Origin of the sequence: Vibrio sp. HB236076 (genome assembly GCF_040957575.1) — a bacterium.
Lineage (GTDB): Bacteria > Pseudomonadota > Gammaproteobacteria > Enterobacterales > Vibrionaceae > Vibrio.
This window is the reverse complement of sequence record NZ_CP162602.1, coordinates 1-115,343: the sequence shown is the minus strand read 5'-3', so window position 1 is coordinate 115,343 and position 115,343 is coordinate 1. Positions and strand designations below refer to the sequence as shown.

The window sequence follows — 115,343 nt, the reverse complement described above, 5'->3', positions numbered from 1 at the left end:
CGAGGAACCTTACTGATGCTCGTGATTTCAGTGCCTTGGTATGTATTGGCTGAGCGGGCCACCCCGGGGTTTTTGGATTACTTTATTGTCGGTGAACACATCAAACGCTTTTTAGTCAGTGGTTGGCAAGGGGATCTTTACGGAACCGCACACGAACGTTTGCGAGGGACCATCTGGCTCTATGCGTTGGCTGGTTTTATGCCTTGGTCATTGGTGCTTATTTATCGCCTGATGAATCCAAAGCGCTCTCGTCAATGGTGGCGGTTTTCGGCCGAGACCTTGTATTACGTCTTGTGGGGGATTGCTCCTATGGTTCTTTTTACTCTGGCGGGCAACATACTTCCAGCTTATGTTTTACCGGGGATCCCAGGTTTAGTGCTCTGGCTTTTAAGTCCGCCACGGACTCGAAAAACCAACGCTGACGAAAAATACACAGCGAAAGGGCTGTCGCAACATCACGCCAGTTTGCACAAGAAACCAATGGGTGAACGAACAAGTGGCAATATTGTGGCAAGCAACTTTGTGGGACACGCAACAAATACTGATATGCCGATGAGAGGTGCCTCACACTCAGGGGTCATCGTACCTTGTACATACCCGCAAACCAGCCACAATACATCGAGTTTCGCCCATGAGGGGGTTAAGACTTCTCGAGTTGAGCCGTTGTCGCAAGCGTATCAAAGTGTTGAACGACACCCCATTGCGGCAACCGGTAACCAACGTTGGTTAGCGATGGGCGGTTTTATTCCTCTTGCGTTAATTATCGCGGTGGTGGTGATCCAATTGGGCGCCGACGAAAAACGCAGCGATAAGGGCTTGTTGAACAAGGCACAGCATGACCTGCCGGTCTATTACGTTGGTAAGAGGCCGTTTTCAGGTCAGTTTTACAGTCGAGGTCAGGCTAGACTCGTCGATGAGGTCACACATTTCCCTGACAAATTTCAAATTATTGGCAAGCCCAAGCAGGTCTCACGTTGGGCAAATCAATCGGGTTGGCGCTGCCTACTCAACTGGCAAGGAAAAAGTTCAAGAGGTTTATATGTCTGCCAATAAAATGATGTTACTCAAACAACAAGTAAAAATAAAACAACAATATCAACGGTTTTTGTTAGTCGGTGCTTTGGGTTTTTGCTTTGATGCCTTGTTGTTTGCCTATTTAAATCACTTGCTCTTGTGGCCATTATTCACATCGCGGCTGGTGGCGTTTATCGCTGCGGTGCATTTTACTTGGTTGGGGAATCGATTTTATACCTTCCAATCTCAAGCCGGGTCGTGGTCTGGTCATCTTAAGGAGTGGGCGGCGTATGCCTTCAGTGCTTGTTTATCGGCGATACCGAATTTGTTGGTCTTTAAAGGGCTGGTGTCTCTGTTACCGTCGCAGCCTTTTTGGCAACTCGTCGCCTTGACACTGGGCGTGATTGCCGGCTGTTTGAGTAATTACACCTTAAATCGGCTGTGGGTGTTCAAACGCCGTCGACCGCTTCTCGTCACTCCTAAATAACGCCGAACCCTTTCTTTGTAACCGCTTACCCTGATGGCAAATAAGGTTGCGTATTTGCCATCAGGGTTTATTGACAACCGACTCTCTCTGGTTGGTATTATTGTTACCCGATGAATTGGACGCCTGAGATGATGTACCCCTGAATAGTGGCTAATCGCAACGACGCGAGCTCGGATAATCCTTGGCGAGCGTAGCCAGTGTCAGAGCAGCAAGATCTAGTGACAGAGCCTTTTTATGACCGGAGAGAGGAATGCAACCAGACTTATTCGCGCCAAGCGAGCCCTCGGGCAACAACCTTCTTCCTTACGATGGCGAAGCCCATTACCTAGAAACGCTTTTTAACGACCAAGAAAGCGCGCAATGGTTGGCGATACTCTCTGAGTCTATCCCTTGGCAGCGCGATCAGGTCACGATGTTTGGCAAAACCATCACTACCGACAGGCAAGTGGCGTGGTTTGGTACTCAACCGTATTTGTATCGCTACGCACAACACACCAAACAAGCCCAATTATGGACGCCCCCATTACTGGCGATCAAACAGCGAGTGGAACAAGTGACAGGCGAGTGCTTCGATACTTGTTTATTGAATTTCTACCAACACGGCGAGCAGGGGATGGGATGGCACAGCGACAATGAGCCCGAACTCAAGCGCGAAGGCGTGATCGTCTCCATCAGTTTTGGTGCAGAGCGAAAGTTTGTTTTTAAGCACAAAGCCACCAAACACAAGGTTGAGCTCTGGCTGGCGAATGGCAGTGCGCTGATCATGGGCGGCCCCATTCAGCAGTATTGGCTACACACTTTGCCCAAAACCAAAAAGGTCAACCAACCGCGGATAAACCTTACCTTTCGTCAGATGGCAAAATGAAGGCTGCAATGGCGAAAAGGTGAGCAATCTCTAATCTCTTGTCCGAACAAGGCCCGACCACAGTTAACCTCTACGCGGATTTATGCAATACTGATTCGATAATAATGCAGTTTCATTTTGAGCGGATACTAAGTGGCGTGGTGATGGAAGAAAACACAGTCGAACAAACCCAAAAAAACAGTGGTTGGCAAAGGTTTAAAAGCCAACCGTGGTGGATAAAATTAACGGCGTATTTGGTCCTGTTATACGCTGTGTTTTTACTTTTGGCTGGGGTGGTGCTCCCTGCCGCGGCGAAACATTATGCGCCGCCGTGGCTTAGCGATACCTTGGGCCGCCCCGTTGCGATCAGTGATGTTAAATTCAATCCGTTTTTGTGGCGCGCTCGCATCGACGGTTTTGTCATTGGTGAGGCACAAGAAAAGACACCAGGCGACGCGACCGAGACCGGTGTTTCTGCAGAGCAGGCGCTGTTCTCGTTTTCTCGTCTCGAAGTCGAACTGCAAGTGTGGCGTTCGCTATTGGATTTAACCCCGACCGTTGATCACATTTTCCTTCAACAGCCCCAAACCACCATTGCCCGTGTGAGTAACGAGCGCTTTAGTTTTAGCGATATCCTCGATCACTTAGCAAAACGCGCTGCGCAAAAAGAACCAGAACCCGAGCAAGAGCCGCAAGAAGAAAGCGGCATCCCAGCCTTGTTACTCAACCAATTGGTGATCAGTGACGGCGCGATTTATTATGACGATCAACCGACCGGCAGCGCCCTGAGCTATGACGATCTCAATTTTGCTATTAAAGATTTTAACACCCATTACTTAATCACAGAATCGACGCCATCGGCAGACTCGCTGGGCAACGATTATCAAGTGAACTTTGTGACCAACAAAACCGGTCAGGTGAGCCTCAAAGGGCAAGTACAACTTCAGCCGCTGAAACTCAACGGCCAAGTGGCACTTAACAAGATTGCCTTGACGCCTTTGTGGTCGTTTGTCAAAGCGCAAATTCCTGCCACTTTGTCTTCTGGCCAGTTGAATTTCACCAGTCGTTATCAAGTGTCACAAAAACAAGATCAGTTAGTTTGGCAAATCGATAAAACCCGTTTGTCGCTGTTGGATTTGGCGTTCTTACAAGGTGATGAGCAAAAGATCTCGTTGGGATCGCTTAAACTCGGCGATATTAAAGCCGATAGCCAAAGCCAAAAAGTCACCATCGATGGGTTAATGCTCGATAAACTTGACGTGAACGGCGCCTTTAAACAAGGCGAATTGGATTTAGTCTCTTTGTTTATGCCTAAAACCGACCAGGCTTCACCGGCGACCTCGTCAGCTAATTCACAGGTTGAGAAATCTGACGACGCTAAGGCCCAAGAGTCTAAAGCTCAAGTGGCTAATTCTGACAGTAACACCACTGCCGAGCCGGCTTGGCTGGTTGAACTCAAGCAGTTTAAGTTAACGCAAAGCAATATTCTGCTGCACGAGCAAACCATTGCCAAAGATATGGTTTGGCAAGTGTCTCCTCAAGTCACATTAACGGGTATTCGCAGCGATCTATCGAGCCCAATCGACTACCAGGTTTCGTTGGCGATGGCCGGGCAAAACCAGCAAGCGCCGCAAACGTTAAGTAGCCAACTGGAGGCAAAAGGGCAGGTGGCGCCACAGTTAGCTGGGGTTAAAGGCGATATCACCTTAAGTGAATGGGCATTACCTTGGTTACAAACCTATCTCGAGCCTTATGCGCACATCGCGGTGAAAGAGGGGCGACTCAATGCCAAACTTGCCCTCGATTGGCAGCAAGACAGTGGCGCGACCATCAAGGGCGAAACCAATATTGACGGCCTGAATGTCGTCGATACGCTGATGAATAAACCGCTGTTAAAATGGCAAGATTTGGCCTTGATCGGGTTAGATTTTGATCAACAGAAAAACCACCTCGCCGTTGATACCGTGGCGATTGATCAGCCGTACTTTACGTTGCAGATTGATCAACAGAAAAAAACCAACGTCAGTCAATTAGCAAAAACGACGTCGGCCACCCAAGCGGCCTCTCAAGATGAGTCGCACAGCGATGCACCGTCTCCTGTGGCCAATGATCCATCGTCAAGTACGGCACAGGCCAGCAGCGCACCTGCCTTTAGTTTTGATATCAATAACATCAAGATTATTGATGGGGCGACCGATTTTGCCGACTTATCATTGACGCCGAGCTTTGCCGCCAGTATTGAACTGTTAAACGGGGTGATTTCACCGGTCAGTTCTGAGCCAAGCAAAACCACTAAGATTGACTTGTCTGGTAAAATTGACCGCTATGCTCCTGTCAGTGTTACTGGCACGGTTAAACCCTTTAGCCCGACCCCAGAACTCGATATTGGTTTCTCAGTTGAAGGGGCGGAGCTGACGTCGGTGAGCCCGTACTCCGGGACATACATGGGCCGTTACATCGATAAAGGCTTATTGTCATTAGATGTACAATACTCATTGCAAGACAATCAGTTACGTGGTGAAAACCGCGTCGTGATCGATCAGTTAAAATTGGGTAAAGCGAGTAATTCTAAGCAGGCGCTGAACTTGCCTCTTGGCTTGGCGATTGCGTTGTTACAAGATCGCAATGGCGTGATTGATCTTGGCTTGCCGGTCAGTGGCGACCTCGACAGTCCAAGCTTTAGTGTTGGGGGGATCATTCTAAAAGCGCTTGGCAATGTGATCACCAAAGCCGTTACCGCGCCGTTCTCCTTTTTGGCGAACTTGGTTGGCAGTGATGAGCCATTAGACAAAGTGGCTTACCTAGCTGGCAGCAGCGAACTCACCCCTGATGCGGTCAAAAAGCTCGATACCTTGGCAGAAGCCTTGACCAAGCGTCCGAATTTAAATGTCGATGTTCAGGGGCAGTTAAATGAAAAAGAAGATGCTCGCAGCCTTGCCGAACAAAAAGCACAAGCGCTGTTATTAGCCCAGCCATTGGTGGTGATTTGGCCTGAAGACTTCTCGCCAAGTGAAATCGCCCAGCACGCCAACATCGCAGAGGCGTTGCAAACGGTTTATCAACAGCAAGTGGCTGACGACATTGATCAGCAGCGCCAGGGTATTATCGATCAAGCGACCCAACAAGGCCAAACTTTAACAGAGGAGCAGGTGAACACCTCTTTAGATATTCTTCTGTATCAAAAGTTGGTCAGTGCTCAATCGGTCAGCCAGCAAGAGATGGTGGCACTCGCGACAGCGCGTAGCCAGGCCGTGAAGCGTTATTTGGTCAATGAAAATAACATCAAATCGTCACGGGTGTTTATCGTGACTGGGCGTGGTAAAAAGAACAACAGTGCCGAGGCCAGTTTGAGTGTCAAAGCGCCGTAATCACGGACAGTCATCGAGATTAATTTAGCAAAAATGTAAGAGCAATGGCCCCGTATCCTTTCGTCGGATCACGGGGTTTTTTTTGCTATTTAGTCGGGAGAATTAATGGCAGTGTTAAATTGGAAATGCCCCGAAATGTGTTAGAACTGATGATCTCGCATTTCAGAAAGTTCTCCTTTGACTTAGTTTATCTAATTCTTCTAATATAAGACATATTTACTATCGCTTTGTCGGTAAAGTTAGGCTCGGTATAGGAAAGGATAAAATGAATTTAGGGGATGTAGCTAAAAGTCTTACGTCTTACGTCTATGAGAAAGCTACAAGTCCTTTTTTATGGATTTTTGCTGTATGTTTCTTTTTGGATCATTGGAATGATTTATTAGTTTTATTTTTTTCAGAAGACGATATTTATGCAAAGATTTCATACATTTCAAACAGTATTGAAATGTCAACTATCCTTAATAGCACTGAAAGTAGTTTTTACTATATATTGACTCCTCTGTTGTCAGCTCTGGTTATTTCTTTTTCTTACCCTCTGTTAAATATTTTTGCATCTGTATGTTATGACTTCTCTTTATATGCAAGAAACAATATCAGTTTTTATTTTGATTCAAAAAAATTCTTGAGCCGAAGTGATTCATTAGAACTAAAGGATGAGCGAACTGAACTAATAGAAACATTTACAAAGCAATTGCAAGATAATCAAAAACAACTACGTGAATCGCAGAAGCAATTTATGAACTCACAATCTAATTGTGCCGCCTTGTTTTGTGCTTTAGGTTTTTCAAAAGGATTTGAAAGCCTTTTACCCTATAGTGATTTGTTTAGTTCTTTCGTGGCAAAAACTGAGCAGCACCGAGACTTACTTATTGGACTTGGCGCATTAAATTCTCAACACAGTGGCGCTAGTAACGTTAAGGTATCTAATTTAATTACGGGTCTTGGTACTCTAGATTTTCTTCCGAGCTTGGAACATTTATCTGATGAGCAAATACTTAACGTTGTTATAGAGTTAGTAGAGAGTGGAGCTATCGTTCCAACATATAGAAGAGTAGGTGGAGGTAAAGATAAAGTAACAACCGACACAATCATCACACTAAGCCCAAATGGTCGAAGGTTCGTGCAATCTATGAATTTTATTCGTAATGGTAACTTTAGCGGTGCAGTAAATACTAGCCAGCAATGATTATTTTCTGCATCATTAGTTAGGGCACTATGCTAAGTGAACTTTCCATACTTAAAGTTATTCTTCTTTCGCAAATTTAAGTCCGGACTCTAAACAATTTCTGTCTATCAACGTGTCAGATTGACCTCGGCTATTTGGCACGAAATTGCCCCAAAGTGTGTTTAGCCAGTTTTTCACTACGTGATAAAAATGCTAGTTTCACCATACAAAAACTAATCATCTAACCTTCAATCATTAACCCCAAAAAAGCTATTCGTTACCTACTGTCAGGACATTGTTCACTCGTTCTCTGATGCGGTCTAGATCAGGTATTTCTTTATGCACTTTGTGGTGTATTATATCGGAAAAGTTAGACAGTGATGGTGTGTTGCGCGACGAGGTAAGAAGAGTAATACAAAAGAGTCTACTGAGATGGTAGCTATTCAATCTCTTACTCAAGCAGATAAACCAGCCAAAATGAAATTTAAAAGAAAGCGCCACAAACATGCGTTGAAATCCAATTAAGCTAGGGAATATAGCAATGAAAATTGCCCATATAGATATCCAAAACTTTCGGAAATTAAAGAATTGTCGTGTAGAGCTTGCAGAAGCTAATACTATTCTTGTTGGTGCGAATAATAGCGGTAAAACCTCAGCGATGGATGCGCTGATCATGTTTTTGAGGAAATCAAAACGGAAAGAGCTTTCTACTACCGACATCACTCTAGCTAATTGGAACAACATTGATCAAATCGGCGCTAACTGGGTAAGCACTGGAGAAGAACGACAACCCGATTTGACACAAGACATTTGGCGTGAGCAGTTTCCGTCGATTGATATTTGGTTGGACGTCGATGTGTCACAGATCCACTATGTCCGCCATCTTTTACCAAATCTGGATTGGGACGGGGGCTTACTGGGGGCTAGGTTGATTTTGGAACCTAAAGACCCTGAAGAACTATACAAAGCTTACGTGTCTGCACACTCGGCAGCTCAAGCCACTTTAGCATCTCGTAACGGCAAAAATGGTAATAACAACTCATCAGCTTTGACATTGTGGCCAACATCAATGCGAGATTTTTTGGACAGAAATCTCCAAAGCTATTTCACTGTCAATGCTTATGTACTAGACCCAAATTTAGCTAATCTAACGCAACCACAGCCCTTCAAAGAATACATGGAGGCAATGGAAAACGATCCGTTTGATGGTTTATTTAAAGTAGATATCATTAACGCACAACGTGGATTTTCAGATCCCAATTCAGGTGAAGGAAGCACTAATAGCGAACGACGTTTATCTGCTCAGCTCAGAAGCTACTTCGATAAGCACCTCAATCCGAATGAGCTGCCAGAAGAAAGCGATCTTGATGCCCTCGAAGCAATGGAGGCTGCCAGAGTCGCATTCGATGAAAAGTTGAAGAGTAGTTTCAGTAATGCGATAGGGGAGCTGGAGGGGCTTAACTACCCGGGTTTTAGTGACCCCCAGATTTTGCTCTCAAGCAAAGTAAATCCGTTGGAAGGCTTGAATCATGACTCAGCAGTTCAGTTCAACGTATTGCGCGATAACAGTACTTCTCAAGAGGGGTTTTGCTTACCGGAAAAATATAACGGACTCGGTTATCAAAACCTCATCTCAATGATCTTCAACCTCATCCGTTTCCGAGATGAATGGATGCGTGTAGGTAAAGCAGGCAAACGAGAAGAAAACAGTAGCAAGCGCATTGAACCTATTCACCTCATGTTGATTGAAGAACCTGAAGCTCACTTGCACGCACAAGTTCAACAAGTATTCATAAAGAAAGCTTACAGCGTTCTAAGAGCTCACTCAGATCTTGGAGGTAAAAAGCAGTTTTCTACTCAAATGGTGGTTAGCACGCACTCCAGCCATATTACTCACGAAACCGACTTCACTGGCTTGCGCTATTTCCGAAGAATCCCAGTTGCAACAGCCAGGGACGTACCCTGTGCCAGTGTTGTAAATATGTCAACGATATTTGGTATTGAGCGAAAAAAACAAGCAAATGGGCAAGATCCTGAAGAACAGAGAAGAAATGAAACTGCGCAGTTCGCAACACGCTATCTAAGAACAACACACTGCGATCTATTTTTCGCAGATGCCGCAATCCTGATAGAAGGACCTGCGGAACGAATGCTGGTGCCTCACTTCATCAAAAACCATTGCCCCGAACTTGATAAAAGCTACATCTCATTACTTGAGATAGGTGGTAGTCATGCTCACCGTTTGCGTCCGTTAATTGAAGCCTTGGGGATACCGACGCTGATCATTACCGACTTAGATTCTCTGGAAAAGGAAGATACTGGAGAAAAAAATGCTAAGGGTGAACCTAAGTTCAAGACAAATAAAGCTAGGCCCCAAATAGGTCAAAATCAATTAACTGGAAATGATACGCTAAAGACTTGGGCTCCGAGTACAACTGATTTGGATGAAGTAATTGGGGTTTCTTCAGAGAAGAAAACAGCAAGCTGTGGAAAGGTTCGGGTAGCTTACCCCTCCAAAATTATTGTTACTCTCCCCCCTGACAACAAGGGACTAACAGGATTTAGATCCGCTATTCCTTACACATTCGAGGATGCTTTGGTATTGGCCAACCTTCCAACCTTCCAGCGTATGACCCAGGTCACAGGCCTCACAAAGAAAATGGCTGATGCCACTAAGAAGGCATCCTTCGATGAGACCTGTGAAGACATGTTTAACGCACTGAATAAGAGTGCTAAAAAAGCAGAGATGGCTCTAGATCTACTCTATTTAGTGGATCTCAGCACTTTTCAACCACCATATTACATACGAGAAGGGCTATCATGGCTTAAAACAACACTTGAGGAGTTAGCTCACCCAAAATCGACTCAGGAGGTTGGTTCATGAAAGGCATTAATGTTGATGAGGTCATCTATAGTTGTCTTAATCTTGATGCCCCTAAGAGCTTTTTTCTATTTGCCGGAGCTGGCTCGGGAAAAACACGTTCATTGGTAGAAGTGCTAAAGCGATTTCGTGAGCAGAACATACATCGCTTACGAGTAAATGCTCAGCAAGTAGCGATCATTACATACACCAATGCAGCATGTGATGAAATCAAGCGTCGTTTGGAGTTTGATCCAAGCTTCAGTGTTTCAACAATTCATAGCTTCGCTTGGGAACTTATAAAACCTCACCCAAACGACATTAGAGGCATGCTCAAAGCCAGTCTTCAAACCGATATTAAAGAACTTGAAGAAGCTCAGCGTAAAGGACGCGAAGGTACAAAGGCAGCTGAAGACAGACGTCGACAGATCGCATCAAAACAAAGGCGACTGGGCTCACTTGATAGAGTTCGGAAGTTTTCATACAACCCCAACGGAGGTAATACGGGCAGCGACTCACTTAGCCATTCAGAAGTAATTGGTATGACCGCCGAACTCCTAACAAACAAGCCTCTCTTGCAACAGATCCTTATTCGCAAGTTTCCAATTTTACTTGTAGATGAGAGCCAGGACACCAAGAAAGAGCTGATTGAGGCACTCTTTGCTGTTCAAGCATCTCACAAAGAGCAGTTTTCAATGGGTCTATTTGGGGATGTAATGCAACGGATCTACAACGACGGCAAGGAGCATTTAGGTCAAGACTTACCTGATGACTGGCTGACTCCCAAGAAGGAATACAACTACCGTTGTCCACGGCGGGTTGTAAAGCTTATCAATAGAATTCGTGAGGATGTTGACCAAAACGTTCAACTACCGGCCAAAGACGCAGAGGGCTTTGTTCGTCTATTTATCGCAAATACCAAAGACGAAATTGATAAGGCGGTATTTGAAGAATCGATTTGCCAAGAAATGGCAAACATTACCGGAGACGAACTTTGGATAGAAGATAGAAAGAACAGGAAAACACTAACTTTAGAGCATCATATGGCTGCAAGGCGAGGGGGGTTTTCAAGCTTCTTTGACCCTCTGTATGCAATTGATAAGCTCAGGACTAGTTTACTTGATGGTACCCATGCTTGTATCACCCTTTTCTCAGGCCGAGTTCTACCACTTATCGATAACTTGAAGTCAGGGAATAAGTTTGCTGTTAGCCGAATCGTAAACAAATACTCCCCTCTTATCTCTGCTGAACATTTACAAGTCAGTAGTAACCCTAGAGCGGAACTGGATAAGGCCAAGCATGCTGTTGATTCACTCCACGGTTTGTGGGATGGAGCCTCAGAGCCTAGCCTGCACAGCATACTCAAAGAAATCCATCGTAGCGGACTATTTCCTTTACCAGAAACTTTAGCTGTTATCGCAACTAGAGATGAGGAAAAAGAGTATCAAGAGCCTGAGAGTGAACGTGATATCAATCCAACTATTGATGCGTGGGACAATGCTCTTAAAGCAAAGTTCAGCGAGTTTAAAGCTTACGTTCAGTATATTTCAGACGATTCAGAATTCGGCACCCATCAAGGTATCAAAGGGCTTGAGTTTCCCCGAGTTATGGTCGTACTAGATGATGAAGAGGCTCGTGGATTTTTATTCAGTTATGACAAACTATTTGGAGCTAAGCCTCTCTCAGAAACAGATCAGCGTAACCAAAGAGAAGGCAAAGAGACTGGAATTGATCGAACCAAAAGACTCTTTTATGTCACTTGCAGTCGAGCTGAAGAAAGCTTGGCTGTTATCGCCTATACAAACGAACCCGAAGAAGTAGCTAGGACAGCACTCCAGCAAGGTTGGTTTGACGAGGGGGAGATTATCCACCTTCCAAAAACTGTGTTGGAATAGTGAGTTAGGAGAAAATGGTGAACCAGAGAATAGGGTAGGCTTTGCTCACAGTGTTCAAGCTCGAATCAGTACACCTAGTATCAATTTAGGCGGAATATACGAAAATCGAAGAGCCAAAAGCTTGGTCACTACCCTTGTCAATCATTGGTGTGTTTTTAACACTAGTTTTCGGGGGTTGGTCTACGGCTTTGAGTATTCGTCAGTCTAAGCTCTTTAAAGCTAAGGCTGTTTGCTCTACTCCGGCATTTTAATATAAAAAACGTCTAAGACTTCAACTTACTTTTCCTAATGAGACAGAAACGAAATAGTGCGGTTAGCTTAACTCGTTTCTGTCCATAGGCTTGCTGATGGGGCATGAAACACTAAATTGCCCATGATGTCTCAGCAAAGTGACACGCAGTTAACTCACATCAGAGCTTTGAGGAAATAAATAAAAGGTCTATCCTAGTTCCCTTATGTGTTTAGTTATATTATTTCTGACGCCGAAAAATTCTACAGCATGATTAATATCAAATAATACGGATGTGGCAGCAGCCAAGTCCCACAATCGATTGATTCCTTTAAACAGTGCATGAATACTAAGACGTAAACTACCCTCACATTAAGATACGGAAATTAAATGCCTTGGACTTCGGAGCATATTAACTGGCTCACTGATACAGGTGAACGACTGAAAACTGCCGATGGGAAGGAGGTAGAAATTTGGGCGTTCCATCATAAGAAAGACGAGGCTGTACTCTCCGCTTGGGCAAAACACTTTCGCAACCACTATTGCTTGGATACCGATATAGATTTCCTCAGAGGTCAGCAATCTCGTAAAGACTATCTCAATACTCTTAAATTCCCTTGTAGCTCAACAAAGCTTGGCCCCGGAATACGAGCGGGTGATTTTGGTGAAATTCTCGTTGCTGACTATCTTCAATGGTGTCTGGGCTTCTGGGTTCCCAGAATACGGTGGTCGTCGAAGGTTGTCCGAGATGAGTCACCCAAGGGCAGTGATGTTATTGGTTTTCGCTTCTGCAACCTGGATTACTCGACATCTCCAGAAGACCTTCTAATTGTATTCGAAGCTAAGACTCAGTTCTCAGGATCTGGGAAAAACAGATTACAAGATGCTATTAATGATTCAGCAAAAGATCACCTCAGAATAGGTGAATCGCTCCACTACATTAAGCAAAAGCTATTCGAGAAAGGAAGCAGAGGCGAAGCTCAGCTAATTGATCGATTTCAGAATCCAGTTGACATACCATATAAAGAGTCATTTGGTGCTGCGGCAATCATCTCAGATGAACATTTTGATGCAAATGTTATAGGGTCTTCGAATTGCGAGACAATCCCGAAGTCTCCAAAATCAAAGGAACATATCTCTCATCCGAACAGTGAAAATCTGGTTCTCTTAGTTATAAAGGGGGTCGACATGATGGCTTTGGTCCACGAACTATACAGGAGAGCTGCGGATGAAGCCTGAACAGAAATCCCAATTACTGCTTGGCGTCACGCGGTCAAAGGCTAAGATGATTGAGTATAGTGTTCCGGATGAACATCACATTAAAATCACACAAGATCCAGCCAAGCTTTTTCCTATTTCAATCGGCCTACTGGGTGACCTTGCCGCTACTATGAACCGAGACAATCCGGATCCCGAATTACTCTCCGATCTGAGGAGAAGCCTACTCTTTTCTGCCCATTTTTTTGATTCATATGTCCAGTCAAAGTTGAATGAGAGTCTGGATCCATATCTCCTACTAGTTGGAGCTTCTTCATACTATCTTTGTGATTTACCTGGAAGCGCTTCGGTACTAGCCCGGAAAGTAGATACTGATTTTCCAGATCTGGATGCTTACGGCCTGGAGAATCTTATTTTTTGGATGTTGCGAGGAGATATCTCTACATATTTTGGTGGTGCAGAGGGAGAACTCGGAAATTATATTGATGTCGTTTTCGAGGCGTTAGTAGAGTTTGTCAAGAATGGCACTGGTGAAAAAGAACTCTTAGACAAGCTTAGACAGCTAAGGAGTGCTGTTTATGAATTAGGTTCCCCTAGGCAGCTTCTTCTCGGTGATATTGCTACAGCCCTAATCAGAAAAAAAATTCAGAACTCCTGTTGGAATGCTCTTCCTTTCTATTCAGGGCTTTCAAGGAATAAATGGCAATCCTCAATTCAGAAGAAGTCTTTCATCAAAGAGCTGTGGCCAGCACAGCACCTGTTGGGAAGAGCAGATGTTCTCAAAGGTAAATCTGCTATCGTTCAAATGCCTACCAGTGCGGGAAAAACAAAAGCAGCCGAAGTTATTCTTCGTAGCGCGTTTCTGGCAGATCGCGTAGCACTGGCCATTATCATTGCTCCGTTTCGGGCACTATGTCATGAGATAAAAAACAGTCTCATTGAGGCGTTCCACGACGAACCCACTAAGGTGGATGAATTATCCGATGCCCTACAGACCGACTTCGAGATTGCCGAACTTTTGGGGCACCAACAGATCCTTGTTGTTACTCCCGAGAAGTTGCTTTACGTCCTTAGGCATGCTCCAGAGCTGGCAGATCACATTGGGCTATTAGTTTTTGACGAGGGCCACCAGTTTGACAGCGGCACCAGAGGCATAACATACGAACTACTCCTGACATCATTGCGCTCAATGATCCCTGAAAGAACTCAGAAGGTGTTAATCTCGGCTGTTATCAGCAACGCCAAGTCTGTCGGAGAGTGGCTGAACGGGGAACCTAATGTTGTTGAAGGCACGACTCTAATTCCGACCTTCAGGTCAGTCGGGTTCGCGAGCTGGCTTGATCAATTGGGAAGGATCGAATATGTCGACAGCCGTAATGCCGAACAAGGCGAGTTTTTCGTTCCGAGGGTAATCGAAAGATTCACTCTTGGACGGAAACCAAGGGAAACCACTGAACGTTTTTTTCCAGAACAAGCGATGAAACCTAATGGCAAGCCAAATCCTGATTTTGGGAAAACAGTAGCACTTTATCTAGGGTTGAGATTGGTCCCGAATGGTAGTGTCGCTATTTTTTGTGGGAGAAAATCAACAGCAGCAAGCATCTGCGATAAAATCGTCGATATTATCGAACGAGGCGCCCCCTTGGCCTTGCCGTCAGATTTCTCTGGCACCCAGGAAGTTGAACGGCTGAGACATCTGCATGTCGAAAATCTCGGTGCTGACGCCCCGGCGTCACAAAGCGCGGCTCACGGCGTTTTTTCCCATCATGGAAATACGCCGCATGGTATCCGTCTGGCGGTGGAGCATGCCATGCGCAACGACCTTGTGCGATTCGTTGTTTGCACATCCACATTGGCACAGGGCGTAAATCTTCCGATTCGATATCTCATCGTGACCAGTGTTTACCAAGGTATGGAGCGCATCAAAGTTCGTGATTTCCACAACCTTATTGGCCGAGCGGGTCGCGCCGGGATGCATACTGAAGGCAGTATCCTGTTTGCAGATCCGCTAATCTATGATAAGCGAAAGGTCCGTAGGGACAAATGGCGCTGGGAGCAAGTGAAAGAACTCCTTGAGCCTTCTAATTCAGAGCCATGTATTAGTAACCTCTTATCGATCTTCGACGCCATCAAGAGTGATGACGAGAAATTCATCATCACAATGGAGGCTCTGGATTTTGCCAAGGCCTACATCAACGATCCCGATGAAGTTACACAGTATGCTGCTAGGATAGCCGCACAACATCGGAACAAAGGATTCTCAAGAGATGGTGTCGAGCGGCAGGTCGCCTGGAGAATCAACCTCATCTGTGCCGTCGAGAGCTTCCTGTTATCCCATTGGGATGAATCCGAGGATGGTCTTTCAGAAACTGATGTGACCCGTCTGGCCGAAGGAACTCTGGCTTTCTTCCTGGCCGATGATCAGAAAAAGGAGCATATCCGTGAGTTGTTTCAGCTTCTTGCGGGGAACATCTCGGCAAATATCACTGATCCGGCTCGCCGCAAAATATACGGCAGAACACTTTACGGAATTCGGGATGCCCAAGCAATTGAGGGATGGGTTCAAGCCAACGTTGACAGCCTGCTTTCGATTGATGATGAAACAGAGGTGCTCGATCTTGTCTGGCCATTGCTTATCCGACATATCAACAGCGGCGTATTCACCAAGTTCGATAAGCCGGAGGTTCTTAAAGAAATCGCGCATGGATGGATCAGTGGAAAACCCTTTAACGATCTCCTCAAAATCATTCGAGAGCGAAAATGTAAGATGATTTGGGGCTCTCGGCGACGAGAGTTCAAGGTCGACCATGTTGTCGATGTTGGGGAAGGTAAGCTTGCTTACGAAGGAGCCCTCGTTATTGGCGCAGTGTGTGAACTCATCGAAACTCTGGGCCGAGACAGCGAGGACCTCATCAGTCGTCTGCATGTTTTTCAAAAGCGACTAAAATATGGGCTACCGACCGAAACAACCATAACTCTATACGAACTTGGCTTTTCGGACCGCGTCATCGCTCAGGATCTCACCACATCCTTGAGCCTAGATGCGCACCAGAAGAAGAATCTCGTGAAGGCACTGAAAAAAGATCGGGACGGAGCTAGGGCAGTGATGGAAAAATACCCAAGCTACTTTCAGGAGCGGATGAATGAGATCATGGGCTAATCACATTCATTCCGAAAGCAACCAGCGCCGTTAGTTCCTTGCTCTGCGTTTTGCTGCCGCTAATGTAAAGCGTCATCTGCATAGAAGTTTTAATCCGAAACTCAAAAATTAGAGCTTGGAATTCAACACGCTTTTGTCCAGAAACAAGTTACTTCCCAAGGTCACTGGATGAGTTCAGATAAAAGTCACTGCCCCTCACCGTGACCTCAAAATTTTCCGTTATTCCGCTACCCCAAAGACAGCGCTAATGTCAGTAACAACGGCAGGGTTAACAAGCCAAAAAAGTTGCCGAACAACACCATGGCCGCGACCTTATCGGGTTCATTATCCATCCGCTCAGCAAACAAGTAATTCATCACCGCGGGGGGCAACATGGTAAACAACACCATCATCTGCCGCTGCAAAGTGGGCAACTCAATAAAGGTATCAATCAATAAAAAGGCAATCGCGCCAGTCAATAGTGATTGTGCCGTACAAAGCAAACCAATTCTTAGCCCCGTCCAACGCATGTTTTTCATTTGTGAACCAAGCGAGAGCAGCATAATTGGCACCGCCGCTTGACCGAGTAAATGCGTTCCTTCGTACAGCGGGGCCCACAAGCCAATACCACTGAGGTTTAGCGCCAATGCCAGTAAGGTCGCCAAAAAAGTCGGCGTCTTTAAAATGTGTTTTATCGGGTTGCCTTGGCTCATGATCATCAGACCAAAACTGACGTGCAAGCACGATGAAATCACGAATAACAACACCGCGGAAGAAACGGCTTGGCTGCCAAACGTATAGGTAAACAGCGGGATAGCCAGGTTGCCACTATTGCGAAACATATGCGGCGGCGTCCAGGTTTTAAATCTGAGGCCAAAATAGCGACACAAAGGCCACATCACAACGAGCGGGACAAAAATCGACACTAAGGCGGCCATTAACAACGGCACTTGCTGTAAATCCAGCGGCATGGTCCCTAATGAAGAAAAGACCAAAGCGGGTAAGAAGAAGTCGATATTGAGGCGATTGATGGGGGCAAAGTCGGGGTTGATCGCACGTCCTATCACGTAACCAATCATGACTAAGAAAAACACTGGAAACAAAATACCAATAACAAGTTCGAACATAGCACACCGTGAGTTAGGTTAAAGCGATCGAATTTGATGATGCGCAAGAGAAACACCACGGGCAGTGCTGTGAGCTTCTTCCTTGAAGATCAAATTGCGTCGGGTAGAGCGTCGTCTACTTGCGCCACTATACCGACAGATGCTATGCCTGCCTAGTCATGACAACCAAACTCATAGCAAAGTGGTCGGTAAGTGGGTGACTATCGTCGTGAAATATGGGCAAATAAGTGTGATCTGGCTCATTGTTTAATTATTGATCTTATCAATCTATTCGATCGCAATCACATTTCAATTTCTGATCACTGGTGCTATCGAAACGTTTCGATATTATATCATCGAAACGTTTCGATGATGTTTTTGTTACACAGAAACGGCGATGAAAAGGGCAGGGTAAACTCACTTGCCAACACTTAAGCGCCGCACGTGAATAACCCGCACCATCGATCAACTGCTGCACAGAATAAGTCGACAATCAGCAGTCAATAATGACGATAAACGACAATACAGACTGTCAATAACGTGACACCCTACACAAAGGTCGAACAATGAAAAAAGCGACACTACTCAATGCTGAAGTCAGCCATCTGATTGCCCGTTTGGGCCACACGGATGAAATCACCATTGCCGATGCGGGTTTACCGATTCCGGCACCAGTTCAACGTATTGATTTAGCGTTAAAAGATTCGATACCCAGCTTTATTGATACCGTGACAACCGTATTGAGTGAATGCCAGATTGAAGCCCTGACGTTAGCCAGTGAAATGCGCGAACACAACCCCGAATGCCATCAACAGTTAATGGCGCTGATTGAGCAGGCTCGCCAACAAAGCGGCCGTGAGATAGTGGTTCATTACCTCAGCCACGAGCAGTTTAAAACCCAAACTCAGCGCAGTAAGGCGGTGATTCGCACTGGTGAGTGCACCCCTTATGCCAATGTTATTTTTCATTCTGGCGTGGTGTTTTAAGGAGCGTTTATGAAAGAGGCAATTTTACAACTGCTGGATATCGAAAAAGCGTTTCCCGGCGTAAAAGCCCTCGATAAAGCCAGTTTGTCGGTTTACCCCGGACGCGTGATGGCGCTCATGGGCGAAAACGGCGCTGGCAAATCGACCTTGATGAAAGTGTTAACCGGTATTTATCAAAAAGACGCTGGTCAAGTGCGCTATCAAGGGCAAAGTGTGAATTTTTCCGGCCCTCGAGACTCACAACAAGCCGGGATCAGTATTATTCACCAAGAGCTGAATTTGATCCCAGAGCTCAGTATTGCTGAGAATATCTTTTTGGGCCGTGAGATCACCAATCGCTTGGGCAAAATTCAGTGGCCGCAAATGCATCAGCAAGCGCAGCAGTTGCTCGACCGATTAAACATCAAACATAAACCCACTACCTTGCTTGGCGAACTGAGTTTAGGCGAGCAACAAATGGTGGAAATCGCCAAAGCGCTGTCGTTTGAATCGAAAGTGATCATCATGGACGAACCGACCGACGCCCTGACGGATACCGAAACGCAGTCGCTGTTTAAGGTGATCAACGAACTGCGCCAACAAGGGTGTGGAATTGTTTATATCTCTCATCGCTTGAAAGAAATTTTTGAGATCTGCGACGACATTACCGTGCTGCGCGACGGTCAGTTCATCGAGCAATGTGAAGTGGCCAAAATTGATGAGGACTACCTGATCGAAAAAATGGTCGGACGTAAGCTCGAAGATCAATACCCGCGTATCGCGCCACTGGCAGAAAAGAAATTAGGCTTAAAGGTGAATAACCTTTCTGGCCATGGCGTCAGTGATGTCAGTTTTCACGTTTACCAAGGTGAAATTCTCGGTGTCTCTGGCTTGATGGGCGCGGGGCGCACCGAATTGATGAAAATGATCTACGGGGCTCTACCTGCGCAATCGGGCACCATGGAACTCGATGGCGAGGCGGTGAACCCGACCACACCGCAACAAGGCCTTGAGTCTGGGATTGCTTACATCTCGGAAGATCGCAAAGGCGATGGCTTGGTGCTGGGGTTATCGGTCAAAGAAAACATGACCTTGTGTGCGATGAAGGATTTAACTCAGTGGGGCAAGATCAACCATGAGCAAGAGTCGTTTATCGTCGAGGATTTCATTCGTTTATTCAATATTAAAACCCCGAGCCAACAACAAATCATCGGTAATTTATCCGGTGGTAATCAGCAAAAAGTGGCGATTGCCAAAGGGTTGATTACTCGCCCTAAACTGTTGATTTTAGACGAGCCAACCCGCGGGGTGGATGTCGGGGCGAAAAAGGAAATCTACCAGCTTATCAACCAATTTAAGGCCGAGGGAATGGCCATTATTCTCGTGTCCTCAGAAATGCCTGAAGTACTGGGCATGAGCGACAGAATCGTGGTGATGCACGAAGGACGTATCAGTGGCGAGTTCACTCAAGAGCACGCCGATCAAGAAAAACTGTTGGCCTGTGCAGTAGGCAAACACAATGAGGTAGCAGCATGAAAACAACGGCCATTCAATCACAAGAGAAAGCGAAAAAATCTTGGCTGAGTAAAGAGACGTTAATCGAACAAAAATCACTGATTGCGCTGGTGTTTTTGATTGTGGTGGTGTCTTTTTTAAACCCTAACTTTTTTACCGTCGACAACTTGCTTAATATTTTGCGCCAAACCTCAGTCAACGCCATTATTGCCGTGGGGATGACCTTAGTGATATTAACTGCCGGCATTGACTTGAGTGTCGGCTCGGTACTCGCGCTGTGTGGGGCGTTTGCCGCCAGTTTGATTGCCATGGAAGTGCCGGTATTGATTGCGGTGCCGACCGCTTTGGTTGCGGGGGCTTTGCTTGGCGCCATTAGCGGTGTGATCATTGCCAAAGGAAAAGTGCAGGCCTTTATTGCCACACTGGTGACCATGACCTTGTTGCGCGGCGTCACTATGGTATACACCGAAGGGCGTCCAATTTCGGCGGGCTTTACCGACACCGCAGATCAGTTCGCTTGGTTTGGTACTGGCTATGGCTTTGGTATTCCCGTCCCCGTGTGGATTATGGTGATCGTATTTGCCGGCGCTTGGTACTTACTCAATCATACCCGCTTTGGGCGCTATATTTACGCCTTAGGTGGCAACGAATCAGCGACGCGACTTTCGGGCATCAATGTCGACCGTGTTAAGATTGGCGCTTATGCTATCTGTGGTCTCCTATCCGCCTTAGCCGGTATCATCGTGACCTCGAGACTGTCTTCTGCTCAACCGACGGCGGGAATGGGTTATGAGCTTGATGCCATTGCGGCGGTTGTTCTCGGCGGCACCAGCTTAATGGGTGGTAAAGGCCGTATTATGGGCACCTTGATTGGCGCCTTAATCATCGGCTTTTTGAATAACGCCCTAAACTTGCTCGATGTTTCGTCCTATTTCCAGATGATTGCCAAAGCGGTGGTTATCTTACTTGCAGTACTGATCGACAATAAAAATAAGTAATACCCTTAATCCTACTTTATCCATAACAAATAAAAGGGCAGTGGTAACGCTGCCCACTACAGACAAAAGGACCACTGTGATGAAAAAAACATTAGCCACTTTAATTTCGACTGCTTTGTTATCTTCCACCGTCAGTTTTGCTGCTCAAGCGCAAGATACCATGGCCATTGTCCTCTCAACCCTTAACAACCCGTTCTTTGTCACCATGAAAGAAGGGGCGGAGAAAAAAGCCGAGCAACTGGGTTATAACTTGATTGTACTCGATTCACAAAACGACCCGAGTAAAGAGCTTTCTAATGTGGAAGACTTAACCATTCGCGGGGTCAAAGCCATTTTGATCAACCCAACCGATTCAGATGCGGTGTCGAATGCGATCCGTTTGGCTAACCGCTCGAATATCCCGGTATTGACGCTAGACCGCGGTGCTTCTCGTGGAGATGTAGTCAGCCACATTGCATCAGATAATGTCTCTGGCGGTGAAATGGCCGGTAAATTCATCATTGAAAAAGTAGGTCAAAAAGCCAAAGTGATCCAACTTGAAGGGATTGCGGGAACGTCAGCGGCTCGTGAACGCGGCGAAGGCTTTATGAAAGCGGTCAAAGGCAGTGAACTTGACTTAGTTGCCAGCCAGCCGGCGGACTTTGATCGCACCAAAGGCCTCAACGTAATGGAAAACCTACTGGCCGGTAACCCGGATGTGCAAGCGGTATTTGCGCAAAATGACGAAATGGCCCTTGGCGCCTTGCGTGCGGTGAAAGCGGCCGGAAAAGACGTGATGATCGTTGGCTTTGATGGCACAAAAGATGGTATTGCCGCAGTCGAGCGCGGTCAACTTGGCGCCACCATTGCCCAGCAACCGGATATGATTGGTGCGTTAGGTGTTGAGATCGCCGACAAAGTACTAAAAGGCGAGCAAGTGGCCAACAACGTACCGGTTCCACTTAAAGTGATTAGTCAATAATCATCTGTTGCGCGGGCTAGGTTCCACTGGCTCGCGCCAATCTTCTCCTTTCCCGATTCGTTTGACCCAATAAGGTATTTTCATGAAGCAGATAGTTGTCCTTGGTAGTATCAACGCCGATCACGTGGTCAAGGTGGCGCAGTTTCCGGCGCCGGGTGAAACCTGCCATGCCCACGATTATCAACTGATCCCCGGCGGTAAAGGGGCAAATCAAGCGGTGGCGTGTGCGCGCTTAAATGCCAAGACCCACTTTATCTCAGCGATAGGTAACGATGACGTTGGTCGTTCAATGAAGCAAGGCTTCGCTGACCAAGGCATTGATACAACAATGATTTTTGAACAAGCAAACCAATCGACTGGCTTGGCGATGATCCAGGTGACAGAGCAGGGCGAAAACAGCATTTGTGTGTTTGCCGGCGCCAACCAAGCCCTAGATGACCAACAAGTGTTGCAAGCTAAAGCAAGTTTACAACAAGCGGATTATTTGCTGATGCAACTAGAAACGCCATTATCTGGCGTTGAACAAGCACTGACGCTGACATCGCAAATGACGACACCGCCACTGACCGTGCTCAATCCTGCTCCAGCGGTTGCGTTGCCCGATTCGATTTTGCGTGCTATCGATATCATTACCCCAAACGAAACCGAAGCGCAGATCCTGACCGGCGTGGCGGTTGAGGATGAACAAAGCGCCGCACTCGCCAGTGACAAACTTCACGACAAAGGCATCGATATCGTTTTGATCACCTTAGGCGCAAAAGGCGTTTGGTTAAGTCAGGCCTCGACCGGCGAACGTCAACTTATTCCAGGCTTTCGAGTCAAGGCGGTCGATACCACGGCGGCAGGCGATACCTTTAACGGTGCTTTAGTGTGCGCGTTATCGGAAGGGAAAAGCTTGGTTCAAGCAGTGCGTTTTGCCCAAGCGGCAGCGGCCTTGTCTGTGACTGCGTTTGGGGCGCAAACCTCGATCCCGACCAGAGCCGCTGTTGACGATTTTGTTGATTAAAACGCTCGTATTTTAACTGTCAACCATGTTATACATGACGGCTTTGTCTCCGTTATTTCACTGTATGAGAGGTATTAAATGGCGACAATGAAAGATATTGCGAAGCTTGCTGGTGTGTCGACCTCGACCGTGAGTCATGTGATTAACCAATCTCGCTATGTCAGTGAAGATATTACCGCCAAAGTACAACACGCCGCAAAAACACTGAATTATCATGCGCCTTCCATTTTAGGGCGCAGTTTGAAAAAAAATCGCACCCAGACGTTTGGCATGTTATTAACCACGTCGGTGAACCCCTTTTTTGGTGAAGTGGTTAAAGGGGTAGAGCGCCATTGTTACCAGCAAGGCTATCACTTGGTTTTGTGCAATACCGAAGGGGACAGTGAGCGGATGCAAGCCAGCATTGAAACCTTGTTGCAACGCCGCGTTGATGGTTTGATCATCATGTGCTCGATTATCGAAGCGCAGCAGCTCGATATTTTACAGCAATACCCTGATATCCCAGTGGTGTTAATGGATCGCGGTCCGATGCGTTTTCGCTGCGATAAAATTCAAGATAACTCACACCGCGGCGGGATGATGGCAACCGAATATTTGCTCTCGCAAGGTCATCAGCACATCGGCTGTATTACCGGCCCGATGCATTTGCGCCAAGCGTCGTTGCGTTACGCGGGTTTCGAGCAGGCGATGCAACAAGCAGGACAAGAGATTAACCGTGATTGGGTGGTGGAGTCGGACTTTGATTGCCAAGGTGGCATCGATGCGTTTGAGCGATTATGGGCACAATCGAACAAACCGACAGCCTTGTTTGTCAGTAACGATATGATGGCCTTGGGGGTGATTCAAGCCGCGCAGAAGCACGGATTGTCTTTACCTGCCGATCTGTCGATCATCGGTTACGATAATATTCACATGGCGCAGTTTTTTACCCCAGCGTTAACCACCATTCACCAACCGAAATACCGGATGGGCAAGGCGGCAGTCGAGGCGTTGATTGAACGTTTAAGAGTGCCGGACTTAGAAGAGCAACTCGTTGAGTTATTGCCTGAATTGGTTGTTCGTGACAGTGTCACTAAAAAACAGTAACTCTCTCAGGCAACAGCGTTTTAATATGTACGGATATTGAGTTGCCCAAGTTCGATAAAGGTGTCTTCAATCACATGGGCTTCTTTGATGGAGACGTACATTTCTTCGGCTTTGCCATCGTAAAAGTAGATGCGATAGTCACCCGGTGGCAACACGTCAAGCTCAAAGCCACCATCTGCACCGGTGAAGAAGGGGTAAGTTTGCGATGAATTGGCGCGCTGAAATTCACCGACTAAATCTTCAACCGGTTGATTGTTTTGATTGTGAAAGTTACCGGTAACAAAGTAGCCTTTGGTGATGTCGATTTCATAACTGCTGCCAGTACGGCGTTTGCTTAGCGCCGCCAATTGACCTGATACTAATTCTTCATTAAAGTCGAGCTCACTGCCGTCAACGCGAATATTTCGATAACTGCGATCGGCGATATCCAAAATTTGGCTGCTTTGACCCCCTTGTTCTTTAGGGATAATTTTCATTCGGCCATAGACGTCTTTTTCTAACGCGTATTTGTCTTCCAGTTTTTCTGGCAAACTCACAATGGTAAAGCTGTTATTCACAGGTGAGGTCCATTGAAAATCACTGCCGGCCCAGACAAGGCCCGTTTGCGCGCCAAGCGTCATCGAGCGGCTAGAGTAGTCGGTGTGCTCATTACTGGAATAAAGGCTGGCAGACCAATCAACGCGATCGCCGTAGAGTTTGGCATAGCCATCAAAGCCTTCGTAATCAGAGTCGACAAAGGCGGCACTGGTGCGCCAGTAATAATCGGTTTTGTATTGTGAGGCACTGATTTCATTGTTGTATTCTTCATCTTGGCTGTTGTAAGAAGAACGCGCATAAATACTGATGTTATTCCAGTTGAGCGGAAGGGAAAACGAAAAGTAGACGCTGGTCTCCGATTGGTTGTAATACTCTTGCCAGCGCAAATTCAAACTGGTGGTATAACGATTAAACCAACGATAACTGCTGTTGATCGACGCCGATTGCGATACGCGTTCGCCAGCGTTAAAGGTATTACTCAAGGTGTAAGAAAAGTAGCCGTTATCAAGCGGGGTATTGATCCCCGAGCTTAAGCTGACGGTGTGATTGAGCCCTTGGTAACTGGTACTGTCGGTGAGTGTATAAAACAAACTGAAGTTGTTAAATCGGTCGTAAAAAAACGTGGGGGCATAAAATTGCAATGTACCTTGGTTTACCTTGCTGCTGTCGCTGGTTTGGTGATAGCCACTCAGGGACAAAAAGTTATCGCCAATCGCAAAGTTATTGCGCAATTGGTATTTTTGCTCTTCTTCTTGCCACTCTACTAGAGGGGATAGGGTCCACCAGTCGGTTAAACCATAAGAGATGACCGCGTGGGCGCCCACTTTATCTTCTTCTAGGGTTTTGATGCCATCTTCGTCATAATCTTGCTCGACGCCCACCACCCACTGAGTTTCGATGTCGCCATTGAGTAATAACTGTGGGCTGTCAATCAGGTTGAAAAAGCGGCGTTGCTCATTGCCGCTGCGGTCGCGATACACCACTTCGACTTCATTAATTCCTTGCTCAAGGGGTAAATCACGCAAATTGTATTGCCCAGCAGCAAGGCGTAACACGCGATATTGCTCACCATTGATATTGATGGTCACTAAGGCGGCATTTTCTAATCGCAAAGGAACGCTGTTTGGGCGAACACCCCAGCTCAAATAGTCGGGTTGAAAAGAGTAAGACAAGCCAAACAAATCACCACCGGACAGGGTATTGATGTCGGTTTCGGTATAGTAATCACCAAGTTGTAGGTAACCCCAGTCATTGGGTAGGTCGTACATCATACGCATGATATTGCGCTGCCACTGTCCTTCGCCTGCATGATGCGCATAGCTGTAGGTATGGCGATCTTCAAAGGTGACATCACCGATGGCGATGGCGGCTTCAATCGTGGCACTGCTTGAGCTGTACTCGGTGTTCTTTAAATTTTGGTTATGATACCAACTGGTGTTGATGATGCCGCTAACAAAGTCCGGTTGAATATGCTGATAGTCATTGGAGGGCGTTCTCGACAGGCTACGCGTCATGGCTAAATCGATCACCTTTCGTTCGGTCACAGGAAGCGACAGCGTGATCAGCAACTCATCAAGGGAGTAATGACTGGTCCAGCCAAATTGTTCAAAATGGGTTTGAGAGACTTTCTGGCCTTGGATTTGTTGACGCAAAGTATCGAGGCGTTCACTGTCTAATTGCCCCTCTAATAAACTCAAGAGCTCGTTACCACTCAAAGCCCAATAGTTTTCATCTTCATCGTCTAGATAAGCCGTGACTTCATGTTTCTTTTCAAATAGTAATAAATCCAAAGGAAATTCCATTTCGGCTGCAAAAATCGACGCGGGCAATATAAGCGTCGTCAGTAAGACATAGAAAGGCCGTGTCAATGTGTGTGAAATAGACATCGCTTTCTCCTTTGAATGACGGTAACTGCCCTTTGGCGTTCATTATTGGGTGACAATATTGGCGGTTTGGTATTGACCTGAAATCCCAGTAAGGGGAATGTAAAGCTCGTTGCCAGCCAAAATATTGACATCGGGAAGGTCGCCCGAATAGCGTTGTTTCGCCTGGTTATTGACAAGATCCAGCTTCCAATTGCGTAAAATAATGTGTTTGCTACCACGGTTTTTTAACTGCAATTGATAGCGATTGTTCTTTTTAACGATATGGGTATTAAGATCCGCTTCTGCATCTTTGGGTGTGACATAAAAAGTGGTTGCGAAGTTATATTTTGTAATCACCCCAGTTGTTTTTAGTGAGTCAGATACATCCAGATCTAAAGAGTTAAATAACACGCGAAAAGATTGTTCTTTGGCGATATTTTTTTTACCGAGATAAATGACCTTGATTCGTTTTTTTTGCCCCGGGGAGAGAATGATTTTTGATGGAAAAACCCGAATAAGCTTGGTTTCCTGTAGGTTTTCTTCGCCATTCGAGAATATTTCTCTCGTGACGGCTTGTATTTGATATGCCGCTTTGCGTTGGCTGAGGTTTTCTAGTGTATAACTGCCAGACTTTTCTCCCACCGATAATGAAATAGATATGGGGGAAATATTAAAATTGGCCAATGCAGGTAAAGCGATAAAATAACTGAGGAGGAGAAATTTATTAAACATATTCGTTCACCTTGGAGAAAAAAGGAGGGCGTAACCCCTCCTAATGAGACGAAATTACAGAGCGTTGAGGTGGAAAGTTAACGTTTCTGAATAAACACCGGCATAGCTAAAGGTATCATCCGGGGTCATTTTGATTTTAAAGGTAGCAGTGTCAACACCTGAACCACCACCAACGGGTGTTAGTGTACCTGCACTTAGATCAGCCCCACCACTTAGCCCACTATCTAGGGTGAAATTCGTGCCGCTTACACCGGTAACAGTATATTCAACAGTCTTGGTAGCAAGACCATCGTTATTAGACATCACACCATTGGTGGCGACCACATCCACGCTGTAACCGCCAGAGGCATTACATTTCACTTTGCCGGTGATTGATTGCCCTTCAAGGTTAAAGTCATTGAGTTCGCTAGTGAAATAGGTTTGTGTGGTACCCAAATCATCAGATACAGAGTCACCGACATAGCCATCGCCACCGGTTGCCCACATACCGATGTTACAGATTTCTTCTACATTGGTTGTGATGGTGGTGGCTGCAGATTTATTTTCTGCTTGAGCATAAGTAGCGCCAGTTGCTGCGAGTACTGCCATTGTGATTGCTAACTTTTTCATAATATATCCCTTACTTTTGTCAACTGCTGATGTTAGTTATTTTGAACATGTATCTTGTCGCTTGCTGATACAAACTTGCCTTAACAAGATGATGTAATGATATGCCATAAATAAATAATCAGAGTGGGAAATAAGTATGAAATGACTGGCTGAAAAAATTGCCGATAAAGTAGGGTGAAAAAGTATGATGAATTTAATGAGAGTATGAGGTTTTTGTACTAAATATCAGTCTTCATTTTTTTTTGCTGTTTTTTATTATTTGTGGTGTAGACAAAAATAAAGCCAAGTATGAGGAATAATCATACTTGGCTTTCTCTATTTTTTAGGGGTAGATGGCGGGTTTACAAATGGCATTTTGCCCATTCAATGGCCTGTGTGCGGTTTTTTACTTCAATCTTTTTAAATATTTTATACAGGTGCGATTTAATGGTGTGTTCACTAACAAATAAGTTTTGAGCAATATCCATATTCGATTGCCCTTGCTTGAGCGAAATCAAGACTTGTCGCTCTCGTTTGGTTAAACTGCTGACTTCGGTGTTGGGCTCGAGAATATCACTTCGGGTGGTTTGCAAATAATCGAGTAACTGTTGTGAGAATCGTCTTGATAGCCAATTTTCGCCAATCACGATCGCCTTTAGGCCTTGGCAAACCCTCTCTAGTGAGTCATCCGTTTGAAAGACGCCTTTGAGTTTTTGCCATTGGGCAATGCTGTGTATCGGTGTGTCTGGGGCAATATTGAGTAAGACATTGGCGACCACCTTGTCATCGTGATTAAAGTGACGGCACATGTCGTCAGGCCACTCTAACTGACAATCAAAGACGTTGATGCAGCGAACCGAACTCTTGACTTGTTGAGCCTGCCGATAATCGACCAACTCAATCGGTAACTGTGTGTGTTGTACCAGTAAATGACAAAAGCTCTGGTTTTGGACACTAGGAGAAGCGAGTAATTGTATGCGCAACTGATCATCAAACATAATGACATTCCATTTCTGAGTAATAGTGCTCGGACTACCACTGGTTTAAGCCGTGTTATTATTGGTATGATAAATAAGCATGATGTTGATTATGAAACTCATACTTAGTATGGATAAATTATAAGACAATCATTATGACTATTAATGTGTTTGTCAGCTGTTTTTCAGGATATTGTCAATAAAATCCCATTTTGTCTCATATTCAAGACGTATCAGTGAGACTGAGTCCGCTTATGGCTAGGTGATTTTCTTCTTGTTGAGTCAAAAAGTATCAGCCAGCCGCCCTAAACGTCCCTCTATATTCAGTCGCCATAACGGACAATCATGGTGCCTCGCTTTGTTCAAAGTAATAAAGAAGCCTTATTTTTCCAAAAATAGCAGGGGAGAATGGAAAACGGAGTCGAAATACGCGCCCCAAGCCCTGGTGCTACACGGCAAGGTTCATCGCGCGATGGTTTCAACGAGCGATGGTTCAAAGTGCGATTGTCCAAAGTGCAATGGTTTATCACGTCGAGCTGTTGTGCATTTAATCAAAGTGCGGGATTAATCGACGTCTGGGTTCGCTTTTTAAACACTTGAATAAAAAACACGATTTTTTTGTTGACCTCTGTGCTTAATCGGTTAAAGTACGCCTCGTTCTAACGGCGAAGGTCGTTAGAACAGGTGGTGTTACCATCGCATGATTGCGTTGCCCTGGTGGTGGAATTGGTAGACACAAGGGATTTAAAATCCCTCGGCGTTCGCGCTGTGCCGGTTCAAGTCCGGCCCGGGGCACCATCTTGAGGCGTGTTGGCAGAGTGGCTATGCAGCGGATTGCAAATCCGTGGACCTCGGTTCGACTCCGGGACGCGCCTCCATTTTCTTTTCTTGTCTATTTCTTTTCTAGACCTATCCAAGTGAGTTTCCTTCTTACTGTTTATCTTTCTTTACTTTGTGTATCTTGTCTTTTCATTGATTCTACCCCTTGTTGTTTCGGGCTTGCATTGCTTTTTGCGCAATGAGGCTTTCTCCTTCATGCTCCTACAATGACTTCCAATTCAATTTGCTATTTTTTTCTGTAAATAGAGTGTGCTAGCATAACTTTATTGTGTTATCGACACAGAGCTTGGCGAAAAAAGACGTTGTGTTTTGCGCTAGGCTTTATTCCAGTAAGGCAAAATAACCATGAGTGATAAATCTCCCCCTGCATCATTGTTGGATCAGCAAGTGTGTTTTGCTCTTTATTCTTCCTCCCTGGCGATGAACAAACTCTATCGTCAGTTGTTAAAGCCTTATAACATCACATACCCACAGTATTTGGTGCTGCTGTGTTTGTGGCATCAAGAGGGGCAAACTGTGTCGCAGCTCGGCGAGCAATTGTTTCTTGATTCAGCCACCTTAACGCCCTTGTTAAAAAGAATGGCCAGCGCCAACTTAGTCACTCGTCAACGAGAAAGTCGTGATGAGCGAGTGGTGCGTATCTTTTTGACTGACCAAGGGCATGCGCTGCAAAATGAGATGGCAGAGATCCCTTCTCAAGTCCTTTCCGCCACTTGCCAAGAGCTCAATCAACTTGAGCGTCTCAAAGAGCAATTGGAAACCTTGCGTGAAAAGCTCAAAAAACAGGTTGATTGACGTTTTAGGTGAATTTTTTGTGATTTATATAGCGCGCTATTTAATTTTGCGCTACTGTAATAACGAAACAATCACAGTGATCTTGTTGCCGAATCAATGTTAGAGTGGATAAACTCTAATTAAGCAACAGGGTTGTTTGATTATCGATACGCATTACATGCTAACTCAACGAGGGATATCACATGTCTTTAGAAAAAACGCTATTTACTGCTCAAGCTTCTGTCATCGGTGCTCGCGACGGTCACGCTACCGCAGAAGACAAGCAAATTGATCTTCAGCTTACAACACCTCAAGCTCTTGGTGGTAAAGGCGGTGAAGGCACCAACCCAGAACAGCTTTTTGCTGCTGGTTATGCGGCGTGTTTTAACGGCGCGTTAAACCTAGTGGCGTCACAAGAGGGGGTTACTCTACCGGCTGAAACCAGCATTGAAGGTTTGGTTGGTATTGGTCCTATCCCACAAGGCTTCGGTATTGAAGTTGAGCTTCGTATCAACGTACCTGGCATGGATAAAGCACAGCTGCAAGCGCTTGTCGACAAAGCACACGTAGTTTGCCCATACTCTAATGCGACTCGCGGCAACATCGACGTAACACTAACTTTAGTATAAGTTGATGTATTAATTGACTTTTTGTCATTAAAATGATGCAAAGGCAGCCTGAGCGCTGCCTTTTTTGTGTCTGTCTGTCGCGCTTATTGACGGTGAGTGAGCAGTAATTCAATACAGCGTTTGACTAAGTGGCTTTGCGTGTCTTCGCGGCGAGCAAGCAAATACAACTGCGTGGTAGGTAAAGGCGTGTTTAATGAAGCAAACTGCAGCTGCGGGTTGTGGAGGCGATACTCTTCGCTCCATGGCAGTAAAGCACAAACATGACCCGCCTCCACACACTGAATCAAGTGATAGACGGAATCACATTCGATGTGAATGTTGGGTATCATTTGATGCGCAGAGAAAAAGGCATCACTGAGCTGACGAAAGTACATGGCTTTTGATAAGGTCGCCAATGGCAGTTTTCCGAACTGTGCTAAGTCCACCACCTTAGGTAAGGTAAAGTGGTGTTGATGATAAAATAAACCCAGTGGCGCACTAAAAAAAGGATGCGATGTTAGCTCGGTATCAAGGTGTTTTTCACGATAACTGATGGCCAAATCGATTTGATTGTTCTTGAGTTGTTCGTGTATCTCTTTGGTCGACAGGGTGTGTAATTGGCAGCGAATGTTGGGAAAAACTCGATTTAGGCAAGTGAGTAAGTCGGCTGGATTGACGCCGGATAGGGGCACCATGGCAATGCGAATCAAGCCGTGGTTTTGTGAATGGCAATGAACGGCTTCAGCCATTAAGCCTTGGTAGTTGGCCAACAGGGTATTGGCCCAGACTAGGATGCGTTCACCTTCTTCAGTAAAACCTTCAAATTTTTGTCCGCGTCGAATTAAAGTCAGATCGAGCTCTTGTTCGAGTTGTCGAATACGTTGCGATAAGGTCGGTTGGCTAATGTGGCACAACGCGGCCGCTTGGCCAAAATGTTGGGTTTTATCTAAGGCGACGAGGTATTTGAGTTGTTTTATATCCAATGAAAAGCCACCGATTGGGAAAGGGATTTGATTTAACCACTGTCGTTGATTTCCTGCAACAGCAATTCTAGCTTATCCCTAATGTCATCGGCCCTCCTTGGCTTAGATCGCAAATCAATCTCGACCGTCGCGATAGAAGTATTCAATCACTCAGTAGATAACATCAATTGGCCAATGTTGACAAAAATCTCTACCATGTAAACCAGGTTATCAGTTTGTAATAAGGTCGCTAACCATCGGAGACTGAGTGGATGGCGAAAAAGAACAATAAAAACGTTTTGCTGGCTAAGAGTTAAAAATCAGGAGGCGATGTGATGTCAAAGTCGACAGTGAGAGAGTACCACCACCCCGCGGCAGGGTGGGGCGCATTAAAAAGTGTCACCAAGAGTTGGATGGCCAGTGAGCGAGGGTTAAAAAACCTCCGTGCCATGTTAAAGACCAATCAAAATGGCGGTTTCGACTGTCCGGGATGTGCTTGGGGCGATGCCCCTGAAAGCGGCTTGGTCAACTTTTGTGAAAATGGCGCCAAAGCAGTCAATTGGGAGTCCACGGCTCGCTTGGTTGGGCGCGATTTTTTTGCTGCGCACCGCGTTTCTTCACTCGCCAAACAAAGTGATTATTGGTTAGAGCAGCAAGGTCGACTCGCCGAGCCCATGCGCTATGACGCACAGCGGGATCAATACGTACCGATTTCTTGGGCAGAGGCCTTTTCGTTAGTGGCGACGCATCTCAATCAGCTGTCTTCGCCGGATCAAGCAGAGTTTTATACCTCCGGTCGAGCCAGTAACGAAGCGGCTTTTTTATATCAATTGTTTGTCCGCGCCTTTGGCACCAATAATTTCCCCGATTGCTCGAACATGTGCCATGAAGCCAGTGGCCAAGGGTTAAAAAGTACCATTGGGGTGGGCAAAGGCACCGTGGTGTTTGACGATTTTGCCAAAGCCGATGCCATTTTTGTTATCGGCCAAAACCCAGGTACCAATCACCCGAGAATGCTTGAGCCATTGCGTGAGGCGGTCAAGCGCGGCGCCAATGTGGTGTGTATTAATCCGCTAAAAGAAAGGGGATTAGAGCGTTTTCAAAACCCGCAACACCCGATAGAAATGATCACCAATGGCTCTAAGCCGACCAGCAATCGCTATTTTAGACCCGCATTGGGTGGCGATATGGCGGTGATGAGAGGGGTGGCTAAGTTTTTAATTGAATGGGATAAACTGGCCAAAGCCAATCAAAAACCATCGGTGATTGATCACCACTTTATCGCCGAGCACACTCAGGGTTTTGAGCAGTATATGGCAGAAGTGGAAGCGACGTCTTGGTCACATATCAAAGCGCAATCGGGCATGAGCTTAAAAGACATTGAGACCATTGCTACCCTGTATAGCCAATCAGAGCGCGTGATCATGTGCTGGGCGATGGGGCTTACCCAACATCGACATTCCGTGGCGATCATTCAAGAAGTGGTCAATGTACAATTGCTACGCGGTAACGTGGGGAAACCGGGGGCGGGCTTATCCCCCGTTCGCGGTCACAGCAATGTTCAAGGCGATCGGACCATGGGCATTGATGAAAAACCGCCGCAAGTTTTATTAGATGCGATTGAAAATACCTTTCAATTTCGTGTGCCACGCCATGAAGGGCACAACGCGATCCAAGCCATTCAGGCGATGGAAACGGGGCAGTCTAAAGTCTTTATCGGCCTTGGCGGCAATTTTGCTCAAGCGACACCTGATACGCCGCGTACCCATCGTGCGCTGCAACAATGCGATTTAACCGTACACATTGCGACCAAATTAAACCGCTCTCACCTGGTGACCGGTAAAGACGCGTTAATTTTGCCTTGTCTTGGTCGCACCGACAAAGATTGGCAAGCGAAGGGCTACCAAGGTGTGACGGTGGAAGACACCTTTAGTATGGTGCATTTATCGTTTGGACAACTGGCCCCGCGCTCTACTGAGATGAAATCAGAGCCGGCGATTATTGCGGGTATCGCCGAAGCAACGCTAGGCAAAGCGCCCATCGATTGGTCTTGGGTGGTGGAAGATTACGACCGGATCCGCGATTACATTGCTAAAACGATTAAGGGATTTGAAGATTTTAATCACAGGTTAAGACAGCCTGGCGGTTTTTATTTGGGCAACAGTGCGGCGCAAAAGCAGTGGCTAACGAGCTCACAGAAAGCGAATTTTATCGCCAACCCGTTGCTGACGTCTTTGGTTGAGCATTTAGAACTCAGCGATGACAACCAGCCCGATTTGATTTTGCAAACCCTGCGATCACACGACCAGTACAATACGACCCTCTATGGTTTAGACGATCGGTATCGAGGGGTGTTTGGCGCGCGTGATGTTGTGTTCGTCAATCCAGAAGACATCGCGGCGATGGGCTTTCAAGCTGGCGACCGAGTGGATTTAACCTCAATGTGGCCCGACGGCAAGCACCGCTCGGTGAGACAATTTCAATTGGTGGCGTATGACATTCCCCGTGGTCAAGCGGCGGCCTATTACCCAGAAACCAATCCACTCGTACCACTAGAAAGCCATGGCCTGGGCAGTTTCACACCGACATCTAAGTTTATTGCCATTAAGCTCAGCGCGTCTCAGGCCGATCCGACGGCACTTGACGTCTCGACGGTGACAGAGTAGGTGAGTACGGAAAAAAGCAAATGCGCTAACCCCAGTGAGTGGGGTTGGCGCGTTTTTACTACAGTTAGTAGGGCGAGAGAGTGAGTTGACTTGTTATTGAACAACCTTAAATCGCGCTAAGCTTTTCTCGAGCGATTGCACAAAGCCAACTTGTTTACCGGCCTCTGTTTCGGTGTTTTCCGCTTGTTGGTTGGTACTGTCTGCCAACAACGCCACTTGGTTGATATTTTGATCCAGCTCTTTTAACGTTGCCGCTTGTTGTTCTGCGGCTGTCGATACCAAGTGACTCAAGTCCTGAATTTCATTCATTAACTGCTCAAACTCCAAAATGGTAGCATCGGCAACTTGCGCTTGCTCTAAGCTGCTGGCGGCAATCTCTTCACTTTGGTTGATCACGGAAACCGCAGTTTGGGCATCGTTGACCATCGCAGCAATCTTGTCTTGAATTTCTAACGTCGACTTTTGCGTGCGAGTGGCTAATTCGCGAACTTCATCGGCGACCACCGCAAAGCCACGCCCGTATTCACCCGCTCGAGCGGCTTCAATCGCGGCGTTGAGTGCCAGCAGGTTGGTTTGCTCAGCAATCGCCGTAATGGTATCGATGATCCCTTCGATACTTCTCACGCCTTGGTTGAGATCGTTGATCGCACTAATCGTCTTGGCAGTTTGGCTGACCATTTGATCGACCCCGCGGCGGCTATCTTGGACTTGTTGACGCCCATTTCTCGAGAGCTCAGTGGCTTGTAGAACTTTAGAGTGGGTATTATCGGTGTGCTGAGCCACTTCTTGAGCCGTGGCGTTCATTTCAACTAGGGCGGCGGCAATGGAATCGAGTTCGTGTTTTTGCTGCTCGACAATTTGACGCGTTTGTGTCGCGCTGCTCGATACCGTCTTGACGGAGTGCTCGACAGAGTCTGAAGAGTGACGAATATCGAGCACGGTTTCTTTTAAGTGCGCAATCACATTGACCAATAAATCATTAAGGCGACCGAACTCATCGTTTTTACCCGATAGCGCCAATTCTTTTAACTGACCCTCAGACAGCGCTTCGAACTCATGAGTGAACCCGCGAGTCGCTTGCTTGATGAGACGCGACAGCCACAATGAAATGATGACAATCGCGGCAATTAAGGTTAACCCGATTAATAAGGACGTGCGATTTTGCTGTTCTACTCGATGATCGATGGACTGCGAAAGCTGTTGATTGATGGTAAAGGCATTACCGAGTAGCGCATTGGTGAGTGCCGATGTGCTGTCGAGCTCTTGCTTAAGGACTTTTATTTCACTCGCCTGCTGAGAGAGTATGCCTAAACGCTGTTCTTGTGACGCCAACAAACCATCTTCCCCTTCGACGGCATTGAGTAACTCTAATGTCAAATGTGAAAAGTCTTTGACGAATAATTGATATTCGGCTTGTTGAGAGGCAAAAATTAAGGTCGGCAATAAGTTGGAGTGGCTGTTTTGCCATTGTACGAATTGGTTTTGTAGCTCGGCCAGTTGTGATTGAGATTGGACGGCAATGATGCGCTCAATGATCAGTAAGCCGTTGTTCATGGATGCATTAATCTCGTTGACCACCGAAATGACTGCGTCGTTTTCCAGTATCAATAAGGTGTTTTGCAGCAGAGGTTCTAGGTCTTGCTGTAATTGATTTAAGTGGCGGTTAAGTGCTAAAGATTGACGGTCGAGCTCCAGTTTACTCTGTTGAAGTTGGCTCACTGTTTGCGTAATGGCATTGATTTTTTCCACTTCTTCATTCAGGTCTCGCAGTGCGTTATCCACGGTGGTTTTTAACGAACCAGAAAGTGGAATCGATTTGAGCTGAGTGAGTTTGTCCTTGATGTTGCTTTTATTGTCTTGCAGCGACTGGTGTTGTTGCTCAAACATCGAGGCTTGTGAGGTGTGTGTGAGGTTGAGAATAACCGGTTCAATATTGGCCACTAAGGCGTCGAGCTCGGAGGCGGTTCGGACCACAGGAGAAGATTGGTCATTGATCACAGACAATCCATTGCTCACCTGTTGGGTATTTTGGTAGTTTTGCCAAGCGACCGCAACAAATAATAGGCCAATGAAGACGAAACTCAATGTCATTTTGGATGACAAGTTCATAGAAAATCGGGATGAGGGTTTAGCAACTGTTGTGGGCGACATCTTTCTACCTGCAAGCGAGTGATTTGGAACTTATTGAGAAAAATATCGCATAACACGGCCATCGACACGAACAAATTATACAATATGTGAATTGACGCATTTAATTGTATTGATTACTTGTGTTATTTAAGAAGGAGAATTTTCTTGGAGTTTTCCCATGCTGTTACCCATGCAACGCTTGAACCGCCTGGCCTTGGCCTTATTTTGTCCCGCTCTTTTCACCGCGCATAGCCTGTCTGCGGTTGAGCTTAACATTGCGACCGTCAACAATGGCCATATGATCGCCATGCAGTCTCTTGGAGAGGCGTTTGAAAAGCAATACCCGGATATTCAATTAAATTGGCATACGTTTAATGAAGGCAGTTTGCGCATGCGCGTCATTGCTGACATTGCGTCTCAAGGGGCGAATTACGATGTCATTACACTGGGCATGTATGAAACGCCAATTTGGGCAGAGCGTGGTTGGTTAACCGCTTTAAAACCCGATGCACAGTATCAAGTGGACGATTTGTTGCCTAAAGTGCGCGAGGGTTTGTCGTATCAATCGACGCTCTACGCGGCCCCGTTTTACGGCGAAAGCTCGACACTAATGTATCGCAAAGATCTGTTTGAGCAAGCCGGGATCAGCTTAAAACAGCGACCAACCTGGCAGCAAATTCAACAATATGCCAGTCAACTCCACAAGCCAGAGCAGCAGCAATACGGGATTTGTTTACGCGGCAAGGCCGGCTGGGGCGATAACATGGCGCTGGTGACTACCTTAGTCAACAGTTTCGGCGGTCAGTGGTTTAACAACCAATGGCAACCGCAAATCAATGGCCAAGTGTGGCAGCAAGCGGTGCGTTTTTACGTCGATTTACTCACCCAATTTGGGCCACCGCAACCGCAAAAAAACAGCTTTAATGAGATCCTCTCTATGTCTCGTGATGGGCATTGCGCCATGTGGGTGGATGCTTCCGTTGCGGGCTCCTTTTTATTAGACAGTCAAAAAAGTCAGTACGCGGACCAATGGGGCTTTGCGCAAACGCCTTATCAAGCTACCACAAAAGGGGCCAATTGGCTGTGGGCTTGGGCATTGGCGATCCCCAGTGGCTCACAACAGGCTGACGCAGCGCAAACCTTCATTAATTGGGCCACCTCAAAACAATACATAGAGTTGGTGGCGCAAAAACAGGGCTGGGGGAAAGTACCGACTGGGACTCGTCAATCGACTTACCAAAATGAAGCGTTTTTAGCGGCAACCGGTGAGTTTGCCAGCGAAGAACTCAAAGCGCTCAATTCAGCGGATCCGAAAAACAATACCTTGCCGCCATCGCCGTATCAAGGGATCCAGTTCGCGTCGATCCCGGAGTTCGTGTCTATTGCCGGTTACACCTCACAAAAAGTGGCGCAAGCTTTGTCTGGCGAGCTTTCCGTTGAAGAAGCGCTCAATGCCTCTCAGACCATTGCCGAGCGTCAACTTAAGCGAGCGGGGTACTATTCTCAGGGCGAGGGTGCTTCTCCTGTAAACTTGGATCTCAGTCAGAACTTGAATCTGAGCCAAAACCAAAGCCAGCCAGAAGAGGCTGAGTATCGATAGCCTTGGCTATGATGACTTCAGTCACCAAAGCCTGAGCGCAGCACACAGAAAAAGAGGTGATCATGTCACCTCTTGTGATTTAGCGCTGACCCATATTGCTTTTTACTGCTGTGGAAACATGGCGCCAGGGTATTCGCTTTGCTCTTGTGCCAGTACCCAGTTGATAAATTGCTTTGCACTTGGCGTATGGCAGTGCGGGGCAATGGTAAGGAAATAAGCTTTATTAGGGAATTCAATCGTTTGAGATACGCAAATGAGCTGGCCTTGTTGAATATGATCGCGAATTTGCCAATCCCAAGCCAGGGCTAAACCGGCGTTATTGAGCGCTGCTTGGATCACTGCCACCTGGTCGTTAACCTTTAACACCTGCCTGGGTTTGTGATAATCGAGATTGAGTTGTTTGCTCCAAGACTGCCAACCCTCCCAATTCGGCCGCTCATTTTTGAGCATGATCAAGGGCAAATCAAACACCTGTTGCAGGTCAATTTTTCCCCCTTGTTGCTCTAGAAACGCCGGGCTGCATACCAGTTGCATTCTCTCGTGGAACACTAAATAGTTATGTTTGTTACTGCCATCAACTTGCGAGTAATAAAAAGCAATGTCGTATTGGCTGTCATCCATGCCGACATTATAGTCATTATTAACGCTGAGGTTTAACTGAATATCGGGGTGGGCTTTGCGAAAGTCGTCGAGCCTTGGCAGTAACCAAAAGTGCAAAAAACACAGCCCAACTTCTAAGTCGAGTTCATTTTTATTACTGTGCCCAAGATCGGGTTCACATTCACTGGCTAAAATCGTTAGAGCTTCAACCACTTTTTTATAATAGCGCTTGCCATCGACACTGAGTTCAACCCCTTGTTTAGAGCGGTGTAACAAGGTCATATTGAGTGAGGTTTCTAAGTTTTTTAATTGCTTACTGACGGCGGTTGGTGAGACAAAAAGCTCCTTTGAAGCTTGGGTTATACTTCCAAGCCGAGCAGCAGACTCGAACATGACCAAACAAGAAAGCGGGGGGATTTTTTGTCGATTAAAGGACATGGGCAGCCATAGGTGTAAACTTTTAGTTCATACCATATTAACTAAATATCAATTTACTCGCAATACAATAGCCTTATGATGGAAGAAATTTATTTTGAAGTCGAAAGGTTTTGTATGGCGACAATCAAAGAGATCCAGCACGATTGGATTACCCTAGAAGACGGTACTCGATTAGCGTATCGCGCTTGGCTCCCTAGTGATGCACAGAGCAAACCTGTGCCGGCGATTTTGGAGTTCTTACCCTATCGAAAAAGCGATGGCACCGTGATTCGCGACGAAATCACCATGGTCGAGACCGCCGAACAAGGTTACGCGTGTATTCGAGTGGATTTGCGCGGGACGGGGGAATCTGAGGGTTTCTTTGATGATGAGTATTCGCCGCAAGAGCTCAAAGACGGCTGTGAAGTGATTGAGTACTTAGCCAAACAGCCGTGGTGTAATGGCAACGTGGGTATGATGGGGATTTCGTGGGGCGGTTTTAACTCCTTGCAAATCGCCGCGTTAAACCCGCCGTCGCTTAAAGCCATCATTACCATTTGTTCGACCGATGATCGATACCGCGATGATATTCACTATCTCGGCGGCTGTATGCTCAACGATAATATGGACTGGGCCGCCTTTTTCTGGGCTTATGCTCAAGCCCGTTGTCCCGACCCGAAATTTGTCGGTGAAGATTGGCAGCAAACTTGGTTGTCTCGCTTAGAGACTATGCCTAACTTGAGCGATACTTGGCTCTCTGAACAAACGCGCAGTGAGTACTGGCAGCACGGCTCGGTGTGTGAAGACTTTAGTCAAATCCAAATCCCGGTGTACACCATTGGCGGCTGGGCTGATACCTATCGCAACACGGTTTTTTCCTTGTTATCCAATTTATCAGGTCCAAAAAAAGGCTTGATTGGTCCGTGGGCACACAAATACCCCAATATTGCGTACCCCAACCCGCAAATGGACTTTGTTAAAGAGTCGGTTCGTTGGTGGGATAAGTGGTTAAAAGACATCGACAATGGCATCGATCAAGAGCCACAATTGCATTACTACCTGCAAGACAGTGTTAAACCTCAAGGGGACTATGAGTTTCGTCCTGGACGATGGGTGAGTGAGCCGTGTTGGCCATCTTCTAATACTGTCGAAGAGATTTTCTATTTCAATCAGCGTGGCTTAGCATCTTCTCCTGCCGACTCTGAGCCGCTCACCATTCAATCCCCCCATACCGTTGGCCTTGATGGCGGGCGATTGTGTGCTGGTATCCGGATGGACATGGAACACCCTGTTGACCAGCGTATTGATGATGCGGGCTCCTTGGTGTTTGACAGCGAAACCTTGACTCAAGACCTCAATATCGCGGGACAAATTCAAGCCAAACTTCGCTTAGCCAGCGACCGAGAAAACGGCCAGATTTGTGTGCGTATTTCGGATGTTCATCCCACAGGTGAGGTCACGCGAGTCACCCATGGTGTGCTGAATTTGTCCCATCGCAACAGTCATGAAAAACCCGAGTTGTTGGACGTTGGTCAGGAGTACGACATCGATGTCGATCTTTATCATATGGCGTATGTGATTCCCAAAGGCCATAAACTGCGCACTGCGATTTCAACCGCCTATTGGCCGCTGGTTTGGCCAAGTGCCGAGTCCACCCGTCTTACTGTGTTCCCGCAAGCGTGCCAGTTGATTGTACCGACGAACCCAACGCCGCAAGAGAGCGAGCTTGTGCCGGCTTACGCTAAACCGCTGCTGGCCAATGGCGAACAGCGCAGACAGGGCGATTGCCAACGAGTCGTGCATCGCGATTATAAAACCGGTATGACCCATTTAGAAACCAAGGATGATTTTGGCTGTTGGTACTTTAACTCTGCCGACACTGAGGTCGATTTTAAGGTCAATCAAACCCTTTCTATTCATCCAGACAATCCGTTGAGCGCTAAGAACCAGCTGGCTTTGTCTGTTGATATGGGAAGAGAGGGTTGGCGAACGGGTCTTGATGGCGTTTACACCATGACCTGTGATGAAACGTATTTTTACGTCAAGGTGCAATGGAAAGCAACTTGTGATGGGCAAGTGGTGTTTGAGAAGCAATTCGACAACGCTATCTTGCGTCAGTACATGTAGTGATAATAGGAAAAACACATGTTAAATCAATTAAAAACAATTAGGCCACTGGTATTTTTGCCAACCTTTAGTATTTTGGTCGCCGCTGTGATTTTCAGCTTGGTCGACCTAGAAGCGTTTACTGATTATACCGGCGCTCTGAACACCAGTGTGTTGACCCATTTCTCATGGTTGTTCAGCTTTGGCAGTTTCTATTTGTTGGCTTTGGTGATCATTACTTACTTTTCCAAGCTAAGCCAAGTGCGTATTGGTGGAGAAGGAGCACAGCCTAAAATTTCTAAGCCGCGCTGGTTTATGATTGTGCTTTGTACCACACTGGCGGTCGGGGTACTGTTTTGGACTACGGCAGAGCCGATTTACCACTTACATGCGCCACCGCAAAGCTTTGGTATTGAGCCTGGCAGTGCCAACGCAAAATTATTTGCTTTCTCGGCGATGTTTTTACACTGGGGGCCAACGCCTTATGCCATCTATTGTGTTCCGGCCTTGATTTTTGCTTTGGCCTTTCACAATCTCAAGCTACCGTTTTCGATCTCGAGTATGCTAAAGCCGGTGTTTGGTCGTTACATGAACAATACGGTTGCCAGTATTGTCGATGCGCTCGCTCTGTATTCGTTAGTAGTGGGCATGGCGTCGTCGTTGGGGACCGGTGCGCTGACATTGATAGGTGGCGTGAACAACTACCTCGATGTCGATAGAACGCCTGTTACCTTGGGCATTGTGATTGTAGCGATTGTGGCAACCTTTTTATTTTCCGCCTGCAGTGGTTTGTCCAAAGGGATTGCGAAGCTGTCAAAAATCAACTTTTGGATGCTGATCGCGCTGTTTGTTTTTGTGCTGATCACAGGGCCAACCGTGTTCATGCTCGCCATTGGTGTTGAAGGCTTTGGCGCTTATCTCGATAACTTCTTTCGTTTGAGTCTCTTTACTGGTCAAGCGGCGGCAGACCCATGGCCACAATGGTGGAGTGTCTTTTATTGGGCGGTTTGGTTTGCTTGGGCACCGATTACGGCGATGTTCCTGGGTAAAATTGCCCGAGGGTATACCGTGAAAGAATTTATTCAAGTTAGCGTCATTTACCCAAGCAGCTTCATTTTATTGTGGGTCTCGGTCTTCTCGGGTATTGCGGTTTATCTCGATACGGAATCGAGCGGCGAACTGTACAAGGTCTTGAATGAACAAGGCGTAGAGCAGTTACTGTATTACATCATGGATCAATTGCCACTGAGCGCAATCACCTCTTTCTTCTTAGTCTTGGTCGCGTTTATTTCTTATGTCACCGCGGCAGACTCAAGTACGGATGCCATTGGCGATCTGTGTACCAAAGACTTTAATGCCGATGCTGATGAAAAAGCGTCGCTGCCGATTAAATTGCTCTGGGGCGTTTTGATTGGTTTTGTCGCTTGGGTGATGGTCAGTACCGTCGGCATTGATGGGGTTAAACAGCTGTCGAATCTCGGCGGCTTACCGGCCACCGTGATCATTCTTGCGTGCAGTGCGACGTTGATTTTGTGGATTAGAAACCCTGCGTTGCTAAGCAAAAAGCCAGAATAACCTATCGTATTAAACCCACGATAAAGCCCGCTTAACTTGGTTGAGCGGGCTTTTTTTATATTGTGCTATCTCGATCAAGCTTGATGTCCATAACTCTGCGTTTTATCGCTTTTTCTCATCTAAACCGTGAGTAAGATGATGAAATAACGCAAAGTGGAGGGAGCCATGGACATACAACAATTGATCAACCAATTTGAAGCCATCGTCGGCAGCAACAATGTGCTCAATGGTGAGCAGCCGACGCAGTATTATCGCCGCGGTTTTCGCTCTGGTCAGGGGGCGGCATTGGCGGTGGTTTTTCCAACCACGATATGGCAGCAATGGCAGGTGATCCAAGCCTGTGTTAACGCCAACTGCATCATCATCATGCAGGCAGCAAAAACCGGCTTAACGGAAGGTTCGGCGCCAAGTGGCAATGATTATGACCGCGAGGTGGTGATCATCAACGTGATGAAAATGCCGCAAATCCACTTGATTGATGGCGGTAAGCAAGCGATTTGTTTACCGGGAGCGACCCTTCACAACTTAGAAAAAACGCTTAAGGCGATTGGCCGTGCCCCGCATTCGGTGATCGGTTCCTCGACTTTGGGGGCGACCGTGGTTGGCGGTATTGCCAATAATTCAGGAGGGGCCTTAGTCAAACGCGGCCCGGCCTATACCGAACTGGCTTTGTTTGCGCAAGTTGATGAACACGGCCAACTGCATTTAGTGAATCACCTGGGTATTGAAGGGCTTGGCGACTCGCCAGAGACGATATTAACTAAAGTACAAGAGGGAGATTTGCCATCACAAGGCATTTTGCATGACCAAGGGATGGCTTCTGATCGTGAATACCAGCAGCGTGTCCGCGATGTGAGCAGTGACGTGCCATCGCGTTTTAATGCCGATGAACGCCGCTTGTTTGAAGCGAGTGGCTGTGCCGGTAAGTTGGGCGTGTTTGCTGTGCGTGTCGATACGTATCCGATCGCTCAAAAAGAACAGGTCTTCTACCTCGGTTGCCAAGATCCCAAGGCGTTAACACAACTGAGAAAAGAGGTATTAACCACGTTTAAACACTTGCCAGAGATGGGGGAGTATTTACATCGCGACATTTTTAATCTGGCAGAAAAGTACGGCAAAGATACTTTTTTGTCGATCGACAAGCTTGGTACTGAGCGATTGCCTACACTGTTTGCACTTAAAGCCAAACTGGAATCTGCCTTGGATCGTCTCTCATGGTTGCCCAAACAGATACCAGACAAGTGCCTGTACTACCTTAGCCAGTGTTTTCCACAGCATTTACCCGCACGCATGCTAGATTTTCGAGACCGGTACGAACATCACCTGATCTTAAAGATGAGCGATGAAGGTATTGAGGAAGCGCGCACGTATTTGCAACAACATTGGCAGCAAAACCCTGGTTGCGATTATTTTGAATGCGATAAGGAAGAAAGCAAAAAAGCCTACTTACACCGCTTTGCCGCCGCGGGGGCTGCGATTCGTTATGAAACCATCCACCATAACGAGGTTGAAGATATTGTTGCCTTAGACATTGCCCTGAGACGAAACGATGACGACTGGGTCGAAACCTTACCCCAAGAGGTGAAAGAAAACCTCGTTGCGTCTTTGTACTACGGTCATTTTTTTTGTTACGTCTTCCATCAAGACTATATCTTTAAAAAAGGCACCGATACGAAAGCGATGAAAAAGAAAATGTTAGCGCATTTAAATGATCGTGGCGCGAAATACCCCGCTGAGCATAATGTTGGGCACCTCTACGAAGCGGAAAATAGCTTGCAAACCTTTTACCACCAACTCGATCCTACGAATACGTTTAACCCTGGCATCGGAAAAATGGATAAATACCAACGCAATTGTCAGTGCTGTTAATCAGCGTGATTGGCATCGTGTCTCCGAAGGTTAACGGGGCGGCTATGCTGAGATGTGAAGCTATTCAAAAAAACAGTGATTGTATTGCTGACTTTAGAGAGATTGGCGTCAGGGATTGCAGGCTTGAGCTATCTTTAAGGTATATAACCTGATGAGGAGTGAGCATGAAAGGCATCATCTTTCGTGAATTTCTTGAGTTAGTCGAAGACAAGTTTGGTTTGTTAGCCGTGGAAACGGTTTTGCAAGAAGTGGGTTCGGATGGCGTCTATACGACAGTGGGTTCATACGATCACAAGGAGCTGGTTAAGCTGATTGTGTCTTTGAGTAAACACACAGGTGTTGATGTTGCTCAATTACAACAGGTGTTTGGCGAAACGGTGTTTATTAGCCTCTACAATACGATTCCAGAAGGTGCCAACATCAAAGAGTGTCAAACCACATTTGAATTCATTCGTCATGTCGAAGACTATATTCATGTCGAGGTAAAAAAACTCTATGTCGATGCCAAGCCACCTTCTTTTTCGTTTATCAGTGAGCAAGAAAGTGAGCTGGTGTTTGATTACTACAGTGCACGTTGTATGGCCGATGTGTGTTTGGGGCTGGTCAAAGGGTGTGCGAATCACTTTGGCGAACGTCTCTCGGTAGAAAAGCACCCGATTGATGAGACAGGACAAAATGTTCGCTTTACGTTAATTAGGATGCCACTCAATGGATGACATTGCGCTATTGAAGAGAAAGCTACACAGAGAGCAGTTGGCCAGAGAGCAGGCTGAAAAGCTGTTAGAGTGTAAAAGTTTAGAGTTGTACGATCTCAATCAACAGCTGACGCTGGCGATGCGTCATTTAGAGCATCGCTCAGCCGCACAGATGCGACAAATGGCGTTTGAAGAAGCGATTGATAAAATCTTAATTGATTTTGGCCAGTCCTTCTTGTCACAGCGCTTAAATGATGCGCTTCTTACGCATTTTATTACGCGGCTCAAAGAGACGCCCTTAGTTAAAGATGCCTTTTTAATTCTTCATCAACACCAATTTATTGATCTGAAGACCCATCAATTTGGTCATGCCTCGTTAGATTTACAAGTTAATCGTAATGGGGAACGGTTGGAGTGGTCAGATCAATATTTATACCTTCCCGTAGAAATTCATGGGCAACAAGCCGCGCATTGGGTGTTTTACGTTGAACAGCAAGATGTGCAAGATGAGGCGATCACCACGAAATTAACACTAGTCAGTGAACTGCTCAAAGTCGCCTTAAAGCAGAACCTAACATGGCAGGAAGAAACCAAGTTAAGACAGCGAGCAGAGGAGTCGGAAAAGTCGACTAAAGAGTTTGTTGCCATGATTAATCATGAGCTGCGAACCCCGTTAAATGGCGTACTCGGTGCCGTTGAGTTGCTTAGAGATACTCGGCTTGATCGCCATCAACAGCAATTTCTTGGTCACTTGGTGCAAGGGGGAGAGTTGTTGCGGGTTATCATTAATGATTTGCTGGATTTTAGTAAGATGAGTGCGGGGATGTTAGAAATAAACCGCAATGTATTTTATTGGCAGCAATTAATCGATGCTATTTCTGGTATTTTTGCCGCAAAATCCCTTGAAACTGGTGTGGCATTTAAAATAGAGCAATCTGATATCCCTCCGGTGTTAATCGGTGATATCGAAAGAATTAAACAAATCTTAGTCAACTTGATCGGCAATGCGTTTAAATTCACCACCCAAGGCGTGATCAAACTTTGTGCCTACTGGCAGAATGGGCTGTTAACCCTAGAAGTGAGCGATACTGGCATTGGTATCTCAGAGTCAGATCAAACCAATTTATTTGACCCCTTTGTTCAAGTCGATCGCACCAGTCGCCGCTCACATGAAGGCTCGGGACTTGGTTTGGCCATTTGCCAAAACTTAGCCACTTTGATGCAAGGCAGTGTTCGTTGTCAAAGTCAACTTGGCCATGGCTCAACATTCTTTGTGCAATTGAACGTGGCGCAAGGTCAAATGTCGATGAAAGAGCCTCAGACATCTGAGAGTGGTGAGGCGGCTAGCCATTTTGAACCGATTAAGGTATTGGTGGTCGACGATGCGGTATTAAACCAAATCTTAGTCAAAGAGTTTCTGGCTAAACTGCATATAATTCCAGAGATTTGTGAAAATGGTCGTCAAGCACTACAAGCGATTGAAGAGCATCAGTACGATCTTATTTTGATGGACTGCCGTATGCCAGAGATGGACGGGTTTGAAGCAACCCGTCTCATGCGTGAACAAGGTGTTACTGTCCCCATTATTGCTCTAACCGCTTGTGCTACGGTTGAAGAAAGTGAGCGCTGCTTGGCATCGGGGATGAATGGTATACTTAATAAACCTTACTCTTTTGACCAACTCAAACAACTGATCGCACAATGGAGTTAGTTCGGTCTCCGAGCTTAGTGAGCCAGTGACGCGGGCGTTAAGTAAGATAACTTTTTGATCATAATCTGGTGATTTTTCTCTAGGAAATGCAGGTTTAGCTTTAAAAATGAACGTTAGAGCCTGTTTTTTAATCATGCAGTTCAAAAAGTTACATTTAGTTGTTGACGAAAATTTTCAATCGAGTAAAGTACACCTCGTTCCCAAGGCAATCGCCAAGCGGAACAGGTGGTGTCTCCATCGCAATTTAGCGTGCCCTGGTGGTGGAATTGGTAGACACAAGGGATTTAAAATCCCTCGGCGTTCGCGCTGTGCCGGTTCAAGTCCGGCCCGGGGCACCATCTTATCTATCGAAAGTCTAACTTTCAAATCCCTTTGGCGTGTTGGCAGAGTGGCTATGCAGCGGATTGCAAATCCGTGGACCTCGGTTCGACTCCGGGACGCGCCTCCATTTTATTCTTTCTCTTATTCAATCCGATATGTGATCAGTGTATTTTATTGATCTAAAAATCAAACTCTTATTTTTACTTTTCTTTTTTGTTTCACCCAATCAAGAGTTATCTTCGTCGGCTGTAAAAGCGCGATAATGGCCTATGCTCTATCGACCTACCTTTTGTTGTCAGCGCGGTTTTTCTTTTCGTTTATCCTTTCAGTTGGATTCAGCTGGCACATGATCAGTTGGCTTCGCATTATTTTTACCTCTCTGTGTAAACGTTTACATTGTTGCGTGTTTGATCACAGCAAATAGGGTTAAGTGATTGTTAGACTTAAATCAAAAGAGAAAAGCAGTCAGCGAAGACCTGATCCATTTTGCCAAACTAAGTGAACATTTATGAGTCGTATAGAATTTGATCCCAGCGAACACCCACACCGTCGTTATAACCCATTGACGGGTCAGTGGGTATTGGTCTCACCTCATCGCGCCAAGCGCCCGTGGAGCGGTCAAGATGAAAAACCGTCCATACCACCGCAACAAACGTATGATGCGCAATGCTTTTTGTGCCCAACTAATCAGCGGGTGTCAGGTGATGTCAATCCAGATTACCAAGGCACGTTTGTCTTTGAAAATGATTTTGCTGCGCTCAAGCCCGATTCACCTAAAGCGCCCGCTTGCTCACATCCATTGTTTAAAACCCAAGCGGTGACTGGACTGAGCCGAGTGATTTGTTTTTCACCCGATCACAGCAAAACCTTACCTGAGCTGTCACTCGGGCAAATCGGCGCTGTGATTGATACCTGGAATGAACAAATTGAAGCGCTTGGTAAAGAATACCTGTGGGTACAAGCGTTTGAAAACAAAGGTGAGGCAATGGGGTGCTCTCAACCTCATCCGCACGGGCAAATTTGGGCCAACAGTTTTTTACCCAATGAAATCGAAAGAAAGAACCATTATTTAGCCCAATATTTTCAGCAATATGGCAGTAATTTATTGCTCGATTACGCCGAATCAGAGAGCCAAGATGGCAGTCGAACGGTGGTCGAGACTGAGCATTGGTTGGCGGTGGTGCCTTATTGGGCGGCATGGCCGTTTGAAACCCTGTTACTGCCTAAGTTTTCAGTTCAAAGAATGTCGCAATTGACTGAGGCTCAAAAAAGTGACCTTGCGGTGGCGATCAAAGCGCTGACCACCCGTTACGACAACTTGTTTGAATGTCCGTTTCCCTATTCGATGGGATGGCACTATGCGCCATTTTTCCAAACCGGAGAGAGCATTGCGCATTGGCAGTTACACGCCTTGTTTTATCCACCGCTACTGCGCAGTGCTACGGTGCGAAAATTCATGGTGGGCTATGAAATGCTGGCCGAAACACAGCGCGATTTAACCCCCGAACAAGCCGCCGAGCGTTTGCGACAAGTCAGCGATAGACACTATAAGCAAGCTTGATGAGGTTATCGCCTGCCAGTGGCGGTAACCATCTAATGATCACGTAGGATAATGAACAATGAATGCATTAAGCAATGATGTAAAACAGGTTTTTGAACAGCATTTTGGCCAAGCGCCTAAGCACCTGGTACAAGCGCCAGGCCGCGTTAATTTAATTGGTGAGCACACCGATTACAACGATGGTTTTGTTTTGCCTTGTGCGATTAATTACCAAACGGTGGTGGCGATCTCACCACGTGAAGATAGCCAAGTGGCCGTGGTGGCGCTTGATTATCAACAGCAAACCGACCAGTTTAACCTTGCGCAGCCGATCGCATCTCACCCTGATAAATTGTGGGCAAACTACATTCGCGGCGTGATTTATGTGCTGCAACAAAAGGGACACGCGCTGACGGGTGCCAATATTGCCGTCAGTGGTAATGTCCCTCAAGGAGCGGGGTTAAGCTCTTCGGCGGCACTTGAAGTTGCGATTGCTCAAGGGTTTACATTGATGTGCTCCTTGCCTCTGACCCAGACCGCCATCGCGCAGATCGGCCAACAAGCTGAAAACGACTTTGTGGGTTGTAACTGCGGCATTATGGATCAACTGATTTCGGCACAGGGCCAAGACCAGCAAGCCATGTTGATCGACTGTCGCTCATTGGCGCTGCAACCGGTCTCCATTCCCGAGTCGCTGCAGGTCATGATCATTAACTCTAACAAGCAACGCGGCCTAGTTGAAAGTGAATACAACACCCGTCGACAGCAGTGTGAGGAGGCGGCGCGAGCGCTAGGCATTCCGGCATTACGGGATATCAGCTTGAGTGAGTTTTTGCAGAAAAAGACGGCCTTAGAGCCGGTCGTGGCCAAGCGCGCTCACCATGTGATCAGTGAAAATGAACGTACATTGGCCGCGTCACAAGCGTTTAAAGACAACGATATTGCGCAGATCAGTGCCTTAATGAAAGCCTCCCATCAGTCAATGCGCGATGATTTTGAAATCACGGTTGCCGAGATTGATGCTCTGGTTGACATCCTAGATCAAGTGATTGGCGAACGAGGTGGTGTGCGTATGACCGGCGGCGGGTTTGGCGGTTGTGTGGTGGCTTTATTACCCGCTGATTTGATTGAGCCCGCGACCGTCGCCGTCGAGCAGCAATACCCTACAGTAAGTGGTCTTGAAGCCAGTATTTATGTCTGTCAAGCCAGTGCTGGCGCAGGAGAAATAGCGGCAATGGAGAGCGCGAAAAAGGTTAAGGCTTAATTTATGTTTGATGTTGAGGGAAGTGATATAACGATAGTCACTTTGAGCAATCGACGTGGTATGCGAGTACAACTGATGGATCTTGGCGCAACCTGGCTAAGCTGTGTCTTACCGGTGAGCGACGATGAGCCTCGAGAAGTCTTGCTTGGCGTGGATAATCTCAGCGATTTTGAGCGTCAAAGTTGTTATATGGGCAGTACCATTGGACGTTATGCCAATCGGATTGCCCATGGACGCTATCGCGATCAGGATGGCGCTGAAGTGAGTCTGTCGACCAACCATCAAACCCATTGTTTGCACGGCGGGGCACAAGGCTTTGATCGCCGCCGTTGGGATATTGTTGGCAAAAGCAGCAATTCTGTCCGTTTTGCCTTGCACTCTGCCGATGGCGATCAGGGCTTTCCTGGTCAACTGACGGTGCACCTTGAGTACGTGCTCAACGATAACGATCAACTCATGGTCCACTATCAGGCTCAAACGACAAAACCATGTCCAGTCAGTCTCACCAATCACGCCTATTTTAATCTCAATGGCGAAGGCTCGCAGCACAGTGGGGCAGAGCAGTGGTTATCGGTGAACGCCGATTACTTTTTCGCGGTGGATGAACATGGCATTCCCGAACCGCGACCAAAGCCGGTGGCTGGGACGGCGTTTGAGCTTCATACGCCGAGGTATTTAGCGGACAGTTTGTTACTTGATCCTCAGCAGCAAGGGACAAAAGGCTACGATCACAGTGTGATTCGCCGCGCCGAGGATGGGCAGCCTTTGCCGCTTTGTGCCACTTTGGCATCACGCGATAAAAAAGTGGTGTTAACGCTCACCACCAGTCAGCCAGCGATGCAAATCTACACCGGCAATTGGCTATCTGGCCAACCGGCTCGACATCAGCGCACTTATCAGGATTATCACGGCGTGGCGATAGAGCCACAGTTGCTGCCAAATGCGCCCAATAATCCGCAGTGGTGCCAGTCGCCCTGGCACCAGCCCGAGCCACTGCTTTACCCCGGCCAGGTCTACCAACAGTGGATTGGCTACCACTTTTCTTTTTAATCCCCCCTTTGTTCATGTTGTCCTTTGGTTTTGCCCCTAATCTCAGGGGCTTTTTTCACATAATGTGACAAGTTTAACATTTATTAACATCGGAGTGGAAACGTTTACACAAAGGCATGTCTGATCACAGAATCTCGCCACCATCTTGGTATTCTTGCGGCGAAATAACAATAAAGAACGAAGGCATTTTTATGAATCCTACCGCAATAACGTTAAAAACCAAACTGTCCTATGGCTTAGGTGCGCTCGGCAAAGACTTTGCTTGTGCCCCGATTTATATCTTTTTGATGTTTTATTTTACCGATGTGGCCGGTCTCTCTGCAGCTTACGTCGGCACCATTTTTTTGGCCGCGCGAATTATCGATGCGATTACCGACCCGATGATGGGAATGGTGGTAGATAATACGCGTTCGCGTTTTGGCAAATTCAGACCTTGGATTGTGATCGGTACCTTGATCAATGCCGTGGTGTTGATCGCGCTATTTAGCACCCATTTATTTGAAGGCGTGGCTTTGTATGTTTACGCTGCGGTGGTTTATGTGCTGTGGGGGTTGACCTACACCATTATGGACATTCCTTATTGGTCAATGATCCCAGCGATTTCCGACCAAAGAAAAGAAAGAGAAAAACTCGTTGTATGGCCGCGTTTGTTTGCGAGCGTGGCATGGTTTGTGATTGGCAGCTACGGCTTGTATATTGTCGGCGTACTCGGCGATGGCGAGCAAGGCCAGGGTTTTATTAACTTGGCCATGTTAATCGCAGTGCTGTTTGTCATCAGCGCCTTTATCACCGTGAGTCATGTAAAAGAAAAAGTGGTCGCAACCGTTGATCATGAGCAGAAAAAATTCAGTGTTTCAGACGTGCTCGCTATTATCCGTGGCAACGATCAATTAAAAACCCTCATCGCCACTATTTTATCGTTTCAAATTGCCAATATGCTGGTGAGCGGCTTTGCGATTTATTACTTCACCTACGCTTTGGGTGACGAGTCATTATTCCCCGTTTACATGTTGGTGGCCGGCGCGGCTGAAGTGGCGGGGGTCTTCTTGTTTCCCAAATTGGCGGCTTGGTTACCTCGTCGATGGTTGTGGTTAACCGCCTGCGCCTTGCCGGTGTTGTCTTGCTTGCTTTTAATTGCGATGAATCTGTTTGATCCCGGTAATTTATGGTTAATTGGCCTATCGGGTGCTGCCATTAAACTGGGTATTGGTATTGCCAATGCGCTGCAAACCGTCATGCTGGCCGATGTCGTCGATTACGGCGAATACAAAACCGGGCATCGCAGTGAAAGCGTGATCTTTTCTGTGCAAACCATGCTGGTGAAATTTGCCGGGGCGGCGAGTGGCTTTATTGTCGGTGTTGGTCTGACGCTGATTGGTTATCAAGCCAATCAAATCCAAAGCGATGACACCATTGCCGGATTACAGCTAATGATGATTGGTCTGCCTGTGATCATGATGTTGCTAAGCGGCTTTATCTATAAGCGTTTTTATCGATTGCACGAAGGGTTTGACCAGGCTCAATTCGAAGCGTCAGAACAAGCCACTGAGCCCGATGAGCAAAAGCCCACGCGTCCTTCCATGGCGTAATACGCTGTGTAACGGCCCAATAAGTTGACTGACTTGGCGGGCCTATTATCTGCGAAATCCATTAGCCATTTCGGTCTAAAATTTGTTCACCTAGTGCGACGGTTCATTAAACGGTCGCCGAACTGAGGTAATCATGCGTTCATTTCAAGATATTCTCAATGCCAAAGACTGGCAAAACCCATTGGTTGTTAAGCTCAACACGTTACGTCCGCATTCGCCGCTGAATGCCTATTGCTCACAACAAGATGCGCTCAAAGGGCAGAACGCACAGCGTCAGTGTTTAAACGGCGACTGGCGCTTTGCCCTGTTTGATCAAGTCGAAGCGGTGTCGGAAACCTTTATTGAGCCCGACTTTGCCGACCGCCAATGGTCATCGATTGCGGTGCCGAGTAACTGGCAATTACAAGGTCACGACAAACCCATTTACACCAATGTGAAATACCCCTTTGCCGATGCGCCGCCCCAAGTGCCAAAAGACAATCCCACCGGTTGCTATCGCACTGACTTTCACTGTGAGGAGAACCTGCTCGACAAACAAACGCGCTTGGTGTTTGAAGGGGTGAACTCCGCGTGTCACGTTTGGGTCAACGGCCAGTGGATTGGTTACTCACAAGACAGCCGATTGCCGGTGGAATTTGATGTTTCACGTGTGATTAAAGCGGGGCGCAATACCCTGGCGGTGATGGTGATGCGTTGGTCAGACGGCTCTTATCTTGAAGACCAAGACATGTGGTGGCTCAGCGGTATCTTTCGCGACGTGTATTTGTATCGCAAGCCGCAATTGGCGATTGAAGACGTTTTTATTACTCCGAGTTTAGATGCGTGTTATCGCGATGGCACCTTGAATATCAGCACGCGCTTAACCTGTGATACCACGTCTCATTCACTGTCCGTCGCCCTGTTTGATCGCCAAGGCCAACCGGTGAAAATGCAGGGTGAAACGACACAATGCAGTGGGCAAGTTGCGGTTGACGAAAAAGGCGCATGGCGAGATAGGATTGATCACCGCGTGACGATAGATAACCCACATAAGTGGAGCGCTGAATCCCCTTATTTGTATCGCTGCGTGTTGTCTTTGTACGATGAGCAGCAAATCTTGGTGGATTGCGAAGCGTACTCGGTGGGTTTTCGGTGTGTCGAAATCGATGACGGAGTGCTTAAACTCAATGGGCAAGCCTTGATGATCCGAGGCGTCAACCGCCATGAACACGATCCGAACCACGGCCATGCGATTGATGAGGCGAGTATGCGTCGCGACATCGAGCTGATTAAGCAAAACAATTTTAACGCGGTCAGAACGGCGCATTATCCCAATCACCCTTTGTGGTATCAGTTGTGTGATGAATACGGTTTGTATTTGGTGGACGAAGCCAATATCGAAACTCACGGTCAGTTCCCGATGTGCCGGTTATCCGATGATCCAATGTGGAATTTTGCGTACATGCAGCGCATGATGTCGATGGTTGAGCGCGATAAAAACCATCCATCAATCATTATTTGGTCATTGGGCAATGAATCGGGGATTGGCAGTAATCACCATGCGATGTATCAATGGACCAAACAGCGTGATCCCTCCCGGCCCATTCAGTATGAAGGCGGTGGTGCCAATACGGCCGCGACAGACATTATTTGCCCAATGTACGCGAGGGTTAATCAGCATCAGCCGCACGAGTCCGTGCCAAAGTACGCGTTGAAAGAGTGGCTGTCGCTACCGGGAGAAACGCGGCCACTGATTTTGTGTGAATACGCACATGCGATGGGCAATAGCTTGGGCAGCTTTGAAAAATATTGGCAAGCGTTTCGCGATTATCCGCGCTTACAAGGTGGCTTTATCTGGGATTGGGTCGATCAGGGGCTAACTCAAGTCGATGAACAAGGCCAGCAATATTGGGCTTATGGTGGCGACTTTGGCGATGAGATCAATGATCGTCAATTTTGCATCAATGGTTTGATGTTTCCCGACCGCACACCGCATCCTACCTTGTATGAAGCAAAATACGCCCAGCAGTATTATCGCTTTACCTTATCGCAAGCGACCCTCAACATTGAAAGCGAGCATCTATTTTGCAGCGAAGCTTTGACCTTGCAGTGGCAACTGACTCAGGGTGAAACCACGCTGCTTTGCGGGCAACAAGACGTTGAGATTCAGGCACAGCACACCCTATCGGTCGAATTAGAGTCATTGCAAGACTGGTTGGCGCATCAGGCTGAGCACACGAACAAAGAAACGCTGTTAACGGTCAGTTTGGCCTATCAAGAGCCACAAGCTTGGTGTTTAGCCGGACACAAGGTGGCGCAATTTCAACACGTGATCACCGAAGCCCTTGCCGAGATGGATCAGGGTATTGAGCTCGCCAAGGTGGCGCTGGTTCGCCAGGACGAGGTGATAGAGATCGCTTGTGAATCGCACCGCTGGCAATTTGATCGCCGCAGCGGGTATTTGCTCAATTGGCAGCAGGGCCAAAATACGATCCTTGGCAGTGCGTTAAAAGATAACTTTTTTCGCGCGCCCTTAGACAATGATATTGGTACCAGTGAAGCGGATCTCGTCGACCCAAACAGTTATCTCGCCCGGTGGCAAAGCGCTGGCCTGGATGCCCTCGAAGTGCAACCTCAAGGGCTAACCGTAAGCGAGGTACAAGACAGTGTCGTGCTCTGCGCTCGTTATCATCATTTGGCGAAAGGGAAAGCGGTCTTGGCGACCGAGTGGCAATATCGCTTTGGCACTGGTGGTGCATTACAGCTTGAAGTCAATGTCGAACGTTTGGCTCCACTGCCGCCGTTGCCAAGAGTGGGGCTGTGCTTTACGCTGCCACAGCGCCAGCCGGTGACCTGGTATGGACGCGGGCCATTTGAAAATTACCCCGATCGCAAGCAGGCGGCGTTACTCGGTTGTTATCAACTTGAGCTTGACCAATTGCACACGCCTTATATTTTCCCCACCGAAAATGGCTTGCGCTGCGATACCCGCTGGCTCAATTTGGACACTGTCACTCTGTATGGCAATTTCCATTTTAGTGTCAGTCGCTATGATCACCAAAGCCTAGCCCGCGCGAAACACACCAACGAATTGGTCGCCGGCGAACCGCTTGTCAGTATCGATCACTGCCATATGGGCGTCGGCGGCGACGATTCTTGGACGCCGAGTGTACACAGTGAATACCTGTTGACACAATCTCATTATCGCTATCAATTGACGCTGCGCCCACAAGGAGAAAAAGTATGAAACCCAAGCTGTATTCGCTGACCGGTCAACAGTCACAACTGATCCTCTCCGTCAGTGAAGTGGTGGAAGTGCTGCATTACGGCAAAAAAATCACCACCTTTGATGGCCAATGCGCCATAGCGACCGACAGTGCGTTTAAGGCATTAGCCAGAGGGATCCCTTATGGCCGTTTAGATTCGGATGTGCCGGTGACTTTTAGCCCAGATTTAGGCCGCGGTCATTTTGGCAGCCCCGGGCTTGAAGGGCACCGAGAGGGCCAAGACTGGGCACCGGTCTTTCAAGTCAGCCAGGTGAGCGAGACAGACCATCACTTGCAAATTGACAGTGTTGACGAGCAGGCCCAATTGTTGCTGAGTTTATCCTTGACCTTAGGGCAAGACGATGTCCTGATTATTCAGCAACGTTTGACCAACTTGAGTGAAACGCCATACTGGGTGAATCGTTTGGCCACCACGCTGTCTTTGCCTGAACGCGCCGATGAACTGCTGACGTTTCACGGTCGTTGGGTTAAAGAATTACAGCCAAAGCGCCTGGTGCTGCCCGCCGGTGGCTATCAGCAAGAAAATCGCCGTGGACGCACATCTCATGAGCACTTTCCGGGCCTGATTGTTGGCCAGCAAGGCTTTGACGAACAACGCGGTGAGGTTTGGGGAGCGCACTTGGCGTGGAGTGGCAATCACAGGTTGCGAGTGGATGTCAAAGCAGACGGCCGACGGTTGTTGCAAGCTGAAGCCTTGTACTTTGCTGGTGAAATCAGTCTGTTGCATCAACAAACCTTAACTACACCCAAGTTATACGTCAGTTACTCATCCGCAGGTCTTAATACCATGAGTCAGCAGTTTCACCGCCACGTTAGACGTGACATCCTGACCCCTCGGCTGGAGAAACCAAGACCCATTCACCTCAATACCTGGGAAGGTATCTACTTTGACCATCAACCGGACTATATCAAATCGATGGCCAGTAAAGCGGCCAGTATTGGTGTCGAGCGATTTATCATTGACGACGGTTGGTTCTTAGGTCGCAACGACGATACTTCATCGCTAGGGGATTGGTATGTCGACCAGGAAAAATACCCGCAAGGGCTCAAACCGGTGATTGATCACGTTCACGAGCAGGGCATGGAATTTGGTCTTTGGTTTGAACCTGAAATGATCAATAAAGATTCACAGCTCTATCGCCAGCATCCAGATTGGTTATTGGAGGTACCAGGTTATCAGGCCCCAACCGGTCGCCATCAATACACCTTGAATTTAGTCAACCCCGGGGTGATTGATTATCTGTATCAACGTTTGGCGCATTTTTTGTCGCAATACGAGATCGATTACATCAAATGGGACATGAATCGCGAAGTGGTTCAGCCTGGGCATTTAGGCAGAGCGGCAGCGCAAAAGCAAGTACTGGCATTATATCAACTAATGGACAAACTCAGCCAGCAATTCCCCCATGTGGATATCGAGTCTTGCGCCTCGGGCGGCGGGCGCATGGACTATGGCATTTTGACACGCAGCCATCGCTTTTGGTTGTCGGACAACAACGACGCGCTAGAAAGGCAAACGATACAGCGCAGCATGAGTTACTTTTTCCCACTCGAAGTCATGGGTTGTCACATCGGTGCCGATCACAGCCACACCACAAGGCGCAGGCACAGTTTGTCGTTTCGGGCTTTGACGGCTTTGTTTGGTCATATGGGATTAGAGCTCGACCCCAATGACGTTGATGAAGACAGCTTAGCGCAGTATCGCCATTACATTGCCATGCACAAACAGTGGCGTTCGCTGTTGCACAGTGGTGATTTTTATCGCTTAAACGTCGACGATGATAAGGCGCAAACCGCCTACATGGTGTGCGAGCAAGACCAAAGCCAAGCCTTGATGGTCCTTGCGCAGTTAGAGATGCCAACTTTTGCTTTATCGGGTCGTCTTCGCGTGCCGGGCCTTGCTGCGGATGGGCAATATCTAGTCAAGGTATTAGACGCACCAGACAACCTCGAGGCCATCGTCAATCAGCAGCCGCCATGGCTGAACAATCCGCTGGTGCTCAGCGGTGAATGGCTGGCTGAAGTGGGGCTGGCCACGCCTTTGTTGGACCCAGAAAGCGCGTTGTTACTGCATTTTGAAAAGCTATAACCGCAGGTGTTGATATCCTGCCAATCTAACAAATCAGATTGGTATCAAAACAGAGCTGAGCTAGGCTCTGTTTTTTTATCTGAACGATGATAAGTGAAGAAAAGAGCAGACTCGGTATAAGACTATTGTGGGTTTGAAGCCGCGTTAACAACACCAGGATGGCGATTAAGCACGGCGACTGACGGAGTCTCTTTTTACCACGGTCGGTTGGAAAGTTAAGGTTTGAGCGCGGCTGCCTGGGTCACTGTGGCACAGCGCCAATTCGGTCGCTTTGGTGGCCATCAACTCAATCGGGTAGCGAATGGTTGTCAGACGGGGTTTGACATAGCGAGCAATCAAGCCATCGTCAAAACCGACAATGGACATTTTCTCTGGCACGGCAATGGCATTTTCATCTAATACCGATAATGCGCCCGCCGCCATATGATCGTTGTAGGCAACAATGGCACTGATCGGCAGAGCTTTGGCCAATAAATTGGTCATGGCTTGCTCGCCACCATCGCTATTGGGCTCGCTAGATTCGACGTAACTGGCGTGAAATTCGAGCTGGTGATCCTTAAGCGCTTGTTGATAGCCTTGTAAGCGCGCCTGACAATCTTCAATACCATGGCTAGAGCTAAGGTAACCGATATGAGTGTGGCCGTGGCGAATTAAAAACTCAGTGGCTAAATACGCGCCGCGGTGGTTGTCGAGTGAGATGCAGCGCTTGGCGATCTCATCGATGTGGCGATTGATGAGTACCATGCCTTTGACTTCGTTGGCATAGGCGATAAGCTGTTGATCACTTAACGCTTTTGAGTGGATAATCAAGGCATCACAGCGGTTGCTGATCAGCAGTTCTATCGAACGTTTTTCCATCTCGGCATCGTGATAGCCATTGCCGACTAAGATGTGTTTGCCGTGCTGGTGGGCAACGTTATCCACGGCTTTGACTAAGGTGCCAAAAAAGGGGTCTGAGACATCACCGACCAATACGCCCACCGTATTACTGCTTTGGCTCACCAACGCTTTAGCCGCGGCATTGGGTCGATAACCGAGCTTTTTCATTGCCAAGGTAACAGCATTAATCGACGCTTCACTGGCTTTTGGCGAGTGATTGATAACGCGGGAAACGGTGGCGATAGAAACTCCGGCTTCTTTCGCGACGTCTTTAATGGTGGCCATAGTGCCCTTTGTTTTGTGACTCGATAGAGAGTATTAAACACAGTCGTTGCGAGGAGTGCAATCAAGTTGGTGATTTTTAATCTAAAAAATGCAGATTCAGCGCTCATTTTTCAGTGAAAAACAGTTATTTTTGCCCTTTTGTGGTAACTTTTGATTGGAGTGTGCAAATGCAAAATAGCCCTGAAAGTGAAAGGAGTCAGGATGAAATTATATGAAAACTCAGCAACGCCAAGTTGCCGACGAGTGAATCTCTTTCTCGCAGAGCTAGGTGAAACCTTCGATATTGAACGCATTCATGTCGACGCCCGAGCCGGGGAGAATTTAACCTCAGAATTCAAAGCAAAAAGTTTGAACGCCAAGATCCCAACGCTGGAGCTTTACAATGGCGATAGCCTGTGTGAAAGCACCGCCATTTGTCGGTATTTTGCTGAGTTAGCGGGGCAAACGGACTTGTTTGGCCGCACGGCTTATCAAAAAGCGAAAGTTGAAATGTGGCAACGCTTGCTTGAACTTGAAGGTATCACCATGGCTTTCCAAGCGTTTCGCCATCTCACGGCGACCTTCTCTGATCGAGAAAACTGTTTGCCAGAGTGGGGAGAAGAAGCCAAGTTGCGTTTAGAACAATTTTGGCCCAAGCTCGATGCTCAACTCGCCGAACATCATTATGTGATTGGTGACGAGTTTACCATTGCCGACATCAGCGCCATTGTTTTAGTTGAATTTGCCATGCGTACTCAAGAGTTTGACCCCAGCGAAAAGACCCCCAACATTGACCGCTGGTTTGACATTGTCAAACAAAGGCCCGCAATGCAGGGTTAATCATGCCATTGAGTGAGTTAGATGTGCAGCGCGCTCTGGTGCGCTGTTTTTTGTTTTACCCAATCACAGTGCTCTATTTATGAAATTTATTCATACTGCCGATTGGCACTTAGGCCGCCAATTTCACAACGTTTCTTTACTCGACGACCAAGGTGCCGTACTTGAACAATTCATCGCCTATGTAGAAGCAAACCCCGTCGATGCCATTGTCATTGCCGGTGACATTTACGACCGCTCTGTACCGCCCACTCGTGCGATTGCCCTACTTGATGAGGTGTTAGAGGCTTTGTGTGAGCGCTTAAATACCCCAGTGATCATGATCCCAGGCAATCACGATGGGGCGCAGCGTTTAGGGTTTGCAGCCAAGAGAATGAAAAACTCGGGTCTTTACATCATCAGTGATTATGACTCGATGCTCGAGCCTGTGGTTCTCACCGATGAGCAAGGTCAATCGGTGGCGTTTTACGGCTTGCCGTACAGCGATCCAGAGCAAGCGAGCGAATTTTTACAACAACCTGTCAAAGACCACGACCAAGCGCATCAAGCCCTGGTGGCACGTATCCTGGCCGATGCCGATCCACAGATGAAAAAAGTACTGATCGCACATTGCTTTGTCGATGGGGCGATTGAATCCGATTCCGAGCGCCCACTGTCGATTGGCGGGGCCGATCAAGTCAGTCACGAGCATTTTTTACCCTTTGATTACACCGCGCTTGGCCACTTACACCAACCACAAAAAAAAGGCACAGACACGATTCGTTACTCTGGGTCATTAATGAAATACAGCTTTTCAGAGCAGCATCACAACAAGGGCTTCACGCTGGTTGATATACGAGCCAATGGCATTGAGCTCACCCATTGTCCGCTTAACGCCCCTCACAATATGCGTATTTTGGAAGGGGAAATGGCGACGTTGTTAGCGCAAGGCCAGCACGATCCCGGTCGAGAGGATTATTTGTTAGTGCGCTTACTCGACAAACACGCGATCTTAAATCCCATGGATAAACTGCGTCAGGTTTACCCCAATGTCCTGCACTTAGAAAAGCCGGGGATGAACATCGGCGAAGAGCAACCCCTAAATTTTGATGGCTTGGCGCGCAGTGAGTTGGATATGTTTAACGATTTTTACCGCGAAGTGCAGCAAGCGGAGTTAACCGAGCCACAAAAAGAGGCCTTAACAACCTTGATACAACAAATGACGGATGACGTGTAATGAAACCTTTGAAACTGGAAATGCAAGCCTTTGGTCCGTTTGCCGAGCGTGAAAGCATTGATTTTTCTCAATTTGGGCCCGCGCCATTATTTCTTATCAACGGGCCGACTGGGTCGGGTAAAACCACCATTTTAGATGCGATTTGTTTTGCTTTGTACGGTGAAACCACCGGCAATGAGCGACAAGGCAATCAGATGCGCTGCGATCTCGCCGATGAAAGTTTGGCAACCGAGGTCAGCTTAGAGTTCGCGTTACACGACAAACAATACCGCATTACGCGCCAGCCAGAACAGATGATGCCCAAAGCGCGTGGTGAAGGATTGACCAAGCGAAAACACACCGCCAGTTTCTATCAACTTAACCCTGAACCAGAGTTACTGAGCAGTAAAGCCAGTGAAATTAAGGGACTGATTATTGAAAAACTGGGCCTTAATGAGCATCAGTTTCGCCAAGTGATGGTATTGCCACAAGGCCAATTTAGGCAATTGCTGCTCGCCAGTTCGAGTGAACGTGAAGCGATTTTTGGTCAGTTGTTTCAAACCGATATATACAAAAAAATCGAGTTCGCCCTCAAAGACAAAGCGGCGGCGATCAGTCGTCAAAAAGCGGATTTGGATATTAAAGTCACCAGTACGCTGGCGATGGCCGAGGTCGACAATGAAACGGCACTGGGCGAGGCACTGACTGAGAATCAGCGTCAGCGTGAGCAGCAAGAAAAACAACTCGACCAGTTTAAAAAGCAGCGCGATCACGCCAAACAGCAACTCGACCAGGCTGAGCTCTACCAAAAAACGCAAGCATCACTGCAGGCGGTGACAGAGCGACTGCAGACTCATCAACAAACCGAATCGACGGTGATGGCGGCGCAAAACGAGCTCAAATGGGCTGATCAAGCGCAGCAGTTAGTACCGGCCTATCAGCAATATCAAAGTGCTTTACAGTCTTTACAATTGAGTACAGAGCAATGGCAAGACGCCAAGTCGCGATGGCCAGAGATTGAGCAAAATACCCATAACGCTGAACAGCAACATCAACAAGCGCTCGCGCTTTTACAGTCCGTCCCACAGTGGCAAGACAAAGAAAATAAACTCGCCCAACAAATCCAACTTTGGCAACAGTGGCAGGTGCAAAGCGAGCAATTCACGGCGAAGCAACACGAGATCACGCAAGTAGAAAGCCAGTTAGTTAAATACGCCGCCCACAGTAAAACGCTGCGCGATGAACTCGAGCAAGCGCAAAGGCAATGGCAGCAAGCCAGCGAGCAAAAAGCGCCGTTACCCACCTTGCTTGAACAACTCGCTAAGCACAATGAACGCATTGACAAGTTACAGCAATGGCAACAACTCGACCATCAGCAGCGCCAACGCGAGCCGCAAAGAGACGAGGCACTGACGCGAAAAACGCACAGTGAAAAAGCGCTAAAACAGCAGCAACAGGATTTGGATGTGGCTGAGCTACATTGGCATCAATCTCAGGCTTATCAATTGTCGTTAAAATTACAGCGCGGTCACGCCTGCGCCGTGTGTGGCAGTTTGGAGCATCCGAGCCCAGCACCTATGCCGGATAATGTGATTGATCAGCCGGCGCTCAACAAGCTCAAACAAACACTTGCCAAGGCGCAGCAGCAACATCAAGACGCGGTTCAAGCGTGGCAAAAAATTGAGCATGACTATCAAAGTTGTCAGCAACAAATCGCAATCTTTTCAGATCAGCTTGGCAAAGACGGACTGGCGCACTTGGCTGACGCGGTTAAAGAGCAGCAGGCGATGGCGGCGCAAATTGAACGCTTAAAGAGGATCAACCTTGAGCAACAGCAAGACCAGATTCGACAGTTAGAGCAGCGTTTACAAAAAGGCGCCGATCTCGAACAGCAGCAACGCCATCAGCTCAGTATTTTACAAGGTCAGTGTGAAGCGCTGGCGATCCAGATAGCCGACATCGACAAGCAGATCGACAAACAGTACCCCGATTTAGAGGCGCTGCTCGAGGCCAAGCAAGCATTGCAAAAACAAATCAGCCACGCGCAGCAACAAGAGCTTGTCAGCCGCGAGCAATTTCAGCAGTGGCACAATCAGTCTTTGACCCTCAAGGCGCAATTGACGACTTATCAACAACACGTCAGTCAATGTCAACAACAGGTCGACAGCGTTCAAAAAGCTTGGCAACAGGCGTTGGAAAACAGTGAGTTTAACAATGAAGAGGCATTTTTGGCCGCTCAACGTTCAACACAAGATAAACAGGCGCTAAGAGAGCGTATTGATGCGTACCGTCAAACCTTGATTCAGTTGCAACAAACGCAACGCGATCTGGAGCGTTCTTTGTCTGAACAGGTCGTATTGGATGTGGCGGAGTGTCAACAAGGCGTGCAGCAAGCACAACATCAGTTGTCAATTGCAGAGCAACAATGGAGCCAGCTGCAAAGTACTGCTCAAGCGCTGACGAAAGCGCAGAATATATTGAACCAACTTAAAAAAGATAACCAACAATTAGAAGAAGCCTATCACACCTTTGGTACGCTCTACGATGTGGCCAGTGGAAAAACCGGCAGCCGAATTAGTTTACACCGCTTTGTACTGGGGGTGTTACTCGATGATGTCTTGATCCAGGCCAGTCAGCGTCTATCCTTGATGAGCAAAGGTCGTTATCGATTGATCCGTAAATTATCGGGCTTTAAAGGTGCGGCGGGGCGAGGACTTGATCTCGAAGTGGAAGACGGTTACAGCGGTAAAAGTCGCGATGTGGCTACCTTATCTGGAGGGGAATCATTTATGGCGGCATTGGCCCTAGCGCTTGGTTTATCCGATGTAGTGCAAGCCTATTCTGGCGGCATCCGTTTAGACACTTTGTTTATCGATGAAGGGTTTGGCAGTTTAGACCCAGAATCACTTGACTTGGCCGTGCAAACACTGGTTGATTTACAGCAACACGGGCGGATGATCGGGGTGATTTCTCACGTTTCCGAGCTCAAAGAGCAAATGGCATTACGCTTAGATGTCAGCACCAGTGTCACCGGCTCACGTATTGCCCTTATTAAACACAGCGTCTAACGCGTCATTCAATGTTTTTATCAAAGGGTGGATCACCGCGCGCCATCCTTTTTTATATAGTTTGCCCTAAATCACATCTGTTGATCTTTTGCCGGTAAAAAGGCGTTTTTTACTTTCCTTTTCATCATTCTCCTTAATAATTATACATAAATTTAATCTTTATAAGTTGATTGATTGCTCGTTGTTATAAAAATGCTTTACTGCACAGCGATGGAACACCGTGACCTTATCTACCACAGTGAGTCTGTGACTCGAGAGTCTGCTAACCGCATTCACCGCTCAATCGCATACAACACGTGCTCAGCCGGGAATAGTCAATCCTAAAACGGAGAATGATTTATGTTGCAGTGGATGTTGAATTTATCCATCATCAAAAAGATGATCCTATTGGTTGGGACCTTGCTTGTCTTATTGATAGGAGTGGCTGGCTACAGTGTGTTGAAAATGAATTTAGTGGCCAAAGAAGTGGCCATGATTGCACATGAAAACATGCCACTGATCAAGATGAGCTCATCGGTGGTCATTAAGCAATTAGAAAGTGAAATTGCACTGGAAAAAGCGTTTCGAGCGGCGGAATTACACAGCAGTGAAGAGCAAAGTGTTGAGCATTACTTGCGCTTAGCAGTGCAATTGCACCAAGACATAAACCAAGACATTAAGTCCTCAGAACAACTACTGGCCAACGCGGATCAACTTGCCGTTACCGAGTATGACAAACAGCGGTTTCGCGCCCTAGAACAATCGATGTATCGCATTGAAGAGGCTCACCAGGCGTATTTAGACAACGTCACCTTGTTTGAGAAGCAATTTGCGCAAGGCGCCTCGGCAACCCAGTTGGTTCACTTGTTAGAACAATTAGAAGTGCAACAAAAGCAGATCAACCGCCAGTTAATTGACTTTACGGTTGAACTAGAAACCATGACGCAAGATTCCGTGAATCTCACCGAGGAAATCGAGAACAATGCGCTATTGGGTTTATTGATTTTAGCCAGTGTGAGTTTGATATTTGGTTTGGCGATGGGACTTTTCATCAGCCGAGCGACCTTGACTGGCGTGCGAAAAATTCGCGACGCTGCGGCAAAGATGGAGCAAGGCCAATTTGATTTCACCTTATCGGTTGATTCACGTGATGAGTTAGGCCAGCTAGCGCAAAGCATCAACAAAACAGTGACGACCTTAAGTGGCCTGTTAGCGGAAGTGAACGATCGCGCAGTGAACATCAGCAGCATGGCGACGGAACTTGCTAGCATTTCTGATGACAACCAAAACGCAGTAGTCGAACAGCAAAGTAACACTGAACAAATTGCCACGGCGATGGCACAAATTGCCGCAACGGTCACTGAACTGGCGGCAAGTGCTGAAGGGGCTTCGCACAACAGTGATGTCGCCCAGCAGCGAGTTCAGCAATGTGATGACTTAATGCAAAAAATGGTGGAAGAAATCTCTAGCTTAGTCAATAACGCCCAGCACGCCTCACAATCGATTCTCGCGGTACAAGAGAGCACCGAACAGATCCATCAATTTATCAACGTGGTGTCTGCCATTGCTGAGCAAACCAATTTACTGGCACTTAATGCCTCAATCGAAGCGGCCAGAGCGGGTGAGCAAGGACGCGGCTTTGCCGTCGTAGCAGATGAAGTGAGAGCATTGGCCAACCGCAGCCAAGAAGCAACCAGCGAAATTGGTGGCTTGATCGACAATTTGGTCCGCAGTGCGAAAATGGCACACGACGATTTTAAAACCAATCACGACACCACCATAAGTTCGTCATCCAAAGTGGCGCAGAGCCAAGATATGTTAGCCAGTATTCGTCATGCGATCGAAGAATTGTCACAGGCCAGTCACCAAGTGGCGGTGGCCAGTGAGCAACAGTCGGTGACCATTGAAGATATGAATGTGCGTATTACCAGTGTGAAAGACAAAGGAGATGTGGTTTTACAAGGCGCGACGCACAGTACCTCTGCCTGCCACTCTTTGTCAGAAGATGTGGTGGTGTTGAAAACCTTGATTGGCCAATTTAAAACCCAAACGGTGTCGAGTACTTAAATGCGTTTTGCCAGCGATGCTCGATACAAGCAAGCTAAGGTCTTGGCATCGCTGATTTCACCGCTGATGATGGCTTGTTCTAGTTCGTTTTTTGACCAGAATTCGACCTCGATGACCTCGTCAGCGTCTTTGGGCAGTGTCGCATTGCTTTGCAGTTGTGTGGCAATGTACAAATGCTGTATTTCATCACACAATCCCGCCATTGGCGTCAACGCGCCCAACGACTCAAACTGTTTGGCCTGATAACCCGTTTCTTCGATCAACTCTCTTTGCGCGCAAGTCAAAAAGTCTTCGCCAGGCTCTCTGGTACCAGCAGGCAGTTCAAGCAACCACTTTTTTAGCGCCGGTCGATATTGGCGTAGCAACAAGATTTGACCTTGATCAGTGATGGGTAAAATGACCGCTGCACCAGGGTGATGAATTTTGGTATGCTCAGTGGTTATGCCATTGGGCAATAAGGTAGTTTCTTGCACTAACTGCATTTTTTTCCAATGATGAATCGTTTTTAGCATAGTCATATCAGATGTCGTATCATAGGCTTACCATACCGATATCCTTGTGTAACACAAGAGATATGAGTCACTTGACGGCGATGGTTCTTTTACTGCTATGGTCTCAATATCAAATATTACCCTAGGGGAGTCAACACGTCACTGGCCTCCCAAACGCTGACTGCCAAGAGAGAGAGAATGGACGTTTTCGAATCAATGACACACACCCAACACGCGTTGCTTTCTGAGCGAATAGAAAAACTGGCGCAGGCACTTTCTAACGGGGTTTATGAGCGCGAGCACACCATGAAGCTGTGTTTATTAGCGGCCCTTTGTGGTGAGAGTGTTTTTTTATTGGGTCCACCGGGCATTGCCAAAAGCATGATCGCCAAGCGCTTGATTCAAGGTTTTGAAGACCAAGACTACTTTGAATACTTGATGACGCGCTTTTCAACCCCTGAAGAAGTGTTTGGCCCTTTGAGTATCCACGATTTAAAAGACAATGGCCGTTATACGCGCTTGACACAAGGGTATTTGCCTTCGGCTCACGTGGTGTTTCTCGATGAAATTTGGAAAGCAGGCCCGGCCATTTTAAATACCTTGCTCACGGTGGTGAATGAAAAGACCTTTAAAAATGGCCAGGAAACCCAGCCGGTACCGATGCGCTTATTGATCACTGCATCGAATGAGCTACCGGATAAAGACAGCGGCCTTGATGCGCTCTACGACCGACTGCTGATCCGTTTGTTTGTCGACCGCATCCAGAGTAAGCAAAATTTTCAAGCCATGTTGACGCAAGGCACTGAGTTAGAAAGCAAAGTGGATGACGTGCTCAAGATCTCGCGACAAGAATCGCTGCAGTGGCAACAGGCGCTTGAGAAGGTGAGCTTGCCGAGCGACATGTTTGATGCACTGTATCAACTCAAAGAATCATTGGAGCAATTACAGGCCCGCGAGCCAGCCAACTCTCAAGCCTTGTACGTCTCTGACCGCCGGTGGAAAAAAGCGGTCAAATTACTCAAAGCCAGTGCATTTTTTAACGGCCGTCAAGCGGTCAATGGCTTAGATTTACTGCTCTTAGAGCATTGCTTGTGGAATACCCCGCAATCAAAAGAGCAAGTGCAAAATCTCATTTATCAATTTGCGACTCGTCAAGCCTACGGCCAGCAAGACATCGACGGCGAACTGGCGGTGATAGGGGAAAAAGCCACTCAATTGCAACAGCAGCTTGTGCAATCGCTGCAACTGCAAACTCGTGCGAGTGTGCAATCTGGCCTGCGGCGAAAAACGCAGTTTGATGTGTCTTGGCACCAGGCAGCGAGCTTTAAAGTTGGCTATCAAAATCACGTGCACAAGTTTCTTATTCTCAAGCCTGACACTAAGGTGTCTGAGCAATATCAATCAGAAAGTCGCTGGGTGTATGTCGCACACGATGACATCGACAAAGCGCTCAAAGAAGGGGGCGCCGAGGTGATGGGCTTTGTCAACGATCACAAAGAGTTAACTAAGTTGACCTTTCGTGTCGAAGAGCAAGGGCAGGTCGTTCTCAAAGACGTTGCCAACCGCTCTGTCCCCGTTGCTTTAGTTGAACAGTCCGCTTCAGCACAGCTTCAAGCGATTGAAACCGCGCAGCAGGCGATGGTTGCCCTAGGCCAAGCGCGCTCATCACTGCAAGCGAAACTCGATCAGGCAAAACGAGATTTTCATCATGCGCTGCCGCATATTTTTGTTGAAAGCCATTTGTTAATGGCGATAGAAGCGGACTTTCAATCTATGACTCAGCGGCTTGATGCCCTGCAAACGCAATTGGACGAAGGCGAGCAATCTTGTGTGTCGTACCATCACTATTTTAGTGAGTCACGTTAAATTATGCTGGGGATAGACGCGTTTAATCTGGCGCTATCGGTGCTCGAGTCTGGGGTGCTTGAATCGGTGATGGAAGAGCTAACATCTGGGTATCAAGCTTATGCATTGTCGGATAAACCGAGTGTGAAAGGCATCGTTGATCAGCAACTGAGCCGTTGGCAACATCGCTTAAAACGCAGTGCCCTGCAAGCCAGTGAAGCGCCGGAAATACAATCTGAATTGGCTCTTTATCAAGACGTCGTCACGTGGGATGAAGCGCAATTTGCCCGCGAGTATTCGTCTGTCATCGCGAAGCTAGAAGCGCTGGACTCAGAATTCGTCGGCGCCGCGCAGCGCATCCTTGCCGAACACCAACGTTCGCCAAACCCAATGCTGGGGCACTTTTTTTGTCATCAATGGCTAGCCAGTTTAACGTCGCACATGGAGGCGACTCAGCAAGCTTCTCTGGAAGAGCAAAAACAAGAGATGCTTAAAGAGTTACAGCAGCGGATGGCGACGCTAACGACAATGGATAAGTTTACAGATGCTCAGCGCTTAGGCATTTTAGCTCGCATTTGGGACATGTCATCTGGCAAGTTGACGCAAGGCGATCATCAGTATTTGCAGCAACAAGCCCATTACTTGTCTAAAAATCCCGAACTCTTGTCACTGGCAGAGCAAATTGGCCGCGAGTCTCAACCGCACAATGAGCAAGCTGTGCCGCAGACACCTAAAACGCCGCATTGTGAGACGGTGACGGTACAAAGCGAGCAAGCCTTAGATGAAATGACCGGAGTCACGCAATCGGCGGAGCTAGCGCGAATGTTGCCCAATCAAGTCATGTTGCTAGGTGAGCCCGACCTCGAGTTGCTGTTTTACAAAAATTTGCTCGACCGTCGCTTGTTAACTTACCAAATGCAAGGAAAAACCCAGCAACGGGTGCCGGTACAAAGCAAAGCCACCACACCGGATGAGACAATCAACCCCAAAGGGCCTTTTATATTGTGTGTCGATGCATCGGGCTCGATGGTCGGTGAGATGGAGCAAGCGGCAAAAGCCTTCTCTTTTGCTTTAATGCAGATGGCGCTGGCCGAAAAACGCGACTGCCTGGTGCATATTTACTCGACTGATTTTATCGAATACCACTTAAATGCCGACAACGGCTTGCGTGAGATGTTGGACTTTCTCAGTTACCAATTTCACGGTGGGACGGATTTGACACCGGTGCTCAACGCGTCGTTAGAGGCGATGGAAAGCCGCGCTTATCAACGCGCCGATTTGGTGGTCATTTCCGATTTTATTGCCCCCAAGCCCAAGCCTGAAATCGTCGACAAGTTTGCCCAGTTGCGCAGTCAAGAGCATCAGTTTCACGCGGTGTGTTTGTCTAAACAGGCCACGCCTGCCGTGATCAACTTGTTTGATCAACAATGGCACTTTAGAGCCAACACGCTGTTGTCGTGGCGGCGTTAGTCAGGTTGGCCTTCAACCACCTTTAGAGTTTACTATGCCTAGTTTGCAACGCTTGATGTTTTATTCCTGGTTATCGTGGCAGAGAGCAGGCAATGCCAGAGTCTAGGTAAGGTGATCGTTTTTATTCGCGCGGCGTAACACCAGTGATAACAATCAATGAGGTGTGACGGTGAATATTGGCCTTTATCTTTTTAGCCATGATTTGAGATTGAGCGATCAACCCCTGCTGACGACGTTAAGTGGCAAGGTCGACAAACTGATTTGCGCCAGTTGGCAACGTCCTGTAAGCCAATGGGACCAAGGCAAACTCCCCAACACCGCGGGCGGAGAACATCAGAAGCGCTTTTATCAGCAAGGACTCTGTGAACTCGCACAACAACTCGCGCAAAAAAATCATCTGCTTTACCCCATAGGTGACCTGTTCTCAGCGCTAGAGAGCCTCAGTACCGCTTACCCAAATGCCACGATAACGTTAGCGCATTGTGCTTTTGCAGGTGTCGACGAGCGTCGCTATTTCAAAGCCCTTGCCGAGCGTTTTACTCACATTAGGTTTTGTACTTCTCATCACAATCACTTACTTACCGCCGAGCAAGGGACGTTTGAGCCAGGGGACTTTCCCCGGGCCTTTTTTCCATTTCGAAAACAAGTCATGGCGCTCAACCCCAGTGACCCTATCGATGCGCCTAGCACCTTAGCGGCGCCATTAGCCGTCGATGCTTTAGCGGGGTTTCAACAACCGGTTTCCAGTTCACCACCACATGCAGGCGCGTCGGTTATTGCTTATGGCGGTGAATCACACGGCCTTGCCCATTTGGCGGGCTATTTTGCTACCCGATGTGCCAGCGAGTACAAACAAACGCGCAACGGGCTTACCTTTAGTACCAGTTCGACTTGTCTGTCGATTTGGCTTGCACAAGGGGCGATTTCGGCCAAACAAGTGGTTAAACAACTTCGGGCGTATGAATCTGAGCACGGTCGCAATGCCTCGACCGAATGGATCTATTTTGAACTGTTGTGGCGAGAGTATTTTTATTGGTTTGCCCGCCATCATCAACAGCGCCTGTTTTGGCGACAGGGGCTTAGGCAAAGCGCGCCGCTGACCACGTTTTATCCCCAGCGTTTTCGCGCCTGGTGCGAAGGCAAAACCTCGTACCCCATTGTGAATGCTTGCATCAATCAATTGCGCGCTACAGGCTGGATGTCGAATCGCGGTCGTCAACTGGTGGCTAGCTGCTTGGTCAATGAGCTTGGCCTCGATTGGCGTTTTGGTGCCGCCTTTTTTCAACACCATTTAATCGATTACGACGTGGCGAGTAATTGGGGCAATTGGATGAGCATTGCAGGGGTCGCCAGCCCCGGAGGAACAGCAAAGCACTTTGATTTGGCTGAGCAAACCCAGTGGTTTGACCCAAAGGGGGAATTTATTGCGCGCTGGCAAGGGCAGCAAAAGCCCATTGGCGAAGTCGTTGATGGCGCGGATTGGCCGTTATAGGCATTTCTCAAGCAAACTCAATCCTTTGAAAGGGAACAAAAATGGCAGTGAAAGTGATACTCGGTGGCAGTGGCGGTATTGGTTTGGCGATGGTTAAAGCTTTGCTAGATGATGCTTCGCCGATAGGCTCTTCACAGGATCAGGTGATCGCCAGTTATCATCACCAATGCCCAAGTTTAACCCACCCTCGATTGACTTGGCGCCGGTTAGACATTACCAAAGCGGCCTCTGTGACGCGATTTTTCGAGTCATGCCAGCAAATTGATTGGTTGATCAACACCATAGGGTTATTGCATCGCGATTACGCCGGGCCAGAGAAAAGGCTCGACCAAGTCGATGTCGCGTGGCTCAACGAATCGATGGCGACGCATTTAACCGGTAATGTCTTGACGGCGCAATCGGCGGCCGCCAAACTGGCTTTGTCGCCACAGGCCAAGTTCGCCGTGCTCAGTGCCAAAGTGGGCAGCATCAGTGATAATCAGTTAGGCGGTTGGTACAGTTATCGCTGTTCAAAAGCGGCGCTTAACATGTTCATCAAGACGCTGAGTATCGAGTGGCGGCGGCAAATGCCCAACGTGACCATCTTGGCTCTTCACCCAGGCACAACCGATACGGCGTTATCTAAGCCTTTTCAAGGACGCGTTCCAGCGCATCAATTGCAAAGCGCTGAGTCAGTCGCCGCGCAATTGATCGCCTTGATTGATGCCGCATCACCAGACGATACGGGCCGTTTTATCGACTATCAAGGCCGTGACCTCGGCTGGTGATGGTCCAGACAGTTTACCGGCGTGCGATCACCCAAACCGCGTGGACAATACCGGGAATGTAGCCCAGTAAGGTCAGCAAAATATTGAGCCAAAAAGCGCCGCCGATCCCCACTTGTAAAAAGACCCCTAATGGCGGAAGTAGAATAGCGAAAAGAATGCGAATTAAATCCATTGTCAACCTCGTTATTTTCCGTTGTTTGTTCAGTGCCAGAGCGCTTTATTCATCACTTATCGGCTTTAGTTTAACTTATGATTTACTTGATAAAAGATAACTTACCGAGTCGGTTTTGCTGTCAGAATTTGGTGAATCTGTGTAGATGATCTGGTTGCGACCGAGTTTTTTGGCTCGGTATAAATAGTCATCCGCCTGTCCGATCAGGCGACAAGCAGAGTGGTTGTCATCGCTAACCCCACCGCTCACTGTGATGGTTTGTTCAATGTTATCCAAACGCAGCTGAGCAATTTTTTGCCGTATCGATTCCGCCAATTGGTAAGCTTGTTGTGCAGTGTGATGTGGCAATATGACGAGGATTTCTTCGCCGCCATAACGACCGACATACCCTTGGCCGCCAACGTGATGGTATATGGCCTGGCTCACTTGCTTGAGCACATCGTCGCCAATTTGGTGGCCATAGCGATCGTTAAACTGTTTGAAGTGGTCGATATCCAACAACACAACGGCAATCGAAGTGCCTTGTTGTTGTGAAGTTTGCCATTCTTGCTCGAGGAGTTGATCTAAAAAGCGGCGATTGTAGATTTCGGTTAAAGGGTCAATATTAAGCAGTCGGTTGATCTTTTTGGTTTTTTTATTAAACACTGCCGCTAGCATGTCAAACTCTTTATACTCGACGTCTTCAAGGTCAATACCGCTGAGCTGGGCAGAGCTCGATTGTAGGTGTTGAGTGAAAAACTCGATGCCATTGCGAATATGATTGGTCATATAGTTGGCAAATAGGGCACTTAGAACAAAAATCCCCAAGGCGAGGGAGATCACATCGATGATACTGGCGTAAAATTGCTCGTAAAGGTCGCGTTGGTTTTGCGCAATGCTTCGTTTGAGCTCGGTCATATCAACCCCAGAGCCAATCACCCAGCCCCACTGCGGCAAGCCTCTGACATAGGTGAGTTTTTCGTGTTGAGTGATGGTTTGATTGTCATCAACAGATGGCCACAAGTGAGTTAAAAAGCCATGGCCTGGCGGGGATTGAGCGATCTCAATTTGCGCTTGGAGGATCTTGACCCCGTTGTCGTCGGTCAGGTTATAGTTGTTGCGGCCCACCATGGCGGGGTATTGACCGTTTGCCAGCTCTACCCCTTGCTCGTTATGGATAAATACGTACTGTTTATCCCCGTCGCCATACAAAAGGTGATTGATATAGTGAATGATCTCTTGCTGGGTTTGTTGCTCCATGACATCGACGTATTCCCCTGTGCCAATATACCAATTAAAGTGAGCAAACTTTTTGACGTAAGCAATTTTTTTGTATTTTGTGCGATCGTTACCGGGTTTGATCCAATAGCCTTCAGTGAATCCTTCCCCGTGGTTTTTGACCATATTGATTTCATCGCGCAATGAGTAATTGCCTTGATCATCTTGCAGGTTGATTAAGTTTTTTCCTTCACTTTCTGGGAAAATGGGGTAAAGGATGACATCACCCTCGAGTGTATCAATAAAGTAGTAACCACGGCCTTGATTGTAGCGAAGTGAGCGGACGGTATCGACAATGCGTTGTTTTATTTGTTGTTCAGAGAGGGTCGTGCGGTTTTTTTGGTAGATATCTTCCATTAAGAGATTGAGCTCGAAGACGCGATTGGCGAGGTTATCTTTTAATGTTTGCTCAACCGAGGCACTTCGATAGTTGATCCAGCCGCTGATGGTATCGACTCGGTTTTGAAGTTCTTGTTTGGCGTTGTCGATTTGCTGTTGTTGAACGGATATAAGATCTTGTTGATACTTCTGATAAATACTGTTTATCCACAGCATTGAACTGACGAATAAAGTGATCGCCGCTAAGGATAATGAGCTTAGCAATACCAATAAGGTTAAGCGCTTTTTTTTCATCTGTCTTCCATATCTAACGACAATGACACAATGAATCTTTCCTCATTATGATACCGACGAGTGATGTGCCGGGAAGGCGATACAGGCTCGGTGGGTATGAATCAGAAATAAAGTAATCAAACAATAACGTCATCGCAAAAACGGCTCACTGACCCATTCTCCTCTGCGGTAGATTTGTTTATCAGAGGCTTTAATCACTCTTGGTACCGATGATACGATACCATTCCATTGTAAACTTAATGGTCAAGTTGCAAGTGATACGAATGTGATAAATGAATAATTTTTATATCTAAGTGAATAAAATCATTCTACATTTTGTGACTCAATCGCATAGATACCATGAGTGTATATGTGATCGACTTAACATAAACTTATTGCTATTAAAACGCCCCAAACCGAAGCGGTTCGGTTTGGGGATAGGGGTAGGGGGTTAGAGCTTATTGAGCACCGAAGGAATGGCGGCCAAAACATCCTGGCCAAAGGCGACACTGCGCTCAGGCGACCATCCATAGACATCGTCAGGGCAGTTGTCGTGATCTTTAAAGGGCATTTCGACGGTGTAAGACAAACAGTGAAACTGCTCGGCAACCCATTTAGAGCCTACGGTGAGGTTGGCGGTACCGGGGGCGTTTTTCGGGTAGCCATATTGGTCCTGAAATTCTGGGGTAATGGTGAGTAAGGCGCGTTTAAACGTCTCTTCTAGATCTTTTATTTTGTCGTTGTAACTCGGTACGCCCTCAGAGCCGGCGACAAAGTTGTAGGGGATGGCTTCATCGCCGTGAATATCGAGAAACAAATCGATGCCCGTTTCTAGCATTTTTTCGCGAACGTAGTACACCTCTGGGCTTTTTTCGATGCTAGGGGTTTGCCATTCTCGATTTAAATTAATGCCCAGACTGTTGGTTCGTAAATGACCGCGGATACTGCCATCTGGGTTCATGTTGGGGACTAAATAAAAGACGGCTTGGCTGAGTAGCACCCGGCTGAGGGCATCGGTATTGTCGAGTAAACGCTGTAATAGCCCCTCCATAAACCATTCGGTCATGGTTTCACCCGGGTGCTGTCTGGCGGTGATCCAAATGTTTTTTTTGCCTTCTTGCGGTTCGCCAATGGTCAACAGGCTAATGTCATTATTGTCATGCGTTTGGCCTAATGTCGATAAAGTGACCTCGGGGTGCAACTGGGCTTGATGAAGCAGATCAAGGTGTCTTTCGTAACTGTAAGGCGCGAAGTAGGCAAAGTACATTGAGGCGCATTCAGGATAAAAGGTAAATGACAGTGCATCGCCGTCAAATTCGGTATCGATACGAAACCACTCTTCGCGGTCATAAGAGGCCACCACGCGATAGTTAGGCCATCCTTCTGGGTACGCTGAGTTTGCTAAGTCGTTAATGGTAATGCAGTGCTTTTGGTGTGCTTGACTCTCTAAGCGAAAGCAAAACCATTGAGCAATATCGGTATGCTGATCAGGTGGGATCGCCAGTTGAATGTCATCGCATTGTGACGCTTTGAGTACCGTGATATTTCCCGCTTCAAAATTACTCAGTATTTTCATGTTGTCCTTTCCTGCTGTGGTTTTGCCACGCTTACTTGCTTTTAAAATAAAACGTTATATTGCCTCGAACAGAGATTCAACCCCGCTTTGAGCTTGATTGATACACGGTTGAATGTCCCTATCACACGGTTAATCGAATACCAGAGCTAATCACGGATAAATTGTTTATTGACGCGACGCGCCAGTTTGATCATCAATTCGTAGGAAATGGTGCCTAGGTGTTGAGCCACTTTCTCAATCGGCAATTGCTCACCCCAAAACTCGACCCGATCGCCCACTTTATCTTGTGAGTGTGCCCCTAGGTCTACGGTGATCATGTCCATCGACACCCGACCGACAATCGGAACCTCTCGTCCATTGACCATGACAGGTGTTCCGGCAGGGGCGTTTCTTGGGTAACCGTCGCCATAACCCATTGCCACCACGCCGATGGTGGTGTCTTGCTTGGCTGACCAAGTTTCGCCATAGCCGATGGGCTGATTGGCACGATGAGCGCGAACCGCAATCAATTTAGATTGCAACGTCATGGCAGGTTTTAAGTTGTGCTGGTGGCCCACTTCATGGTCGTTTGGGCTGGCGCCGTAAAGGGCAATGCCGCCGCGCATATAATCAAAATGCGCTTGCGGCCAATACAAAATACCCGCGGAATTGGCGAGAGTTTTAGGCCCAGGGTAGGCTTGTGTCGCATTCAAAAAGCATTCGATTTGCTGTGTCGTGGTAGACGCGCTGGTGTCATCGGCGCAGCTAAAGTGACTCATAAAGCCCAAGTCACCTTGACACTGACCACTGGCCTCGATTTGAGTGACATAGTGTGCGACTTCAGCGGGTTCTACCCCAATGCGATGCATACCGGTATCCACTTTTAGCCATAAAGCAATTGGCGCGTCGAGCTCTACAGCGAGTAAGTCGTCGAGCTGTTCTTGGCAGTGAATGGCACTGTGAAAGTGTAATTTAGCAGCGGTTTTAAGATCGTCTTGACAAAAACACCCTTCGAGCAGCAATACCGGTTGGGTAATTCCTGCCTCGCGCAATTCTATCGCCTCTTCAATACGAGACACGGCGAACATTGTGGCATTGGGTAAGGCCTTGGCCACTTCAATCGCATTGTGTCCATAAGCATCCCCTTTGATGACAGCGATAACGGGTTTGCCCTGGCACTTTTGGCTCAGTTGTTGGTAATTGTGTTGAATGGCAGGCAAATTAATAATGGCTTGAGCGGTGATCATATCTTTTCCTTGATGTACCACGCCAAGAAAATACGGCGTGGGGGATAATGGCATTGTGGTAAGTTCAGCAAGTAGTAGGCCAATTTGTCTTCAGGCGATGGCTGAACACCATGAGCAGTGGTGGATAACAGGGGCAAAACACCGCCTTATTATCATGCTTTCAAGCAATATACTCCGCTTACTATCAAATATCACCTCTGTTTTTATAATAAACCAAAACTTGACGTAAATTTGGAATTTATGACTAAGGTTGCCGAGCTGTTAAGTGAGGAAAACTTGCCGCTGTCATTTTGGTGTTAGAGTGGATTAACAAATTTGAGAGTCAATTATGCACCATTATTGTGCTTTTTATGCTCTTTAGTGGTGCAATATCGCCATTTGATTGCCAACGAGCCTGGCTGAAATGAAAAATGTTTCTTTTTTACTAAGTAGAATTGAGATTTGAATCACAAAATCAATTATTTTGATATTTGATGTAAAATTAGAGTTTATTTCTGTTTGTGGGCGGAGACTGAAATTGACTTTGGTTGCCGACAGGGAAACAAAGCACAACAAATTCTACGATTGATAATTTTATTGAATTAAAATTTTTTATTTTGGTGATTACTTAGTTAAAAATGTTTTTTAAGTTGGAATGACAATTTGTGACTAAATATGCACAATTTGACGATAAAGTGCATATATTGTCGAATTTTGCTGATTTGGCGGTGCTTTTTTTGATGGTTAAAGATCTTGTTGTCACGGATTTTGCACTATAGTCTGAGTATTAAAAGACATTAATCACTAACTTGATAAACCAATTTGTTGGATGGAGAAACATAAATGGAACTTAAGCAACCTTACTTACTGTTTTTAGGTGACGCCCCAGATGCATTAGCGGCGAAAGTCGCGCAAGGGATCAAAACTTGGCGTCCAGAGTTTTGTGTTGGTCAATTTCGTTTACCAAGCTGCCAAGCCGACGTGGGTCTGACAGACCTCTCGATCGCTGAGGCGGTTGAAGCAGGCGCTAAAACGCTGGTGATTGGTGTGGCAAACCGTGGTGGTTTAATCTCACAAGAATGGCGAGCGGTATTGCTTGAAGCGGTTGAAGCCGGCATGGACATTGCTGCAGGTCTGCATAACAAACTTACTGATATTCCTGAGCTTGTTGCAGCGGCCGAGAAAAAAGGCACTCAACTATTTGATGTGCGCTATCCTACCCAAGATTACCCTGTTGCCAACGGTAAAAAACGCTCAGGCAAACGCCTCTTAACGGTCGGTACGGACTGCTCTGTCGGTAAAATGTACACCTCACTTGCACTCGAAAAAGCCATGAAAGAGCGCGGCATGGACGCGGATTTTCGCGCCACAGGACAAACGGGTATTTTGATCACCGGTGGGGGTGTGAGTGCCGATTGCGTGGTGGCAGACTTTATTGCCGGCGCGATTGAAGCGATTACGCCCGCTGCGGCTGACAACCACTGGGATGTTGTTGAAGGTCAAGGTTCGCTGTTCCACGCCTCTTACGCAGGGGTGACTACCGGCCTTATCCACGGCTCTCAACCCGATGCTTTGGTGCTGTGCCATGAGCCAACTCGAGCTCACATGCGCGGGCTGCCAGAATACGCATTACCGGATTTGCAAAAGTGTATTGATGCTAACTTAGCCACAGCAAGTTTAACTAACCCCAATGTTAAATTTGTCGGTATTTCTATTAACACCTCTGGTATGAGCGAAGACGAAGCATTGGCTTACATGGATAAAGTGGAGTCTGAAATTGGCCTGCCAGCGGTTGACCCATTCCGTCAAGGTGTAGAACGTATCGTTGACAATCTTTTGGAGTTGTAATGGAGATCAAACTGACGACGCAGTCTTGGCCTATACGCGGCAGCTTTACGATTTCTCGCGGCAGTCGAACTCAGGCTGAAACCTTGATTGTTGAGCTCACAGAACAAGGAGTAACGGGGCGCGGTGAGTGCGTCCCTTACGCTCGCTATGATGAGTCGCTAGAGAGTGTTAGAGCTGAGATTGAAAACATTCAAGAAGAAATCAACACGGGGATCACGCGTGAGCAGCTTCAGGTGTTATTACCATCAGGTGCTGCCCGTAATGCTGTTGATTGTGCCTTGTGGGATCTCGAGTGTAAATTGAATCAACAAACTATTTGGCAACGAGTTGGCGTTGAACCAACATCGTTAACCACGGCTTATACACTCTCACTCGACAGTGCAGAAAACATGCGTCAAGCGGCACTCGAAAACGCGCATCGTCCCTTGCTCAAACTCAAATTGGGCGGGGCAGGCGATCTAGAACGCGTGCAAGCCGTACGAGAAGGGGCACCGAATGCCAAAATCATTCTCGATGCCAATGAGGCTTGGAGTCTTGATGACTATCGCACCTTGGTCCCGCATTTGCTCGAGCTTGACGTGGCGATGATTGAGCAGCCTTTTCACGCCAATGATGACGCCATACTTGACGACCTACCACGACCGATTCCTATTTGCGCGGACGAGTCTTGTCACGACCGTCAAAGCCTGAAGAAAATCATCGGTCGCTACGATATGATCAACATTAAAATCGATAAAACCGGTGGCTTAACTGAAGCGCTGGCCTTGAAAGCAGAAGCGGAAGAGGCGGGTTTACAAGTGATGGTTGGCTGTATGTTGGCGTCGTCATTGAGTATGGCACCGGCGTTTGTCGCGGCGCAAAATGCACTGGTGGTGGATCTTGACGGGCCATTGCTGCTGGCAGAAGACATAGAACAAGGGATTGAATTTACAGATGACGCTATGCTGCCATTTACACCGGCATTGTGGGGTTAAAGGAGTCTAGTATGGAACGTATTGTTTATCTAAACGGCGAATTTATCAAAGAAAGCGAAGCAAAGATCTCAATTTTTGATCGCGGTTTCTTATTTGCTGACGCAGTGTATGAAGTCACGGCGGTCTTGGACGGCAAACTGATAGATAACCCAGGGCACCTTGCTCGCCTACAGCGCTCGTCGACGGAGTTAGGCATTAAACTGCCCGTGACCGGTGAAGAGCTGACCGCCATTCAGCGTCAATTGATTGAGCGTAATGATTTGGTTGAAGGCGGTATTTACCTGCAGTTGACGCGCGGTGCTGAAACCGACCGCGACTTTATGTACAGCGACGATATCGAGCCGACTTTGATGTTATTTACGCAAAGTCGCCCCGTGATCGAAAGCCCGAAAGTGAAAAAGGGCATCAAAGTCATTTCGATTGATGATATTCGCTGGCGTCGTCGCGATATCAAAACCACCAGTTTATTGCCGGCCTGTTTAGCGAAAAAAGCCGCTCATGACGCGGGTTGCGACGATGTGTGGTTAATCGAAGACGGCTTTGTTACCGAAGGGGGGGCAAGCAATGCCTATATCATTACCCACGATAACAAGCTGATCACGAGGCCGCTCAGTAACGATATTTTACACGGTATTACCCGTGCTTCATTGATGGCCTTGGTGGAGCAATTGGGCCTTGAAATAGAAGAGCGTTTGTTCACTATTGATGAAGCCTACCAAGCGAAAGAAGCCTTTATTAGCTCGGCGACGACCTTTGTTTGGCCAGTGGTTGAAATTGATGGCAAAGCGATCAACGATGGGAAACCCGGTGAGGCGTCGTTAGCACTGCGTGATATTTACATCAAAACGGCTAAAGAACTAGCGGAATAATTACCGCCTTTTGTGATAAAAACTGATATCAACCCAGCTAAGGCTGGGTTTTTTTGATTTATCTTCACAGACTTTGTATTCAAATCAACGAGTATTATCCCTTTAGACTAACATTGAGTTAAATCATCAGTGACAAAGGAGACAGTGATGTTAAAAACAACAACGTCAACGGTAGATGGTAAACCGATTGAAACCTATTTGGATGTCGTGGTCGGCGAAGCCATTTTAGGCGCCAATGTCTTTAAAGATATTTTTGGTGCGATCCGCGATATTGTCGGCGGCCGTTCTGGCTCTTATGAACAAGAAATGGGCAAAGCGCGGGCGATTGCTTTTCAAGAAATGGAAGAAAAAGCCTTTCAGTTAGGCGCTGATGGTATTGTCGGCATTGATATAGACTATGAAGTGGTCGGCGCGAAAGGCGGTATGATGATGGTGAGTGTCAGTGGCACTGCCGTGAAGTTCAAACCCTGATAAAAATGGGCCGGTGCGGTTTTGTGTCATCGCGATAACCAAGTGCCCGGTTAAGTAAAAGGGGCGTGATGCCCCTAAAATATGACGCGTTCAATGGGTGCTGGTTTTACCGTAGCGAACCAAGTCTTGGCCTTGATGGAAGATCTCTTCTGTCACCCAACGGCCGAGTAACAGTTGTTGCTTGTCATCGAGAAGCGCAATAAAACGTCGACCATCGGCGTTATTGGTCGCCAAAGCGATCCCCGCGACTTGATCAATGCCAAGGGTGCCACTTTCTGCCGCGCGAATGAAGGTTTCGAGCTCTGCCATAGTGCTAATGATGTTTTGGTCAAAATTCATAATCTTTTGTCGTTGCTGTTGATCACATATCTGTAGTAATTTAGCAGATTATAACTTGAGTCTCGAACCCTTTTTCACGGAGAGAAACAGTGTCAACCCACTCATCCTCAGCAATATTGTATTACGTTTACGATCCTATGTGCTCTTGGTGCTGGGGCTACGCACCGACCTGGCAAAAAATCAAAGCCAACTTGTCGGATCAAATAGAGGTGTGTTACGTGCTTGGCGGCCTCGCCCCCGATAGCGACGTGGCCATGCCCTTGGCGATGCAACAGCAAATTGCATCCTATTGGCGAAAAATTGAAGCTTATTTGGGCACGCCATTTAACCACGACTTTTGGTCGAACAACACACCACGCCGTTCTACTTATCCCTCTTGCCGTGCTGCGCTTGCCGCTCGTTGGCAAGGCCGTGAAGTTGAGATGGTGAAGGCGATTCAAGAAGCGTATTACCTCCATGCCAAAAATCCGAGTGACGACGACGTATTGCTGACTCTGGCGCAAGAGATCGGCCTGGATATGGACACCTTTCGCACCGATTACGCCTCTGAAGCGTTGAATATTGAGTTTGAACAAGAGCTCGATTTTGCTCGTCGCATAGGTGCCAGTGGTTTTCCAAGCTTAATTTTGCGCATCGGTGATCAATGCCAAGCAGTAGGCGTCGACTATCAAAACCCTCAGGCCAGCGTGCAAACCATTGAGTCATACCTTGCTGCTCAATGACTTAGCGCCCTCAGTTTCCCTATCAACGAGAGTGAACAGACATGCTGTTTATTGAACCACTGACCGAGCAACACACAAATGCGGTTGAACAAATTGTTCTCGCCCCGCACCAGGTGAAATACTGCGGGACAGTCAGTGAGTTTCTTTCCGATAAATGCCCAACCACCCACCGATTTGTTATTACCTATCAAGAAGCGGTGGTGGGCTTTTTTAAACTAGATACCCGCTATCAAAAGCATTATGATTTTTGTCCCCCCAATGCATTGGGGTTACGCGCTGTGGCCATCGACCATCGCCACCAAAACCAAGGCTTAGGAAAGCAAATGTTGGCGGTACTCTTTGATTACTTGGGCCGGCATTACCATCAGTTCGACCGTTTGTTCCTGACGGTCAATTGCAATAACTCACAAGCAAGAGCCTGTTATCTCAACAGCGGCTTTGTCGATTTTGGGGCAAAGTATTATGGTGGTGCAGCCGGGCCACAAGATATTATGTTCAAACCGCTTTTTTCCTCTCACCTTTAACGCTTTATTAATAATGGCCAACGACGCCTAATGACACTGAACCAGTAAAAAGATGGTCAATCATAAGGCGCGCCGTCGTTATCACAGTGTAAAATAGGGAATGAAATTAATTAACAAAATTTCATTTTGGTGCCAGTTCGCACGTTGACATTTGTTTTGTTCTCACCATTTCTGCTCGGTTTTTCGGTCTGTTTTTTGCTTATCTTTCACATAGATTAAATTTAAACAATAAATACACATTAAAATGAAATTAACGTTGAATTTTTCAATTTAAGTTGTTAGTTTTTAATGCAATTTGTTTACTATAAAGTGTGTAAAGTTTAATAACATCATGAAGTTACATGTTTGTAACCTCGGCCATAAACAGAGTTTATGACAGTAATAACTCACTTGTCTTTAAGGAAGGATTCTTATGACCAATCAAGTGCCAAGCTCGGCAAAAGTGGTGATTGTAGGTGGCGGGGTGATTGGGTGCAGTATTGCTTATCATCTTACCAAATTAGGGATTAAAGATGTGGTTCTCCTAGAGCGCAAAACGCTGACTTGTGGTACCACTTGGCATGCTGCTGGTCTAGTGCCCACTTTGCGCGCGTCATACACGATGTCGATGTTGGCAAAATACAGCGCCGATCTGTACGAAAACTTGGCCCAAGAAACCGGCCAAGAAACCGGATTTGTGCGCAATGGTTCTTTGACGATTGCGACCAACAAAGAGCGCTTGGCGGAGTTAAAACGCGGCGCCTCGATGGCCAAAGTCGCCGGTTTCCCATGCGATGTTATCGATGCTGAGCAAGCTAAGGATTTATGGCCGTTGTTAAACACCGATGGCGTGCTTGGCGCGGTTCACTTACCGATGGATGGCATGACCAGCCCTGTCGATGTGACCCAAGCCCTGGCCAAAGGCGCGCGTATGGGCGGCGCGACCATTATTGAAAATGTGCAAGTGCTCGACATTAAAAGCCGTGATGGCTTTGCCGCGGGTGTCGTCACCGATAGCGGGGATATCGACGCCGAATACGTGGTGAACTGCGCGGGGATGTGGGCGCGAGATTTCGGCCGCCTTGCCGGTGTCAATGTGCCACTGCACGCCGCTGAGCATTACTACATTGTCACGGAAAACATTCCCGCCATTACCCATCGTTTGCCGACTCTGCGCGACATGGATGGGTACTGCTATTACAAAGAAGACGCCGGTAAACTCTTAGTGGGCATGTTCGAGCCTGGCGCTAAGCCCTGGGGCATGGATGGCATCCCTAAAGATTTTAGCTTCGACGAGTTACCCGTCGATTTTGATCACCTCGAACCTTACCTCGAATCGGCGATGCATCGCGTGCCGATTTTGGAAAATACCGGTCTGCAGGTGATGTTCAACGGCCCGGAGTCCTTTACTCACGATGACCGCTACCACTTGGGTGAAGCACCAGAATTGCGCAACTATTTTGTCGCTGCGGGTTTTAACTCGGTGGGGATCCAATCTGCTGGCGGCGCGGGTAAAGCGTTGGCGGAGTGGATCCATAAAGGCTACCCCACCGAAGATCTGTGGAGTGTTGATATCCGGCGCAATATGCCGTTCCAAGGCTCAAAATCTTATTTGTTTGATAGAACAACAGAAACGCTCGGTTTGTTGTATGAAACCCATTTTCCCTTTAAGCAGTTTAAAACCGCTCGCGGGGTGAGGCGTTCGGTGTTGCACGATAAGCTGGCCTCGCTTGGCGCTGTTTTCGGCGTTGAAAATGGCTGGGAGCGGGCGAACTGGTTTGCTGAGCCCGGTCAAAAAGCCGAATACGACTACTCATACGGGCGTCAAAATTGGTTCGAAAACAACAAAAAAGAGCATGAGGCTGTGCGAGAGCGAGTGGGGGTGATGGATCAAAGTTCGTTTTCTAAATACGAAGTGGCCGGGCCGGATGCAGAACGCTTTTTAAATCGGATCTGTTGCAATAATGTTGCGGTACCGGTTGGCAAAATTGTTTATACCCAATGGCTCAATGAGCGCGGCGGCATTGAAGCCGACGTTACCATTACTCGTGTCGCCGAAGATAAGTTTTTCGTGGTTTCCGGCGTGGCAGGGCAAACTCGTGACATGGCGTGGTTACAGCGTAACAAAAAGCCGGAAGAGTTTGTGATCTTTACCGACATGACGTCTGCTTATGCCGTCATCACCGTGATGGGCCCTAAAGCGCGCGATACTCTGTCTAAATTGACCGATAGCGACCTGTCAAACAGCGCTTTCCCCTTTGCTACCTCACAAGAAATATTTATGCACTACGCCAAAGTGCGCGCGTCTCGCATTACTTATGTCGGCGAGCTCGGTTGGGAATTGTATATGCCAACCGAATACGCACCGAGTGTCTTTGACGCGATCCTCGATGCGGGCAAAGCGTTTGATATTTGTCCATATGGTTACCACACCATGAACTCACTGCGCATTGAAAAATGCTTTCGCCACTGGGGACACGATCTGGTCGATGTCGATAATTTGATTGAAGCTGGGCTTGGCTTTACCGCCGATTATCAAAAACCAGGCGGCTTTATTGGTCAAGATGCGCTGCTTACCTTTAAAGCGCAAGGCCCGGTTAAAAAGCGTTTGGTGAATTTCAAATTTGAAGATCCGATACCGCTTTGTTATCACGAAGAGCCAATCTATGCCAACGGTGAAATCGTCGGTTTCACCCGCTCTGCGATGTTTGGCCACACCGTTGGTGCCACCATTGCACTTGGCTACATTGAACACTCGTCAGGTGTGACTAAACAGTGGCTGGAAGAGAGTGAATTTGAAATCGAAGTTGAGTGCGTTCGTTACAAAGTAACGCCATCGTTTGGCTCGTTCTATGACCCAAAAATGGCACGCATTAAGCAATAAATTGTTGGGCCTTTGTGTCGACAGGCCCACTGTTAAATCGATTGCGATGGACAGCGGATGCCTTTAGGGTGGAGAAACGGAAAACCAAACAAGAAAAGTGATTATGACATTAACAACCATCGACAATGACGTCGAAAAAAACAACCGCCGACTCGGGGGACAAATTCGCGACTTGAGAAAGTCAAAAGGAGTGACACAGACACAATTGGCTCAAGCAACAGGCCGCTCGATAGGCTACATCAGTCAATTAGAGCGTGGGTTGTCATCGGTGTCGATACCGGTACTAAAAAAAATCAGTGATGAATTAGGCGTGAACATTTCTTGGTTTTTTCACACCGATGACGCCTTGAGCGACCAGGAAAATAATTTTGTGGTTCGCAAAGACAATCGCCGCCAACTGAGCTTTTCAGATGGCGAGATTAAAGAAGAGCTGCTGTCTAAAAAAATGAATGGCGCTTTTATTATGATTTTAACCACCTTAGCGCCAGGCGCTAAAACCGATGATCAATCTCGAGAAAGGGTGGGCGACGAAAGCGGATACATTCGCCAAGGTCAGGCAGAGTTTTACATCGAAGGAGAGCCTCTCACCTTGTTGGAAGGCGATACCTTTTCGGTCGGCAAGGACGATCAGTTTCAAATTGCCAATGTCACCGATGAGCCGCTCGAGATCATTTGGGTGTTGCCTTCTTCTTACTAAACAGAGCGAGAAGACTGTGACTAAGGTAAGTCGTTAAATAGAGTAAATTGCGCCGTATCTTCGTGCTAGGTAACAGGCTTTAACAAGACAATACGAATAAAAGGCTAAAAAGGCGACTATGATGGACTATATATACAAACCCCATGACAACATTGATGTTGGAGGGGATATTTATTACCCAGGGTTTGCGGCAAAATCGCAAGTCAACGCTTATGAAGTGCACTGCGGTCAGTCACAGCTTATCGAGGTGTTGAGTGGTGATTTACTCAACCTGACCAATTGTGATGGGGCCACGGAGGTCAAAGTACTTGCCTTCGACTCACAAGGCCAAGACGCGATTGCCATGACCTCGTTGGCTGCGCTCCCGCCTTGTGCGTGGCAGCCAAGCTCGGTGACGTTCGATACCCGTGAGCTCAGCGGGGTCGAGGTTGCCAATCTACCGGCACGCGCTATTTTTGATGCCAGTGGTGAGGCAGGCGAAGTTTATACCATCAAATCTGATCAAGCACTTACCTTATTGGTCGCCATAGAGCAAACCAACGAAGCGATTGCATCGGGCGGCGGCGGTTCAATTTTGATTGAACACCGTGTTTCAGAGCCGCAACGCAACCCCTTGCCCAAGCCATTAGCACCAGTGTCGCAAGATATCCATGTCAGTAAAGGTACAGCACAAGCTTATCGCGTCAAGGCCGGCGAGTTTATTCAAATTATCGATGTTGAAGGGCGTCAGTGTTCGGATTTTATGGCGGTAAAGCAATCGGCACTCGACGAAGGCTTAGAGCGACATATTGATTCGACTGTCACTCGTACTATGGTTGGCAATGCTTACCCATTACCGGGGTTGTGCGATAAGTTTTATGATCAAGACATGCAGCCCTTGTTGGCTGTAGTTCAAGATACTGTTGGCCGTCATGATACTTTTGCTCTCGCTTGTACGGCGCGCGGCTATGAAGACAAGGGGTTTCCCGGCCATGTCAATTGCTCCGATAATATTTCCAAGGCTTATCTGCCCTATGGTATCAAGCCGCGAGAGGCCTGGCCCGCCATTAACTTTTTCTTTAACTCTTCCATCGACAATCACACTCATCACCTTTCCTCACAAGAATCGTGGTCGCGACCTGGCGATTACGTCGTCATGCAAGCCTTGACAGACTTGGTGTGTGTCTCGACGGCGTGCCCTGATGACATCGACCCCATCAATGGCTGGTGTCCAACAGACATACACGTGCGCATTTACGACCAAAACAGTGATATTCCTAAAGCGATTGCCCATCGCCCCTTTACTGAGAGTAATTACAACATGACAACTGAAAGTGCTTTTCACCCGAGAACTCGCGAGCTAACCAACCATTATGCGGTGGCACGAGATTTGTGGTTACCGGTGTCTTATCAAGGTACTGGGGTGTTAGAAGAGTATTGGGCTTGCAGCCAGGCGGTCACCATTCAAGACATGTCATCACTGAGAAAGTACGACGTCATGGGGCCCGATGCCGAAGCTTTGTTGCAACTGGCGATGACGCGAAACATCAGTAAATTGGCGGTTCACCGAGGTATGTACACCTTGCTGTGCAGTGAGATTGGCACGGTGATCGACGATGGCACCTTATTTCGCCTCTCGGATCATTTGTTTCGCTGGTGCTGTGGCTCGGAAGAAAGTGCTCGGCAGTTAAAAGCGTTGGCAGAGCAGCATCAATTTAAAGTGTGGATCAAGCCTTTGTGGTCCTCGATGCCAAACTTGGCGATTCAAGGGCCCAAGAGCCGCGACTTGCTGAAAAAATTGGTCTTCACCCAGCCTAGTCACCCACACATCGACAACATTAAATGGTTTGGCTTTACCATCGCTCGCCTTTACGACCGCAATGGCCCGATGTTTATGCTCACCCGCAGTGGCTTTACCGGTGAACTCGGTTATGAAATTTTCTGTGATCAAGCCTCCGCTGTCGATATCTGGGATGCACTGATGAAAGAAGGTGAAGAATTTGGTATCACGCCGATGGGCGCACAAGCACTGAATATTAAACGCTTGGAAGCCGGACTCATGGTGGCGAACCAAGAGTTTACCGCTAATGTTGATGCCTTTGAGGCTGGGCTCGGTTTTGCCGTGGATCTGAAAAAAGATCACTTCATTGGTAAAGAGGCCCTGGTTCGCAGTTCTGAGTCACCGCGCAAAGCCCTCGTGGGATTGCGTTTACAAGGCAATGAGGTGCCTCATCACGGCGCGCCTATCTTTGTCGGCCGGGCGCAAGTTGGCACCATAACCAGTGCCGTACGCTCGCCTGAGCTAGATTGTGTGATTGCCATGGCGCACATCGCGATCGATTACAGCCACAATGATACCGATGTGGAGATAGGTTGCTTAGATGGCTATATGAAACGGCAATTAGCCAAAGTGTGCTCGGTGCCTTTTCTCGACCCGAAACGAGAAAGAGCCAGAGCATAACCCCGAAGTAGGGAGAATTCTCCCACCGTGCTCATCAGTGCCAACCCGTTGTGCATTGCGCTGATGAGCAACGCGATAAATTCAACATGGATGTTAATTTAGGAGAGTAAGATGAAAGGACGTTTATTAAAAGTTGCCCTGAGTGTTTCTGTCGCCTTGGGGGTGGCCGGCCAGGCCAATGCCAGTGATAAAGTGATGATCGGCGAGCTCACCTGGCCGGGGGCCAAAGCGGTTGGGTTTATGATCAAAGCCGTGATCGAAGATAAAATTGGTGGTGAGGCGGAAATGGTCACCAGTACCAACCCGATTATCTTCTCTGCCATGGACGGCGGGCGTGGGGATATCGATGTACACCCCGATGTTTGGCTGCCCAACCAACAAGCCTTAGTAGATAAGTACGTCAAACAAAATGGGACGGTAAAATTATCCAGTGGCGCCTACAAAGGGCAAACCGGTTTTTGTGAACCGCGTTATATGAAAGATAAGCACGGCATCAAATCGGTCTATGACTTAGCCAGCCCAACCGCTCAAAGCCTGTTTGATTCTGACGGTGATGGCAAAGGTGAAATTTGGGTCGGGGCGCCGGGCTGGTCATCGACCAATATCAACAAAGTGAAAGCGCGAGATTATGGCATCGAGCTGTTTAATACCGTATCCACCGAAGACGAAGCCATTTTCTACAATCGATTAGAGAGTTTGTACAAGGCGGAAAAAGGGGTGGCATTTTATTGTTACACACCGCACTACATTCAAGTGCTTTATGACATGGTGATGCTGGAAGAGCCCAAACACGATCCGGCTCAATACCGCATGCTGCAGCCCAACGAAGATAAAAACTGGTTCGAAAAGTCGTCCATCACCAGTGCCGACCCTGAGAAAAATGTCCGTGTTGCGTACTCCGCATCGTTAGAAAAACGCGCGCCTCAAGTGGCGACATTTTTATCGAATATCGACCTTAAAGCGCAATACATTTCCGAGTGGACCTATCAGTCGATCATTCAAGGCAAAGACCCTGAAGCCATTGCTCACGAATGGGTGAAAACCCACAGTGACGTAGTCGATAAGTGGCTGGGTATTGGTGAATAATCACCACAGAATAGAACACCGCTGTGGTGTTGTACGCCGGTATCAGTAGCCTGTGGCTAAGGGCTTAAAAAATACAGTCAAGCTACAACGGATGGAGTCAGCCCAGTGATGGGCTGACAGGTGAGTGTCAAGGAGTCGACGAGTGAGTAAATTAGAGAAAGAGCCGGCCATTATCGTCAATGATGTGTGGAAAATATTTGGCGAGCAAAGTGAGCAAGCGTATAAAGCAATCAAAAAGCATAAGTACACCAAAGCGGAGATCTTATCTGAGTATGAGTGTGTGGTTGGGGTGGCTGGGGCGAGTTTTGAAATTTACGAAGGAGAGATCTTTTGTATCATGGGCTTGTCTGGCTCAGGTAAGTCCACCCTGGTTCGCCATATCAATCGCCTATTAGAGCCTACGGCCGGCGAGATTATTGTCGGCGGTGAACAAGTGACTGAACTCAATCAAGATGAATTGCGCCACTTACGCAACCAACAAGTGGCGATGGTGTTCCAAAACTTTGGCTTAATGCCCCACAGAACCGTGGTCGACAATGTCGCCATGCCACTGGAGATCCGCGGCGCCTCCAAAAAACAGCGCTGGGAAGAAGCGATGCAGGCCTTAGCGCTGGTGAACCTCAATGGCTGGGAGCACAAATACGCCCATGAATTATCCGGCGGTATGCAGCAGCGTGTTGGTTTAGCACGAGCGCTGGCGACCAACCCATCGATTTTGCTGATGGATGAGCCTTTTTCCGCGTTGGATCCGTTAATTCGTCGGCAACTGCAAGACCAGTTTATGGATTTGTCGGCCAAGCTTAAGAAAACCACGATTTTTATTACTCACGATCTCGATGAGGCGATTCGGATTGGCAATCGCATCGCGATCATGAAAGACGGTCAAATTGTTCAAATAGGCACACCCGAAGAGATCGTCATCAATCCAGCGGATGAGTATGTGGCGAACTTTGTCGCCGGTATCTCTAAGCTCAATTTAGTTAAAGCGCATTCCATCATGCAGCCTCTCGCCGTTTATCAACACGATCATGGACCGGTCAGTCACACCGCGAAGCGAGTCGATGCCGAGGACGATCTCAACCAGCTTATCGACCGCTCAATTGAGTGTAATGATGTGTTGGTTGTAACTGAGAATGGCACCGACGTTGGTGTTATTCAAACCATTGATTTAATGCGTGCAATTCAAGGCAATCGCAAGGAAGAGGGATAAGCCTATGTCTGAGGTATCACACCAACAACAAACCGAACAGTTGATCCGCACTTTTGTACAGCGCAATGGTGATTATTATGTCAACGCTTTTGCTAAGCTCAGCCAGGCTAAAGGTTTTCGGTTATCGTTTAACGTTTTTGCGGGGCTGTTTGGCCCGGTTTGGTTTGCGGCGCGAGGCTTGTGGTCTTGGTTTCTCGGCTTACTGCTGATTGAAACTTGGGGCTTTGTGCAATTGGCGCGCGGCTTAGGCGGTGAGCTCGGCGCGGATCAAATTCAACGCGCTCAGTCGATTCAAACCATGATTGATGCGCGATTACAGCAAATTGAAGCGGCAAAAGCTTCGGGCAGTTCAGTCGAAGGGTTAGAGCGAGCAGTACAAAATCTGCATGCGGCAATGGATCAAGCCATGTCCGCGGCGCAATCGGCATCGACACAGGCGTTTGGCTTAGTTGTCTCTGGTTTAGTGGTGGTGTTATTGGCTAAGCTGGTGGCCGCGGTCGTCGCTAACTGGACCTTAGAAACCCAATTTTCCCGTTGGCGGTCAAATAATACTCTTGCCAGTGGTTTATCCGCTGAGCGTTTGGCCGCGGGCTTGGGACTTTTCACTATTGTGATCGCATTGACTGCGACCCGCTTTGCTCAGCCACAGTTATTGCCTTTTCTTTTAGAGTACCCGGCCAATAATGGGCTGAGTTTGTCGATTTCTAACGGCATCAAGGCGTGGTTTGATTGGGCGACGGCAGCCGGCGGCGACGTGTTTAACAACGTGACGTTAAGTGTACGTGCCTTACTAGACAGCCTTGAAGTGGTGTTTGTCGATACCCCTTGGCCAGTGGTGATGTTGGTGGTGGCGATTTTGAGTACCTTAACCGGCGGGCCGCGTGTGGCGGTGTTTGCCGTTGCCGCTATGACTTACTTAGGCGTGATGGGGTTTTGGGAAAAAGCCATGGCCACCATTTCTCTACTCGGTGCGGCGGCGATGATTTCGATTGTGTTTGGCATTCCACTGGGTATTTTATGTGCCCGTAAGCCTAAGGTCTTCATGGTGGTTCGGCCCATCCTTGATTTTATGCAATCGATGCCTTCTTTTGTGTATCTGATCCCTGTGATTGCATTTTTTGGCGCCGGTAAACCCAGTGCCATCTTAGCGACCTTGGTGTTTGGCTCGCCACCGGTGATCCGCTTGACGGTACTTGGCTTACAGCAAGTGCCTCACGCCGTGCGTGAAGCGGCCATTGCTTTTGGCGCTAGCCCGGCTTATTTGTTGTTTAAAGTGGATTTGCCTTTGGCCTCAAAGACCATCATGGCTGGGGTTAACCAGACCATTTTAATGTCGTTAGCCATGGTGGTGGTGGCCTCGTTAATCGGCGCGAAGGGCTTAGGAGAAGATGTGTTGGCAGCGCTTCAATACGCCTCACAGGGCGAAGGGATCTTAGCTGGTATCGCTATCTTGCTGTGCGCTTTGATCCTCGACCGAATAGTGGCGGGCAAGCAAGAGAAAACGGCCTAACGATGATAGGCTCGACAACACGCACTGCGTTTGGCAGCGCAGTGAGTGTTTTACTCATTATTCCGCTTCACTTTGTTTGATTTGTGCCAATCTCTTTGGCAGTTCATTGCGGATTTGATTGGCCGCATATGGCTTCATATTCTTCCACTTTTGGCACTCTTTTCGCGTGCGACCACACCCGGTACACCAGCCTTTCGGTCCCGAAAAATCACATAAGTCTATGCATGGGCTTTTTTGTTTTTTCATGGATTCTAAAGACCTTACTCACTGAGCTCTAGCAACAGCGCATCAATGGTGTGCTCTAAATGTCGCAGACGATTTAATTCCTCATAGAGACGCTGTTCTAGATTTTTAAAATTGAGCGGTAAGGTTTTTTGGCAAATACCGTAACTACTGCTTAGCGGTTTATAGCCTTTCCAGCCATTGATGGTGGCTTGCTCTTGTTCGAGTAAGCGACGAATAAACTCTGCTTGTTTGGGGCAGTCTTCCTCGGCGTGAACGCAGATGGGAAACGCTTTTTGTTTGATCTGCGGCCCCTCGATAAAGGTTTCAAAGTGGACGCCACCTTGATTTTGATTATGCCAGTTGTGCTTGTAGAGCTGAAAGTAGTCACCGCGATTGTAAATGTCCCAATCATCATCAAACCAACTGGCTTGACGTAGCATTTTTTCGAGGTTGCGAAAAACGCCTTTAATGTCTTTCATGACGGTTTACCTTATTACTGAGTCTGGTTTCTTGGGCTAAGTGAATGCGAATACACTCAAATGGTTATGTTATAACATAACTGACACTGGTGCAATTTAGGAAGAAGCGTGTCCGAGCTGACAAAAAAACGCTAATAAATAAGCAGGCTCACGACAAAAATCTATAATCTTAATGACAAATATTAATCAGTGGACTCGGTGGGCTTTTTACTGGATAAAGCACCCAGTCATTAGGGGGGATTGCCCCGGTGATAAGGCAAGCCAGTCTTGTTTCTTTTTTCTTAATCATAAGTGATAAAAAACTGTGGAAAAACAAACAACTATTGAACAAGTTCGCGACGACTATAACATCAACTATTGGAGCCAAGGCTTCTTTGGTATTGATGATAAAGGGGACGTCTTTGCCAATCCGCGTCAGGATCAAAAAGCCCAAGTCTCCCTCGGTCATATCGTGGAGCAACTCGAAAGCAAAGGCCTGAATTTACCCGTTCTAGTGCGTTTTCCGCAGATTTTACACCAAAGGGTACACAACATTTGCGATGCGTTTAACCAAGCCATTACCGAGTGCCAATACCCCAGTCCGTATTTGTTGGTGTATCCAATTAAAGTGAACCAACAAAAAGAAGTGGTTGATGAAATACTGGCCAGTCAAGCTGAACTCGAAAACAAACAGCTGGGCTTAGAAGCGGGCAGTAAACCAGAGCTGTTGGCGGTTTTGGCGATGGCACAACATGCCAGTTCAGTGATTGTTTGCAATGGTTACAAAGACCGAGAGTACATCCGATTGGCCCTAATTGGTGAAAAACTCGGCCATAAGGTCTTTATCGTACTTGAGAAAATGTCTGAACTGGACATCGTACTGCGCGAATCAAAGGCATTGGGCGTGACGCCGCGCTTAGGTATCCGTATTCGTTTAGCCTCTCAAGGCGCAGGCAAATGGCAATCGAGCGGCGGTGAAAAATCAAAATTTGGTTTGTCGGCCAATCAAGTTCTGACCGTGATGGAACGCTTGCGCCGTGAAGGGCAGTTAGCTTCACTGCAATTGGTGCACTTCCACCTAGGCTCGCAAATGGCCAATATTCGCGATGTCAAAAATGGCGTGAGTGAAGCGGCGCGTTTTTATTGTGAATTGCGTGAACTCGGTGCCGACATTGGCTTTTTTGATGTCGGTGGCGGACTGGCGGTTGATTACGATGGCTCGCGCAGTCAATCATCGAATTCGATGAATTACGGTTTGGCGGAATACGCACGCAATATTGTCAGTGCCGTCAGTGATATGTGCCATTTGTACCATCAACCGACGCCGACGATTATTTCGGAGTCGGGCCGGTCGTTAACCGCCCATCACGCGGTATTGATCACCAATGTGATCGGCGCAGAAACCTATCAGCCTGAAGAGGTCAACGCGCCGCAAGCCGATGACCCATTATTGCTGCAAAACATCTGGCGCAGCTGGGAACATTTACTGCAGGGAAATGATGTTCGTGCATTGGTGGAAATTTTTAACGACACACAAAGCGATATTGCCGAGGTACACAGTCAATTCGCCACCGGTGTGATCAATTTGCAACACCGCGCTTGGGCAGAGCAAGTGGCGCTGAGAATTTACCATGAATTGGCGCAAAAACTCAGCAGCAAAAATCGCGTGCATCGCCCCATTTTGGAAGAGTTGCATGAACGCTTAGCGGATAAATTTTTCGTTAACTTCTCACTGTTTCAATCGATTCCTGATGCTTGGGGTATTGATCAAGTTTTTCCGGTCGTACCACTTTCTGGGCTTGATACCCTCAGTGATCGCCGTGCGGTGATGTTGGACATTACCTGCGACTCCGATGGGGTTGTCGAACATTATGTCGAAGGCCATGGCATCGAATCGTCACTGAGTGTGCCAGCATGGAACAAAGACAAACCGTATCACCTTGGTTTCTTCCTCGTGGGCGCGTATCAAGAGATCTTAGGGGATATGCACAATTTGTTTGGCGATACACACAGTGTCGTGGTCAATGTGACTGAGCAAGGCGATGCGCAAATCGACTTTATTAATGAAGGCGATACCGTGGAAGACATGATGAAATATGTTCATCTCGATGTTGACCTGATTCGTCAGAACTATCAATCACTGGTTAAGCAGCGCGTCGCAGAAGATGAGCAAGCGATGGTGCTCAATGAACTTGAAATTGGGTTGAGTGGTTACACTTACCTAGAGGATTTTTAAATGCATGACGTTTTTAGCAAAGAAGATTTTTCTTTGTATTCCAATGCAATGACATTTATGCGCGCGCCTTACCTGCGCGACCCACGTCAAAGCGAAGCCGATGTGGCCATTTTAGGCGTGCCGTTTGACATGGCAACGTCTGGTCGTCCGGGTTCTCGTTTGGGGCCCGATGCCATTCGTCGTGCTTCGGTGAACTTGTCGTGGGAAGGGCGTCGTTTCCCTTGGTCATTCAAACTTAGCGACCGCTTGTCTTTGGTCGATGCCGGTGACTTAGTGTTTGATTGCGGCGATGCGAAAGACTTGTCTGCTCGCTTACAGTTTGCTGCCGAGCAGATCATTGCGAGTGGTAAAGCCTTATTGGCCTTTGGCGGCGATCATTTTGTGTCACTGCCATTATTGCGCGCCCATCATGCTCACTATGGCAAGATGGCACTCGTTCACTTTGATGCCCATACTGATACGTATTCGTACGGCAGCGAATACGATCACGGCACCATGTTCTATCGCGCGCCGAAGGAGGGGTTAATCGATCTCGAGCATTCCGTGCAAATCGGTATTCGTACCGAATACGAGGCGGATAATCATGGTTTTGAGGTGATCAACGGCATGGAAGCGAACGATTGGTCTGTCGATGAGATTGTACGTCGTATCAAACAGCGAGTCGGGGACTTACCTGTTTATTTGACCTTTGATATTGATTGCCTTGATCCTGCTTATGCACCTGGTACGGGGACCCCGGTCTGTGGTGGACTAAGTACCGATAAAATTTTAAAAGTGATTCGCGCCTTGCAGGGGATTAATTTGGTCGGAATGGATGTCGTTGAAGTGGCGCCAGGTTACGACCAAAGTGAGGTGACCGCACTCGCCGCCGCGACCATTGCACTTGATCTGTTGCATCTTTACAGCACCAAAGCCTAAACGCCTGTCGCTCTTTTATCGTTAAGAGTTGTTTCTATTTAAGATACGTTTGTGCTTAAAACACGCTTTTACTCAAGTAGAAGCGTGTTTTTTTTGCTTATCAAAAGCTTAAAGTACCAAGATACCGAGGCCAGCAAAGAGGCCGATTAAGGCAATGATGGGGAGTTTTAACGTTTTCAAGGCGATAAATCCTGCCACCACCAAGGCCATGTCACTGGCGTTGACCACCGCACTACTCATCACGGGTTGATAGAGCGCGGCGGCCAATAAGCCGACCACACTGGCATTCACACCTTTGAGCGCACCGGCAATGCGCGGCTGATTGGCGAGGACTTGCCAATGCTTAATCACGCCCAGCAAAAGGAGAAAACCCGGAGCAAAGATTGCGATGGTGGCAACGATTGCGCCAACAATAGGCTGCGGGTATAAAAAGTAGCCCAAAAAGGTAGCGAAAGTAAACATCGGGCCAGGAACAGCTTGAGCCGCTGCGTAGCCTGCTAAAAATTGATCAGAAGTCAATTGTTCACCGACTAAGGTTTGCAATAACGGCAAGACCACATGACCGCCACCAAACACCAAGGTGCCGGCTTGATAAAAGTCGTTAAACAGGCTTGCAAGCGAGAACACCTCACCAAGCCATGGCATCGATAGCAATACAATGAAGAACAGCGCAATCGGCCAAAGGTTAGGGCGAAAAACGCTTGATGAAGAAGGGGCTGCCGAGCGAGCTAACCAGGTTGAGCCAACCAGTCCGGCAAGCAAAATTAACACCAATTGTAACCACAGGCTCGGTGCGATGAGCAAACACACCGCGGTGATCCCGGCCAGCAGTTGGGTCACTTTATGCTGACAGAAGTTTTTGTACATTCCCCATGTCGCATCGGCGACCACCACAACGGCCAACAGTTTGAGGCCGTGAACAAAACCTTGATAGGCTGAGTGTTCGGTGAGTTGGTTGCCAACAAGTGCAAGAGCCATCATGGCGAAAATAGACGGTAGCGTAAATCCCAAAAATGCGCTAATCGCTCCGGGTAAACCACCTTGTTTGTAGCCCAAGGCAAACCCAACTTGGCTGGAACCGGGGCCGGGTAAAAATTGGCTTAACGCGACGAGTTGAGCAAACTCTTCTTCACTAAGCCATTGTCTTTGAATCACAAACTGGTTGCGAAAATAACCAATATGAGCAGCCGGACCCCCAAAGCTGTAGCAGCCCAAACCAAAAAACACTTTAAAAATCGACCATGAATTCATCACAATTAGTCACTGTTACACGCGGTAAAACCACTATTGTAAAGGCTTTTTGTGAATCACTTAAGACAGGTACCGCCTTAATGGGTTAACAAATGTAAATTGGGTTAACCATCGACATACTCGCGCCATAACGTTTGTGCTTTATTCAGCGCTTGTTCGCGATCGCCAAGTTGAGTAAAGAGCACAGATACTAAGGTAGACACCACCGTTTTGGCCATGGTGTCTTTGTCCTCGTCTGGCGTGCCCAATGGGCATGTGTCGATTCTCGGTAGCACTAAGTCATCAAAGGCAGGCCAGTAGAGCTCGCTCACCCCTTGCTCTTGACTGAGCCACACCGTTTGGCTGACTTTGGGGTTGTACTCCGATTCACCAGATTGCCCTTTAAACGACAGCATAGTGTGACTTAATGTACCGACACTGTGCTCAATTCTGGCGTGTAATTCCTGGTAACCCGGGTGAAAACTGCCGCGGATCCCAAAGCGAGCTTGGCCTGGATTGAGTGCACGCACCACGGTATTGATAGGGGTTCTAAGACCGTAGCGATGGCGCCAATCCATCATGGCTAGCGCTTGCGGAGCAAAGTTTTCCAGCGGCAAATACGCTATATTTTTGTCGTCGAGGAGGGTTTGCGCGTGCAACGCGTCTTTGGCTCGTTCGATACCGATCTGCTCAAGATAATCGGACGCGTGCTCACGGGGGTTAACCGAGTCTTTGTAACCGTGCAGTAACACGCGCTGGCCTTGCTTGGCCAAAATCTTGGCTGCAATCAGATGCCAGGGTTTGCCAAGGCTTAAGCGTTTACCCGCATAACAAGGCCAATCGATATCGGCGTTGATCTTGGCAATACGCGGTTGAAAGGCACGGACAAAACCGGCAATCTCGTCATGGGTTTCGTTTTGTACTCGGATCAGCATTAACAGCATCGCCATTTGATCGGCATCGCAATGGCCATCTAAATACTCACTCATAATGGTGTACGCTTGTTCAAAGGAAAGGGGCTTTCTGCCACGCTCACCGCGTCCTACCGTACGAATACACTCTAAAATGCTGCTTTCCATTTTTACTCCCCATGGCGTTGTCGCTAATACTCTAATATAACAGCCTTTTATAAAAAATCGGCGATAAATTTCGCGGCCGCGTTACTAAAAAACACAACGGGACACCCATAAAATAATCGAGGACACTCATGAATTGTCTGCAAATTGGGTTCGCCATTTAGCCAGCGAAGAGTGTGTTGATTTCATGGGTGTCCTGAAGTTTCCTCCTGAAGCTTCCATGACTTCCCAAAACGGGACACCCATAAAATAATTGAGGACACCCATGAATTGTCTGTAAATTGGATTCGCCATTTAGCCAGCGAGGAGCGTGTTGATGACATGAGTGTCCTGAAGTTTTTGTAGTTTTTCTTGCGTGTCCTGAAGTTTTTGCAGTTTTTCCTGCGTGTCCTGTTATCTCTTTATTGTCTTATCTGTCTTTAAAGAAAAAATCCCCTGAGTGGTGTATCAGGGGAAGGCGGGCAGTGACTGTTCAAGCGCGTTTGAGCTTATCAGTGGACGATGGCTTGGCTTTAGATTGACTCAAGGGCTCGACTTTGCGCTGCTTTTCATAGAGGAAGGTCAGCACTTCAGAGCGAAGACGGTTATAGCTTGGGTCCTGGGCTAAGGTTAAGCGGTTTCTTGGTCTTGGTAAATTGACCTCCAATATTTCACCGACGGTCGCACTTGGCCCATTGGTCATCATGACGATCTTATCGGACAATAACACCGCTTCATCGACGTCATGAGTAATCATGATCACGGTATTGTTGAGTTCGTCTTGGATCTCCATTAACGAATCTTGCATATGAGCGCGTGTTAGTGCATCGAGGGCACCAAACGGCTCGTCCATTAGCAATACTTCGGGTTGCATGGCAAGTGCTCTGGCAATCCCAACTCGTTGTTTCATCCCCCCAGAAATTTCATCTGGCCGCTTGTTAATCGCGTGATCCATGTGCACCAGCTGCAAATTGTGCTCAATCCATTCTTTCATCTCATTGGCATTCATGGTTTTTGAGAAGACTTGTTTGACAGCCAGTTCAACATTTTGATAAGCCGTTAACCAAGGGAGTAGGGAGTGGTTTTGAAACACCACCGCTCGCTCGGGCCCGGGTTGGTTGACCTCTTTGCCATTTAAAATTACCCCGCCGCTCGTGGCATTGTGCAGCCCTGCGACAACGTTGAGTACCGTGGATTTACCACAACCAGAGTGGCCGATAAGCGAGATAAATTCGCCCTTGTTAATTTGTAAATTGACGTCTTTTAACGCGGTAAAAGGGCCATTTGGCGTCGGAAACACCATATCAATATGACTAATGTCGAGAAATGCTTGCATGGTAATCTCCTTGTTTATCGTACTTCGGCGGCTTTATCCCAGCTCACCCAACGTTGCAATTGCATCATACTGCGATCGAGCATGAAGCCAATTAAGCCAATGACCAGGACCGCCGTCATGATTCGACTCAGGGATTGTGAGCTGCCGTTTTGAAACTCATCCCAAACAAATTTGCCAAGGCCTGGGTTTTGCGCCAGCATCTCAGCGGCGATCAGCACCATCCAAGCAATACCAAGTGACAATCTCATTCCGGTAAAGATAGCAGGCACAGACGACGGTAAGACGATTTTTCTGACATGGGTTAATGGGGGCAGGCGTAGCACTCGGCTCACGTTAACCCAATCTTTTTCAATAGAGCTCACTCCGACGGCGGTATTGATGACCATGGGCCACAAACAGCATAAGGTTACCGTGATCACTGAGTTGATAAATGACTTGGCAAACATCGGGTCGGACGTGGTATACACCGCGCTGACCACCATGGTCACTAAAGGTAGCCAAGCCAATGGCGAAACGGGTTTAAAGATCTGAATAATTGGGTTGATCGCCGTATTGAGAGAGCGACTCAAGCCAATGGCAATACCCAATGGAATCGCAATGATGGCGGCGACGATAAACCCAGTCATCACCGTGATTAAGCTGGTGACAATCTGGTCGAGAAAGGTTTCTTTGCCGGTATAGGCGCGTATTTTAGGTTCATAGGAAGGGTCGGCGGCAACGCGTTTGGCATTGCGCTCTTCTTGGCGTTGGTAGAACGCTTGCTCTTTCTCTCGCTCTTGGTTGTGTTCTAAATAAAGATTGACGATTTGCTCTGAAACTTGTGATGGCCCTGGGAATTTACCCAGCGACGTATTGATTTGATTGGCGGCAATTGACCAAATGAGCAAAAAACAGGCGATGCCCGCAATGGGTAATAACAAGGCTTTCAATTGTTGAGTGCACCAATCGCTGATCACCGTGATTACCGTGCTTTCGGCCTTGGCGTTAAGTGGTTGTGTTTTCATCTCTCTGTCCTTAGTGCCGGCGAACTCGCCGGCATCATTGACTGTGGTGGATTACAGTTTTTGTTGGGCTTTGAGACCAATCGAAAATTTGTCGATGTAGTCGTTGGGCTTGTTGCCGTCGTAAACAATGTTGTCGATAAAGTGAGTTTGCGGTTGGCGGTAACCATCTTCTTGACTAAAGTCGGGGAAGTCGGCTTTATCCATTAATTTTTCATCGATAAGCGATTGTGCGGCTTTGATGTAAATGTCTGGACGATAGACTTTTTTCGCCGTTTCTTTGTACCACTCATCACTTTGTGGTTCACTGATCTGCCCCCAACGACGCATTTGGGTCAAATACCAAATGGCATCAGAGTAATAGGGGTAAGTGGCGTTGTGGCGGAAAAAGACATTAAAATCAGGCACGGCGCGCTTATCGCCTTTTTCGTACTCAAACGTGCCCGTCATGCTGTTGGCTATCACGTCGTAGTCGGCGCCAACGTAGTTTGATTGCGATAAGATTTTGACCGCTTCCGGGCGATTGGCATTGTCGTTGTCATCTAACCATTTGGCGGCGCGGATCAACGCACGGGTGAGACGAATGGTCGTATTGGGGTATTTTTCAGCAAATTGTTTGGTGATACCAAAAACTTTCTCTGGGTTGTTTTTCCAGATTTCATAGTCGGTGACCACAGGGACACCAATGCCTTTAAACACCGCTTGTTGGTTCCACGGTTCGCCAACGCAATAACCGAAAATCGTACCGGCTTCTAAGGTGGCGGGCATTTGTGGCGGCGGTGTGACAGACAGTAAAGCGTCGGCATCGAGTTGACCTGACGTATCACCGCGGTGTGGGGCGTAGTAGCCTGGGTGAATACCCCCGGCGGCTAACCAATAGCGAAGTTCGTAATTGTGGGTCGAAACGGGAAAGACCATGCCCATTTTAAACGGCTTGCCTTCGGCATTGTATTGGTCGACCACCGGTTTTAGTGCGTCGGCTTTGATTGGGTGAACCGGTCTACCGTCGTCCATTTTAGGGATATTGGCTTTCATTTGTTGCCAAACCTCGTTGGAGACCGTAATGCCGTTGCCGTTAAGATCCATAGAAAATGGGGTAATGATATCCGCTTTGGTGCCATAGCCAATGGTCGCGGCTATCGGTTGGCCTGCGAGCATGTGGGCGCCATCGAGACGGCCATCAATCACCCCGTCTAGCAAGACTTTCCAGTTTGCTTGCGCTTCAATGGTGACGTACAAGCCTTCGTCTTCAAAGTAGCCTTTTTCATACGCAATGGCGATGGGGGCCATATCCGTGAGTTTGATAAAGCCAAAGGTAAGCTCTTCTTTCTCGGGCCAGCCAAGCTCTTCGGCATTAAGGCTAACGGGGGCAAGCAGGCAGAAGGTACTGACCGCAGCGATCACAGCGCTTCTCAGGGCATTCTTTTTCATTTTGATTCCTTTCATCAATAAAAAGTCCGCGATGGCATAACAGGCCATCAGATAGTTACACAGGTGAGTCTCTACTGGACGGCAAACCAATCAGTCTCAACCGTGCTAACGTCGAATACAAGGGTGTATTCTCAGTATCAATACCAAGTTGAGCAATAAGTGTTCCAATTTATAAGTTGCAGATAATTAAAGAGAAAGTGATAAGTAAAATCACAATGATCACTAAGAGGGGGCGCATTGCACTCGATATTATGCGCTTCTACCCCTTTAGGCTTAGAAGGGGATACAGAGTCAAAAATAAGCGCGTTAGAGGTAAAAAAGGCCAATCAATCTGTGATTGGCCAGTGAACAATACCGCGAGTCAAACGCGTTTAAAAGGCGGGAGAAAATTAAGCGACATCGGCCTCTTGATGTTTTTCGGCCTCGTGAGACGTGTTCTCTACATTGGTGTTTAATTCAACTAAATGGTTGTCAAGGTTGAGACTTTTCGCCGTCTGCGCCAATACGTGTTGATGCAACTGTGGGTTGTCGAGTAAATCCTGACCATACGATGGCAACATTTGTTGGATTTTGTTTTGCCACGCTTTGCTGCCCATTTGTTCTGGGAAACAACGCTCGAGTAATTCCATCATGATGGCGGCCGAAACTGAGGCCCCCGGCGATGCACCAAGGAGTGCGGTTAAGCTTCCGTCTTTGGCGTGAACCAGTTCAGAGCCTAAGTGTAATGCGGCTTTTTTACCGGCTTCTTTTTTGATGATTTGTACTCGTTGCCCGGCTTGACACAAACGCCAGTCACTGGCTTTGGCCTTAGGGTAAAAGGCTTGCAAGGCTTTGATGCGGTCGTCTTCACTTTGCGTTAGTTGGCCGACGAGGTATTTCACCAAGTCAAAGTTATTGAGCCCGACGTGCATCATTGGCAGCACATTGTGTGGTGTGACCGACGAAAATAAATCGAGAAGCGAGCCCTGTTTTAAGAATTTACTCGAGAAACTGGCAAAAGGCCCAAATAACAGCATTTTTTTGCCATCAATGACCCGAGTATCCATGTGTGGGACCGACATCGGCGGAGCACCGACCGCCGCTTTGCCATACACTTTCGCTTGGTGGGCGTTGACGAGATCTGGGTTCTCAGTCACTAAAAATTGGCCCCCGACCGGGAAACCCGCATACGATTTCGCTTCTGGGATCGACGATTTTTGCAATAAGGTCAATGAGGCACCGCCAGCACCGATGAACACGTAACGGCTAAGAACGGTGTGCTCTTTACCCGTTGTCAGACAGCGCACACCCACTTTCCAACGGCCATCACTTTGCTTGTCAAGCTGAGTCACTTTGTGTTTTAACTGCAGTGAAAAACGCTCGTTGCGCTGCAAATTGTCGATCATTTGGCGGGTGAGCTCACCAAAGTTGACATCCGTGCCATCGATAGAGCGGGTAGCGGCGATCGGCTGATCACTGGAACGACCCTCCATCATCAAAGGCAACCAAGTGCGAATTTGCTCGGGGTCTTCGGAATAAGCCATGCCTTCGAACAAAGACAAAGAGGAAAGGGCTTGATAGCGTTTGCGCAAAAATTCGACGTTCTCTTGGCCACTGACAAAGCTCAAATGAGGCACGCTATTGATGAAGCTGCTTGGCGTGCCAAGTTGACCTTGCTCGCTTAGGTAAGCCCAAAATTGGCGTGATAATTGAAACTGTTGGTAGATTTTAATCGCTTTACTGATATCGATACTGCCATCGGCTTTCAGAGGCGTGTAGTTGGACTCCGCTAAGGAGGTGTGACCGGTGCCGGCGTTATTCCAACCGTTCGAACTTTCTTGAGCGACATCGCTTAAACACTCATAGAGGTTGATTTGCCAGTTGGGCTCCAATTGTTGTAGGAAACTGCCCAGTGTGGCACTCATGATCCCACCGCCAATAAGCACAACATCAACCTGGTTTTCTTTGCCTTTTTGCCCATTCTGGTTCAAGTCTCTTTGACCAGTTTCTTGTCTCATTTCCTTTGACTCTCTTTGCTAGTTAACCCTCACTTGGCACTTTATCGACGCTAAGGTGATTGTCCTATCACCTGGCCATCGGCTTGATAGCGATCGACATTCATCAGTTTGTCAAGTGCACATCTATGCAGTCAATATACCACTAATTGAATCGCTAACAAGGGGACAATTGATTTTATTTTACACATCAAAATAAAACACTATTTAACCATTATTTAAAGCATTCCACACTATAAGTGCCTATTTTCAGTACCGCTTGTGGCCAGAAGTGCTCAACAGGTTAATCATACGAATTGATGAATAAATATATAACAAAAAAAGAATAATAAGTCATAAGTATATTGAGTTGCCACATGGGCTACTGAGCTGGAGGGCGATGTCGAGCTAACGAATCTAGCCAGTGGGCAACAATATAGATGATCACTAAGGCAATCATCAATTCTGTAGCGCGCAAAGTAATGGAATTAAGGCCAAAATTGTTGCCGTATTGGGCAATGTACAATTGATATGGAATTAAAAAGCCCATTAAAGCGTCGCCGTGAATCGCTTTGTCCACCGGCTCTGAATGCTGTATCCAGTACAAAATGAGGTAAATCAACAAAAAGGAGATTAACGCGTAGCTAAATAGATTCACTTCCGTACCTGAGTACACCATCGACATGATGATCGCCAGACAACAGCCGCCAATCTGCGACAACAATTTTTCTTTTGAATGTTGTTTCATGTGCTGATGGGTCGGTTGCATCGCGGAGGTGACTAAGGGCACTAAGCAAAATACCGCACTGGTGACTTGATTGATCATGATAAAGGCCAAGCCGCCGCCAACCAATACCAGTATTTTGAGCCGATCACTGCCGGTTACAGGTTGGTGAATGACTTGCGGTGCCGAAGGGGCACTTTTGGGCGGCATGATATGATTCATAAAGCTCGTGACGAAAGCGACAACCCCGGCACTTAACACTACGTCGTGCATGTAAAAAATAAGTGCATCGGTATACGTACCGCTATTGTGATAAGTGGTGACAAAAATGATCATGAACAAAGGCAGTACCGCTTGGCCAATTTTGAGGTTGGTATTGGCTTGGCGGCGTACGTGATCAAAAAACACCAGGCAGCAGGTCCAAATAATGAAGGGGTGTTCACTGAAGGCTTGGTTGACTAAGGTAGCCCCTAAGGCGCATATGACGGCGGGCAATAATTTCCCCAGTAACTGATGAATGTGCTTAGACACCGTTGTGGTTGATAATAAAATCGCAAATAACAACAAGTAAACACCGACCGTCATATGCAGTGTTTTACTCAGCATTAAGCAAATTAAAATGATCAGTGTTTTTCGTAGCAGCTCGTACATTAGTATAAGTATCTCAACCAGCTCAATAGGGACATCCAAGTATCGGACACCTTGCCGTCATCGCGGAGCATGACACTGGCACGGCCGCCCGCCACCACGTTGCTTGGCATCTCATCAAGACGAATTCGGACGCGGACTTTTTGCTGGGAGCGGATCCAGCGTGTTTCATTGGTCACTGTCGCGAGTTGGCCGGCATCGTTAAGACCCGATTGAATGGCTTGGTCGATGGCGCTAATTTGGCCTTGGAATACGCGGTTGGGCAGAGCATCAAACACGATATTGACGTGGCGATTTTTCTGTAATGCCGGTAAGCCTTTTTCAGTAAAATCCGCGGCGACCCATAAATCTTGGCGGTTGACCAAGTGAACCGCCACCGAAGACGGGCTAACGTACATACCAGGTTTATAGGCCAAATTGGTGACAACCCCAGCGTGTTTGGCAATCATCAGGGTACGCTCTAAGTTTCGCTTTGCCGTCGCGAGATCGGCATTGGCTTGCTCAAGTTGTGCGTTGGCGTTGGCCATGGCTTCTTTGGCAACATCGAGGTCGTCTTGGCTGATGGAGCCTTTTTTGGCTAACGCGCGAATTCGCTGATAGTGACGTGTACTTTTCGCCAGTGTACTCTGTCGTTGTTTCTGGACGGCTAACGCTTTGTCTTTGGCTATTTGATAGTCAGTGCGATCAATCTGCAACAGCGGTGCCCCGGCTGGTACGCGTTGTCCCTCGCGAACGTAGACATCAGTAATATACCCCTTCACTTCAGGGACCACATTAATTGAGGTGGTTTTGACTGTCGCTTGTGTGGTAAAGGGAATGGCATTGTCGGTGTAAACCAAAAACGCGCTAAAACCGACGGCGATCACAAGAACACAAGTCGTAATGTAGGCGTAAATATCACGTTTCATTCAGTTTTCTTATTTAACTATTACTGCCCTAGTCAGTGCGTGCTGACTAGGGCAGGATGGGTTTATTTCAAATAGTGAGTTTGGCGAGCACTAAACGATAGTGCGAGTCAAAGCCACTTACGACAAACGCTTGAGCAGCGCTTTGGCAACGGCCTCGGAACTGGCTGGGTTTTGACCGGTGATCAACAGACCGTCTTCAACCACAAACTCACTCCAGTCGTCAGATTTTTGGTAATCGGCGCCCAGTCGAATGAATTCGTCTTCAATCAAAAACGGCACCACGTCAGTCAGCCCTACGCCGGCTTCTTCACCATTGGTAAAGCCGGTGACCTTGCGCCCTTTGATCAATACATCGCCATTAGCGGCTTTCACGTCTTTAAGTACCGCTGGCGCATGACACACAAAGCTGATGGGTTTTTGGGCTCGCTCGAACGATTCGATCAAGGCAATTGAGGTGGCTGAGGACGTTAAATCCCACAATGGGCCATGACCGCCAGGGTAGAATACCGCGTCAAAGTCTTCGCTATTGATGGTCTCGAGTTTGACCGTGTTCGCCAAAACCGCTTGTGCTTGTGGGTCTTGGTTGAAGCGCTCGGTCGCTGGCGTTTGAAAATCCTCTAGCTCACTATTCGGGTCTAAAGGGGGCTGACCACCAAGCGGTGAAGCCAAAGTAATCTCGCTGCCTGCATCGAGAAACTGATAATACGGCGCGGCAAACTCTTCTAGCCAAAAGCCGGTTTTTTCTCCGGTATCGCCCAGTTTATCGTGTGACGTTAGTACCATTAAAATCTTCATTTAACACTCCTAAATGTAGGGTTGGTAAGACTTGATTCAGCTTTGGAAAAAAGCGTTCAACGCAGTGAGTTTTTCTTGGTAAGGCGCGCGCAGACGTTGGCTAGACTCGGCTTGTTCGCTTTGGATTACAACCGGTTTTGCATGTGAAAACTGACGGAAACCATAAATACCGTGATAAGCCCCCATGCCTGATGGACCTACACCGCCAAACGGTAAATTTTCGATGCTGACATGGGTCATCACATCGTTAACCACCAGAGCTCCTGAGGTAGTGTGATTGGCAAAGTGTTGTTGATTCTGCTCAGACTCACTGAAAAAGTAAGCCGCCAGTGGTCGAGGGTGAGCATTGACGTACGTGATCGCTTCTTGCTCGTCTTGATACGTTTTCACCGGCAGTAATGGACCAAAGATCTCTTCTTGCATAATGGCCATGTCATCATTCACATCTAAGACTAAATGCGGTGCCACCTTACGGCGTTGTGCGTCATAGGCTGGCTCATCGTCCGCGGCTAATTTAACTAGGGTGGCCCCTTTGGCTTTGGCATCGTCCAGTAAACCCACTAAGCGATTGAAATGACGCTCATTGATGATCGCTGTGTAATCTGGGTTGTCATAAATGGTTGGGAATGAACCTGCCATAAACTGACGGGCTTGGTCGACGAAGGCCTCGCGTTGCGACTCAGCTAAGATCAAGTAGTCTGGCGAAATACAAATTTGACCGGCGTTAAAGGCTTTCACCGTTAAGGTGCGCTCGACGGCTTTGGTGAGATCTGCATCTTTAGCGACCACAACCGGCGATTTACCGCCCAGCTCTAAGGTCACAGGCACTAAATGTTCTGCCGCTGCGCGCATGACGTGTTTGCCCACGGCGGTGCTGCCGGTGAAGATCAAATGATCAAAAGGTAGCGCGCTGAACGCTTGCCCGACCTCGGCATCGCCAAGGACCACGGTCAACTCTTCTGGACCGAAGTAACGACCAACCAGTTCAGCCAAGAGTTGTGAGGTTTTCGGGGTTAACTCCGACGGTTTTAACATGGCGGTGTTACCGGCCGCAAAAACACTGGCCAGTGGACCAAAAGCCAGGTTGATTGGAAAATTCCAAGGGCTGATGACACCGACCACACCAAGGGGTTGGTACTGCACTGCAGTCTGCATACCCGGTGCTGGCGCTTCAACTCGCTCAGGTTGCATCCAGTCGGCTAGGTTATCGCTGGCGTGTTGCAATAAATTAATGGTACCGAGCAAGTCGGCAGCGCCAGTTTGGTATGCACTGCGATGACCAAAGTCTTGGCTGATTGCTTCGGTAAGCGCTTGGTGGTTGTCTGCAATTAAGGCCATGCTGCGTGCCAATCGATCTTGGCGCAGCGCGATGGAAGCGGGGCCGTTGTTGATTTGTTGCTTTTTCATTGACTTCAGAATAGAGCGTAACTGTGATTGATTGTCAGTGCTGGACATATGGCCTCCTGTAAGACGGAATGAGCAAAAAATGGCGTTAGCTTTGTCACACAACTCGTTTTCGATATTGGCATGTTACTCAATATCGGTATTGGCGGGTAATTATGCTATTTTGTAGAGGGTATAAAAATATTTATAGGCGAAACCATGTCATTAGTAAGAATGAGAAGCTTTATTGAGGTGTACCGACAACGGTCGCTGAGCCGCGCGGCCAAAGCGTTAAATCTGACTCAACCTGCGGTGTCGCAACACATTACCGGCTTAGAAATCGCCGTGGGTAAACCGTTATTTGAACGCACCAGCTCAGGGGTAGAGCCGACCGCCGCGGGCAAAGAGCTGGCCTTTGACATCGGTGATAAATTGGATATGGCCGAAGCGGCGCTTGCCAACGCCCGCTCGCGCTCGATGGATCTTTCCGGAGTATTACAGATTGTTGGCCACGCGGATTTCATGGCTGAAATTTTAAGTGAGCCATTATTGCCTTTATTGACGTCGGGCATGAAAGTACGCATGCACAGCGAAACCGGTATCATGATCAAGAATATGTTGTTAGAAGGTCATTGCGATTTGGGTATTACCGCTTATCCGGTGCTCGATGAACGATTGCGCAGTGAACGTATTTACACGAGTCGTGTCTTGCCTGTGGCCTCTAAGGCGGTGGCAGAGAGGATCGCAGGGGCGAAGAGTCTTGCGCAAGGCTTGAGTGAAGAGCATTTACTGTCTTATAACTTGGAGTTGAGCTTGATTGAAACCTGGCTGAAAAAAAACAAACTCTCGCTCGAAAGCTTAACCCCTAGTCTTGTCAACCTTGACTTTCGTGCCCAGCGCAACATCTTAATTCAGGGCTTTGGGTGGTCGGTGATGCCAGATTTTCTATGTCGTGAGCAAATTAAAAATGGTGACTTGGTGGAACTCCCTTCACCTCATGGCACTCACGAAATTGATTATTTCCTTATTTGGCTGCCAAGTGCACTTCGTCAAGTACGCGTTTCTCACGCCCGTCAAACCTTGCTCAACCTCATTCGTCAACGATAAAGGTCGTCGGTGAAACCCAGGCCGCACCAAGGTGTTGCCAGCTCTGATCGTACCCTAAGGGCATCCGTCGTATCGGCTCTCATTAAGCAGCCAATCGCGCAAGAGAAACAGTGAAGGGTTATCCATGTGTTCAGGATAGCTAAAATAATAATGTTTCCCTGAAGGGACGACGGTGTCGAAAGGCTGTAATAAACGCTTTAATTTCATGTCTTGTTTGGCAAGGGTAATGTCGCCAACCGCAATGCCAAAGCCTTGTTGAGCCGCTTGCATGGCTTGGTCTAGGGTGGCGAAATGCTGGTTGGTTTTACTGGCCAACTTGGTTTGACTGACCGCGTTTAACCACAAAGACCAATCGCTTTGCATCGGGTTGGCGTGCAGCCAAGCAAAGTGTGTTAAGGCATCGGCTTGTGGGGCGTGGTCGCGGTCATAGCGACTGTGCCACAACTCAGGGCTACACAGCGGCGTTAATTGCTCGGCAAACAGAGAAAAACAGTCAATACCGGGTAACTTGGGCTGTTCGGCGTAGAGGATGACGATGTCAAAGGCGTGATAGTTACTCTCGGTTTGATGACTGATGGTCGAGGTTAACTCAACGTCGATTTCTGGGTGAGCTTGTTGAAAGTGCATTAATTTATCGAGCAGCCATGAGGTCACGCAACTTGGCGTGTTGATGCGCAGTGTTGAGTGGTTACGAGCCACTTCAATAACGGTTTGTTGTAATTGCTCAATCAAGGCTTGGGCTTTGGGCACGAGGATTTGACCGTTGGGGGTTAAACTCAAGCCTCGAGCGTGGCGATAAAACAGTTTGACCGCCAGTTTTTCTTCTAATGAAATGATCTGACGACTGACCGCCCCTTGAGTTAAGTGCAGATCACGAGCGGCGCGAGTAAAGCTTAAATGGTGCGCGGTCGCCAAAAAAATTTGCAGTGCTTTTGTCGAGGGAAGAGACATACTAATAGCCATGAGTTTTTATCATGACAAGTATGCTTTTATTTCGATTCATTTTGCAAATACTTTTTGATTGAATGATTTATTAATTAATCATTTTGACAATTAGTGCATAAAAACAGATTTTGTGTAAAAAACTATGCGTGCTGTTCAAAGTTGTTTGTATTTTATGAGGTGTGAATGTCACGTCTAATCGATGCTATCGTCCCTGAGTCGATAAAAAAATTAATACCTTACCAGTCTGCTCGTCGCATAGGGGGCCATGGTGATATTTGGTTAAATGCCAATGAGTTAGAGCAGGCTATAGCGTACACTCAAGACGCCGGCCAATACCATCGCTACCCGGACTTTTTGCCAGGCCAAGTTGCAGCCGCTTATCAGGCCTATGCCAACACCCAAGCCGAGGTGTTAGCGGTGCGCGGCGCTGATGAAGCCATTGATTTGATCACCCGTGCATTTTGCCAGCCCGGTAAGGATAAGATTGCGATTTGTACGCCAACCTATGCCATGTATCAATTTTGTGCCGAGGCTTCATTGGTACAAACCTTGGCCTTGCCTTTGCAGGGAGCGGACTTTGCGCTTCCCTTAGAAGCGTTAATTGAGGCCAGCGTTGAAGCCAACGTAGTGTTTTTATGCTCGCCAAACAACCCAACCGGACAAGTGCTCGATAAAGCGCAAGTGACGACCTTGCTTGAGCATACTAAAGAGCAGACGTTAGTGGTTATCGATGAAGCGTATATTGAATATCAACCCGACGCTTCCTTTGCTGATCTGCTTGAGGAATACCCCAATTTGGTGATCATTCGCACCTTGTCAAAAGCCTTTGGTTTGGCGGCGGTTCGCTGCGGTTTTATTCTTGCCAACCCTGAGGTCATGGACATCGTAAAGCGTTTAGTACCGCCTTATCCAATGCCAGACCCAAGTTGTGAACTGGTGTTAAACGCTCTGTCTGAGCAGGGTTTAACCAAGATGCAAACCGGGGTTGATAGCTTGATTGAGACACGCGATTGGTTTGCCGAACAACTTTCGAACTATGGGTTTATTGAACGCGTCTACCCAAGTGCAACCAACTTTGTGTTAGTGAAAACTCAACCTGAGTTCGATCTGTTTGATTACCTTAAACAACACGGTGTGGTTACTCGTAATCAAGCACATGAAGACAGTCTTAAGCATTGTGTCAGGATCACCATTGGCACTCGACAAACCATGCAAAAAGTGGTTGATCTTATCGATCAATATACCCCTCAATCTCAAAGTACAATATCTCAAAATACAAACCAAGGATGAAAAAATGAAAAAAACGTTTAGCTTAGGTCTGGCATGTTTGGCCATGATGACTTCCCACGTAGTAATGGCAAAAGAAGTACGCTTAGCTTCGGATTTTACCTACCCTCCGTTTAATTATAAAAATGCCGAAGGTACCCCTGTTGGTTTTGATATTGAAATTGCAGATGCTTTGTGTGCAGAAGCAAAACTCGAATGTACTTGGGTGTCCCAAGGTTGGGATGCCTTGATCCCAAGTCTTCTTTCTCGTAAAGCCGATGTGATCATGGCGTCAATGCGCATCACTGAAGATCGCAAGAAAAAAGTGCTGTTTACCGATAAGTACTACCAAACCCCAGCGCGTTTTGTCGCCAAATCCAGTGCCGACTTTGCCATGGATAGCCAAGGGTTAGCAGGCAAAACCATCGGCGTTCAGCAAGGGACCATCCACGACCGTTACGTCACCGACAAATTTGCTGATGTGGCCACCATCAAACGCTACAGCGGTCAAGATGAAGTGTATCTCGACATGCAAAATGGCCGTTTGGACGTGACCTTTGGCAACGCCGATCAATTGGAGTTGGCATTTTTGGCCAAACCGGAAGGGCAAGAGTTTGCTTTTAAAGGCCAAGCGGTGACGGATAAAGCCTATATCGGTGAAGGCACCGCGCTCGCACTTCGCAAACAAGATAAGGCGCTGGCTGAGCAATTTAACCAAGCGATAAAAGCCATTCGTGCCAATGGGACTTACGACAAGATAGCCAACAAATACTTTAACTTTGATATTTATGGCGGCGATCTTTAAATTGTCCGTCGTGATGAGTGAAAGGCGCGGGTAGAAACAGCGCATAAAAAAACAGGCAGAGTGAAGTACTCTGCCTGTTTCGTTAGGGCTTGAACAACTCGGCTTACCGCGTGGTGCACGATTTATTGATTGATAAGCGCTGGCCAATTTTGCTCAGCTTGGGCAATAAATCCTGGGATGTCTTTGTTCCACATCTCTTGAACGCTTTGGTCGTAGTTTAAATAAAGCTTATCACCGACAATACGCCAATGCAGCGGATCGCCAGGGGCAAAGTCATTTTTTGCCGCGACCGCCCAAGCGCAATAGCCACCGTATTGAGGCGCGTATTTGTCTGGGTTATTGACAAACAGGTCGAGGTTTTCTTGACTGGAAAAATACCAATCTGCCCCTTGGTAGCGGGTTTTGAATTGATCGCTCCCTTTGACCGGCTTATTTTCGGTAAAGTAAGCGACCGTATCATAACCACCAACGGCTTTACTGCTAAAAAAGCTGGTGTAGACCGGGTCCTGAGCGTGTGCGGATAAACTAAACATCAGGGGCGTTATCAACAGGGATACCAAAAGCCAAAATTTTCTCATCGTCTTTTCCTTTTAATTCGTCATTTCAATATAAAGGACAGGGGGAGGGGCAAAAATATTTCATCTCTAGCCGACAACATGTCTTTTTTCGGTGTCTTTGTGCTTTTTAAGGCGCATTGAACATCGGGTTATTGCTTCGCTATCAGCATCTTGATAATCCATCGTGATATGAGATTGGTCGATGCAAATGTGTGTAAAACTAACGGTTTTCGCGTCATTTCGCTGCAGGTTGGGGCCTAAATAGCTAAGCTCGCTGCGGTGGCGGTGAAAGTCAATATGCGCGGCGACCGTGGGGTTAGGCAACACGTGTTGAGTGTAGTGTTGGCGGCGAAATTGGATCACTTCTTCGTATCGATAACCGCTTGAGCTCACGGGGGACGCCGCGACACTGTCACACAAACTATGGCCATCCCATTGCATCGCTCTCACGTTGTGAGCTAGCGGACTTTGAGTGGGGGCAAACAGCACGAAGGTAAAAGGCGCATAGTGTGATAAGTCGAGTTGTTTAAATGCTTTGATCAAACCATCGACACTCTGGTGTTGAATAAAGGTTTTCACTAATTGTCCGCGACTGACCAAAGGGCCCTGCGGGGTTTGTCCCTGATAAAAGTTGAGTAAACACAGGGCAATACCGTATTCATTGACACCAATCCAACTGCCGCCGCCTTGTGGGTCAATTGGCATGACCCACTGCGTGCCATCAGGGCTTTGGTGGTAGTTTGGTGGCGTAGCAATAACGCGATCAATCTGTTCATCGCGATTAAAAAACAGATGAAAGGCGCCGTTGTCGACTAGCCAGGAAGCTGTACACATACTGTATCCTTGTTTGCTATAAGGCGATTAAGCTCGGCCTCTTAAATAGGTCGAGGTTGACGGCGCAAAACCAAAGCTTTCATTGAGCTCAATATTGCGGTGCTTACCAATGGTTTTGATCATGGCATAATGATGAATGGTGTGACTGGCGGTAAACAAGAGCTCGCGTCGCAAACTTGACGTCATCTCACAAATTTGCTGAGTGGCTAGGGTGGCCTCGGATAAAATTGACAAGGGAACATCAAGGCTTTTTTCGTCTATCGCTAACAGCCAGTTTTTGATCTCATGCAATTCTTCTACACCGGTTTCAAGGTCGGTTTCCACTTTTGCGCCTCGGCGGCGAGCATCGTAATCGACAACACCGATGTTGTTGGCGTTGATCACCGCTCGATAGAGATCCAATATGTGGCGTAAATGTTGTCCCATGCTGCTATCGACATAAGGTTTGGCACTGTAGGTATAATCGCTTTGCTTGCAATGCTGAAAAAACGCCAAACCTTGTTCAATGGCTTCCAAGTTGCCGGTAATCGACGGACAGAGTGTCTGAGTCAT

Annotated in this window: 86 protein-coding genes and 4 tRNA genes (1 of these 90 running past the window's edge); 59 read left to right on the top strand and 31 right to left on the bottom strand. The window is 47.6% G+C overall.

Annotation, left to right across the window (positions count from 1 at the left end; translation table 11 throughout):
* The 9 genes from AB0763_RS13740 to AB0763_RS13700 all read left to right on the top strand — a co-directional run.
* Window positions 1-1,053: the 3' portion of a glycosyltransferase family 39 protein gene (locus AB0763_RS13740; RefSeq protein ID WP_306099757.1), read on the top strand. The gene continues 627 nt to the left of window position 1, outside the view; the window shows 1,053 of its 1,680 coding nt (coding positions 628-1,680); the start codon falls outside the window, past its left edge; its stop codon occupies window positions 1,051-1,053.
* Entirely contained in the window at window positions 1,040-1,501 is a 462-nt protein-coding gene (locus tag AB0763_RS13735) for a GtrA family protein (RefSeq protein ID WP_306099756.1), read from the top strand. The genes AB0763_RS13740 and AB0763_RS13735 overlap by 14 nt, the downstream gene beginning before the upstream one ends.
* A gap of 250 nt (window positions 1,502-1,751) precedes the next feature.
* Entirely contained in the window at window positions 1,752-2,366 is a 615-nt protein-coding gene (locus tag AB0763_RS13730; protein WP_306099755.1) for an alpha-ketoglutarate-dependent dioxygenase AlkB, read from the top strand.
* A 143-nt stretch (window positions 2,367-2,509) separates the two neighbouring features.
* On the top strand, window positions 2,510-5,713 hold the full coding sequence (locus tag AB0763_RS13725) for a DUF748 domain-containing protein (RefSeq protein WP_306099754.1): 3,204 nt from the start codon (window positions 2,510-2,512) through the stop codon (window positions 5,711-5,713).
* Window positions 5,714-5,978: 265 nt separating this feature from the next.
* Complete coding sequence (locus AB0763_RS13720) at window positions 5,979-6,899, top strand: hypothetical protein (protein ID WP_306099753.1); 921 nt, start codon at window positions 5,979-5,981, stop codon at window positions 6,897-6,899.
* A gap of 520 nt (window positions 6,900-7,419) precedes the next feature.
* On the top strand, window positions 7,420-9,762 hold the full coding sequence (locus AB0763_RS13715) for an ATP-dependent endonuclease (RefSeq protein WP_306099752.1): 2,343 nt from the start codon (window positions 7,420-7,422) through the stop codon (window positions 9,760-9,762).
* Window positions 9,759-11,633 (top strand): UvrD-helicase domain-containing protein, encoded by a 1,875-nt coding sequence (locus AB0763_RS13710; RefSeq protein ID WP_306099751.1) that lies wholly within the window; start codon window positions 9,759-9,761, stop codon window positions 11,631-11,633. The genes AB0763_RS13715 and AB0763_RS13710 overlap by 4 nt, the downstream gene beginning before the upstream one ends.
* A gap of 619 nt (window positions 11,634-12,252) precedes the next feature.
* The gene (locus tag AB0763_RS13705; RefSeq protein ID WP_306099750.1) at window positions 12,253-13,101 is read left to right on the top strand and encodes a Hachiman antiphage defense system protein HamA; all 849 of its coding nucleotides are present in this window, start codon (window positions 12,253-12,255) and stop codon (window positions 13,099-13,101) included.
* On the top strand, window positions 13,091-16,240 hold the full coding sequence (locus tag AB0763_RS13700) for a DEAD/DEAH box helicase (protein WP_306099749.1): 3,150 nt from the start codon (window positions 13,091-13,093) through the stop codon (window positions 16,238-16,240). Before AB0763_RS13705 ends, AB0763_RS13700 begins: the two co-directional genes overlap by 11 nt.
* A gap of 227 nt (window positions 16,241-16,467) precedes the next feature.
* On the opposite strand, the gene AB0763_RS13695 is transcribed toward AB0763_RS13700, so the two are convergent.
* Window positions 16,468-17,346, bottom strand: a complete 879-nt coding sequence (locus AB0763_RS13695; protein WP_306099748.1) for an AEC family transporter — start codon at window positions 17,344-17,346, stop codon at window positions 16,468-16,470.
* Between the two features lie 545 nt (window positions 17,347-17,891).
* Between AB0763_RS13695 and rbsD the strand changes: the two genes are divergently transcribed.
* The 6 genes from rbsD (at window position 17,892) to AB0763_RS13665 (ending at window position 23,856) form a co-directional block, all read left to right on the top strand.
* A complete protein-coding gene (rbsD, locus tag AB0763_RS13690; protein ID WP_306099747.1) occupies window positions 17,892-18,311 on the top strand; it encodes a D-ribose pyranase in 420 nt (139 codons plus the stop codon).
* Window positions 18,312-18,320: 9 nt separating this feature from the next.
* Complete coding sequence (rbsA, locus tag AB0763_RS13685; RefSeq protein ID WP_306099746.1) at window positions 18,321-19,826, top strand: ribose ABC transporter ATP-binding protein RbsA; 1,506 nt, start codon at window positions 18,321-18,323, stop codon at window positions 19,824-19,826.
* Entirely contained in the window at window positions 19,823-20,803 is a 981-nt protein-coding gene (gene rbsC / locus AB0763_RS13680; protein WP_306099745.1) for a ribose ABC transporter permease, read from the top strand. The genes rbsA and rbsC overlap by 4 nt, the downstream gene beginning before the upstream one ends.
* 79 nt (window positions 20,804-20,882) lie before the next feature.
* A complete protein-coding gene (gene rbsB, locus AB0763_RS13675; RefSeq protein ID WP_306099744.1) occupies window positions 20,883-21,764 on the top strand; it encodes a ribose ABC transporter substrate-binding protein RbsB in 882 nt (293 codons plus the stop codon).
* Between the two features lie 82 nt (window positions 21,765-21,846).
* Entirely contained in the window at window positions 21,847-22,770 is a 924-nt protein-coding gene (gene rbsK / locus AB0763_RS13670; protein WP_306099743.1) for a ribokinase, read from the top strand.
* Window positions 22,771-22,848: 78 nt separating this feature from the next.
* The gene (locus AB0763_RS13665) at window positions 22,849-23,856 is read left to right on the top strand and encodes a substrate-binding domain-containing protein (RefSeq protein WP_306099742.1); all 1,008 of its coding nucleotides are present in this window, start codon (window positions 22,849-22,851) and stop codon (window positions 23,854-23,856) included.
* Between the two features lie 20 nt (window positions 23,857-23,876).
* On the opposite strand, the gene AB0763_RS13660 is transcribed toward AB0763_RS13665, so the two are convergent.
* From AB0763_RS13660 to AB0763_RS13645, 4 genes are all read right to left on the bottom strand, one after another.
* Window positions 23,877-26,279, bottom strand: coding sequence for a hypothetical protein (locus tag AB0763_RS13660; protein WP_306099741.1), 2,403 nt, complete (start codon window positions 26,277-26,279; stop codon window positions 23,877-23,879).
* A 42-nt stretch (window positions 26,280-26,321) separates the two neighbouring features.
* Window positions 26,322-26,990 carry a hypothetical protein gene (locus AB0763_RS13655; protein WP_306099740.1) on the bottom strand — a complete coding sequence of 223 codons (669 nt, stop codon included), beginning with the start codon at window positions 26,988-26,990 and terminating at the stop codon, window positions 26,322-26,324.
* 54 nt (window positions 26,991-27,044) lie between these two features.
* Window positions 27,045-27,599 carry a hypothetical protein gene (locus AB0763_RS13650; RefSeq protein WP_306099739.1) on the bottom strand — a complete coding sequence of 185 codons (555 nt, stop codon included), beginning with the start codon at window positions 27,597-27,599 and terminating at the stop codon, window positions 27,045-27,047.
* Between the two features lie 341 nt (window positions 27,600-27,940).
* A complete protein-coding gene (locus tag AB0763_RS13645; protein WP_306099738.1) occupies window positions 27,941-28,576 on the bottom strand; it encodes a LuxR C-terminal-related transcriptional regulator in 636 nt (211 codons plus the stop codon).
* A 690-nt stretch (window positions 28,577-29,266) separates the two neighbouring features.
* Here AB0763_RS13645 and AB0763_RS13640 point away from each other — a divergent pair.
* The 4 genes from AB0763_RS13640 (at window position 29,267) to AB0763_RS13625 (ending at window position 30,798) form a co-directional block, all read left to right on the top strand.
* Window positions 29,267-29,353 (top strand) — tRNA-Leu (locus AB0763_RS13640).
* A 6-nt stretch (window positions 29,354-29,359) separates the two neighbouring features.
* A tRNA-Cys gene (locus tag AB0763_RS13635) sits at window positions 29,360-29,433 on the top strand.
* Window positions 29,434-29,740: 307 nt separating this feature from the next.
* Window positions 29,741-30,190 carry a MarR family winged helix-turn-helix transcriptional regulator gene (locus AB0763_RS13630; protein WP_306099737.1) on the top strand — a complete coding sequence of 150 codons (450 nt, stop codon included), beginning with the start codon at window positions 29,741-29,743 and terminating at the stop codon, window positions 30,188-30,190.
* 182 nt (window positions 30,191-30,372) lie between these two features.
* On the top strand, window positions 30,373-30,798 hold the full coding sequence (locus AB0763_RS13625; protein ID WP_306099736.1) for an organic hydroperoxide resistance protein: 426 nt from the start codon (window positions 30,373-30,375) through the stop codon (window positions 30,796-30,798).
* Between the two features lie 83 nt (window positions 30,799-30,881).
* Here the strand turns inward: AB0763_RS13625 and AB0763_RS13620 are convergent, their stop codons facing one another.
* Window positions 30,882-31,760 carry a LysR family transcriptional regulator gene (locus AB0763_RS13620; RefSeq protein WP_306099735.1) on the bottom strand — a complete coding sequence of 293 codons (879 nt, stop codon included), beginning with the start codon at window positions 31,758-31,760 and terminating at the stop codon, window positions 30,882-30,884.
* Between the two features lie 314 nt (window positions 31,761-32,074).
* On the opposite strand from AB0763_RS13620, the gene AB0763_RS13615 reads away from it, so the two are divergent.
* Complete coding sequence (locus tag AB0763_RS13615; protein ID WP_306099734.1) at window positions 32,075-34,405, top strand: FdhF/YdeP family oxidoreductase; 2,331 nt, start codon at window positions 32,075-32,077, stop codon at window positions 34,403-34,405.
* Window positions 34,406-34,498: 93 nt separating this feature from the next.
* Here the strand turns inward: AB0763_RS13615 and AB0763_RS13610 are convergent, their stop codons facing one another.
* Window positions 34,499-36,556, bottom strand: a complete 2,058-nt coding sequence (locus AB0763_RS13610) for a methyl-accepting chemotaxis protein (RefSeq protein WP_306099733.1) — start codon at window positions 36,554-36,556, stop codon at window positions 34,499-34,501.
* A gap of 157 nt (window positions 36,557-36,713) precedes the next feature.
* Between AB0763_RS13610 and AB0763_RS13605 the strand changes: the two genes are divergently transcribed.
* A complete protein-coding gene (locus tag AB0763_RS13605) occupies window positions 36,714-38,135 on the top strand; it encodes a sugar ABC transporter substrate-binding protein (protein WP_306099732.1) in 1,422 nt (473 codons plus the stop codon).
* 102 nt (window positions 38,136-38,237) lie between these two features.
* On the opposite strand, the gene AB0763_RS13600 is transcribed toward AB0763_RS13605, so the two are convergent.
* Window positions 38,238-39,173, bottom strand: a complete 936-nt coding sequence (locus tag AB0763_RS13600) for a LysR substrate-binding domain-containing protein (RefSeq protein WP_306099731.1) — start codon at window positions 39,171-39,173, stop codon at window positions 38,238-38,240.
* Between the two features lie 114 nt (window positions 39,174-39,287).
* Between AB0763_RS13600 and AB0763_RS13595 the strand changes: the two genes are divergently transcribed.
* The 13 genes from AB0763_RS13595 to AB0763_RS13535 all read left to right on the top strand — a co-directional run bounded on the left by AB0763_RS13595 (window position 39,288) and on the right by AB0763_RS13535 (window position 58,227).
* A complete protein-coding gene (locus AB0763_RS13595) occupies window positions 39,288-41,279 on the top strand; it encodes a CocE/NonD family hydrolase (protein WP_306099730.1) in 1,992 nt (663 codons plus the stop codon).
* A gap of 18 nt (window positions 41,280-41,297) precedes the next feature.
* Window positions 41,298-42,833, top strand: a complete 1,536-nt coding sequence (locus tag AB0763_RS13590) for a BCCT family transporter (RefSeq protein WP_306099729.1) — start codon at window positions 41,298-41,300, stop codon at window positions 42,831-42,833.
* Window positions 42,834-42,998: 165 nt separating this feature from the next.
* The gene (dld, locus tag AB0763_RS13585; RefSeq protein ID WP_306099728.1) at window positions 42,999-44,702 is read left to right on the top strand and encodes a D-lactate dehydrogenase; all 1,704 of its coding nucleotides are present in this window, start codon (window positions 42,999-43,001) and stop codon (window positions 44,700-44,702) included.
* A 164-nt stretch (window positions 44,703-44,866) separates the two neighbouring features.
* On the top strand, window positions 44,867-45,418 hold the full coding sequence (locus AB0763_RS13580; protein ID WP_306099727.1) for a heme NO-binding domain-containing protein: 552 nt from the start codon (window positions 44,867-44,869) through the stop codon (window positions 45,416-45,418).
* Complete coding sequence (locus tag AB0763_RS13575; protein WP_306099726.1) at window positions 45,411-47,108, top strand: response regulator; 1,698 nt, start codon at window positions 45,411-45,413, stop codon at window positions 47,106-47,108. Before AB0763_RS13580 ends, AB0763_RS13575 begins: the two co-directional genes overlap by 8 nt.
* Window positions 47,109-47,359: 251 nt before the next feature.
* Window positions 47,360-47,446 (top strand) — tRNA-Leu (locus AB0763_RS13570).
* 36 nt (window positions 47,447-47,482) lie between these two features.
* Window positions 47,483-47,556: transfer RNA gene (locus AB0763_RS13565), tRNA-Cys, on the top strand.
* A 381-nt stretch (window positions 47,557-47,937) separates the two neighbouring features.
* Window positions 47,938-48,990: a UDP-glucose--hexose-1-phosphate uridylyltransferase gene (locus tag AB0763_RS13560; RefSeq protein WP_306099725.1), complete on the top strand. Its 1,053-nt coding sequence runs from the start codon at window positions 47,938-47,940 to the stop codon at window positions 48,988-48,990.
* A gap of 58 nt (window positions 48,991-49,048) precedes the next feature.
* Window positions 49,049-50,233: a galactokinase gene (gene galK / locus AB0763_RS13555; RefSeq protein WP_306099724.1), complete on the top strand. Its 1,185-nt coding sequence runs from the start codon at window positions 49,049-49,051 to the stop codon at window positions 50,231-50,233.
* Between the two features lie 3 nt (window positions 50,234-50,236).
* Entirely contained in the window at window positions 50,237-51,283 is a 1,047-nt protein-coding gene (locus AB0763_RS13550) for a galactose-1-epimerase (protein ID WP_306099723.1), read from the top strand.
* Between the two features lie 191 nt (window positions 51,284-51,474).
* The gene (melB, locus tag AB0763_RS13545) at window positions 51,475-52,872 is read left to right on the top strand and encodes a melibiose:sodium transporter MelB (RefSeq protein WP_306099722.1); all 1,398 of its coding nucleotides are present in this window, start codon (window positions 51,475-51,477) and stop codon (window positions 52,870-52,872) included.
* Between the two features lie 133 nt (window positions 52,873-53,005).
* Window positions 53,006-56,098 carry a beta-galactosidase gene (locus AB0763_RS13540; protein WP_306099721.1) on the top strand — a complete coding sequence of 1,031 codons (3,093 nt, stop codon included), beginning with the start codon at window positions 53,006-53,008 and terminating at the stop codon, window positions 56,096-56,098.
* Window positions 56,095-58,227: an alpha-galactosidase gene (locus AB0763_RS13535; protein ID WP_306099720.1), complete on the top strand. Its 2,133-nt coding sequence runs from the start codon at window positions 56,095-56,097 to the stop codon at window positions 58,225-58,227. The genes AB0763_RS13540 and AB0763_RS13535 overlap by 4 nt, the downstream gene beginning before the upstream one ends.
* A 165-nt stretch (window positions 58,228-58,392) precedes the next feature.
* Here the strand turns inward: AB0763_RS13535 and AB0763_RS13530 are convergent, their stop codons facing one another.
* On the bottom strand, window positions 58,393-59,391 hold the full coding sequence (locus tag AB0763_RS13530) for a substrate-binding domain-containing protein (RefSeq protein ID WP_306099719.1): 999 nt from the start codon (window positions 59,389-59,391) through the stop codon (window positions 58,393-58,395).
* Between the two features lie 201 nt (window positions 59,392-59,592).
* Here AB0763_RS13530 and AB0763_RS13525 point away from each other — a divergent pair, with 201 nt between their 5' ends.
* From AB0763_RS13525 to AB0763_RS13510, 4 genes are all read left to right on the top strand, one after another.
* Window positions 59,593-60,210, top strand: coding sequence for a glutathione S-transferase family protein (locus AB0763_RS13525; protein WP_306099718.1), 618 nt, complete (start codon window positions 59,593-59,595; stop codon window positions 60,208-60,210).
* Window positions 60,211-60,289: 79 nt separating this feature from the next.
* Window positions 60,290-61,423, top strand: a complete 1,134-nt coding sequence (locus AB0763_RS13520; protein WP_306099717.1) for an exonuclease SbcCD subunit D — start codon at window positions 60,290-60,292, stop codon at window positions 61,421-61,423.
* Window positions 61,423-64,470, top strand: a complete 3,048-nt coding sequence (locus AB0763_RS13515; RefSeq protein WP_306099716.1) for an SMC family ATPase — start codon at window positions 61,423-61,425, stop codon at window positions 64,468-64,470. Before AB0763_RS13520 ends, AB0763_RS13515 begins: the two co-directional genes overlap by 1 nt.
* Before the next feature lie 339 nt (window positions 64,471-64,809).
* A complete protein-coding gene (locus tag AB0763_RS13510; protein ID WP_306099715.1) occupies window positions 64,810-66,516 on the top strand; it encodes a methyl-accepting chemotaxis protein in 1,707 nt (568 codons plus the stop codon).
* Here AB0763_RS13510 and AB0763_RS13505 read toward each other — a convergent pair.
* On the bottom strand, window positions 66,513-67,028 hold the full coding sequence (locus AB0763_RS13505) for an NUDIX hydrolase (RefSeq protein ID WP_306099917.1): 516 nt from the start codon (window positions 67,026-67,028) through the stop codon (window positions 66,513-66,515). The two genes, AB0763_RS13510 and AB0763_RS13505, sit on opposite strands and share 4 nt — an antisense overlap.
* Before the next feature lie 177 nt (window positions 67,029-67,205).
* Here AB0763_RS13505 and AB0763_RS13500 point away from each other — a divergent pair, with 177 nt between their 5' ends.
* From AB0763_RS13500 to AB0763_RS13485, 4 genes are all read left to right on the top strand, one after another.
* The gene (locus AB0763_RS13500) at window positions 67,206-68,873 is read left to right on the top strand and encodes an ATPase RavA domain-containing protein (protein ID WP_306099714.1); all 1,668 of its coding nucleotides are present in this window, start codon (window positions 67,206-67,208) and stop codon (window positions 68,871-68,873) included.
* Window positions 68,874-68,876: 3 nt separating this feature from the next.
* The gene (locus AB0763_RS13495; RefSeq protein WP_306099713.1) at window positions 68,877-70,322 is read left to right on the top strand and encodes a VWA domain-containing protein; all 1,446 of its coding nucleotides are present in this window, start codon (window positions 68,877-68,879) and stop codon (window positions 70,320-70,322) included.
* 169 nt (window positions 70,323-70,491) lie between these two features.
* Window positions 70,492-71,814 carry a DASH family cryptochrome gene (locus AB0763_RS13490; RefSeq protein ID WP_306099712.1) on the top strand — a complete coding sequence of 441 codons (1,323 nt, stop codon included), beginning with the start codon at window positions 70,492-70,494 and terminating at the stop codon, window positions 71,812-71,814.
* A gap of 41 nt (window positions 71,815-71,855) precedes the next feature.
* The gene (locus tag AB0763_RS13485) at window positions 71,856-72,581 is read left to right on the top strand and encodes an SDR family NAD(P)-dependent oxidoreductase (RefSeq protein ID WP_306099711.1); all 726 of its coding nucleotides are present in this window, start codon (window positions 71,856-71,858) and stop codon (window positions 72,579-72,581) included.
* Between the two features lie 13 nt (window positions 72,582-72,594).
* Here the strand turns inward: AB0763_RS13485 and AB0763_RS13480 are convergent, their stop codons facing one another.
* The 4 genes from AB0763_RS13480 to alr form a co-directional block, all read right to left on the bottom strand.
* On the bottom strand, window positions 72,595-72,753 hold the full coding sequence (locus tag AB0763_RS13480; RefSeq protein WP_072242132.1) for a YqaE/Pmp3 family membrane protein: 159 nt from the start codon (window positions 72,751-72,753) through the stop codon (window positions 72,595-72,597).
* 75 nt (window positions 72,754-72,828) lie between these two features.
* A complete protein-coding gene (locus AB0763_RS13475; protein ID WP_306099710.1) occupies window positions 72,829-74,643 on the bottom strand; it encodes a cache domain-containing protein in 1,815 nt (604 codons plus the stop codon).
* A gap of 430 nt (window positions 74,644-75,073) precedes the next feature.
* Complete coding sequence (locus AB0763_RS13470; RefSeq protein ID WP_306099709.1) at window positions 75,074-76,198, bottom strand: M14-type cytosolic carboxypeptidase; 1,125 nt, start codon at window positions 76,196-76,198, stop codon at window positions 75,074-75,076.
* 146 nt (window positions 76,199-76,344) lie between these two features.
* On the bottom strand, window positions 76,345-77,478 hold the full coding sequence (gene alr, locus AB0763_RS13465; RefSeq protein ID WP_306099708.1) for an alanine racemase: 1,134 nt from the start codon (window positions 77,476-77,478) through the stop codon (window positions 76,345-76,347).
* Window positions 77,479-78,246: 768 nt separating this feature from the next.
* On the opposite strand from alr, the gene dgcN reads away from it, so the two are divergent.
* The 4 genes from dgcN to AB0763_RS13445 all read left to right on the top strand — a co-directional run bounded on the left by dgcN (window position 78,247) and on the right by AB0763_RS13445 (window position 81,565).
* Entirely contained in the window at window positions 78,247-79,251 is a 1,005-nt protein-coding gene (gene dgcN / locus AB0763_RS13460; RefSeq protein WP_306099707.1) for an N-acetyltransferase DgcN, read from the top strand.
* Window positions 79,251-80,225 carry an N-acetyl-D-Glu racemase DgcA gene (gene dgcA, locus AB0763_RS13455; protein WP_306099706.1) on the top strand — a complete coding sequence of 325 codons (975 nt, stop codon included), beginning with the start codon at window positions 79,251-79,253 and terminating at the stop codon, window positions 80,223-80,225. The genes dgcN and dgcA overlap by 1 nt, the downstream gene beginning before the upstream one ends.
* 11 nt (window positions 80,226-80,236) lie before the next feature.
* Window positions 80,237-81,094, top strand: a complete 858-nt coding sequence (locus tag AB0763_RS13450) for a D-amino-acid transaminase (RefSeq protein ID WP_306099705.1) — start codon at window positions 80,237-80,239, stop codon at window positions 81,092-81,094.
* 147 nt (window positions 81,095-81,241) lie between these two features.
* Entirely contained in the window at window positions 81,242-81,565 is a 324-nt protein-coding gene (locus tag AB0763_RS13445; RefSeq protein ID WP_306099704.1) for a heavy metal-binding domain-containing protein, read from the top strand.
* A 90-nt stretch (window positions 81,566-81,655) separates the two neighbouring features.
* Here AB0763_RS13445 and AB0763_RS13440 read toward each other — a convergent pair whose 3' ends face one another.
* A complete protein-coding gene (locus tag AB0763_RS13440; protein ID WP_306099703.1) occupies window positions 81,656-81,904 on the bottom strand; it encodes a hypothetical protein in 249 nt (82 codons plus the stop codon).
* 89 nt (window positions 81,905-81,993) lie between these two features.
* Here AB0763_RS13440 and AB0763_RS13435 point away from each other — a divergent pair, with 89 nt between their 5' ends.
* The 8 genes from AB0763_RS13435 (at window position 81,994) to AB0763_RS13400 (ending at window position 92,956) form a co-directional block, all read left to right on the top strand.
* Window positions 81,994-82,626, top strand: coding sequence for a DsbA family protein (locus AB0763_RS13435; RefSeq protein WP_306099702.1), 633 nt, complete (start codon window positions 81,994-81,996; stop codon window positions 82,624-82,626).
* Between the two features lie 41 nt (window positions 82,627-82,667).
* On the top strand, window positions 82,668-83,150 hold the full coding sequence (locus AB0763_RS13430) for an N-acetyltransferase (protein ID WP_306099701.1): 483 nt from the start codon (window positions 82,668-82,670) through the stop codon (window positions 83,148-83,150).
* Window positions 83,151-83,562: 412 nt separating this feature from the next.
* Window positions 83,563-86,013: an FAD-dependent oxidoreductase gene (locus AB0763_RS13425; protein WP_306099700.1), complete on the top strand. Its 2,451-nt coding sequence runs from the start codon at window positions 83,563-83,565 to the stop codon at window positions 86,011-86,013.
* Window positions 86,014-86,116: 103 nt separating this feature from the next.
* Window positions 86,117-86,710 (top strand): helix-turn-helix transcriptional regulator, encoded by a 594-nt coding sequence (locus AB0763_RS13420; protein WP_306099699.1) that lies wholly within the window; start codon window positions 86,117-86,119, stop codon window positions 86,708-86,710.
* Window positions 86,711-86,828: 118 nt separating this feature from the next.
* The gene (locus AB0763_RS13415) at window positions 86,829-89,150 is read left to right on the top strand and encodes a DUF1989 domain-containing protein (RefSeq protein WP_306099698.1); all 2,322 of its coding nucleotides are present in this window, start codon (window positions 86,829-86,831) and stop codon (window positions 89,148-89,150) included.
* 111 nt (window positions 89,151-89,261) lie between these two features.
* Window positions 89,262-90,236, top strand: coding sequence for a glycine betaine ABC transporter substrate-binding protein (locus AB0763_RS13410; RefSeq protein ID WP_306099697.1), 975 nt, complete (start codon window positions 89,262-89,264; stop codon window positions 90,234-90,236).
* A gap of 142 nt (window positions 90,237-90,378) precedes the next feature.
* Entirely contained in the window at window positions 90,379-91,446 is a 1,068-nt protein-coding gene (locus AB0763_RS13405) for a glycine betaine/L-proline ABC transporter ATP-binding protein (protein ID WP_306099696.1), read from the top strand.
* Between the two features lie 4 nt (window positions 91,447-91,450).
* Window positions 91,451-92,956, top strand: a complete 1,506-nt coding sequence (locus tag AB0763_RS13400; protein WP_306099695.1) for a proline/glycine betaine ABC transporter permease — start codon at window positions 91,451-91,453, stop codon at window positions 92,954-92,956.
* A 57-nt stretch (window positions 92,957-93,013) separates the two neighbouring features.
* Here AB0763_RS13400 and AB0763_RS13395 read toward each other — a convergent pair whose 3' ends face one another.
* Window positions 93,014-93,202: a DUF1289 domain-containing protein gene (locus tag AB0763_RS13395; RefSeq protein WP_306099694.1), complete on the bottom strand. Its 189-nt coding sequence runs from the start codon at window positions 93,200-93,202 to the stop codon at window positions 93,014-93,016.
* A gap of 14 nt (window positions 93,203-93,216) precedes the next feature.
* Window positions 93,217-93,660, bottom strand: coding sequence for a hypothetical protein (locus AB0763_RS13390; RefSeq protein WP_306099693.1), 444 nt, complete (start codon window positions 93,658-93,660; stop codon window positions 93,217-93,219).
* Window positions 93,661-93,964: 304 nt separating this feature from the next.
* Between AB0763_RS13390 and speA the strand changes: the two genes are divergently transcribed.
* Window positions 93,965-95,875, top strand: coding sequence for an arginine decarboxylase (gene speA / locus AB0763_RS13385; protein ID WP_306099692.1), 1,911 nt, complete (start codon window positions 93,965-93,967; stop codon window positions 95,873-95,875).
* Window positions 95,876-96,793, top strand: coding sequence for an agmatinase (speB, locus tag AB0763_RS13380; RefSeq protein WP_306099691.1), 918 nt, complete (start codon window positions 95,876-95,878; stop codon window positions 96,791-96,793).
* Between the two features lie 108 nt (window positions 96,794-96,901).
* On the opposite strand, the gene chrA is transcribed toward speB, so the two are convergent.
* The 10 genes from chrA to AB0763_RS13330 form a co-directional block, all read right to left on the bottom strand.
* Window positions 96,902-98,044, bottom strand: a complete 1,143-nt coding sequence (gene chrA / locus AB0763_RS13375) for a chromate efflux transporter (protein WP_306099916.1) — start codon at window positions 98,042-98,044, stop codon at window positions 96,902-96,904.
* Between the two features lie 104 nt (window positions 98,045-98,148).
* A complete protein-coding gene (locus AB0763_RS13370; protein ID WP_306099690.1) occupies window positions 98,149-99,102 on the bottom strand; it encodes a glycosyl transferase family protein in 954 nt (317 codons plus the stop codon).
* A 469-nt stretch (window positions 99,103-99,571) separates the two neighbouring features.
* A complete protein-coding gene (locus AB0763_RS13365; protein WP_306099689.1) occupies window positions 99,572-100,414 on the bottom strand; it encodes an ABC transporter ATP-binding protein in 843 nt (280 codons plus the stop codon).
* Window positions 100,415-100,428: 14 nt separating this feature from the next.
* A complete protein-coding gene (locus AB0763_RS13360; RefSeq protein ID WP_306099688.1) occupies window positions 100,429-101,418 on the bottom strand; it encodes an ABC transporter permease in 990 nt (329 codons plus the stop codon).
* Between the two features lie 51 nt (window positions 101,419-101,469).
* Complete coding sequence (locus AB0763_RS13355; RefSeq protein WP_306099687.1) at window positions 101,470-102,846, bottom strand: CmpA/NrtA family ABC transporter substrate-binding protein; 1,377 nt, start codon at window positions 102,844-102,846, stop codon at window positions 101,470-101,472.
* A 389-nt stretch (window positions 102,847-103,235) separates the two neighbouring features.
* Window positions 103,236-104,843, bottom strand: a complete 1,608-nt coding sequence (gene mqo / locus AB0763_RS13350) for a malate dehydrogenase (quinone) (RefSeq protein WP_306099686.1) — start codon at window positions 104,841-104,843, stop codon at window positions 103,236-103,238.
* Window positions 104,844-105,201: 358 nt separating this feature from the next.
* A complete protein-coding gene (locus AB0763_RS13345; protein WP_306099685.1) occupies window positions 105,202-106,194 on the bottom strand; it encodes a DUF2955 domain-containing protein in 993 nt (330 codons plus the stop codon).
* Window positions 106,194-107,099, bottom strand: a complete 906-nt coding sequence (locus AB0763_RS13340) for an efflux RND transporter periplasmic adaptor subunit (protein WP_306099684.1) — start codon at window positions 107,097-107,099, stop codon at window positions 106,194-106,196. The genes AB0763_RS13345 and AB0763_RS13340 overlap by 1 nt, the downstream gene beginning before the upstream one ends.
* Window positions 107,100-107,216: 117 nt before the next feature.
* Entirely contained in the window at window positions 107,217-107,894 is a 678-nt protein-coding gene (locus AB0763_RS13335; RefSeq protein WP_306099683.1) for a type 1 glutamine amidotransferase domain-containing protein, read from the bottom strand.
* 36 nt (window positions 107,895-107,930) lie between these two features.
* Window positions 107,931-109,349 carry a coniferyl aldehyde dehydrogenase gene (locus AB0763_RS13330; RefSeq protein WP_306099682.1) on the bottom strand — a complete coding sequence of 473 codons (1,419 nt, stop codon included), beginning with the start codon at window positions 109,347-109,349 and terminating at the stop codon, window positions 107,931-107,933.
* Window positions 109,350-109,496: 147 nt separating this feature from the next.
* On the opposite strand from AB0763_RS13330, the gene AB0763_RS13325 reads away from it, so the two are divergent.
* The gene (locus AB0763_RS13325; RefSeq protein WP_306099681.1) at window positions 109,497-110,384 is read left to right on the top strand and encodes a LysR family transcriptional regulator; all 888 of its coding nucleotides are present in this window, start codon (window positions 109,497-109,499) and stop codon (window positions 110,382-110,384) included.
* 54 nt (window positions 110,385-110,438) lie between these two features.
* Here AB0763_RS13325 and AB0763_RS13320 read toward each other — a convergent pair whose 3' ends face one another.
* A complete protein-coding gene (locus AB0763_RS13320; RefSeq protein WP_306099915.1) occupies window positions 110,439-111,341 on the bottom strand; it encodes a LysR substrate-binding domain-containing protein in 903 nt (300 codons plus the stop codon).
* A 171-nt stretch (window positions 111,342-111,512) separates the two neighbouring features.
* Between AB0763_RS13320 and hisC the strand changes: the two genes are divergently transcribed.
* Together hisC and AB0763_RS13310 are read left to right on the top strand one after the other, a co-directional pair.
* A complete protein-coding gene (gene hisC, locus AB0763_RS13315; RefSeq protein ID WP_306099680.1) occupies window positions 111,513-112,619 on the top strand; it encodes a histidinol-phosphate transaminase in 1,107 nt (368 codons plus the stop codon).
* A gap of 4 nt (window positions 112,620-112,623) precedes the next feature.
* Window positions 112,624-113,400: an ABC transporter substrate-binding protein gene (locus AB0763_RS13310; protein WP_306099679.1), complete on the top strand. Its 777-nt coding sequence runs from the start codon at window positions 112,624-112,626 to the stop codon at window positions 113,398-113,400.
* A 122-nt stretch (window positions 113,401-113,522) separates the two neighbouring features.
* Here the strand turns inward: AB0763_RS13310 and AB0763_RS13305 are convergent, their stop codons facing one another.
* From AB0763_RS13305 to AB0763_RS13295, 3 genes are all read right to left on the bottom strand, one after another.
* Entirely contained in the window at window positions 113,523-113,978 is a 456-nt protein-coding gene (locus AB0763_RS13305) for a YHS domain-containing (seleno)protein (protein ID WP_306099678.1), read from the bottom strand.
* A gap of 66 nt (window positions 113,979-114,044) precedes the next feature.
* Window positions 114,045-114,791: an NRDE family protein gene (locus AB0763_RS13300; RefSeq protein WP_306099677.1), complete on the bottom strand. Its 747-nt coding sequence runs from the start codon at window positions 114,789-114,791 to the stop codon at window positions 114,045-114,047.
* 27 nt (window positions 114,792-114,818) lie between these two features.
* Window positions 114,819-115,343, bottom strand: a complete 525-nt coding sequence (locus AB0763_RS13295; RefSeq protein WP_306099676.1) for a DinB family protein — start codon at window positions 115,341-115,343, stop codon at window positions 114,819-114,821.

Bases quoted from the DNA above. Each gene is read 5' to 3' on its own strand.
- AB0763_RS13485 (WP_306099711.1), top strand. From the start codon at position 71,856: ATGGCAGTGAAAGTGATACTCGGTGGCAGTGGCGGTATTGGTTTGGCG.
- AB0763_RS13430 (WP_306099701.1), top strand. From the start codon at position 82,668: ATGCTGTTTATTGAACCACTGACCGAGCAACACACAAATGCGGTTGAA.
- AB0763_RS13550 (WP_306099723.1), top strand. From the start codon at position 50,237: ATGTTTGATGTTGAGGGAAGTGATATAACGATAGTCACTTTGAGCAAT.
- AB0763_RS13445 (WP_306099704.1), top strand. From the start codon at position 81,242: ATGTTAAAAACAACAACGTCAACGGTAGATGGTAAACCGATTGAAACC.
- dld (WP_306099728.1), top strand. From the start codon at position 42,999: ATGGACATACAACAATTGATCAACCAATTTGAAGCCATCGTCGGCAGC.
- hisC (WP_306099680.1), top strand. From the start codon at position 111,513: ATGTCACGTCTAATCGATGCTATCGTCCCTGAGTCGATAAAAAAATTA.
- AB0763_RS13360 (WP_306099688.1), bottom strand. From the start codon at position 101,418: ATGAAAACACAACCACTTAACGCCAAGGCCGAAAGCACGGTAATCACG.
- AB0763_RS13340 (WP_306099684.1), bottom strand. From the start codon at position 107,099: ATGAAACGTGATATTTACGCCTACATTACGACTTGTGTTCTTGTGATC.
- AB0763_RS13470 (WP_306099709.1), bottom strand. From the start codon at position 76,198: ATGAAAATACTGAGTAATTTTGAAGCGGGAAATATCACGGTACTCAAA.
- AB0763_RS13480 (WP_072242132.1), bottom strand. From the start codon at position 72,753: ATGGATTTAATTCGCATTCTTTTCGCTATTCTACTTCCGCCATTAGGG.
- rbsB (WP_306099744.1), top strand. From the start codon at position 20,883: ATGAAAAAAACATTAGCCACTTTAATTTCGACTGCTTTGTTATCTTCC.
- AB0763_RS13720 (WP_306099753.1), top strand. From the start codon at position 5,979: ATGAATTTAGGGGATGTAGCTAAAAGTCTTACGTCTTACGTCTATGAG.
- AB0763_RS13695 (WP_306099748.1), bottom strand. From the start codon at position 17,346: ATGTTCGAACTTGTTATTGGTATTTTGTTTCCAGTGTTTTTCTTAGTC.
- AB0763_RS13660 (WP_306099741.1), bottom strand. From the start codon at position 26,279: ATGTCTATTTCACACACATTGACACGGCCTTTCTATGTCTTACTGACG.
- AB0763_RS13710 (WP_306099751.1), top strand. From the start codon at position 9,759: ATGAAAGGCATTAATGTTGATGAGGTCATCTATAGTTGTCTTAATCTT.
- rbsC (WP_306099745.1), top strand. From the start codon at position 19,823: ATGAAAACAACGGCCATTCAATCACAAGAGAAAGCGAAAAAATCTTGG.
- AB0763_RS13420 (WP_306099699.1), top strand. From the start codon at position 86,117: ATGACATTAACAACCATCGACAATGACGTCGAAAAAAACAACCGCCGA.
- alr (WP_306099708.1), bottom strand. From the start codon at position 77,478: ATGCCATTATCCCCCACGCCGTATTTTCTTGGCGTGGTACATCAAGGA.
- AB0763_RS13615 (WP_306099734.1), top strand. From the start codon at position 32,075: ATGTCAAAGTCGACAGTGAGAGAGTACCACCACCCCGCGGCAGGGTGG.
- AB0763_RS13625 (WP_306099736.1), top strand. From the start codon at position 30,373: ATGTCTTTAGAAAAAACGCTATTTACTGCTCAAGCTTCTGTCATCGGT.
- speB (WP_306099691.1), top strand. From the start codon at position 95,876: ATGCATGACGTTTTTAGCAAAGAAGATTTTTCTTTGTATTCCAATGCA.
- AB0763_RS13650 (WP_306099739.1), bottom strand. From the start codon at position 27,599: ATGAAAAAGTTAGCAATCACAATGGCAGTACTCGCAGCAACTGGCGCT.
- AB0763_RS13580 (WP_306099727.1), top strand. From the start codon at position 44,867: ATGAAAGGCATCATCTTTCGTGAATTTCTTGAGTTAGTCGAAGACAAG.
- AB0763_RS13395 (WP_306099694.1), bottom strand. From the start codon at position 93,202: ATGAAAAAACAAAAAAGCCCATGCATAGACTTATGTGATTTTTCGGGA.
- AB0763_RS13575 (WP_306099726.1), top strand. From the start codon at position 45,411: ATGGATGACATTGCGCTATTGAAGAGAAAGCTACACAGAGAGCAGTTG.
- AB0763_RS13525 (WP_306099718.1), top strand. From the start codon at position 59,593: ATGAAATTATATGAAAACTCAGCAACGCCAAGTTGCCGACGAGTGAAT.
- AB0763_RS13365 (WP_306099689.1), bottom strand. From the start codon at position 100,414: ATGCAAGCATTTCTCGACATTAGTCATATTGATATGGTGTTTCCGACG.
- AB0763_RS13705 (WP_306099750.1), top strand. From the start codon at position 12,253: ATGCCTTGGACTTCGGAGCATATTAACTGGCTCACTGATACAGGTGAA.
- AB0763_RS13500 (WP_306099714.1), top strand. From the start codon at position 67,206: ATGGACGTTTTCGAATCAATGACACACACCCAACACGCGTTGCTTTCT.
- AB0763_RS13535 (WP_306099720.1), top strand. From the start codon at position 56,095: ATGAAACCCAAGCTGTATTCGCTGACCGGTCAACAGTCACAACTGATC.
- AB0763_RS13330 (WP_306099682.1), bottom strand. From the start codon at position 109,349: ATGTCCAGCACTGACAATCAATCACAGTTACGCTCTATTCTGAAGTCA.
- rbsA (WP_306099746.1), top strand. From the start codon at position 18,321: ATGAAAGAGGCAATTTTACAACTGCTGGATATCGAAAAAGCGTTTCCC.
- AB0763_RS13410 (WP_306099697.1), top strand. From the start codon at position 89,262: ATGAAAGGACGTTTATTAAAAGTTGCCCTGAGTGTTTCTGTCGCCTTG.
- AB0763_RS13700 (WP_306099749.1), top strand. From the start codon at position 13,091: ATGAAGCCTGAACAGAAATCCCAATTACTGCTTGGCGTCACGCGGTCA.
- AB0763_RS13730 (WP_306099755.1), top strand. From the start codon at position 1,752: ATGCAACCAGACTTATTCGCGCCAAGCGAGCCCTCGGGCAACAACCTT.
- AB0763_RS13355 (WP_306099687.1), bottom strand. From the start codon at position 102,846: ATGAAAAAGAATGCCCTGAGAAGCGCTGTGATCGCTGCGGTCAGTACC.
- AB0763_RS13310 (WP_306099679.1), top strand. From the start codon at position 112,624: ATGAAAAAAACGTTTAGCTTAGGTCTGGCATGTTTGGCCATGATGACT.
- AB0763_RS13655 (WP_306099740.1), bottom strand. From the start codon at position 26,990: ATGTTTAATAAATTTCTCCTCCTCAGTTATTTTATCGCTTTACCTGCA.
- AB0763_RS13295 (WP_306099676.1), bottom strand. From the start codon at position 115,343: ATGACTCAGACACTCTGTCCGTCGATTACCGGCAACTTGGAAGCCATT.
- AB0763_RS13590 (WP_306099729.1), top strand. From the start codon at position 41,298: ATGTTAAATCAATTAAAAACAATTAGGCCACTGGTATTTTTGCCAACC.
- chrA (WP_306099916.1), bottom strand. From the start codon at position 98,044: ATGAATTCATGGTCGATTTTTAAAGTGTTTTTTGGTTTGGGCTGCTAC.
- dgcN (WP_306099707.1), top strand. From the start codon at position 78,247: ATGGAACTTAAGCAACCTTACTTACTGTTTTTAGGTGACGCCCCAGAT.
- AB0763_RS13735 (WP_306099756.1), top strand. From the start codon at position 1,040: ATGTCTGCCAATAAAATGATGTTACTCAAACAACAAGTAAAAATAAAA.
- AB0763_RS13300 (WP_306099677.1), bottom strand. From the start codon at position 114,791: ATGTGTACAGCTTCCTGGCTAGTCGACAACGGCGCCTTTCATCTGTTT.
- rbsD (WP_306099747.1), top strand. From the start codon at position 17,892: ATGAAAAAAGCGACACTACTCAATGCTGAAGTCAGCCATCTGATTGCC.
- AB0763_RS13370 (WP_306099690.1), bottom strand. From the start codon at position 99,102: ATGGAAAGCAGCATTTTAGAGTGTATTCGTACGGTAGGACGCGGTGAG.
- AB0763_RS13725 (WP_306099754.1), top strand. From the start codon at position 2,510: ATGGAAGAAAACACAGTCGAACAAACCCAAAAAAACAGTGGTTGGCAA.
- AB0763_RS13645 (WP_306099738.1), bottom strand. From the start codon at position 28,576: ATGTTTGATGATCAGTTGCGCATACAATTACTCGCTTCTCCTAGTGTC.
- AB0763_RS13510 (WP_306099715.1), top strand. From the start codon at position 64,810: ATGTTGCAGTGGATGTTGAATTTATCCATCATCAAAAAGATGATCCTA.
- AB0763_RS13495 (WP_306099713.1), top strand. From the start codon at position 68,877: ATGCTGGGGATAGACGCGTTTAATCTGGCGCTATCGGTGCTCGAGTCT.
- AB0763_RS13475 (WP_306099710.1), bottom strand. From the start codon at position 74,643: ATGAAAAAAAAGCGCTTAACCTTATTGGTATTGCTAAGCTCATTATCC.
- dgcA (WP_306099706.1), top strand. From the start codon at position 79,251: ATGGAGATCAAACTGACGACGCAGTCTTGGCCTATACGCGGCAGCTTT.
- AB0763_RS13540 (WP_306099721.1), top strand. From the start codon at position 53,006: ATGCGTTCATTTCAAGATATTCTCAATGCCAAAGACTGGCAAAACCCA.
- AB0763_RS13450 (WP_306099705.1), top strand. From the start codon at position 80,237: ATGGAACGTATTGTTTATCTAAACGGCGAATTTATCAAAGAAAGCGAA.
- AB0763_RS13560 (WP_306099725.1), top strand. From the start codon at position 47,938: ATGAGTCGTATAGAATTTGATCCCAGCGAACACCCACACCGTCGTTAT.
- AB0763_RS13610 (WP_306099733.1), bottom strand. From the start codon at position 36,556: ATGTCGCCCACAACAGTTGCTAAACCCTCATCCCGATTTTCTATGAAC.
- AB0763_RS13595 (WP_306099730.1), top strand. From the start codon at position 39,288: ATGGCGACAATCAAAGAGATCCAGCACGATTGGATTACCCTAGAAGAC.
- AB0763_RS13515 (WP_306099716.1), top strand. From the start codon at position 61,423: ATGAAACCTTTGAAACTGGAAATGCAAGCCTTTGGTCCGTTTGCCGAG.
- AB0763_RS13425 (WP_306099700.1), top strand. From the start codon at position 83,563: ATGACCAATCAAGTGCCAAGCTCGGCAAAAGTGGTGATTGTAGGTGGC.
- AB0763_RS13440 (WP_306099703.1), bottom strand. From the start codon at position 81,904: ATGAATTTTGACCAAAACATCATTAGCACTATGGCAGAGCTCGAAACC.
- rbsK (WP_306099743.1), top strand. From the start codon at position 21,847: ATGAAGCAGATAGTTGTCCTTGGTAGTATCAACGCCGATCACGTGGTC.
- AB0763_RS13400 (WP_306099695.1), top strand. From the start codon at position 91,451: ATGTCTGAGGTATCACACCAACAACAAACCGAACAGTTGATCCGCACT.
- AB0763_RS13390 (WP_306099693.1), bottom strand. From the start codon at position 93,660: ATGAAAGACATTAAAGGCGTTTTTCGCAACCTCGAAAAAATGCTACGT.
- AB0763_RS13345 (WP_306099685.1), bottom strand. From the start codon at position 106,194: ATGTACGAGCTGCTACGAAAAACACTGATCATTTTAATTTGCTTAATG.
- AB0763_RS13520 (WP_306099717.1), top strand. From the start codon at position 60,290: ATGAAATTTATTCATACTGCCGATTGGCACTTAGGCCGCCAATTTCAC.
- AB0763_RS13530 (WP_306099719.1), bottom strand. From the start codon at position 59,391: ATGGCCACCATTAAAGACGTCGCGAAAGAAGCCGGAGTTTCTATCGCC.
- AB0763_RS13630 (WP_306099737.1), top strand. From the start codon at position 29,741: ATGAGTGATAAATCTCCCCCTGCATCATTGTTGGATCAGCAAGTGTGT.
- AB0763_RS13305 (WP_306099678.1), bottom strand. From the start codon at position 113,978: ATGAGAAAATTTTGGCTTTTGGTATCCCTGTTGATAACGCCCCTGATG.
- AB0763_RS13715 (WP_306099752.1), top strand. From the start codon at position 7,420: ATGAAAATTGCCCATATAGATATCCAAAACTTTCGGAAATTAAAGAAT.
- galK (WP_306099724.1), top strand. From the start codon at position 49,049: ATGAATGCATTAAGCAATGATGTAAAACAGGTTTTTGAACAGCATTTT.
- AB0763_RS13505 (WP_306099917.1), bottom strand. From the start codon at position 67,028: ATGCTAAAAACGATTCATCATTGGAAAAAAATGCAGTTAGTGCAAGAA.
- mqo (WP_306099686.1), bottom strand. From the start codon at position 104,843: ATGAGACAAGAAACTGGTCAAAGAGACTTGAACCAGAATGGGCAAAAA.
- AB0763_RS13325 (WP_306099681.1), top strand. From the start codon at position 109,497: ATGTCATTAGTAAGAATGAGAAGCTTTATTGAGGTGTACCGACAACGG.
- AB0763_RS13415 (WP_306099698.1), top strand. From the start codon at position 86,829: ATGATGGACTATATATACAAACCCCATGACAACATTGATGTTGGAGGG.
- AB0763_RS13605 (WP_306099732.1), top strand. From the start codon at position 36,714: ATGCTGTTACCCATGCAACGCTTGAACCGCCTGGCCTTGGCCTTATTT.
- AB0763_RS13665 (WP_306099742.1), top strand. From the start codon at position 22,849: ATGGCGACAATGAAAGATATTGCGAAGCTTGCTGGTGTGTCGACCTCG.
- AB0763_RS13600 (WP_306099731.1), bottom strand. From the start codon at position 39,173: ATGTCCTTTAATCGACAAAAAATCCCCCCGCTTTCTTGTTTGGTCATG.
- melB (WP_306099722.1), top strand. From the start codon at position 51,475: ATGAATCCTACCGCAATAACGTTAAAAACCAAACTGTCCTATGGCTTA.
- AB0763_RS13335 (WP_306099683.1), bottom strand. From the start codon at position 107,894: ATGAAGATTTTAATGGTACTAACGTCACACGATAAACTGGGCGATACC.